The 115,343-nt window shown below is 43.4% G+C and carries 89 protein-coding genes (1 of these 89 cut by a window edge); 21 read left to right on the top strand and 68 right to left on the bottom strand.

Features of this window, described 5'->3' with window-relative positions; all coding sequences use genetic code 11:
• Window positions 1–794 precede the first annotated feature (794 nt).
• The 8 genes from DSM08_RS01000 to DSM08_RS00965 form a co-directional block, all read right to left on the bottom strand.
• Complete coding sequence (locus DSM08_RS01000) at window positions 795–1,670, bottom strand: phosphodiester glycosidase family protein (RefSeq protein WP_149524390.1); 876 nt, start codon at window positions 1,668–1,670, stop codon at window positions 795–797.
• A 15-nt stretch (window positions 1,671–1,685) separates the two neighbouring features.
• Window positions 1,686–2,825, bottom strand: a complete 1,140-nt coding sequence (locus DSM08_RS00995; protein ID WP_149524389.1) for a YdcF family protein — start codon at window positions 2,823–2,825, stop codon at window positions 1,686–1,688.
• Window position 2,826: 1 nt separating this feature from the next.
• Window positions 2,827–4,494 carry a right-handed parallel beta-helix repeat-containing protein gene (locus DSM08_RS00990; protein WP_223110847.1) on the bottom strand — a complete coding sequence of 556 codons (1,668 nt, stop codon included), beginning with the start codon at window positions 4,492–4,494 and terminating at the stop codon, window positions 2,827–2,829.
• A 31-nt stretch (window positions 4,495–4,525) separates the two neighbouring features.
• Entirely contained in the window at window positions 4,526–5,458 is a 933-nt protein-coding gene (locus DSM08_RS00985) for a sugar phosphate isomerase/epimerase family protein (protein WP_149524387.1), read from the bottom strand.
• Window position 5,459: 1 nt separating this feature from the next.
• Window positions 5,460–7,220: a RagB/SusD family nutrient uptake outer membrane protein gene (locus DSM08_RS00980; RefSeq protein WP_223110846.1), complete on the bottom strand. Its 1,761-nt coding sequence runs from the start codon at window positions 7,218–7,220 to the stop codon at window positions 5,460–5,462.
• Window positions 7,221–7,241: 21 nt separating this feature from the next.
• Window positions 7,242–10,745 (bottom strand): SusC/RagA family TonB-linked outer membrane protein, encoded by a 3,504-nt coding sequence (locus DSM08_RS00975; RefSeq protein WP_149524385.1) that lies wholly within the window; start codon window positions 10,743–10,745, stop codon window positions 7,242–7,244.
• Between the two features lie 163 nt (window positions 10,746–10,908).
• Entirely contained in the window at window positions 10,909–12,069 is a 1,161-nt protein-coding gene (locus tag DSM08_RS00970; protein WP_149524384.1) for a FecR family protein, read from the bottom strand.
• Window positions 12,070–12,116: 47 nt separating this feature from the next.
• The gene (locus DSM08_RS00965; RefSeq protein ID WP_187773931.1) at window positions 12,117–12,659 is read right to left on the bottom strand and encodes an RNA polymerase sigma-70 factor; all 543 of its coding nucleotides are present in this window, start codon (window positions 12,657–12,659) and stop codon (window positions 12,117–12,119) included.
• Between the two features lie 295 nt (window positions 12,660–12,954).
• Between DSM08_RS00965 and DSM08_RS00960 the strand changes: the two genes are divergently transcribed.
• Window positions 12,955–13,221, top strand: a complete 267-nt coding sequence (locus DSM08_RS00960) for a hypothetical protein (protein WP_149524382.1) — start codon at window positions 12,955–12,957, stop codon at window positions 13,219–13,221.
• A gap of 200 nt (window positions 13,222–13,421) precedes the next feature.
• Here the strand turns inward: DSM08_RS00960 and DSM08_RS00955 are convergent, their stop codons facing one another.
• From DSM08_RS00955 to DSM08_RS18970, 6 genes are all read right to left on the bottom strand, one after another.
• A complete protein-coding gene (locus tag DSM08_RS00955) occupies window positions 13,422–14,324 on the bottom strand; it encodes a hypothetical protein (protein WP_149524381.1) in 903 nt (300 codons plus the stop codon).
• Window positions 14,325–14,329: 5 nt separating this feature from the next.
• The gene (locus DSM08_RS00950; protein WP_149524380.1) at window positions 14,330–15,970 is read right to left on the bottom strand and encodes an ABC transporter transmembrane domain-containing protein; all 1,641 of its coding nucleotides are present in this window, start codon (window positions 15,968–15,970) and stop codon (window positions 14,330–14,332) included.
• Window positions 15,971–15,981: 11 nt separating this feature from the next.
• Complete coding sequence (locus DSM08_RS00945) at window positions 15,982–17,073, bottom strand: nucleotidyltransferase family protein (protein ID WP_149524379.1); 1,092 nt, start codon at window positions 17,071–17,073, stop codon at window positions 15,982–15,984.
• Window positions 17,074–17,080: 7 nt separating this feature from the next.
• Window positions 17,081–17,350 (bottom strand): PqqD family protein, encoded by a 270-nt coding sequence (locus tag DSM08_RS00940; protein WP_149524378.1) that lies wholly within the window; start codon window positions 17,348–17,350, stop codon window positions 17,081–17,083.
• 109 nt (window positions 17,351–17,459) lie between these two features.
• Entirely contained in the window at window positions 17,460–19,271 is a 1,812-nt protein-coding gene (locus tag DSM08_RS00935) for a hypothetical protein (RefSeq protein WP_149524377.1), read from the bottom strand.
• Between the two features lie 20 nt (window positions 19,272–19,291).
• Window positions 19,292–19,447, bottom strand: coding sequence for a hypothetical protein (locus DSM08_RS18970; protein ID WP_187773930.1), 156 nt, complete (start codon window positions 19,445–19,447; stop codon window positions 19,292–19,294).
• A 462-nt stretch (window positions 19,448–19,909) separates the two neighbouring features.
• Between DSM08_RS18970 and DSM08_RS00930 the strand changes: the two genes are divergently transcribed.
• Window positions 19,910–21,775 (top strand): acyltransferase family protein, encoded by a 1,866-nt coding sequence (locus tag DSM08_RS00930; protein WP_149524376.1) that lies wholly within the window; start codon window positions 19,910–19,912, stop codon window positions 21,773–21,775.
• Window positions 21,776–22,129: 354 nt separating this feature from the next.
• Here the strand turns inward: DSM08_RS00930 and DSM08_RS00925 are convergent, their stop codons facing one another.
• From DSM08_RS00925 to DSM08_RS00805, 25 genes are all read right to left on the bottom strand, one after another.
• Window positions 22,130–23,179, bottom strand: coding sequence for a glutaminyl-peptide cyclotransferase (locus DSM08_RS00925; RefSeq protein WP_149524375.1), 1,050 nt, complete (start codon window positions 23,177–23,179; stop codon window positions 22,130–22,132).
• 329 nt (window positions 23,180–23,508) lie between these two features.
• Complete coding sequence (dnaG, locus tag DSM08_RS00920) at window positions 23,509–25,500, bottom strand: DNA primase (protein ID WP_149524374.1); 1,992 nt, start codon at window positions 25,498–25,500, stop codon at window positions 23,509–23,511.
• 65 nt (window positions 25,501–25,565) lie between these two features.
• The gene (locus DSM08_RS00915) at window positions 25,566–27,506 is read right to left on the bottom strand and encodes a polysaccharide biosynthesis protein (protein WP_149524373.1); all 1,941 of its coding nucleotides are present in this window, start codon (window positions 27,504–27,506) and stop codon (window positions 25,566–25,568) included.
• Between the two features lie 213 nt (window positions 27,507–27,719).
• Window positions 27,720–30,113 (bottom strand): GumC family protein, encoded by a 2,394-nt coding sequence (locus DSM08_RS00910; RefSeq protein WP_149524372.1) that lies wholly within the window; start codon window positions 30,111–30,113, stop codon window positions 27,720–27,722.
• 18 nt (window positions 30,114–30,131) lie between these two features.
• Complete coding sequence (locus DSM08_RS00905) at window positions 30,132–30,890, bottom strand: polysaccharide biosynthesis/export family protein (protein WP_149524371.1); 759 nt, start codon at window positions 30,888–30,890, stop codon at window positions 30,132–30,134.
• A gap of 100 nt (window positions 30,891–30,990) precedes the next feature.
• Window positions 30,991–31,413, bottom strand: a complete 423-nt coding sequence (locus DSM08_RS00900; RefSeq protein WP_246172580.1) for a WxcM-like domain-containing protein — start codon at window positions 31,411–31,413, stop codon at window positions 30,991–30,993.
• Between the two features lie 2 nt (window positions 31,414–31,415).
• Complete coding sequence (locus DSM08_RS00895; protein WP_149524369.1) at window positions 31,416–32,381, bottom strand: MraY family glycosyltransferase; 966 nt, start codon at window positions 32,379–32,381, stop codon at window positions 31,416–31,418.
• Between the two features lie 14 nt (window positions 32,382–32,395).
• On the bottom strand, window positions 32,396–33,307 hold the full coding sequence (locus tag DSM08_RS00890) for an NAD-dependent epimerase/dehydratase family protein (RefSeq protein ID WP_149524368.1): 912 nt from the start codon (window positions 33,305–33,307) through the stop codon (window positions 32,396–32,398).
• Window positions 33,304–34,401: a glycosyltransferase family 4 protein gene (locus DSM08_RS00885; protein ID WP_149524367.1), complete on the bottom strand. Its 1,098-nt coding sequence runs from the start codon at window positions 34,399–34,401 to the stop codon at window positions 33,304–33,306. The genes DSM08_RS00890 and DSM08_RS00885 overlap by 4 nt, the downstream gene beginning before the upstream one ends.
• Window positions 34,401–35,732, bottom strand: a complete 1,332-nt coding sequence (locus DSM08_RS00880; RefSeq protein WP_149524366.1) for a polysaccharide pyruvyl transferase family protein — start codon at window positions 35,730–35,732, stop codon at window positions 34,401–34,403. The genes DSM08_RS00885 and DSM08_RS00880 overlap by 1 nt, the downstream gene beginning before the upstream one ends.
• Before the next feature lie 4 nt (window positions 35,733–35,736).
• Window positions 35,737–36,906 (bottom strand): glycosyltransferase, encoded by a 1,170-nt coding sequence (locus tag DSM08_RS00875; protein WP_149524365.1) that lies wholly within the window; start codon window positions 36,904–36,906, stop codon window positions 35,737–35,739.
• A 3-nt stretch (window positions 36,907–36,909) separates the two neighbouring features.
• Complete coding sequence (locus tag DSM08_RS00870; RefSeq protein ID WP_149524364.1) at window positions 36,910–38,043, bottom strand: right-handed parallel beta-helix repeat-containing protein; 1,134 nt, start codon at window positions 38,041–38,043, stop codon at window positions 36,910–36,912.
• The gene (locus DSM08_RS00865) at window positions 38,036–39,196 is read right to left on the bottom strand and encodes an O-antigen ligase family protein (RefSeq protein WP_149524363.1); all 1,161 of its coding nucleotides are present in this window, start codon (window positions 39,194–39,196) and stop codon (window positions 38,036–38,038) included. The genes DSM08_RS00870 and DSM08_RS00865 overlap by 8 nt, the downstream gene beginning before the upstream one ends.
• Before the next feature lie 15 nt (window positions 39,197–39,211).
• The gene (locus DSM08_RS19380; protein ID WP_149524362.1) at window positions 39,212–39,742 is read right to left on the bottom strand and encodes a serine O-acetyltransferase; all 531 of its coding nucleotides are present in this window, start codon (window positions 39,740–39,742) and stop codon (window positions 39,212–39,214) included.
• A gap of 3 nt (window positions 39,743–39,745) precedes the next feature.
• Entirely contained in the window at window positions 39,746–40,891 is a 1,146-nt protein-coding gene (locus DSM08_RS00855; RefSeq protein WP_149524361.1) for a glycosyltransferase family 4 protein, read from the bottom strand.
• Window positions 40,884–42,173 (bottom strand): oligosaccharide flippase family protein, encoded by a 1,290-nt coding sequence (locus DSM08_RS00850; protein ID WP_149524360.1) that lies wholly within the window; start codon window positions 42,171–42,173, stop codon window positions 40,884–40,886. Before DSM08_RS00850 ends, DSM08_RS00855 begins: the two co-directional genes overlap by 8 nt.
• Before the next feature lie 16 nt (window positions 42,174–42,189).
• Window positions 42,190–43,473: a nucleotide sugar dehydrogenase gene (locus DSM08_RS00845; RefSeq protein ID WP_149524359.1), complete on the bottom strand. Its 1,284-nt coding sequence runs from the start codon at window positions 43,471–43,473 to the stop codon at window positions 42,190–42,192.
• 32 nt (window positions 43,474–43,505) lie between these two features.
• Window positions 43,506–44,474 (bottom strand): SDR family oxidoreductase, encoded by a 969-nt coding sequence (locus tag DSM08_RS00840; RefSeq protein WP_149524358.1) that lies wholly within the window; start codon window positions 44,472–44,474, stop codon window positions 43,506–43,508.
• 36 nt (window positions 44,475–44,510) lie between these two features.
• A complete protein-coding gene (locus DSM08_RS00835; protein WP_149524357.1) occupies window positions 44,511–45,008 on the bottom strand; it encodes an adenylyltransferase/cytidyltransferase family protein in 498 nt (165 codons plus the stop codon).
• 29 nt (window positions 45,009–45,037) lie between these two features.
• Window positions 45,038–46,417, bottom strand: coding sequence for a nucleotide sugar dehydrogenase (locus DSM08_RS00830; protein WP_149524356.1), 1,380 nt, complete (start codon window positions 46,415–46,417; stop codon window positions 45,038–45,040).
• Window positions 46,418–46,428: 11 nt separating this feature from the next.
• The gene (locus DSM08_RS00825) at window positions 46,429–46,962 is read right to left on the bottom strand and encodes a winged helix-turn-helix domain-containing protein (protein WP_149524355.1); all 534 of its coding nucleotides are present in this window, start codon (window positions 46,960–46,962) and stop codon (window positions 46,429–46,431) included.
• A 195-nt stretch (window positions 46,963–47,157) separates the two neighbouring features.
• Window positions 47,158–47,664, bottom strand: coding sequence for a hypothetical protein (locus tag DSM08_RS00820; RefSeq protein WP_149524354.1), 507 nt, complete (start codon window positions 47,662–47,664; stop codon window positions 47,158–47,160).
• A 209-nt stretch (window positions 47,665–47,873) separates the two neighbouring features.
• Complete coding sequence (locus DSM08_RS00815) at window positions 47,874–49,595, bottom strand: hypothetical protein (RefSeq protein ID WP_149524353.1); 1,722 nt, start codon at window positions 49,593–49,595, stop codon at window positions 47,874–47,876.
• Window positions 49,596–49,864: 269 nt separating this feature from the next.
• Window positions 49,865–50,050, bottom strand: coding sequence for a hypothetical protein (locus tag DSM08_RS00810; RefSeq protein WP_149524352.1), 186 nt, complete (start codon window positions 50,048–50,050; stop codon window positions 49,865–49,867).
• 477 nt (window positions 50,051–50,527) lie between these two features.
• The gene (locus tag DSM08_RS00805) at window positions 50,528–50,995 is read right to left on the bottom strand and encodes a hypothetical protein (RefSeq protein WP_149524351.1); all 468 of its coding nucleotides are present in this window, start codon (window positions 50,993–50,995) and stop codon (window positions 50,528–50,530) included.
• Between the two features lie 281 nt (window positions 50,996–51,276).
• Between DSM08_RS00805 and DSM08_RS00800 the strand changes: the two genes are divergently transcribed.
• Window positions 51,277–51,468, top strand: coding sequence for a hypothetical protein (locus DSM08_RS00800; protein ID WP_149524350.1), 192 nt, complete (start codon window positions 51,277–51,279; stop codon window positions 51,466–51,468).
• Window positions 51,469–51,776: 308 nt separating this feature from the next.
• Window positions 51,777–52,001, top strand: coding sequence for a PLDc N-terminal domain-containing protein (locus tag DSM08_RS19400; RefSeq protein WP_149524349.1), 225 nt, complete (start codon window positions 51,777–51,779; stop codon window positions 51,999–52,001).
• Window positions 52,002–53,356: 1,355 nt separating this feature from the next.
• Here DSM08_RS19400 and rfbA read toward each other — a convergent pair.
• The 8 genes from rfbA to DSM08_RS00755 form a co-directional block, all read right to left on the bottom strand.
• On the bottom strand, window positions 53,357–54,226 hold the full coding sequence (gene rfbA / locus DSM08_RS00790) for a glucose-1-phosphate thymidylyltransferase RfbA (RefSeq protein ID WP_149524348.1): 870 nt from the start codon (window positions 54,224–54,226) through the stop codon (window positions 53,357–53,359).
• Window positions 54,227–54,239: 13 nt separating this feature from the next.
• Window positions 54,240–55,124, bottom strand: a complete 885-nt coding sequence (gene rfbD, locus DSM08_RS00785) for a dTDP-4-dehydrorhamnose reductase (protein ID WP_246172381.1) — start codon at window positions 55,122–55,124, stop codon at window positions 54,240–54,242.
• Window positions 55,121–55,666 carry a dTDP-4-dehydrorhamnose 3,5-epimerase gene (gene rfbC / locus DSM08_RS00780; protein ID WP_149524347.1) on the bottom strand — a complete coding sequence of 182 codons (546 nt, stop codon included), beginning with the start codon at window positions 55,664–55,666 and terminating at the stop codon, window positions 55,121–55,123. Before rfbC ends, rfbD begins: the two co-directional genes overlap by 4 nt.
• Window positions 55,667–55,682: 16 nt before the next feature.
• Window positions 55,683–56,732 (bottom strand): dTDP-glucose 4,6-dehydratase, encoded by a 1,050-nt coding sequence (gene rfbB, locus DSM08_RS00775; RefSeq protein ID WP_149524346.1) that lies wholly within the window; start codon window positions 56,730–56,732, stop codon window positions 55,683–55,685.
• Window positions 56,733–56,935: 203 nt separating this feature from the next.
• Window positions 56,936–57,721, bottom strand: coding sequence for a tyrosine-protein phosphatase (locus DSM08_RS00770; protein ID WP_149524345.1), 786 nt, complete (start codon window positions 57,719–57,721; stop codon window positions 56,936–56,938).
• Window positions 57,722–57,845: 124 nt separating this feature from the next.
• Window positions 57,846–58,835, bottom strand: a complete 990-nt coding sequence (locus tag DSM08_RS00765; protein ID WP_149524344.1) for a mannose-1-phosphate guanylyltransferase — start codon at window positions 58,833–58,835, stop codon at window positions 57,846–57,848.
• A gap of 2 nt (window positions 58,836–58,837) precedes the next feature.
• The gene (locus tag DSM08_RS00760; RefSeq protein ID WP_149524343.1) at window positions 58,838–59,362 is read right to left on the bottom strand and encodes an exonuclease domain-containing protein; all 525 of its coding nucleotides are present in this window, start codon (window positions 59,360–59,362) and stop codon (window positions 58,838–58,840) included.
• A gap of 25 nt (window positions 59,363–59,387) precedes the next feature.
• Complete coding sequence (locus DSM08_RS00755; protein WP_149524342.1) at window positions 59,388–60,668, bottom strand: replication-associated recombination protein A; 1,281 nt, start codon at window positions 60,666–60,668, stop codon at window positions 59,388–59,390.
• Between the two features lie 198 nt (window positions 60,669–60,866).
• Here DSM08_RS00755 and DSM08_RS00750 point away from each other — a divergent pair, with 198 nt between their 5' ends.
• Complete coding sequence (locus tag DSM08_RS00750; protein WP_149524341.1) at window positions 60,867–61,961, top strand: tetratricopeptide repeat protein; 1,095 nt, start codon at window positions 60,867–60,869, stop codon at window positions 61,959–61,961.
• Between the two features lie 219 nt (window positions 61,962–62,180).
• Window positions 62,181–64,322: a carboxy terminal-processing peptidase gene (locus tag DSM08_RS00745; protein WP_246172379.1), complete on the top strand. Its 2,142-nt coding sequence runs from the start codon at window positions 62,181–62,183 to the stop codon at window positions 64,320–64,322.
• 1,502 nt (window positions 64,323–65,824) lie between these two features.
• Here the strand turns inward: DSM08_RS00745 and DSM08_RS00740 are convergent.
• Window positions 65,825–66,796 carry a toxin-antitoxin system YwqK family antitoxin gene (locus DSM08_RS00740; protein ID WP_149524340.1) on the bottom strand — a complete coding sequence of 324 codons (972 nt, stop codon included), beginning with the start codon at window positions 66,794–66,796 and terminating at the stop codon, window positions 65,825–65,827.
• Window positions 66,797–67,172: 376 nt separating this feature from the next.
• Window positions 67,173–67,295 (bottom strand): hypothetical protein, encoded by a 123-nt coding sequence (locus DSM08_RS19340; RefSeq protein WP_262713911.1) that lies wholly within the window; start codon window positions 67,293–67,295, stop codon window positions 67,173–67,175.
• A gap of 707 nt (window positions 67,296–68,002) precedes the next feature.
• On the opposite strand from DSM08_RS19340, the gene DSM08_RS00735 reads away from it, so the two are divergent.
• A complete protein-coding gene (locus DSM08_RS00735; RefSeq protein WP_187773929.1) occupies window positions 68,003–70,027 on the top strand; it encodes a hybrid sensor histidine kinase/response regulator in 2,025 nt (674 codons plus the stop codon).
• Window positions 70,028–70,397: 370 nt separating this feature from the next.
• On the opposite strand, the gene DSM08_RS19335 is transcribed toward DSM08_RS00735, so the two are convergent.
• The 5 genes from DSM08_RS19335 to DSM08_RS00710 all read right to left on the bottom strand — a co-directional run bounded on the left by DSM08_RS19335 (window position 70,398) and on the right by DSM08_RS00710 (window position 76,469).
• On the bottom strand, window positions 70,398–70,910 hold the full coding sequence (locus DSM08_RS19335; protein WP_262713920.1) for an isoaspartyl peptidase/L-asparaginase: 513 nt from the start codon (window positions 70,908–70,910) through the stop codon (window positions 70,398–70,400).
• Between the two features lie 74 nt (window positions 70,911–70,984).
• A complete protein-coding gene (locus tag DSM08_RS19330; protein ID WP_149524337.1) occupies window positions 70,985–71,398 on the bottom strand; it encodes an isoaspartyl peptidase/L-asparaginase in 414 nt (137 codons plus the stop codon).
• A gap of 1 nt (window position 71,399) precedes the next feature.
• Window positions 71,400–72,248, bottom strand: a complete 849-nt coding sequence (locus DSM08_RS00720) for a cyanophycinase (protein ID WP_149524336.1) — start codon at window positions 72,246–72,248, stop codon at window positions 71,400–71,402.
• The gene (cphA, locus tag DSM08_RS00715; RefSeq protein WP_149524335.1) at window positions 72,238–74,868 is read right to left on the bottom strand and encodes a cyanophycin synthetase; all 2,631 of its coding nucleotides are present in this window, start codon (window positions 74,866–74,868) and stop codon (window positions 72,238–72,240) included. Before cphA ends, DSM08_RS00720 begins: the two co-directional genes overlap by 11 nt.
• Before the next feature lie 497 nt (window positions 74,869–75,365).
• Entirely contained in the window at window positions 75,366–76,469 is a 1,104-nt protein-coding gene (locus DSM08_RS00710) for a PAS domain-containing sensor histidine kinase (protein WP_149524334.1), read from the bottom strand.
• Between the two features lie 416 nt (window positions 76,470–76,885).
• Here DSM08_RS00710 and DSM08_RS00705 point away from each other — a divergent pair, with 416 nt between their 5' ends.
• The 5 genes from DSM08_RS00705 to DSM08_RS00685 all read left to right on the top strand — a co-directional run bounded on the left by DSM08_RS00705 (window position 76,886) and on the right by DSM08_RS00685 (window position 86,045).
• Window positions 76,886–77,473: an RNA polymerase sigma factor gene (locus DSM08_RS00705; protein WP_149524333.1), complete on the top strand. Its 588-nt coding sequence runs from the start codon at window positions 76,886–76,888 to the stop codon at window positions 77,471–77,473.
• A gap of 87 nt (window positions 77,474–77,560) precedes the next feature.
• Window positions 77,561–78,709, top strand: coding sequence for a FecR family protein (locus DSM08_RS00700; protein WP_149524332.1), 1,149 nt, complete (start codon window positions 77,561–77,563; stop codon window positions 78,707–78,709).
• 135 nt (window positions 78,710–78,844) lie between these two features.
• The gene (locus DSM08_RS00695; RefSeq protein ID WP_149524331.1) at window positions 78,845–82,300 is read left to right on the top strand and encodes a SusC/RagA family TonB-linked outer membrane protein; all 3,456 of its coding nucleotides are present in this window, start codon (window positions 78,845–78,847) and stop codon (window positions 82,298–82,300) included.
• Window positions 82,301–82,324: 24 nt separating this feature from the next.
• A complete protein-coding gene (locus tag DSM08_RS00690) occupies window positions 82,325–83,755 on the top strand; it encodes a RagB/SusD family nutrient uptake outer membrane protein (protein ID WP_187773928.1) in 1,431 nt (476 codons plus the stop codon).
• Window positions 83,742–86,045 (top strand): TlpA disulfide reductase family protein, encoded by a 2,304-nt coding sequence (locus tag DSM08_RS00685; protein ID WP_149524329.1) that lies wholly within the window; start codon window positions 83,742–83,744, stop codon window positions 86,043–86,045. Before DSM08_RS00690 ends, DSM08_RS00685 begins: the two co-directional genes overlap by 14 nt.
• A 941-nt stretch (window positions 86,046–86,986) precedes the next feature.
• On the opposite strand, the gene DSM08_RS00680 is transcribed toward DSM08_RS00685, so the two are convergent.
• On the bottom strand, window positions 86,987–87,325 hold the full coding sequence (locus DSM08_RS00680; protein WP_149524328.1) for a nucleotidyl transferase AbiEii/AbiGii toxin family protein: 339 nt from the start codon (window positions 87,323–87,325) through the stop codon (window positions 86,987–86,989).
• 601 nt (window positions 87,326–87,926) lie between these two features.
• Here DSM08_RS00680 and DSM08_RS00675 point away from each other — a divergent pair.
• The gene (locus DSM08_RS00675; protein ID WP_149524327.1) at window positions 87,927–88,586 is read left to right on the top strand and encodes a response regulator; all 660 of its coding nucleotides are present in this window, start codon (window positions 87,927–87,929) and stop codon (window positions 88,584–88,586) included.
• A 1,503-nt stretch (window positions 88,587–90,089) separates the two neighbouring features.
• Here the strand turns inward: DSM08_RS00675 and DSM08_RS00670 are convergent.
• The 7 genes from DSM08_RS00670 to DSM08_RS00640 form a co-directional block, all read right to left on the bottom strand.
• Window positions 90,090–91,238 (bottom strand): TlpA disulfide reductase family protein, encoded by a 1,149-nt coding sequence (locus DSM08_RS00670; protein WP_149524326.1) that lies wholly within the window; start codon window positions 91,236–91,238, stop codon window positions 90,090–90,092.
• A 48-nt stretch (window positions 91,239–91,286) separates the two neighbouring features.
• Complete coding sequence (locus DSM08_RS00665) at window positions 91,287–92,864, bottom strand: PKD-like family lipoprotein (RefSeq protein ID WP_149524325.1); 1,578 nt, start codon at window positions 92,862–92,864, stop codon at window positions 91,287–91,289.
• Window positions 92,865–92,887: 23 nt separating this feature from the next.
• Complete coding sequence (locus DSM08_RS00660) at window positions 92,888–93,733, bottom strand: DUF4843 domain-containing protein (protein WP_187773927.1); 846 nt, start codon at window positions 93,731–93,733, stop codon at window positions 92,888–92,890.
• Window positions 93,734–93,740: 7 nt separating this feature from the next.
• Window positions 93,741–95,207 carry a RagB/SusD family nutrient uptake outer membrane protein gene (locus DSM08_RS00655; RefSeq protein WP_149524323.1) on the bottom strand — a complete coding sequence of 489 codons (1,467 nt, stop codon included), beginning with the start codon at window positions 95,205–95,207 and terminating at the stop codon, window positions 93,741–93,743.
• Between the two features lie 15 nt (window positions 95,208–95,222).
• The gene (locus DSM08_RS00650) at window positions 95,223–98,552 is read right to left on the bottom strand and encodes a SusC/RagA family TonB-linked outer membrane protein (protein WP_149524322.1); all 3,330 of its coding nucleotides are present in this window, start codon (window positions 98,550–98,552) and stop codon (window positions 95,223–95,225) included.
• Between the two features lie 66 nt (window positions 98,553–98,618).
• Window positions 98,619–99,782 carry a FecR family protein gene (locus tag DSM08_RS00645; protein ID WP_149524321.1) on the bottom strand — a complete coding sequence of 388 codons (1,164 nt, stop codon included), beginning with the start codon at window positions 99,780–99,782 and terminating at the stop codon, window positions 98,619–98,621.
• Window positions 99,783–99,850: 68 nt separating this feature from the next.
• Window positions 99,851–100,441: an RNA polymerase sigma factor gene (locus DSM08_RS00640; RefSeq protein WP_149524320.1), complete on the bottom strand. Its 591-nt coding sequence runs from the start codon at window positions 100,439–100,441 to the stop codon at window positions 99,851–99,853.
• A gap of 637 nt (window positions 100,442–101,078) precedes the next feature.
• Here DSM08_RS00640 and DSM08_RS00635 point away from each other — a divergent pair.
• On the top strand, window positions 101,079–101,279 hold the full coding sequence (locus DSM08_RS00635) for a hypothetical protein (protein WP_149524319.1): 201 nt from the start codon (window positions 101,079–101,081) through the stop codon (window positions 101,277–101,279).
• A gap of 161 nt (window positions 101,280–101,440) precedes the next feature.
• Here the strand turns inward: DSM08_RS00635 and DSM08_RS00630 are convergent, their stop codons facing one another.
• The gene (locus DSM08_RS00630; protein WP_187773926.1) at window positions 101,441–101,950 is read right to left on the bottom strand and encodes a PA2169 family four-helix-bundle protein; all 510 of its coding nucleotides are present in this window, start codon (window positions 101,948–101,950) and stop codon (window positions 101,441–101,443) included.
• Window positions 101,951–102,077: 127 nt separating this feature from the next.
• Here DSM08_RS00630 and DSM08_RS00625 point away from each other — a divergent pair, with 127 nt between their 5' ends.
• Window positions 102,078–102,692 (top strand): DUF4142 domain-containing protein, encoded by a 615-nt coding sequence (locus tag DSM08_RS00625; protein WP_149524317.1) that lies wholly within the window; start codon window positions 102,078–102,080, stop codon window positions 102,690–102,692.
• A gap of 500 nt (window positions 102,693–103,192) precedes the next feature.
• On the opposite strand, the gene DSM08_RS00620 is transcribed toward DSM08_RS00625, so the two are convergent.
• Complete coding sequence (locus DSM08_RS00620) at window positions 103,193–103,447, bottom strand: hypothetical protein (protein ID WP_149524316.1); 255 nt, start codon at window positions 103,445–103,447, stop codon at window positions 103,193–103,195.
• A gap of 19 nt (window positions 103,448–103,466) precedes the next feature.
• Window positions 103,467–105,629 carry a mechanosensitive ion channel family protein gene (locus DSM08_RS00615; RefSeq protein ID WP_149524315.1) on the bottom strand — a complete coding sequence of 721 codons (2,163 nt, stop codon included), beginning with the start codon at window positions 105,627–105,629 and terminating at the stop codon, window positions 103,467–103,469.
• 401 nt (window positions 105,630–106,030) lie between these two features.
• Between DSM08_RS00615 and katG the strand changes: the two genes are divergently transcribed.
• Window positions 106,031–108,304 carry a catalase/peroxidase HPI gene (gene katG / locus DSM08_RS00610; RefSeq protein ID WP_149524314.1) on the top strand — a complete coding sequence of 758 codons (2,274 nt, stop codon included), beginning with the start codon at window positions 106,031–106,033 and terminating at the stop codon, window positions 108,302–108,304.
• A 271-nt stretch (window positions 108,305–108,575) separates the two neighbouring features.
• Here the strand turns inward: katG and DSM08_RS00605 are convergent, their stop codons facing one another.
• Window positions 108,576–109,088: a YciE/YciF ferroxidase family protein gene (locus tag DSM08_RS00605; RefSeq protein WP_149524313.1), complete on the bottom strand. Its 513-nt coding sequence runs from the start codon at window positions 109,086–109,088 to the stop codon at window positions 108,576–108,578.
• Between the two features lie 304 nt (window positions 109,089–109,392).
• Here DSM08_RS00605 and DSM08_RS00600 point away from each other — a divergent pair, with 304 nt between their 5' ends.
• Window positions 109,393–109,647 carry a hypothetical protein gene (locus DSM08_RS00600; RefSeq protein WP_149524312.1) on the top strand — a complete coding sequence of 85 codons (255 nt, stop codon included), beginning with the start codon at window positions 109,393–109,395 and terminating at the stop codon, window positions 109,645–109,647.
• A 268-nt stretch (window positions 109,648–109,915) separates the two neighbouring features.
• Here DSM08_RS00600 and DSM08_RS00595 read toward each other — a convergent pair whose 3' ends face one another.
• Window positions 109,916–110,632 carry a GntR family transcriptional regulator gene (locus DSM08_RS00595; protein ID WP_149524311.1) on the bottom strand — a complete coding sequence of 239 codons (717 nt, stop codon included), beginning with the start codon at window positions 110,630–110,632 and terminating at the stop codon, window positions 109,916–109,918.
• Window positions 110,633–111,519: 887 nt separating this feature from the next.
• Here DSM08_RS00595 and DSM08_RS00590 point away from each other — a divergent pair.
• The gene (locus DSM08_RS00590) at window positions 111,520–111,996 is read left to right on the top strand and encodes a hypothetical protein (RefSeq protein ID WP_187773925.1); all 477 of its coding nucleotides are present in this window, start codon (window positions 111,520–111,522) and stop codon (window positions 111,994–111,996) included.
• Window positions 111,997–112,170: 174 nt separating this feature from the next.
• Here DSM08_RS00590 and DSM08_RS00585 read toward each other — a convergent pair whose 3' ends face one another.
• Window positions 112,171–112,365: a hypothetical protein gene (locus DSM08_RS00585; RefSeq protein ID WP_149524309.1), complete on the bottom strand. Its 195-nt coding sequence runs from the start codon at window positions 112,363–112,365 to the stop codon at window positions 112,171–112,173.
• A gap of 122 nt (window positions 112,366–112,487) precedes the next feature.
• Here DSM08_RS00585 and DSM08_RS00580 point away from each other — a divergent pair, with 122 nt between their 5' ends.
• From DSM08_RS00580 to DSM08_RS00565, 3 genes are all read left to right on the top strand, one after another.
• Window positions 112,488–112,631, top strand: coding sequence for a hypothetical protein (locus tag DSM08_RS00580; protein WP_246172376.1), 144 nt, complete (start codon window positions 112,488–112,490; stop codon window positions 112,629–112,631).
• A gap of 832 nt (window positions 112,632–113,463) precedes the next feature.
• Window positions 113,464–113,739 carry a hypothetical protein gene (locus DSM08_RS00570; protein WP_149524307.1) on the top strand — a complete coding sequence of 92 codons (276 nt, stop codon included), beginning with the start codon at window positions 113,464–113,466 and terminating at the stop codon, window positions 113,737–113,739.
• Window positions 113,740–114,376: 637 nt separating this feature from the next.
• On the top strand, window positions 114,377–115,343 hold the beginning of the coding sequence (locus tag DSM08_RS00565) for a SusC/RagA family TonB-linked outer membrane protein (RefSeq protein ID WP_187773924.1). The gene runs 2,261 nt beyond the window's last position; only the first 967 of its 3,228 coding nucleotides appear in the window; the start codon lies at window positions 114,377–114,379; the stop codon falls past the right edge of the window.

Here is a 115,343-nt window from a genome sequence, read left to right as displayed (position 1 = left end):
ATTTTCGCGTTTCAGACAGTCCGAATTTTCGGGAGGGTTACAGTAGCAGGGTCTACGTTCATCAACTTTGCAAATTGCTTTTGAGTGAGCCCGTTTAAATATCTATAAGCTTTAATCTTTCCAGCAATATATTCCAATGGCCGGTAAATCATGGATATTTCGGATCGATTTGTGCCAGTGCATATCGCCGGAATCCCTGGGGGCATATCATCGGAATATGCAACGAAATCTACTAATACCGAATCCGATACCTCCTTTGCTTTTGAAAGTGAGATTTATTTATTTGTAAGAAATCTATTTGATATAGATGTTAACTTCCAAAAAGAAGTCAACCAATCAACATTAAGGCATAAGTTTAATGGTAGAATGAATTGAAGATTATAAATGATGAAGCATTAGCAAATATTTTCACCCTGCAGGATTTGCCATTTAAACGAGAGGACATTTCTGAAACTGAACGAAAGGAATTGGTTGACTATACCAATAAGGTACTTGTAGAATCATTCATTAAACACTATGTCGGTAGCGATTCGACCATTAAAAATCAAATAATCGAAAAGTTTCTAACCGATGAAGTATAAAAATCAATTGGTAAAGCGCTATGCTCAGCTGTCGTGAATTATATAGGCCTAACAGGCTCCTCGATATAATGCGTTGTGATTTTTCAGCGCACAAATGATTTAACACTTTAAAAATAAACTACATACATTTCAAAAAAAGGCACAAAACTGAAGTTCTGTGCCTTTGAGGGAAGCGTAATTATAAAACGCTCGTCCCATTGGACATTTAATTGCTTATTTCACGGTAAATACGGTCGCTACGGCCCGTTCGCCTTCATGATCAAACTTCCCATTATCTGAAGGGAAATTGACGACTCCATCCCCTTTTACCCATGCGGTGCTTGAACCACCGCCATCATAATTTAATGCAGAAACGCAGCCTAATGCCTTCATTAGTGAAGACAATTGTGGAATGCTCAATCCCTGCGATTGGGATGAACGTCCATCGACAACAACCACAATCATTTTCTGATCTGCTGTTATTCCCACAGCCGTCCGTGGGTGTCTAGCCGTATTGAAATCCACATTCAATTGTGACAACTCTTCGCCATTTTGAATCAATAGCGGTCCACCAGCCAGTGCAACAGGTTCTGCGACCGAGGTCCATCCCGAAGAAGGTTTTGACAAAATCTTTGGTTTTCCGGACGCGTCGATTACCATGGCTCCGTTTTCCCGATAAGGATTAAAGCCGTTCACCGTCGGATTTTGAATTACATTATCGTATTTGAAGAACACGGTTGAGCCACCAACACTGGTATTGAAATAAGAACCATTAAATGCAACCAATGCATTGGCTCTTGTGGCCGCATCGCTCGTTTTCAAGAATCCTGTTTTCACATAGGGGATTTCGATATCAAAGCCCTTGGTCAAATCTATTTCGAACATGTTGATATATTGCTTTGATTCAAAAATCTGCGAAAACTGAACGTGCTTCCAGGTTATCCCGTCCGTCACCTGCTTGATTTTCCAATCGGCTTTCTCTAAAGTCTCCTGGATACTTAAAGTTTGATCCTGGGAGTAATCGTAGGGCAATTGGGTCCCATCGTTCTTTTCACAAGAGGTGAAAAGCAAAAGGAAAACTAGGTAGTATATAAAATTAAATTTTTTCATGAATTGGTTGTTTTATTAGTAATTCACCCATTTTAAGCGTAATGGTTTAACTTGCTTTACTGTTCTTTTTTTAAGGTCAAGGGATAGTACCTCCATATTCCTGTAGAGCTGTATTTCTTTGGTCTGTTGGTCTATTGAGGCGGCATTCACATTACTTTTCCCCCATCCAAACGGCCAACTCTTAAAATATTGATCAGCGGAGCTCTCTGTTACAAAATCATAGTATTTTCCCTTCTTCTTTGCGATAAGTAATTTGGAATCTGAGAAGAGGTACAATGACCCTTCCTGTATAAATCCGGTATTCATGGAATGCTTCCATGATTCGGGTGCATTTCTCAACAGCTCATGCCAATCAAACGGAGCGCCCTTTCTGCCAGAAGACTTATCCAAAGTCTGCAACTTAGCACCATCCCAAATCACCCACTGCTTTCCGTCATCTATGAAATGTAAGTCTTTTTCAAGCTCGAGACTTTTCAGAACATCCATTTCTAAACTTAACTTCTTTACAGAATAGGATGTATTATCTGGATTGCTGACATACAGAAGCGTACCAATTAGATAATAAATAGAATCGTTTTTTGACCATACAGCGTCGGGAGTTAACCAGGTACCTTTGGCGATAAACTTCTCATTATCGATCTCCCCATTTAAAATATTGACATAGTCCAGCTTATCGGTCTCCTTAGGCTGTTGGGAACCTTCAATAAAAAATCGGGCCACCACGCCATCGTATTTTTGTAATCGTGCGGCAACCGATACAGCATGCCAATGGTTGGAAACCACAAAAACGGTATCTCCAGGCTGCATGATTCTTTCTCCTGATTCGTTCTCCAATACCCTACTGAATATATAATTCTGAACGGTGGTCTTTGCATTCTCTTCTTTATGAATTATTTCTGGGGGGATTCCGCTTGCTTTCATCTGGTCGAACATTCTACTGGCCTCACATATAGTCGAGCCATGCGCAGCACATCCTCCTGAAACAATAATGTCGTCAAAGGTTTGAATCTTATATAGACGCAAAGCGATCTGTATGCGTTCATCCAATACTTTTGGATCTGCCGATCCCAAGACCAGCATGATGGTCTTGGAATGACAGAAAACCGAAAATAGGCTGATACCACTTAGAAGTATGCTCAAAGCAATCTTTTTCATGTTATTTTATTAAAGCGCCCATGATTGTATCCATACGTTCGTTGCCATTTTTATCGGCATTGATTTGGCTTTCCAAGACCGGATTATAGGTCTGTCCCAGGGTCGTTAGGGAGCTGCCATTTAATCCATGCATTAACGCCGGGTTATTAACGCCCATCGGTACATATTGAGCGCTTAACATGGTTGCCGGGTTGAAGGAAAGGTCCGACACTACGGATCCTGCTTCCGAATAAACTTGGCCGGCAATTGCAGAGCTCTTGATAGTTGGTGCAATTCCTGCATTATCCGTATAGGCATCCACATCGGTAGAGGTCGCATCCTGTTTGTTTCCAGAGATAATGGAATTGACGATGGTCAGGTTATTCACTTTTGAACGGCGGTATACACCTGCGCCAGGCCCTGGAATCTCATTTCCTGTAATGGTAGAACTGATAATATCTATTTTACAATCATCATACAGCATCACTGCTCCACCACCGTTCTTAGAGGTACTTTTATTTCCAACCAATAAGCAGTTCACCAGAATCCCGGTAGATTTTTCTCGAAGGTATAACCCGGCACCATACGAGGTGTTGCTATTTTGGTTCACTTCAGAGTTATAGAGAATAATCTTAGCATTTGGGTAACCATGCACACCGCCCGCCGTGCCACGTGCGGTGTTCCCATTGAACTGGGAATTATAAGCCGTTAGATTGGAAGTGTGCATCCATACGCCACCACCGTTATTTCCTGTATTTGTGTTATTGTTGACTTTAGAATTCTCCATAATGACATCGGCCGAACCAAAGGCGTACATACCAGCAGCAAATCCAACAGTTCCTTTATCTGCTGTTGCTTTGTTATCGATAATTTCCACAGCTTTTAAATGTACCTGTGAACCACCGATAGCTATTCCACCACCCTGTCCACGGCTAAAATTAAGTCCATTAATGGATATATTGGTACTTCGATCGGTTGCATTACCTCCGGTAATCACCAATCCTTCGATATAAACCTGAGACTCCGCTTCTTTAGCAGCCGTTACCGTCACAGTATGGAATGCTTGTTTTCCACTAGAGAACCGTCCATCAAGAATCGTTTTGTACAGCGCTGCATTAGGTTTTGCCCCAATACTTGCATCTGATGAGAAACCACCAATCAGGCTGATATTCTTATTGATTTCAAAAGTTTTATCGGATTCCTCAGCGGAGTCTCCATTACGGATGGTTTTAAACGGTGTATATGTCCCTTCCATCAGATAGATCGTACTTCCTGTGGTGGCTTTTTCCATAGCCGCATGGAAGGTTGAAGGACTTTCCCAAGAAGATCCGTCTCCGGTCCCGTTCGGGCTGACAAAGAATACCGGCACTTTCCCTGATTCCTGACTCACCAGAACCTGCTTGGAAATCTCATCGTTGATGCGAACGGTAATAAGTCCGGACCGCTCGTCATCCTGATTGGCGTGAACTTCAAAAATAACTTTACGTTTTCCCTTTTCAAGTTCGGAGGTATCCAATACGATCCAGTCTACATCCGACTCCAGCAGCATATTTTTGTTGGAAAGGACATCAAATTGGTATTTCCCTGTTTTACTTCCAACCTCCATCAATTCTGTGCCCGCCATTAATTTCTCTTCAAATGTTTCTTTATCCTTTTTACAGGAAGAAAATCCAAAAAGAATCGTGATCATTAGCAAAAGGCTATATAAACTCTTCATTATTTCATTTTTTAATTGTTAAACTCTTTTGATAAGCATTCCAAAGATGTTGGTAGCAGTCGACAATTTCCTTTTCATCATTGTATTTGCACTCATGCATATACACCCCCTTATACTTGATCTTTTCCAATGTGGCAAAGATGCTGTTCCAGTCATTTTTCCCTCGGGTATCACAAGGTAGATAATGGTATTCGGCCGTACCGTCGCCGTTGGAAACATGCAAGGTTTTCACTCTGGATCCAAATGCCGCCAATAAATGTTGAGGTTCAGCAATATGACAAAAATCAACTGCCAAGCCAACATCTTTAGGAAAGCCCTGAAAAAGCTCTAAACACTCCTGTACGGACCGCATCAAAGGTCGTTCGCGGCCATTTACCGTTAAGGACGGACCCAACATGTTTTCCACCACCATAATCGAACCGATGGCTTTCACTTCTTTATTCAGGTACGCCACGGACTTTTGCAACTGAGCTTTTCGCTCGCTACGTTCATTAAGCCGCAGATAAAACGAAGGGTGGAACAGGATAATCTCCGCTTTCACCGGCTTTAACATCTGTAGTACATTCCATTGTGCTTCCATTACGCGCAATCTCCCTTCTTCGTCGACCCGGGAGATGTCCAGGTGTACACTAAAAGGCATGTGGATCGACCAAACTGTCACTTTGTTCCTTTTGAGGATAGCAGCAACTTCCTTGATTTTGGATGTCCATAAAGTGTCGACCTGAGTCGATTGGAGATTTTTGTCAAGCAAGGCACCAATGCCGGAGAGTTCAATATAATTGATTCCCAAACTCTTGATGTACTGCATCTTTTCGTCCGTAATTTTTTGGAAATCCAAGGCATAGCCAATCGGAAACTTTGGCGTCTTAGCGTCTGTCTGTCCAAGAAGGACAAAGAAGCCGAAGCATACAACGAATAAACAGCATATCTTTTTCATCTTATTTCCAACCTGGGTTCTGGACTAAATTTTTATTCAAGATCAAATCCTCGGAAGGCAATGGCGCAAAATAATCCCTTTGCTCATCGAAAACTCCTCCCTGCGGAAATGGATCTAGATTTCCGGAAGTCGCATTCTGTTGTCCAGTTAATGGATTTCTAAGGGTTCTTTGATTGATGTTGATAAAGGAAGTGATGGAGGCAGGTGCACCTGCTGTGCTTCCTGTATGCAAAAACACATCGGGAACGGCATCGCCAGTAAAATCATGGCTTCCTAAACCGGAGAAATATACTCCGACCATTGGCTTGGTCACTTTTTTGCCCTCTTTCCAACGCATCAGGTCATCCCAGCGCAATCCTTCATTGAACAACTCTATCCTTCTTTCTCTCCGTATTTCAAGGATCACCCCTTTATTAGCTGTATTTTCCACATTCGGATACATTTCTTCCAAATAAGGATCCGGATTGGCGTTTGCGTGTACCAAATTCAAATTAGGCATGCCCGCTCTCGCTCTCAATCTATTGATGGTATTATCCAGATCCCCTTGGGTTAATGTTCCTAGTTCTGCTTTTGCTTCCGCGTTGACCAATAATGCTTCGGCAAAACGGAAAATAACGATATCGAATACAGAAGCTCCGGTACCCCACTGGGCTCTGTTTGGCAGGGCTTTGATCAAGCGGTAACCTGTCGTTGTGATGTTCAAGGTCACTGGTTCATTCTTTGATTCACCGTTCACTCTGAAATCTGGCCCAGCTGTGGTCTGCGTCAACCGAGGGTCTCTGTTCTGCATCTCCTGGAAAAAAGAATAGGTCTGATAACCGGACTTGTCTGTAAATCGGGAGCCATCATTCATCAGGTAACTATTCACTACATCTTTCATCAGTCCATAAGACCCGGAAGTAGCAGAAGTAAAATTATAAGCCGTACTATGGACCTTTAGTCCCAATTCGTAGTCAACAGCCAATATTGTTTCTATGGCATCCTGCTTATCACGGGCAAAAAGATTTCGATAAGCGGCAGCTGCTCCTCCGTCAGTAAATAAGGTATAAGCAGATGAATTGATCAGCATCTGGGAAGCTTCAACCGCTTCATTCAGGAATTTATCAGCCCCTTCCAGCTTATGATATTTTCGGAAAGTCCCTTCGAATAATGCTACGCGTGACTTCAGCAACATGGCGGTATACTTTGTCACTAAATTCACTTGCTTCTCCGCGGGAATATGTTCGATGGCATAATCCAAGTCGGCCATAATTGAATCCATTACCAAAAACCGGGAATCTCTCGCTTTAAAAAGATCGGGATCGTTTGCCGATAAGACCTTTCCGTACCAGGGCACATCACCAAAAGTCTTCACCTTATCGTAATAAAAATACGCTCTAAAAAAACGGGCAATTCCAGCATACTTGGCTTTGGCATCTTCATCGGCTACTTTATGAAAGTTCGCTAGAAAATAATTTATTTTCCGAAGATTTCCCCAAGACCAACCGCCGCTACCGCTGGCAACCGGAACAATCCTATTTCCTTTAATCTTATCGGCAGGATTCAAGGGCATTAAATTATCCGAGTTGGCATCTTCCGAATAAACGGATGTCGTTACCAACATGGTATAAAAATCATTGGTTGCCACTTCCAGATCCTTTGCGGTATTAAAGAAATACGGCGCTTCTACCTGATCCTCTGATGGCCGCTCTAAGAAATCCTTATTACAGGAACCTAGCAAGAAAACACTTGCCACAGCGTATATATAATATTTTATCGTCATTTTTTTCATGATGTTTTCAACTTATAGGGTTAACATGACACCAAAAGAAATCGTTTTTCCCATCGGGTAGGACCGCAGGTCACCACGATCATCCGCTGTTGCCGGAGAGGAATAATCCACGGAAGAGCCCGCTTGTTCGGGGTCTATATATTTAGTCAAGCCCCCGAAGCTCCAAGTAAATAGATTCTCTCCACTAAAGAATACCCTTAGCTTGTGCACTTTTGCTCGTTGCGTCCAGGATTGCGGGAAAGTATAACCCAAACTCAGGTTTTTAACACGCAGGAAACCAACATTGGTTAAATAATAATCGTTCAATTCATATAATGATCTCCCGGATTGTAGCGATGAATACCCGCGATAGATCTGTGGATAGGTGTTCTGGGTCTTATCCGGTCTCCAAGCATTATCAACTAAATCTTTTCGGATGAACGATAAATATGGGCGTTGGTATGGTCCCCAGTAAAGATCTCCTGTAGGGTACCAATCCTGACTGGCAACCCCTGCCAAGGCTACGCCCATATCGATATTTTTCCAGCGCATGCTCAGGTTCAAACCAAATGGAAACTTAGGCATGGAATTTCCGATACGCTCTAAGTCTCCGTGATCAGCAAGTGTATTTTGGCCTTTATCAATTCTTCCATCTCCGTTGAGATCCAGATATTTGATGTCGCCAGCGCGTAGGTGATTCCATTCGCTGTTCTGCATCACGTTCAGAATATCATTGTACACTTGCGAAAGACTGTTTCCGGGATTGGTAAACGAGTTTTGGTAAGCCAATGCTTCCTCATCGGACTGGAACTGACCAGCAATTCGGTAGCCCCAGATATCGCCCAGACGCTCCCCCTCGTTGTATGAGCTCAATAAGCCATTAGGGTTATTGTATCGGGTGATGACACCTTTGAAATTGCTTACGTTGGCTGTCACATTAAACTGCAATGGACTTCCGGCAAGATCAAATTTATCCTGGTAAGTAACTGCGATCTCATAACCATCATTTCGCAGCGCTGCATAGTTCTCCTTAGGCTCATTGGCACCAAACACAGCTGGTAGAGGTTCTCCCGGAAGATACATACCTTCCACATTTTTCCTGTACCAATCCAGGTTCAACAAGAGTTTATTATCCAGAAATCCAAGGTCGGCACCTATATTCAAGCTTTTTGTGGTCTCCCAAGTCACCACATTGGGTAAAGGCCCTGGTACAGACGCAAATATCAATCGTTGACCACCATTCAACCATTCAGAAGTTCCTACGTTCATCAATTCCTTGAAAGTATTTACATCCACAGTTTGGTTCCCTAACACACCGTAGGAACTTCTGAACTTTAAAGAAGAAACATAGGGACGAGCAGCCTCCCAGAAAGATTCTCTATCCACCTGCCACCCCAGGGAAACCGACGGGAACAGTCCCCAACGACTGTCAACTGGGAAACGGGAAGAACCATCATAGCGAGCATTCACTTCTAATAGATATTTATTATCGAAATCATAGTTCAATCGTCCAAAATATCCCTGGATAGACCAGTTGGTTGCTGAGCCCGAAATACTATTCATCACCGTTGCTAATGATAGGTTAGAAAGATCTTCGATCAACAGGTTATCGGCAGTGGTGGCAACACGATCGCGGTCAAACTGCTCTTGGTTAAAACCTGCCAACAATTTCAGGTTATGTTTATTTGCGAGGGTCTTATTGTAGGTCGCAAACAGGTTTAGCGCATTATACTTATCTTTCCATCTGTATTCGGTCAATCGATTCAAACCAACCGTACGGAAATCCAATCGATTTCCTGCTAAATAGTCAAAGGGATTCAAACGAAAGCTGCGTGCCGTATTCTCAATACGATTACTATAATCGAAATTGATCTGTAGACCTTCCAATGGTTTTGCCACTACACGAAACGTATTGGTAAACTCCTCATTATTGAACAAGCGCCAGGTTTTACCAGAATGCAGACCTGCGTTACCACCTTGGCCACCAGTACCTGTTCCGATATCGGTCGGTACACCATCTACCATAATAGGGTAAAAGGCCATCAGATTATACCAGGTGGTTGTACTCCACAAGCCACCGAAACCATTGGTATAGCCACCATAATCCTTGTCCTTCTCGTTGATAAATTGGATGTTGTTCGATAATTCCAACCAGGAGTTAGGTGTGAATACCAAATTAGCCTTCAGGTTCTGGCGATCCATATTGGCATCGTCATTTATATTATTGATGCTTTCACGCTCGAAGATTCGACCAGAAAGGTAGCCCTTCAACTTTTCTGTTCCACCGGATATGGCAATATTATGAAAATTCGACGCCTGATGCTTTTTAAACATGTGATCCCACCAATTGGATTTATGGAAGAATTTATAGGATCCATCAGCTTGTAATTCGTGGAACGGTTCAATTTCTCCATTGGCCACCATCTTGATCGTTTCCCAATCCATCTCGTTGTAATTGGTATATGAAGATCCGTTGTAACCAAAGAGGGCAGCATCTACCGTTTTTCCATACACATAGGGATCGGAGATATAATCCGTCCTTGCAGTCGGAGAAGTCCAGCCAAAATTATTGGTATAAGTAACCGAGGTTGTTCCCGCCTTCCCTGTTTTGGTCGTAATTAAGATCACCCCAAAGGCTCCACGTGCGCCATAAATGGATGCTGATGATGCATCCTTAAGTACTGTTACACTTTCAATATCATTGGGATTTACTCGGGTAATATTCCCTTCAATTCCATCGATTAACACCAGCGGGTTTCCTCCGTTGATCGAATTAAACCCACGAACGTTGATATCGGGCGTGGTAGATGGGTCACCATTATTCATTTGAATGTTCAGACCGGGCATCAACCCCTGTAAGGTGGTGGCGATATTAGCTTCCGGTCGTAGGGCAATATCCTCGGCATTGATCTGCGATACCGCGCCAGTCAAATTTGCTTTCTTCTGGATACCATAACCAACTACAACGACCTCGTCTAATCCACTAACGGACTCCTTCAGCACGATATTCGTCGCTGAGGTTCCCGAAATCGCAATAGTCTGGCTGACATAACCGATCGCCGTGATCACAACAGAAGCAGATTCTGTCGGACTATTTAGCCGAAAATAACCCCTATCATCGGTTGAGGTCGCTAGGTTGCTGTTCACAAGAGAAACGGAAGCACCGGTAATCGGTTGGTTCTTTTCATCCCTAACATATCCTTCGATCACACGCTGAATCAACGCTGGATCACTGTTCAACTCGGTACGGGTTTTAATCAGAACCATGTTGTTCTCCACGAAAAACACCAATCCATTAGGTGTCAACACCTTTTTTAAAACGTCCTTTAAGTCTTTATTTTCCACAAAGACGTCCATCCTTTTCAGGCTGTTGACTTGGTTATTGCTATAAAGAAAGTCGTAATTCGTTTGATTTTGAATATCCTGTAAAATGTCCTGTAAAGTCGCTTGCTTGGCGCGGATGTTGATCTTCTGACCCATGGTCGAAGCGCTCACATGGAGCATGGTTCCAAGTAACAACAACGAAACCAGTTTCATAATTAACAAAAGTTTGTTTAGTCCTATTTTTTTCGAATAGGGATTTCTAGTAAAAAAATAATACATTTGATTAGTATTGGGTAAATAATTTACTGTTAATAAGGATTTTATCCATTCGAAACACGGGAGGGTGGCCGCCCTTCCGTATCTTTCTCTTTCACAACTACTTTCTTACGAACACCCTCCCTTCTCTAATTTCAAATTTTAGGTTCGATATCTTTTCCATGCTCTGAAGTACATCTTTTAAGCTTCGAGAGCGCTTAATAGAACCGGTAAAATGTTCATCACTATTGAATTCGTATATGACATCTTTTATATCATACCAGTTTAGGATATCATTCATAATATCTCGTACACTTGCATTCTGAAATCTAAAATAACCGTCTCGCCAGGCGAGCACCTCCCGGAAGTTGGCTTTAGCCATCTTCAGTTCATTCCCGGACTGTCCTATTGCCTGCTGACCAGGCTTAAGCATCATGTTGGACCCAGCAGAATTCACCTGTACGCTGCCTTTTAACAAACTGGTTCTTGATTCCCTGGAAGTTGGATAGCTTTTCACGTTGAATTGGGTTCCCAGCACTTTTACCTGATAATCTTTTGTTGATACCAGAAAAGGTTTCTGAGGATTGTGGGCAACCTCAAAGAATGCCTCTCCAGAGAGTTCACTTTTTCTGCTTTGATGGTTAAAATCAGCGCTGATCTTAAAGACGGAGCCGGAATTAAGGAAAACTTTGGTGCCATCGGGAAGTTGAAGATTGTATCTGGTTCCCTTTGTGGTTCTGAATTCATGAAAGGCATTCTGTGTATGTGCTAAACTCTTGCTAAAGGCCACCTTGATCATGTCATTTCCTGTTTTTGAAAGCGTAACACCGTCATGTTCCATTCCCTCTTGGGCAACATCTTCCAATGACAATTGTGTACCATCTGCTAATACGATAGCCGCAGGATCAATTGAAGGTTGTTCTTTATTTTCAAACGCAGGGATAACAGTTAGATTAATGTTTTCTAAGGATTTGTCTGGATTTCTCCAGATATAAAAGGCTATGCCCGTCACTAAAAGCAAGGTGGCCGCAATGGAAATCCAGGTATAATTTAATCCTTTGGTTTTAGGTGAACTTGTTAGGTTGATCTGATTCAACAAATCTTGAAACACCTGCTGCTGATCAAATTCTCCTTGATTCGGTAGCGGGTAAACTGTATCTAACGTATCATAGAATAATTCTTCATTCTCCTCCAATAACTGAAGGTATTCCTGAAGTTCCTCTTCTGAAATATGGTTATTTAAAAATTTTCTGTTTAATTCTTCGAAACGATTCTTATGCACAATTTAAGTATTTACTATACTAAGTACACACGAAGAAGTGGGAGGGACTATATGAAAAACAAAAATAATATAAAGTACAGATAATCTGCTTCTTTAAAGGTATGGCGTAAAGTTTTTAAGGATTGTACTATAGTATTTTTTACGGTATTTGGAGAAATCCCTAATTCATCCGCAATTTCTTTATGCGATTTGCCTTCCTCTCTGCTCATGATCCAAACCTGTTTCTGTCTCGCGGGTAATAAATTGACAGACTCCTGCAGGATATTACTGATTTCAGTAAGCTGATGAACAGAATCCTCTACCGATAGCGTCATATTCTTGATCAATTCCTGCTGAGCTAGCTGATTATACTTTAAGGATCTCAATTGATTAAAACAGATTCTTTTGGCGATCACATAAATATATGGCCATAATTCTTTGGCATCATCCAATTCCTCACGATGAAACCAGAGTTTAAAAAATGTTTCCTGGACGACTTCCTCCGCTTGTACTTTGCTTTTCAGAATTTGGAGGGATAGGTTAAAGATGTTGGCTGAATAAGCATCAAATACAACCTGAAAGGCATGAACATCGCCTTTCTTCAAATCCATATATATCTGATTTTCTATGGTCATCTTGATTGAATGCTTTTTAGTAAACACTAATTTACTTAACTAATATTAACAATATATTAAATTTGATTTTATCCGGATTATTTGGTCATGGAACCCCCATTTGTGATTCCTGGATTAAAATTAAAATTTTATCTGCATAATGAAAATTAAAAGAGAAAAGATTTTCTTTTTTAGGTCATTACTTGTTTGAAATAACTGATAATCATCGCATATTAACACAAAAGGCTCTCAATAGCCTTGTAAAAATAATCTAATCCTCTAGTTAGCTATTGTGCCCTACCCATACTATCCACCTATTCTGGACACAAGACGAAAGAATCTACGAATCATTGCATTAGACTACCTGCATGAATACCAGTCAATACTATCCATCCCGATGAAACGTAAAGCAACCGTTTCCATGAACGACCTGACCGTGGACTGGATCAAACCGTTGTCATTCAACCTGATATCCACACCGTTAGAGGTAGACGTGACCATCCGATACTTCTCGGGACTCACATTTCGGTCGATTAAGGAAAGATCGAATAGCTTATAGAAGCTTTCGTGAGGCCCCAACATCGATTCCAAGGTCATAAGGGCTACCCGACCCTCCGACAAACAGGTTCGTTAACAAGGGTTCAAAGGCAGTTTCTAGCTTCATAAACTATTTCGACAACCGAGAATTCACCTTTAAAGTGATTGAATAGAACACTGTAATCCAGCAATTTACCTAGTGGCTTTCCGTTCAGTATTGACTCACATCCTTCTTTCGAAAGCGAAGGAATGAGATAGTTCGGCCGCTTCGGCATTTGGCAGACACTTGAGGTGACCAACCTTAACGGATGCTAGAATCTCTTCTAAATTATTTAACATCTGGCCGTAGAGTTTCGAACTCCAACGAATAGCCGATCCGCTCGGCAAAAGCGCTGTGAGGGCAAACATTCCAGTCCTAAGAAAAATCTCGTTCTTGGCTGACTGCTCAAGTCGGATAATGGAAACCAATGGGAGACGAGCATTTCGATAACAATGTGTTTTCCCGCTCCATGGAGTACCATAAACCATCACCTTATTTCCTTCAAGAATCCGGATCGCCGGGTTATCATCATTCAAAAGGCGAATATTCGGGTTATGCGCCATCCAGAGCCTAGAATGGGTGCTTTTTCCCGTTCCGCTTTTACCTAGAAAGGCAACAGCTGCTTCGCCATTTTCAACGACAGAAGCGTGTATGAGTAACGTTCGATGGGCCAAACAGGCTTGTCCGAAGGCAACCATAATTAACCAGCTTAATTTTGTAGTATTGTATATTTCATTGGCAATGGGATAGATGACCGAGTGGCTAAAATCTTTTTCACTACTCATGAGCCAATCACCGCTATGCTCTTGCGCCAAAATGGATGTAAAATAACAGTTCTCACTTTCTTCAAATCGAAAACTTTCTAGCCAAATCACGGAAACGTCACTCAATGTTTCACGCGCCGGCAGGGGTTCCATATCCTGTCGTTCACGAATGTCGAACGTTAACATGGGCGCAGTGTCAGAAATCAAATCCCCAAAGGGCCGAAAGCTGGGTAAGGCTCTGTCTAAATCAAGACCGATATGATCCACGATTTTTACGACATGGTCTGCAATTGTATAGTATGTTGTCGTCGATTCTAGCATTTGTCTTATTTCTTCGTTAACAAGGCGCGCTTGGTCAGATTCAAGGTGTTCTCAAAATATCCGCTCAAACTTATATCATGGGTGACGAATATAATGATTTTATCGCGTCCCGCTTGGATTAAGTTTCGAACTAGCGCATGCGCTGTCTCTTGGTCCAGCGCAGAGGTAACCTCATCAAATACCCAGGCTCGAGCTGGCTGAAGAATAGCGCGGGCTACTGCCAATCGTTGTATCTGTCCCTCTGACAGACCGAATCCGGACTCACCGATCATCGTCTCTAACGCTAACGGCAAATCAAACACAAAATTTGCACAGGCGATTTCAAGCGCTTCATATAAGCGTTCATCGCTACACCCATCCGTGCCAAAAAGCAAGTTATTGCGGATTGTTCCGTTGAAGATCTTCTCCCCTTGCGGGACGAACGCGAAGTTGCAACGGTATGCTGGACTCATGCTCAGGAATAACGATTGATTTTTCAGGACGATTGCCCCTGCCACGGGATTAAGCAGTCCTAGGATCGCTCGCAAGATTGTCGACTTGCCGAGTCCACTGGCACCAAAAACCACGGAGGGTACACCGATTTTAAATGTAAAATCAAGATTAGTGACCAATAGGTTTCCATCCACGCGCAAGGCTAAATTGGAAAGCTTTACTTCCACCAGGTCTTTCAGAAAACAAGGCTCTACCCTTTCCTCTACCGTTTCTTTCAAGATCTCCTCTACACGGTCCACCGCACTGCTAAAGCGGATTAGAGAAGGTAAGTTTCCAATAAGTGCCGCAGCAGGAGACTGAATACGAATTACCAATTGCAAGAAAGCGCTCATGGTACCCACAGTGATCAGCCCGGCATTTAAACTCTGAATTCCCCAAACAAAGGCAACAATGTAACTTAAACTAAAAACTCCTCCCCATATTCCTTTGGAGAAAGTAGAGAAATTGATTAAACTTCGCTTTATTTGGTAGATTTCATTTTGGTCGTGTTCAACGTGCTGCCATCGTTGTTTGTCTTGATTCATCGAGCGAATCAACAAACGCAATCGCAGATTATCTTGAATGGTCTTTCCTAACTGACTTTCCGCATTTTTCAATGATTTTTGAAGGGTCCGAAGTTTCCGAAAGAAAAATTTAGAAAACAAAAGAAAGGGAGTAATAAGGAGCAGCACAGCGGCTAACCAGGGGTCCATCCAGCAAAGAAACCAAGTCGCAGCGATGATCTTAATCAAGCTAACCATACAGGCTATAATGGTCTGGGCGACTGCTGTAACGATTTCCTGGGTATCATTGAGTAAACGAACCATCAAATCCCCCGTATGTTTTTTCTGTGCCTCCCAACGAACGTCGACTTGCTTTTGAAGAATTTGCTTTTGCAAATCCACAAGCATGAGCGCTTTGTTGCGCTCGTTGAGGTAAGATGCTAGTTGTGAACATGCAAAGGAGAGCAACATGCTCAAGGCTGTAATGACTAACAATCCGCTAAGACTTTCCGTTTGGCCTCCCACAGCTGCGTCGATCGATAGCTTAGAATACCAAATAAAGGAAAAGCTAAAAATCAGGGAAAAAATTTCAAATAGGAAATAAGAGAGAAGTTTGTACTTATATTCGTTTGAGAAATTAAGGATCCAAGATAGCTGTTGACGGTTCATCATAAAGCGTGTGTTTACCGAAAAGATTTAATGTAAACTTGGTAAAAGGGAAAGCTCAACGCTTCCATCGGTGCTATACCGAGAAAACGGTAAAAATTCCGAAAGAGACGTTGGGGACGATCCACACGTCCTCCAGGCTTTTCACTATCGGGATGTTCGGGATCGAAAAATCCAAAATTTCCAGTGCGCAATATATAATTCTCCATCCACTGGACGTCTGAAAAATACTCGATCGGGTAGGGAATATTCTCTAACGGGAGATGAAACAAATCTACCAGCATTTGATGCAGGTAATGCGACCATTTTAGCATGCCCAGCTCTTGATAAATATTTTTCAATTCCTGAGGATCAATGTGTTTTCCGTAAGCATAGTATAGAAGACAAGCATCACAGAGCTGGCGTAAACCAATTCCATAGGTTATTTGGTGCTTAAGAATATGGGCGTTTACTTGGATAAGATTCAAGAATCCAGTCGGAATTTCCACAGAAACTCCATTGATAATATGCTGTGATTTTTCAGCGAGCTCACGGTTAACAAAACGCGATGCCTTACCTTGAACAAAAGGATTCCGGAGCTGGATGATTCGCCGATGATGCTCAATATAAAACCTTCCCCACTGAAATCCGCTGCTAAAGCTATCAGAGCTTTTCAGCTCCGCACCAGCCTGAACGATTAACTTTTTTGCAGCTTGATAATCATCCGTTGTGGGAAAAAACCAATCAATATCGCCCGTCTTCCTTAGGGTCGGGTCAGGATAGTAACTAGAGACACCATGCCCCTTTTGTAATATACATCGGATCCCTGCTTTTTTAAACAGCTGATACTGCTTTGCAATAGCTTGTTCCATTGCGAGATTTGCCTTTTGGATACGCGATGTTGCGACCAACCATTTCAGTCGCAGTTCCATGGGGGGCAGCAATCTCTCAGGGAGTTGCTGAACTGCAGTGGCTACCAAGCCTTCCACGGTTTGCTGAAAAGACATTAAATATATCTCCTTCCAGTCTCTAGCGGTCAAATTTTCAAAATAGCGTGTGTCGACCTCGCTCTGCCAAAGCGACGAGCGTACAGCGGCCAACAGTGCTTGCGTGGAGTTTTGCTCGATCATACAGAAGTTAGTCTGATAAAAGATGTTGCTCCTTCAATTGAACAAGAATCGCCCGGCAGTCATTTATCGCTCTCTCTGGTTCAATACCATATTCATTTTGTAAGATTGTGGAAGCCGTCTCTAAGTCAAATTCCTTTTCACCAAGTGATTCTATTAAAAAGGCTGCAGATTCATTAAAGCTGAAAACTCGACTTAAATCTACTTGACCTTGATTCGGGTCAACAATAACATAATCTTTACCTATTTTTCTCAGCACTAAATTGTCTTTTATTTTCATTATGTACACTTTTAAGATCAGACACCACTGATCTATGTTCAAAAATAAATTAAAACAGAGCAATCGTTTTAATGGATTGCTCTGTAAAAAATAGTATAAATGACTAAAATTAGTTACGTACGCAACGAACGTTTTTCAATGTAGAGGTCAATACATCGACACCAACAGCACTAACTAAGAGTTCACCAGTACGTTTAGCTCTGACAAACGGTGTTCCAAACGGAATCCCGGCAACAGCTTGTCTTTCCGTAGAAGCAATATGTCCCCAAACGCCCAGATTTACCAGTGTTAAGATGCTTGCAGGAGCATTTGATGTCCAGATATGGGATTGAGTTCCATAACTTGAACCTAATAAAGCCGCAAGTCCTGATAAATCAAGGTCTAAGAAACCGTTAGGAAGAACCCCTAGTCGAGGCAGTTGCCCGTTATAGTATAAGCGTAGGTTGTTCGAACGAGCATCAAAAGCTGTATTTGGAGGGGTCGTTACCTCAAACTGCGCATAACGTCCAGTAGCCGTGCCATCGCCAGGTTCACTATTCTCCATCTCGTCTCTAGCTCCTAACAACGATCCTACTGTTCCTAGAAGACTGCTCAGAAGGCCCTGTCCATCAGAAATACTGTACAAATCATTGTTTGTTGGTGTTCTCCAAACGCCTTGCGGATAAACCTGTGCACATGGATCTTGTCTGCTCGCTGCATTAACAAATTGACCTGGTGTCAAAGCGCCATAAGCGAAATAGCTTTTTGCGTCTGAACGTTGCGCATTTGTTGCATAGAATCGGTATGGATTATGCGTGCCAGCAGCATAGTATAGATTCGATCGCGACCATCTTACCGAGTCTCCTGTATTGGACACCCCAACAGTAGTCAATGCAGATTCCACCAGATTATACAAGATTCGGTGCGTTCTCCCGATTGCCGGAGTAACCGACACAGGGCTGAAGTTTACTGGAGTAGCTGAGAAACTTCTCACGGTCGCACCCTCACCCTCTACTAAATCTGAGGCATGTGTTAACTGAAGTGAAGCAATACTTACCGAAACGTTGTTCGCATTGGTAGAGTCCACCGTATAGGCATAAGCAACTTTACGATCGTTAAAGCCTGCTTCAACATTTTCAAAGCTAGACCAATTGATCGTTTGGGTATAATCTTCAAGATCTGAGTATTTTCCAGTAAAGATATCGATGGTTCCCGATTTCATGCTCAGACCACTCACGGCTACCGTCGCGCTGTTCATGTCACCAAACATTCCCATGGAGTTCAACTCAATAGCCAAACGAGAAGTTTTATGATTAAAGATAATACCTAATGGAAGAGCACCCGAAGCATCCGAAGGTACAGAAAGTGTTCCCGCAGCATGCAATACGTCTTTGCCGCCTGCTAAAGTAATTGCGCTACTTCCCGTTGTTACATCGGGTACATCCTCAGTGTTGTTGTAGCTTAACGCATACCATTTATAATCCTCTCCAGCTTCAATTGCTACCTTTCCCGTTGAATTCGCTGTCAACGCCGTAGAGCTTACGAAGGTCCCATCATTCTTGTATAGGAACAAGCGGTATTTCACACCTGGTCCGATGGCTTCTGCACGCGCCGCGCCGCTATTTGCCTTCGCCGCTGAACTGTGAATACGGATGGAGCTGCTCTGCTCGACATGGTTATCAACCGAAACAAGCGCATCAAATTCGTTGTAGGAACGAACCAATGGCTTAACGTTATTTCTAACGGCAGCTTTATTCTCGCCCGATTTATCCGAGTTTTCTTGAATTCCGGCGATGCTTACGCTTAACTGCAGCTTGTCGCTTGTTTCCACTTTTTCGATGTCTTGAGATTTGTTGCAACTGGCAGCGAACTGGGTCAACATGGCTAATATAAGCGCACTAGCTACTTTATTAGCAAGATTTTTCATTAATACTGATTTCATAAGTCAAAGATTGTTCCTTGTTAAAAGTCTCCATTTGAATTTCCACCAGTACCATCTGTCCAGTCACTAAGCGTTTCTGACGCATTGCCAGATGCCGCAGCAATGCCCTGCTCAAGTTCTACGATATACACCTGCATGGCAGGTGCCTCGTACACTTTTTTTACGTTGTTTTTCATTATAATACACTTTTGGTTAAAAATTTTTTATTGCCTTTTACATTGAAATTGATTTTTTTCTGAGTTGGTTAACGTAGTTAATTTCTGCCCTAACATCGTGCTCACCAGTCTTCAGATGAAAATCCGCTGATGAATACAGGCAAATTGTTAATAAGGTTCAGCTATTTTTTCGCTTTTATAACTTTAAACAACAATCTTAGGGAAAATTTTCCAAAAAGACAAGTTTTTTTTTAATTTGTAGTTGGATAACCACGTGTGTTTACCCTATACTAATTAATATTTAATCATATTAGAATAGTTTACCATGCAACCAATATTTAAACAGTCGTGAGAACCTTTTTTTGGGCGATTAATCATTTTGAGAAACAACCTTGCACATTTAAAATCTGCAAAATAACGGAAAACAATCGCACATGCATTACTTATACATTATATGATTTAATCACAGGCTAAATTGAACCTATGTTATATTCTTTTTCCCCATCAGATAAGAAACGACGTTCCGATCTTGACGGGATAAGAGCATTTGCAATCTTCATTGTGTTGGGTTATCACTTGCAGATTCCATGGTTCAATAATGGATTTATCGGAGTCGATATATTTTTTGTGCTTTCAGGTTATTTAATTACCGAACTACTTCTGCGAAACGGACTCGAGGATCGATCTGACATAATCGCATTCTACTGGCGAAGAGCACACCGGTTGCTGCCGGCCTTCCTTTTCATGCTCGGTATTGTTGCTATACTCGTATGGCTACTCGTTCCGCTCAAAATCGTCGACTTTGCAAAAAATGCTTTCTGGAGCCTTGGCTACCTCTCGAACATGTATTATTACTTCACCTCCGGATATTTCTCGACAAGTGCACAGCTGAACTTTCTATTGCACACTTGGTCACTCTCCATCGAAGTTCAATTCTACCTCCTGTATCCTTTGTTGCTATTTTTGTTAGCTAAAAAAAGTAAAAACTATCCCCGGTCTATTGTATGGAGCTTAGTCATACTGCTGTGTATTTCCATCCTATGGATGATCTTGCTTGGCCCGAAAAATGAAAAGGCGACGTTTTACCTATTTCCATCTCGCCTATGGGAATTTCTATGCGGCGCCCTCATACTCTTTATTCGCCAACCCCTGCTTCAAAAGCTGTCATCATTTCAGCGGATGTGGATAGCAATCCTGAGTTGGATTTCGCTTTTTGCCTTAGTCCTTCTGCTGGAAGCGCGGGACCTTCAAGGTTGGCCTTCCATAGCGACAATCCTTCCCTTGCTCTGTGTATCCGTTATCATCCTCATGGAATTCGATCTTCAGGTCTATCGGTTTCCGCTCATAGCTAATCTGGCAAAATACTCCTATGGTCTTTATTTATGGCATTGGCCGCTGATCGTACTCGCCACCTACTTAGGAATGGATCGGACTTGGACCACGTCTTTCATGATTATTTTTATTAGCTCGAGTGTGGCAATTTTTAGTTATCAGCTTATTGAACGTAGAACGATCACCCGCGAAAAAAAGCTGTTAATTCCTGCCATCATCATGTCCTTGGGAACGCTCACGTTCACCCATCCACGCATTCCAAATCTGATATTTAGTGAAAGCCAGTTGGATACCTATCGAACGTTACGCGATTACAAAACTCAAATAGCTCCCGTCCAATATGGCTTCTCAAAGACGCATTTACAGTACCATGAACCCTTCGAGTCGCTTGGCACAGTCTCCCAGATAAGCTTGTCGGACTCGATCTGCAACTACCTTCTGATTGGTGATTGCCACGCGGGAATGTTTTCCTACTCACTCAAGCGCGCAGCACAGCAACATGGCGTCAATCTGGTCATTATCAGCATGGACGAAACCTTTCCTGTAAAAAATGCTCCAGGAAACTATGTAGGTCCCAGAGATAAAATGCGATATCTATTCGATGAGTTTATACCCAGAAATCAGTATCAATTCGAAAAAATCATCTTGATGGCAGATTACACCAATTACACCGCACAGGAGCTGAAAACGTTTTTTAAAACGAATCATGATTATTTTAATTCCTTGAAACTTCCAGTCAGCTATCTAGGTCAGACAAAGAAATACAGTGTAGAATACCCAATAGCTTCAGCGCAAGCCGCTCGTTTGAATAGCCCATTGAAAACGTATGAGCTTTCGGGCCCACACCATGTTAACCGATTCATCAAAGACCTGAAGGTCATCGACTATATAGAAATCATAAATTTTGAATTTGCGGAAGGAGGAGATTTTATGTACGATGCAAACCATTATTCCCTTTATGGCACCGAGATGCTTTCCTCTATTTTAGCAAAAAGGCTGTTCGAAGCAGAGCCATAGAGCAAAAAAAACCCTCCTTGACCTAGCAAGAAGGGCCACTTAACCAAAAGTGTATTATTCAACTTAAAAAGTTGAACTGCAAGTATAAACAGATACTTATGATAAAAAAATAATAGAGATCACAATTGTAGCGAAAACCTGACACTATCACTGATAAAAAATGATAAAACACAAAGGATTAGCGCTTTACACTCGAAACGAGCGTAATAAAACGGTGTTAAAGTTTGTTAAAAAAATAAAGAATGTAATCTGGATTTCACCAGACGACAAATTATAAAGTAAAATGAACCGAAACTCTCGCTGTCTGATACACCCGGCCTAGACCAAATAAATATGAAAAACCTCATTCGGGCGTTAACGCTCACTTAAGCGCACCTCAAACAATTTTGTCCAGTCCTTACCGGTCACCAGGAGCGTATTCGTGTCTCGTTTATAAGCTATACCATTCATCTCATTATCAGCAGACTTTCTTACCCCATCGTATAACCCAACAAAATTGATTCTCCCTTCAACAACGCCCGTCACCGGGTCGATAATAACCACCTCATCTTTTGACTGGTCGTAAATGTTTGCATAAATCTTTCCATCAACATACTCCAGTTCATTAATGCGATCGACCGGACCGTTATCGTCGAATATTTGAAGGGACCCTGTTTCTTGTAAGCTAACCGGATCAAGGAAATAAACGTTAGCTGAACCATCCGATTTAATAAACTGTTTTCCGTCGTAAGTCAATCCCCAACCTTCTTGGCTTTTACCATACTCAAATGATTTCAACAATTTCAAACTTGCTTTGTCGTAAATAAATCCTTTTTTGTTTAACCAAGTCAAAAAGTAGATTTTATCGCCCACAACGGTCATACCTTCACCAAAGAAAGTTCCATCCCCTTCCATCTTTTGGAGAATCTTACCGGTTTTTAGCTCCACCTTACGCAGCGAAGTTCTATCCTCTTTCCCGGTAGATTCATAGAGAATCCCGTTGTCATAATACAATCCTTGGGTAAATGCCGTAGAATCATGGGGGTAGGTATTAACGACTTCAAATGCGTATGCTTTAGGGGCAGGAGGAACCACTAACAGATCACTGTAGGCGACATCCTCTTTCCCTTGCGAATAGATTTTAGCGCTTAAACGCTTATTTCCATAACCATGCTTATCTGTATCGAATGCGACGGTTGTCGTATCAGTTTTTCGATCAAAAACATCTCCGTCAACAGAATAAACGACCGAGTCTATCGCCGCATCATTGAAGTTTAGCTTGAGTTGCAATTTTTCACCCTTCAAGACCTTTGTCCCCGATATGGGATTCACAAACTCAAATTTACCTTTTTGCGTTTTACAGCTGTAAAAGAATAGAAAGGGCAGCGCAAGTACAACTCCTAAGTATTTCAGTTTTTGTTTCATATTAATAATTCCAAAATGCGTCTATAATATACGTTAATTTCTTAACAATGAAGGCAGTCAAATAAATCCATCCGAGTTCATTCTACTAGGATATTGGTTCTCGAGCTCCACCATAATGCTTCGCCTTTCGCTTAAAGATTTACGTATCCGTATATGGGTTTTTTTTCGGATATTAACTTTAACGCGTATCAAGCATGAGCATCCTGTCTATTCATGGGTACATCCAACCGCAAACTTTCGACGCAGTTCGCGAATTTCAAATCGGTCGATGTTCCAGTATGCCGCCGCACAGGTCTACACCTGTTCGCCTATCCACGTATAGCGACTGATTACTTTACGACGATATTACCAAGCAGCGATCCCAGCATCTGTTCACCCTCTTTGAGCTTTTGATATTTTGCCAAGAGAAATTGAAGGTCTGCATCATCAGTTGTCTGTTTTAGTTCTTCGCGAATCGACTGCATCTGCACCTCGATCTTATTCTTCTTGATCCGGTAAATGACTTGGACGACCAGCGTCTTCAACTGATCGAGCTCTTCGGGAACAAAAATCTTACGTTTGTCGTCGTTCCAACTAGGACTTAATTCGTATTTATTGACTACCGAATCTACCGCTAAAGTTGAAACCTCAGGGTTTTCATGAGAGAAAAAAATCTTTGCTTCAGGCACTTGAAAGTTTTCAGCTTGCTTGGCGAACTCATCTACAATCAACTTGCAGGTTTTATCCACAATTTCGATATCATCCAGACTAGCCAACAAATAAGGAGCAACCGGAACATCACCATCTCCTTCCCAATGCACGAGTTCTCTACCGTAGTTCAGTAAAATTCGAACTAACTCTTTTTCTAAACGAAGCTCTGCTGACTCTACTTGTACTGCCTCTGTTGAAGGCGACTCCGCCCCCATTGCTGCAAGCATCTCCGCCGGATACCATTCCTCGCCACCGGGCGGCATATTTATGGCCGCAGCAGCTTGATTCTGCTGTGTCTGAGCTTCTTTTTTCTCCTTGGAACGGGCCTTAGCTAATCGAATTTTATTGAGTTCGGAAAGCAGCACGCGTTCCTCGATATCTAACAACGAGCTACACTGACGGATGTAGACGGAAACTTTAATTTCATCAGGGATGAGAGCGATGCTTTCAACGACCTCACGAATAACCTCCGCACGCTTAATGGGATCCTCTTTGGCATCACGAAGAAGAATATTGGTCTTGTAGAAAACAAAGTCTTCCTGATTTTTCTCTACGTAAGAGCGGAATTCGCTAGCACCATACTTCTGAATATAGGAGTCCGGATCATTTCCATCAGGGAAAAGCAACACTTTTACATTCAAGCCTTCCTCTAGAAGCATGTCTGTTCCTCTCAATGAGGCTTTAATGCCGGCTTCATCGCCATCATAAAGGATAACGACCTGCTTTGTATAACGAGAAATCAGTTTTATCTGGCCAGTGGTCAACGAAGTTCCTGAAGATGAAACAACATGTTCGACCCCTGCCTGATGACAGGAGAGCACATCGGCGTAACCCTCTACCAAAAAACATACATCGTTTTCTAGAATTGCCTTCTTCGCTAGATGAAGGCCATAGAGGACATTGGACTTATGATAAATTTCACTTTCCGGAGAATTGACATATTTAGGAACAGTCTTATCCTTCTTTAGAGTTCTACCGCCAAATCCGATAACCCGGCCAGTAAGATTATGAATAGGAAAGATAACCCGACCCCGAAAGCGGTCATATAAAGACTTATCGTCTCGCTGAACAGCTAAGCCTAACTCTGTCAGATATTCTTTGGCAAAGCCGTCCTTTGCAGCCTCATCGACTAAAGAAGTCCATGCTTCGGGAGAATACCCAAGATCGAACTTCTTGATGATGTCCTCTCGATAGCCCCTTTCACGGAAATAGCTCAGTCCAATTGACTGACCAATCTCTGTTTCCCATAAGGAGTGCTTGAAGAATTTTGATGCCCATTGATTGATGACATAGAGACTTTCTCGTTTATCTTGCGCTGCCATTTGAGCTGGCGAGCGTTCGACCTCTTCAATAGGGATATTATACTTATTAGCAAGGTAGCGGATTGCTTCAGGATAGGCATACTTTTCATGCTCCATCACAAATTTTAACGAATCTCCACCCGCCCCACATCCGAAGCATTTATAGATCCCTTTATTTACCGATACATGGAACGATGGTGTCTTTTCATTATGAAATGGACAATTCCCAATTAAGGAAGTTCCTCTTTTCTTTAAATCGACAAAATCCCCTACTACCTCCTCAATACGAGCAGCGTCTAAAACCTTTTCTATTGTCTCTTTCTTGATCATCGTTGTTAGACAAAGATAACGCTCCTGAAGGGAAATGAAAGGTTAAAAGACGCTAATTTTTCAGTCTATTTCGCGACAATATCTTCAGCCACATTATCCAACTTGGAGAAGATGGAGTTTTTGGAAATGTATTCCGGAACAATCTCTTTAACAAGCTCGACGAGCAACATTGGGTTATGATCCCCAGCAGGTGTGACTACCTGTGTACACAAATTCTCAATCTTTTGTATTTTCGAATCGACATCATCGGTATTCACGCGTGCGATCATAATCTTATTATGGTGAGTTTTGCTGGTATTTTCATTATCTGCAAGCAATTCTTCAAAAATCTTTTCCCCAGGACGAAGACCTGTAATTTCAATATTGATGTCTTCCGGATATTTGTAGCCCTTAAGTCGAATCATGCGAATTGCCAGATCAATAATTTTTACCGGCTTGCCCATATCAAACACATAGATCTCTCCCCCCTTTCCCATTACCGCTGCCTCTTGGACGAGTTGACAAGCTTCAGGAATCGTCATAAAGTACCTTGTAATATCTTGATGGGTTACGGTCAAAGGTCCACCTTTCTTTAGCTGCTTCTCAAACAAAGGAATTACGGATCCGTTAGACCCTAGAACATTCCCAAAACGAGTAACAATATAGTTAGTGCGGCTCTTACTATTTAGTCCTGAGACGTAGATTTCAGCGATTCGCTTAGTTGCTCCCATCACATTTGTTGGGTTGACCGCTTTGTCAGTCGAAACCATCACAAATTTCTCAACGCCATATTTGTCAGCCATGTCTGCAACATTTTTCGACCCCCAAACATTCGTCAGAATTGACTCGTATGGGTTCTGCTCCATCAATGGAACATGCTTATATGCTGCAGCATGGAATACAATTTGTGGTCTGTACTGTTCAAATATAGAGTCCATAAACTGCCGATCCCTGACGTTTCCAACCATGAACAATACATTATCCTTTTGACAGCTGCTTCTTAACTCTTGTTGAATATCATAGAGCGCAGATTCCGCTTGATCCACAACGATCAGATGCTTGAAGTCTGTGAAAGCAATCTGACGTACTAATTCAGATCCGATAGACCCAGCGCCCCCCGTAACAAGAATTACCTTATCACGCATCATTTCATGAACCACAGGGTTCTCCAATTTTATCGCTTCCCTACCTAATAAGTCCTCTATTTTCAACGTCCTCAATTGTCTGGTTGCCGCTTTGCCACTCAATAGCTTTGCCGAAGTAGGCATAATCTTAAGCTTAACAGGTAAAGGCTCTATCCTGGCAGATATCTTGGATAGGCGTTCTTTATTGTTATCATCCAACGCGATAATGATACTGTCGATTTGTATTTTCTTAACAAAGACGGGAGTTAATTTCTCCATATCAATAATCTTATATCCATTGATCATCTTTCCGATTCTATTCGGATTATCATCCGCAAAAGCTACAACTTTTACTTTTCTTCTTATCTCATTTCTGAATAAGTTTAAGGTAAGTGTCCCCATGTTACCTGCGCCAAATATCATTACCCTTTCAACCACTCTTCCACTAAAGAAAAATTTCTCGTACACCGTTCTATAAAACACACGAGCGGCTACTAGACAAACAGTTATAAAAAATGCGTGCGTAAAGACGACAGCGTAAGATGGTCGAAAAAACACACTAATAGCCTGTTTGTCATCAAACCCGCTTCGTACTATGAAAGAAGTCAACATTAATATAAAGAAAGCGACTGACACTGATTTAAGGATACACCATGCATCTCTTAAACCTGTTTGTCGGACTATGCCGCGGTAGGTGCGAAAATAGAGAAACGAACAGCAGTAAACTCCCATAATAAATAAAGACTTTTTCGCCATAATTTCAACATCGAACCGACCCTTGAAACTATTTACCGTAAAGTTTGTTAAATAGTAACAAAGTAGAACGATTACCATATCGATTAATAGGATAACCCATCTTGGGCTATCCTTACGGAAGCGACGTTTAAGCGAATTAATATCCATTTTCTAGAGTTTTACGATAGTGATAGGTGAAGATTATAGCTGCTGAAGTAAAAACACCGACCGAATACAACATGATGAGGTTCGAACAAAGTTAATGCCACATTGCAATAATCAGCCTGCTCAGACTTTGAGAACGAATCGGGGAAATTCGTAGGAATCAGTAGTCTATTGATAATGAAGAGGTAGAACTTCGTCTACCTCTTCAAGTTTTCATTATTTTTTCTTACTCCCAAACAGAGAGCGAAGCTGTTTCTTCAATTTTGCCCTTAAGGATACTGAGCCAGAATCGACATAACCGTAACCATAACCATAGCCGTAACCATAGCCATAGCCGCGAGCAAAGTCCACATCATTTAATACGACTGCCATGTTCTTCAACTTGCCGTCCTCGTAAAGTTCTTTTGGAACATTTAGCAAGCGCTTATCGAGGTAATTCGCACGTGTCACATACATGGTTAAGTCAGCATTTTCAGCAATAAGCAATGTATCAGTTACTAAGCTCACTGGAGCAGTATCCACAATAACGAAATCATAGTTCGTACGTCCGAATTCAATTACCTCATTGAAGTGTCCATTCATCAAAAGTTCTGCTGGATTTGGTGCGATATATCCGGAATAGATAATATCGAAATCGTATGGGGCGGGCTTCTTAATGATAATGTTTTCAACGGGCATCTCCGGGTTGATCAGATATTGTGTAATGCCAATATTTGTATGCTGCAAATGGGAAAGGCCAAGATAATCCAAAACTTTTGGCGATCGAATATCCGCACCGATAAGTAAAACCTTTTTACCCGACATCGCCAAAATTCGAGAAAGGTTCGTTGAAACGAAAGATTTACCTTCACCAGATGTTGTTGATGTCACAAAGATCACTGCGGAATCCTTCTTAGAACCTAGCATAAATGCTATGTTCGTTCTCAAGATACGGAAGGCCTCAGCAAGAGACGACCGATCGTTGTCTTTGACAACTGGATCTTCCGAGGTAGGAATTTCACCAAGTATTGGAGCATTGAATCTTTCTTCAATATCTTTGCGAGAATGCACTTTATTATCTAGCAGGAATTTAATATAGAGTATTGCGAAAGGAACTAAAAGTCCGAATACTAACGCTCCAAGAAGATACAAGGTACGCTTTGGCGAAACTGGCTCTGAATAAGCATACGCTTCATCTACAATCTTTAAGTTAGCAGGAGTTGCCGAAGCTTTTATCTCAGTTTCTTCTCTTTTTTGTAAAAGGAATAAATAGAGTGACTCTACAATTTGTTGCTGTCTGGCAATATCCTTAAAACCTCTCTCTTGGTTAGGAAGTTGACTGAGCTTCCCTTCAAATTTCTGTTTCTGTGCGACTAAGGCGTTGACATTACCTTGCAAAACGTTCCTAAAATTATCTAGTGAAATCTTTAGGTTTTTATTAATCTCACTAATATTGTTATTTATGTTTTTGACAATAGGATTATCGGGTGTAGCAGATCGCAACAAATCTTCGCGTTCTAAAACTAAATCGTTATAACTTTTGATATTACTCTGAATCGAGGGATCATTCAGCCCTATATTTGAAGGTAGCAGCGACGAATTATCTTCTGTGACTGCAGTTCTCATCATGTCAGCTAATCTTAGTTGCGTCTGAAATTCAACAAGTTTTTGTTCGTTAGTAGTTGCACTCTGTAAATACGATTGAGCTTCCGTAGACATATCGACTATGTTATTTCGATCCTTGAAATCCGCAACTTTGGAATCTGCCGACTCTAAATCTTTAGATATCAATTCGAGTCGCGAATTTATAAATGCTGATGTGGCTCGAGTAACTAAAGCTTTATCTTCAGTCGCGTCTTTATTATATTGATCAATCAAAGAGTTCAATACTAAAACTCCCTTTTCTTTTGACGCATGTATCAACGAGAAGTTAATAAGAAAAGACTGCTTTTCCTTATTAGGCTGAACGACAATATTTCGACGAAGCGCATCAATCGACTTATCAATTGGAACGTAAGAAATTAATAAATCCCCCTCAAACGCATTATTTTTTTGAGGGATTAACATAATTTTGCCAATTGGAGAATTAATTGTCTTTCCCAATTGGTACTTTATTACTTCACCAAGATCATCCTTTATTGTAAAATCTGCTCCATTTTTACTAACAGTGATCTTATATGATAATGAATCCAATCGTGGATGACTAGGCTCTAATAAAACTAATCTAATGGGAGACCTGTTTTCGAGCAGTTCCGAAGATCTTATTTTGCCTTTGCTATAATAAGTAATTTGAAGTCTATTCGCCGTAACTACCTTACGCATGATTCTTCTTGAACGAATCACCTCCATTTGATCGTTGACGAACGCAGTTGACGAACTCCCCAAACCGCCGAGGTTGGCCAATTCAGTTAATCCCGCCATATCTCCAGAAGCTTGCTTTTCATCCTGAAGAAGAATCTTTGCATCAACTAAAAATGTTGGTTTGGCGTACCTTAGGTAGATTAACGTGAGCGCCATACAAACAAAAATTGATATAACAAACCACCTCCAATAAAAAAAATATTGTTCGATAAGCTGTTTTAAATTTGTTTCCTGATTCTCGTTAATGATATTTGTTGTTTTATCGTTCATATCAAATTGGTCAAATAATTATCGAGTTAATACCGAAATTACAGTGATAACTACACTAGCAATAGAAACAAATATCGAGGTATTTTGCGTATACTTAGATGATTGGATTCTAGCACCATTTGGTTCAACATAAATTACATCATTTTGCATTAAATAATACGCTGGAGAATTTAATGACTCCCTTCTTGTTAGATCAAGTCTATATTCCGATTTTTCTCCATCTAACTCACGTATCACCAATATATTGTTCCTAACTCCGTTGATTGTTAAATCGCCAGCGAGACCTAATGCTTCTAAAACTGTTATTCGATCATTCGTGATTTGAAATGTCCCAGGATTTCTTACCTCGCCTAAAACCGTTATCCGGAAATTTCTAATCTCGATACTTACGCCCGGATTCACTATAAACTTACTAACTTCCGTTTTAATAATATTGATTGCCTCAGCACGAGTCTTCCCTCCCAATTTCAACGGCCCAATTTTAGGAAAATCAATGTTGCCCTCTAAATCGATAACATAGGTAGGAATAAAGGGGTTTGTGTTTTGAATAGTACCATTACTATTATATGGCGAAATTTGATTAAATGGGAGTGTTGCCCTAACGTCGTCGGCTGTAACCGAAATTGCCAAAATGTCGCCCGGCTGTAGCTTTGGAGCATTAAGTTCATAAGAAGTCGTCAGAGCAGTAGAATCTGGCTGAAAATAAACCAGATCTTTCCGAGAAGCGCAAGAAGTAAATAAACTTATCGCGAGAATTAAGTAAAGATATATCCTCATTACAATTTAAATATTGGTCAACGTAATCAAAAATTGGTCCAACCTGAGTTTAGAACACTAAAATAGCAGCTAAATACTAATTAATATTTAGATCTCAGCGTTAGTTCGACTTAATAAAATAATCTAAGCTAAAAGTATAGTCATCCACAACAGCGTGTTTCAAGTGATGATCTGCAAAAACTAAAAGTTCACTTTCAGGTTCTATCACTTCTAAGGCTGTTGCGTATCCTGGTGGAACATACAACACACAATCGTCAGTTGAGGATAACAGAACCTGTTCCATCGGCAAATTCTTATTCGGACTGACCCAGTTGTCAATTTTAACCAACCATACACGAAACGCCCCCGTTACAGCGAAAAACCATCTCTGTTCGATTTTATGACCCCTCCATCCTCTAGTCATTTCTTGATCTGAATTCTTTATCAAATAGAATCTTTTTGTTTCAGACGTATCGAAATCGTTAACGAACCGAATTTGCCCCCGTTCGTCCCGAGAAGCTCCGCCTTTAATAATTTTCCACATCATTACAGTACCTTGAAAATATATTTCCTAATTATCATTCGCTTCAAAATTAAATAAACAACGCTTAATACCGACAACAAAACAACTGAAAAAACAATCTGAACACTAAAGTCGAATTGTGAAATCCAAATTACTAACAACCCAATTCCAAATTGAAGCACCGCATACAAAAAAGAAATCAATAATTTACTACAACCGACTTCATTACCTAAGTACTGGTACAAATGGGAGCGATGCGCTTCGAAGATACTTTCACCCAAGGTGAATCTTCTAATGATAGTCCAAACTGTATCGAGTCCATAAAGTGTTAAAAACAGAATATAGATATAGTCTCCCGTCTTTAATATCAATTTCGCAAAACAAAACATTAAAATGAAGGCTATTGAGACGGATCCCACGTCACCTGCAAACGTTTTGGCAATCGTTCTGAAATTGAAAATTGCAAAAACCATTACTCCGATTAATGGATAAATGATAAAATTTGATTCTATAAAATTTACTTCATAGTTGACCAACAGTAATAGCGCACCAACAGAAAGGCTATAACAGGCAGTCATACCATTTATTCCGTCCATAAAGTTATAAGCATTGATAACACCTACTACGACGACAAATCCGATAACTATATAATACCAAGGCATCGAAAAGACGTGTAATTGGACTGCTATCAATATGACTGCTGCGAAATGGACGAATATCCGAATTTTATTCGACAAACTAACAACATCGTCAACAAAAGAAATCACAGCCATGGAAGTTAATCCAATAAAAAACCATGGGAATTCGAATTCTGAAGTAATAAACTGGCTAGCCGCAGCTATATAGAATATAATACCCCCCCCCCGCAAAGTTAGATGTTCATGAGAAGATCTTAGATTCGGTTTATCGATTATGTTAAATTTTTTCGCAACTTTAAAATATAGTAATTCTATAAAAAGCAACGTTAGGAAAAGTGCTAAATATTCCATATATAATTACATTTTTAAAAACGAGATTTTTCAGTAAAATAGAATGAATCAATAGTTTTCCTCAACCCCGCCAATCCGGAGTCGGGAAGACATTCGACATTTATAGCTGACTTTATCTTCCGGTTAGAAACCAAAAGCGTATTTGTCAATTTCATTAATCGTTTGCTGTTCAAGGGAAGTCCAAATAAATCACCGCACTTAGCCAAAAACTTTACTAAACCTCTCGGAATACAAAGATTTCTCGAATTTGTCCCTGTAACATCTTGAATCATTTTGATTATCTCTTTTGTGGAAATTGCTTCATCATCGGAGATATGGTATATTCCTGATTCTAAAATCCTATAATTACTGCAAATACGTTCAATAAAAAAACAAAAATTATCAATTGATAAAAATGTCCGCTTATTATCAAAAGCCATCAACGGATATGGGATACCCCTTGAAACAAACTTAAACAAAATAGCCAAATTCCCCTTGTCTTCAGGTCCATGAATCATTGGCGGCCTTAAAATGAAGACTTTTTTATTGTCTGGTAACGTTTGCGACATCAGCCACACCTCTGCCTTATGTTTCGACATGCCATAAAAGCTTTGGGGGTTGCATTCACTTTCTTCACTCAGCATTTTGTCCGTTGAATATTCTTCGACTGCAGCAATTGAGCTAATATGAATAAAGACTTTCGCGCTAGACTTCAAAAACTCATGAAATACTCTTTTAGGAATAGTATAATTTGAATCATAATAATCTTTCTCTGAAGCAATTCCCTGATGATCATGTGCTTTTCCTATCAAGTTGATAATAATATCATAATCAGAAAACTTGGTTTTCCAATCGTCTTGTCTAATTGAAACTCCTTCAGCTCCGATCAATGACTTTGTCAATCGTCTGCCGAGAAATCCAGTACTACCTAAAATACACACTTTCATGATAACAGCTTTTCATCGATAATATTATAGATTTTTTCTTCACTAAAATTGTCTACGACGAACTTACGCCCATTGTCCCCATGTTGAATAGCGACATCTTTGTTAAGAATATAAAATTCAATGGCCCCAGCTATTGCCTCCGGATTAAGCTCTGTGAAAATACCCGTGTGATTTTCAATGATAGAATCAATACAACCTGTTTTTTTTGTTGTAACAATCGGAAGTGCAGATGCGGATGCTTCGAGGGTTACAGTAGGGAATCCTTCTCTATATGAAGGCAAAACAAAAATATCCATATCATTGTAGAGTCGAGACGTATCGTCTACAGCACCTAAATATTCAATTGACTCCAATTTATCAATTTTATCTAATGTTTCAGGCACTAATCCGTCACGATCATCTATTGGTCCTATCAAAAGCAACCTAATGTTTTTGTATTTCTTGAGAAGAAGTTCCCACGATCCAACTAGCTCTGTAATTCCTTTGTCATTACTTAACCTTCCAACAAATCCGACAACAGTTTCACTTATATAACGAACTTTTTGTCTGGGCTTAAAATTATCGATATTAATGCCGTTGCAGGTACCTCTTCCCAATATCAAATTTTTCTCTTGCCTGTTTAAAGAAAGTTTAATAGCTTCGTCCTGAACCGACTGGCTTACATTAACCACTGTATGCGCACATCGGCTTGTAAGCTTCTCAATGAAAATAAGCAATTGCCTTTTTAAACCTGAAGAGGTTTCAAAAACTAATCCATGCCGAAAAAAAACACGTTTCGGTGTTTTTGCCAAAAACGAACTAATCATCCCTACTAACCCACCTTTCGGGGAATGTGCAATAACAACATCGAAATCATTTTCTTTGATATATTTGTATAATTTGAATATTGACTTTAAATCTTGCAGCGGTGAAATAGATCTAGATATTTCAACAGGAAACACAGAAAATCCCATTTCGTCTGCATAAGAATCGAGAGAATCCGACGGTGAGCATGAAACATAAAATCTCACACCTCGATCCTTAAAGTATTTAAATTGGTTACCAATAAAATATTTCAATGAAAACGATATTGAAACAACTTGAAGAACCTTCATCAGAGAATCCTTTCTTTGATTAATTCAATTGTTTCTATTCTTTTATTTTCCAGAGTCTTCACGCGTTCCTGCAATGTTTTTATCACTAAGTCTTTATTCTGCTCGAGACGCAAAAACATTTCTAACAAGTCTTCCTTGTTCACGTCGTCGATGTGGATTACATATTCAGACAAATTAAAGTCTTGCATTATTCCTCTCCCCTTGTTTCCTCCATAAGCTATTGCGATTGATGGAACACAAGAAGTCATAGAAAAAATCACTGAATGAAATCGTGTCCCAACAAAAAAATCTAAGTTCGAATAAACCGACTTCAATTCTTCACAAGTAAAATTCTTGTCGACCCAAATAAAATCGTTCTTATCAAGCTTTTGTGTTAAATATCTAATTGCATTCCTATCATCCTCGTGAGTATTTGGCCCCATAGATTGATTGAAAAACAAAACTTGATAGTTCCTCGAAACGAGTTGTTTAACCAAGGAGAAAATGGACTGAATATACTTTTCATACAATAGATCCGAGTTACTCTTTCCTGGGAATCTCCAAGGCCGAATTGTAATTCCAACTTTCAATTTCTGATTATCTCTCTGCAAATATTCGCGAAGCACATTAGCCCCGAATTCTTTAGATTTTGGTTGCAGATAAAACCCCAAATCCGGAAGTATTTTGATAGGTTCATCTAGCAAATCACCTAATGCTTGCGCAGATATATGTTCCCTGGCCAATTTAAGCTCCATCTTCGAGAAGGCAGCTATAACTTGCTCTTTAACAAATAAGCCCTCAAACGGACCATACGAATTCGGCAAAAAAACGACTTTCTTTCCTAACGACTTGGCCAAGTTAACATAAAACAATAAATACCATATAACGTATGGTGCAGTTCTCTCACCATGGGCATGGATGAACCCTCCACCTTTTACGAAAACAGTGTGACATTTTGAGAAAATTTCGACGGTCTTAACAACATCTGCTGAATATAATCTCTTCAATAAACTGAGCTTTTTTGCATTGTTAATCAAAAACGATCGAGAAATATAATCAAGAGAAGCATTTTTTACTTGTTTAATAAAATCAAGCTTGCCCTCGTGGATAATTTTATCTTTCAGGTGTTGTCCTCTTCGAGGATGTTTAATAATGTTGGAGATCAGTTTGATCCCTTTTTCCTTCGTTTGCGAGCAAAGTTCATTTTCTTCTTCCGGTGTATCTCCATTGGATAGGACATAAATATCATCAAAAAGCTCTGTGTCTTTAACAAGTCTATAACTTTCCCAGACCAATGCTTGATCCCCCTTATTCAGATCAGTCACTCCTGGAACGATAATCGCTGTTCTCATTTAATTATATATTTTTTAAAAGTTTGTTGATGTACATATTTCGCCTTTGATCCAAAACCTCACAATCAAATTCTTTGGATTTTTCAAAGTTAATTGTAGCTTGCTCATACATTATATTAGGACTATCAACCATCCGCATTAATTGTTCACTTAAAGTATGGTAATCTCCGACATTGTGCACAAAATCTTCAGAAATTAATTCCGGTAAACCTCCGGCATTTGATGCAAGAATAGGACACCCCCTACTCATTGCCTCGATTACCGCGCGAGGGAGCCCTTCCGTTAACGAGGGATGTACATACAGATCAATCTTATCTAGAAAATGAAAGATTTGATCCCCCTTCGCAACCTTGCCAAGAAACTCGATATTATTTAAAATTTCTAATTTTTCTGCAAGTTGTTTTAAATTGTCGGGATTACCACCACCAACAATTTTGATTGTAAAATTAAATCCATTCCGTTTTAGAAGAGAAGCTGCATAGAAGAGAACATGATGTCCTTTATATTTGAGGTCAACACTCCCAATTGTACCTATAGTAATGTGCTGATGACAAGCGCGCAGTCTAGAACATCTATCAGTGAGGACTAAAGGATTGCCCGTCGACAAGCGAACATTCGACGCAGATATTGATGGTTTCTGCGTTGGATATCTTTTTTGGAGAAATCTTTCTGTTACATAGATTGCCCCTTCGGAATGCTTTACTGTCTTCCTCATTCTATAATAACTCAGCCGTCCTATGAGCTTCATAAGAGGATTGCCGTAAGTATTACTTACATCTAATATACATCCAACAACCTCTACCAAGTACTTTTTACCCAATTTTAAACAGACCTGTGCTGCAATATTACCGATTGATGAAGGAACCCTAATCACCACGAAATCAGCACTCTTAATAATTGAATAAAGCTGATTAAAGATATACTTTTCTTTAAGAAAGTAGTCTTTCCCGCCCTTTATATCAAACAACAAATGGAAATATACATCAGGCGCAGAGGATAAATTCTCATTTGAATATTGTCCATCTACCACTGTACCCCTACCTACAACAGTTAAATGGTCGAAGAAGACTGTATACCTTATCCAAAAATCTGAGTCCAAAGTTCCAGTTGTATAGACCTTAGAATCAGCGTTACTGTGAACGAACCGATGATCATTAATAAATACTGCTTTCATCCCTTATTCACCCTCAAATTTAACAAAATCTGCATACTCCTTCAACTTCATTCGTGCTTTGATTCCTTCAACTTTTTGTGTCCGATCTTTATTCAAAATATTCAAACCAGAAATTTTCACATTGGGGCCGTGTTTGAAATAATACCCTGTCTTTACAGATTCCAAATTATTTTCTAATTTAACGTTGCGAAGCTGAATATTACCCCTCAATCTATTACGATTCAAATACTGCTTTTTGAAAGACCCCAAATAGATTCCAATCTTTGAATTATAATCATGAAAATTTTCAATTGTAATATTTGTTGTTTGTATCTTCTTCCCTGGTAGCTTACTCAATCCAATTTGAATGCCACACCTCATATTATTTTCTGTTCTTGAATCCTTAACGACAATATTATTGACCATTTCATTATTATTGTTTGGTTCAATACAAATTCCGCTCATAGGTATGGTTCCGGATGTGTTTCTTGCAATTAAACCGCTAATTATCAAATTATTAACACATGTTATGGAAATACCATTACGTCTGTTATTATCTAATATGGTATTGTAAATTTCTATGTTTCGACATTCTTTGTTATTAAAACTTCCAACAATAATGCCATCACCCCAGCAAGATCCTACATTTGCATTTAAGATTTTTATATTGTGCGCATTCCTTAGTGAAATACCATTACCAAATTCACCAGACTTTCCCAAGTGAGATCGTTTATCCCCAATAATTGTTAAATCAAATAGGTAAACGTTAGAAATATTATGTAATCTAAAAATCTCGTATTTCGGTTTCGGAGACGGCTTCAAATAAATCTTAGAATTCCTTCTAAATACAATTACAGAATTGCTGGTAAGGGTCAGTCCTTTATCATTAACCAAAAGTGGAAAGTCCGGAAAAATAACCACCCTACGTTTATTCAGTACATTTTGAATATAGTCTGTGTAATCGACATCGCCCTTCCTTGAATAGTTCTTTGGAAGTGATTTCTCCAATTCGAATCCTTCGTCTAATGCCTTGCTTCTTATCTGATCGTAATTTGAGGGATATAGCCCTTTTCCGATTAATACACTACAACTACCAGATGTAACAGCTCCGATGAGAATAAAGCTTAATAATGCTATCACTTTTAGATTTCTATACATTTTTTTTATTTTGAGTTAGTGCGTAATTAATTAACATAAACTGAAGAGTTAATGCTAATCTAGAGGTATGTACTAAAAAAAACAATCCGTAAACTAGAACGCTAATGATAAAGGATTTTATGATGACGCTTGACTGATCATCCTGTATAGGAAGTGCAGAATTATTTATTTTATGAAAGGAAATAAAATAAAAACTTGCAAATAATAAAACATAAACGATACCTCCATTGAACAAAATTTCGGAGTATGTCGAATGAGTGTAAACGAAAGACGAAAAGAATCGAAAGGTATCCATCCCATAACCAAATATTGGAGAATCTAAGAATAGATCCCAAGCCATTTTGAAAAAATCTAATCTCTGATCATCCCCCTCATTCGTTCCTTCGGAGAATCGCCTAACGATGGGACTGTTCGGAAATGTATCTAATACCCAATTAAAAAGGAAGAAACCAATTATAATTGAAGAGATTAGGATAAAAATAATTCTGGGATTTATATCCTTAAATTTAAAAAAGAAAAATGCAACGAAAAACCCAATTAATGCTACAAAACTTTGGCGAGAACCTGTAATCATAAGAGAAATGCACCCAGTCATGATGACTAGAAGTAGCAAAACTCTTACGACACGCTTTTCCACAAAAAACAGGAGACTAATCGCAGAAATTATATATAGAAATGAATTATGAGCGAAGTTATTCAACGATAATTGTTCCTCTTCCATAAGAAATCGTTCCCCCGTCGTTAGGGCACTAGCGCCTCCCATAATATTGTTTAGCATGTTAAAAAATCCAGCGATAACGACTAAACTGAGCACAATAAGTAATTTCTTGCGATTATTAATGAAAACAGCGGGAGCGATCGCAGTAATTACGTTTTTTGCGTGGGAAACTAGGGCAACTTCAGCATTATTCACGTGCTGTATGAAAAACAAACCCAAAAACAGCCAAAGTACTTGTAGTAGATAAGAAAATAAAAACAAACTTTTGGCGAACGTTGGGAGCTGAAATAAAAAAGGAACTGAAACTATTAAAAACCCAACAGATAGGTAATTAATAAGAAAATATTCCGGTCTAACGATAAGAAAGGCCAGAAAAAACATGTAAATAAACGTGATAGTATCAATTACCGATATTTTACTTTCGTTGCTTAGCATAATCAATCCAAAAAGTTAGTTCAATTTCTTCCTAATCAGTATAGCCGGAATACCGCCAATTATCGAATCGCATTCAAAATCTTTTGTAACCACAGCATTCGCTCCTATCAAACAATTGTCCCCAATTTCTACCGGCCCCAGAATCTTGGCACCCGCGCCAATCAAAACATTATTGCCCAATTTTGGTTGACTCCTTCCATCCAGCGAAGTTTTCCCCATATTGCCACCCAAAGTAATTCCTTGTCGTATATCTAAGTTTTCTCCAGCGGTTACTCGACCTCCTATAACAATTGTTCCTACATGCCTTATTACGAAACCCTGTCCAATCACGGCATTCGTACTTATCCAGCAATTACACAAGTGATGCATAATTTTTTCACAAAAAATAGCCATAAGCCTCATATTCTTACGCCTTAGCCAATGTCCAATTCTGTATAAAAAAACTGCTCGATAACCAGAATGGGAGAAAGCTAAATGCAATATTCTTAAAAAAGATGGAGAAAAACCTTTCATTTTTTCAAAATCAACTGACAATTCCCGAATCATATATTATATCATTAAAGTTAAAAATTTGCTATACTGAACTTCTTCCGTATAATGTAAATCTATTAAACTTTTAGCGTTTGTTCCCATTTGCCGTCTTAATTCCGCATCATTTAATAAAGAAATGGAATCGACTATTTCGTTAATACTTTTGGGCTTAATCAATATTCCTGTTTTTCCGCTAATTATCAAATCTGACACCGCCCCAACATCTGAACCTACAACAGCTTTGGACAAATACATAGCTTCCATAATAACTCTTGGCATACCTTCTTTATAACTAGGCAACAACACGATATCGACTCCTTTCATAATTCCGACAATATCATTTCGATAGCCTAAAAACTGGACATTCTCTTTTAATGATAATTCTTCAACCAGGCGAATTAAATAATTATTAAACTCTGAATACATCGTATGCTGAATAATTGATCCTGCAACGATCAAATTAACCGCTAATCCTTTCTCCTTTAACACGGCCATCGCTTTGATCGCCTCTACGATACCTTTCTCCTTTATTACAGTGGCTGGCAACAAAATGTTTAAGCAAGAATCTTTATTGAAAAATAAATTTTTCTCTTCATTAAGATGTCTAGTATTTATAATGTTAGGAATCACACGAAGTTTGTCGCTCAAAAACCCTTTCGAGTGAGCTTTTTTCTTCATAGATTCTGATTGGGTTACAATAAATTTACAATATTTATTAATCAAAAAAATCGACAAACTTCCTTTATTTTCTATTGCTCCATCCCCTCGGATAAAGAAAACTATTTCAATTTTATAAAAGTGTTTTAAAATTATTAAAGACATAATGCCTTTTGACGAATTCGCTAAAACCAAGTCAGGTTTCGTATTCTTTAGCTCTAATCCCAGCTTTAAGATTAGTTTCAAATACACCGGCAAATAATCCAAAATCTTAAAAATTGTTTGAATTTTATTCCCTTTACCAATCCGCGAATTTAGCGACGGTTTTACAATTTTGTATTCTAACCCAGCTTCGTTAACTGCACTAGAAATGTCTTTACATTCTCCATGAGCATCGAGAAAGACTGCGCGATCTCCATTTCTAGACAAATTCAGAAGTAAATCAACGGTCGATTTTTGCGCTCCACCTAGATTGTAAAGGAAATCAAAAAAAACAACTTTACTCATTCTTCGGATTCTTTAAAAATTTAAACAAAAATTTTTGGGGTAAAAAAACCTTGCTTAGAGAAATCCCGTACTTCCTGCGTGCGAGAATCGTGGTCGACAAAGCGAGCAAAATCCCAGAAATAAGTTGAGCGTAAGCCGCTCCAAGTACGTTATATTTAGGTATAAGAACCATACTCAAAAGGAAGTTGCTCGAAGCTCCAATCGCTAAGCAAATAAGATTGTAGGTACCTTTTCCGTCCGATATAAACAACTTCAGAATTGCTTTGCTCAAAAGGTAAAAAGAAGCACCAAAAATAAGAACATCTACCAATGCTTTTGCCGGTAAAAATTCATGACCGAATAAGAAGATTATCATCCATTTAGAACATACCAGAATTAACACCGTCGCCAAAAGGGAAACGTAGATCAAAATGTTTAAAATTTTTTCTACACTTCTTTTAAGTTCATCTCCTGTTAAACCCGACCAGTGAGAATATAATATTCGTAGAAACGATATAAAGGCCGTATTTATCAGAGTCGTAAGGGTGATGGCACGGGACATGTATCCTACTGAAACAAAATCTTTCACATAATACTGTAGGACGAAAAGAGTAATCGAGCCATTAAATATTATCAAAAAATCTGAAAGGTTTATTACACTACCATACCTCAAGCTTTGAATTGCGTACTTAAAATTAAATGTTAAGCCGACTCTTGCTTGGTTAACATTTATCATATACGCGTTGACAAGCCCTATCAATGGCCAAAGAACTACTGTGATTAACAGAGCATATTTTAGATCAAGAACATCGAAACTATAACATAATCCTAGAAATAAAACAGATATAGCCATAGGCAATATCTCGACTATAGACATTTTCTTTACATTTTGGCTAGCAACGTTCAAACTCTGAATTAAAGATCTGCTATTTGAAAAGAAAATAAATGAGATAATAGCCAAATATGTCCATAACTCATAATTCCCCAAAAAGGAGGAATATCTTAAAAAAACAAAAATAACAAGAGAACTTATTATAGAAAGCAACTGGATAGTCCAAAAAGATGTGTTATAAACCATGGATTTATCCATTTTCAGCCTGTTCAAAAAATAGACTATAGCCATGGGCACTCCAAAACTCCCTATCTGAGCGCCAAATAAAGCAATTTGTCTAATCAAAGAGAGCTCTCCAACTTGCTCTGGACCAAGACCTCGGCTTAAAATCATCGTTTGAACGACGCCAAAGCCCATAGTAGCATAGCTCGAAATTGAGGTAACTACACCTTTTTTAAATAACGACGGCAAAGCAAAGGTTTTAAATTTACAAGCTAGAATCAGCTTTGATTCCCAAAACTCCTTTGACGTCGAATATTATACCTCGATCATGTTTTAGGAAATCATAGTTAATATCTAAAAACTCACTGTGGGATACACCCAAAATAACTGCTTCAAATTTAGCCGATGGTAATTCCGACACACTTTCAATCCCATACTCGTGTTTAACCTCTACAGGATTTGCCCAAGGATCAAAAGTCGTGACTTTAATCCCATAATCCTCTAAAGCTTTAATAACGTCCACGATTTTGGTATTTCTAACGTCAGGGCAATTCTCTTTAAACGTTATTCCGAGCATCAACGCCTCCGCACCATTCACATTGATACCCTTTTTTATCATTGTTTTAACCACCTGCGAGGCAACATATTCACCCATGGAATCGTTTAAACGACGTCCCGCTAAAATAATCTCAGGGTGATAACCATGTTCTTGCGCTTTTTGAGCCAAATAATAAGGATCAACTCCAATACAGTGACCACCGACCAATCCCGGTTTAAAAGGCAAAAAGTTCCATTTAGTTCCTGCCGCTTCTAATACTGCATGTGTATCGATATTCAAAATATTAAAAATCTTCGCTAGTTCATTAACAAAGGCAATATTGATATCTCGTTGAGAGTTTTCTATAACTTTCGCAGCTTCTGCGACTTTAATAGTCGGAGCCAAATGCGTTCCTGCCGTAATAACCGACTTGTATACCTCATCTACTTCTTCTCCAATTTCTGGAGTCGAACCAGATGTAACTTTTAAGATTTTCTCTACAGTGTGCTGTTTATCACCTGGATTGATCCTTTCCGGGGAATATCCTGCATAAAAATCAACGTTAAATTTCAAGCCAGAAACTCTTTCCAACACCGGGATACATTCTTCTTCCGTGACTCCCGGGTATACAGTAGATTCATATACCACGATATCCCCCTTTTTCAGTACTTTACCAACGGTTTCAGAAGCTTTATATAATGGTGTAAGATCCGGCCTGTTATTTTTATCAACAGGTGTAGGAACTGTCACTACGTAAAAATTAGCGTTTTCAATATCAGACAACTGGTTCGAACAGAATAAACCAATGGTATCTTCATCAAAAGGGTTTTGATCAACAAGAACAGCCTTCAGAACGTCGTCCTCAACTTCAAGAGTTAGATCTCTACCCGAGCGTAATTCATCGATGCGCTTTTGATTGATATCAAATCCCAATACAGGATATTTTGTTGCAAACAATCGCGCAAGCGGCAATCCTACATATCCTAAACCTATAACAGCTATCTTTTTCATTTTACGTTTGTAAATTTATTTTAAATTATTAATTACTTCAAATTATCCCAATACCACTGCGTAGCTTCTTTTAATCCATCCTTGATTACATGGGTTGGTTCGTAACCTAGAAGTTGTTTGGCTTTATCTACAGACGCTAAGGAATGGGGAATGTCGCCTTGCCTGTTCGGACCGTGAACCACTTCAACCTGAGCTATATCTGAATCGTATTCGCTCAAAAATTCTTTAAGATATCCTACTAATTCATTTAGAGTAGTCCGGTCACCAACAGCCGTATTATAAACGGTATTGACAGCATCTGGATTTTCAGTCAGCATTGCACACTCGTTCATTTGAATGACATTGTCGATATACGTGAAATCACGAGAATAATCTCCCGTGCCATTAATAACTGGGCTTTCGTGATTCATAAATTTCTTTACAAAAAGAGGAATTACTGCCGCATACGCGCCATTTGGGTCTTGACGACGTCCAAAGACATTAAAATATCTCAGGCCAATTGTCTCCATACCATAGGTTTTGGAAAAAATCTCCGCATATAGCTCATTTACATATTTTGTAATCGCATATGGAGAAAGCGGTTTCCCAATCTTATCTTCCACTTTCGGCAGACTTTCAGAATCGCCATAGGTTGATGAAGAGGCTGCATAGATAAAGCGCTTCACATTAGCGTCTCTCGCAGCAACCAACATATTTAAAAAACCAGTGACATTCACTTCATTAGACGTTTGCGGGTCCTTAATAGAACGTGGAACCGAACCCAAGGCTGCTTGATGTAGAACATAGTCAACCCCTTCTACTGCTTTCTGACAATCTTCCATCCGACGGATATCACCTTCGATCAATTTGAAATTCGGATTCTCAGCGTGCTGAGCGATGTTATGGCGATGCCCAGTAGCAAAGTTATCAAGAACGACAACTTGATGTCCTTTTCCTAAAAAATACTCCGTTAAGTTGGAACCAATGAATCCAGCTCCACCGGTTATCAATATTTTGCTCATATAAATATGTTGCTTCTTTTCTTTTAAATATGTTGATTATTTACTCCCATTCTTTGCGTTTTCCTTATCCGCCACGATCTTTCTCAATCCTGAGCTAGAAAACCGATGATCTCTACTATTGAAATAAAGCTCAATCCCTTTCTCCTCACAATACTGTCTACCTGTAAAGTCCCGATCTATATACTCATCTCCCACAATCCTTACATCCAATTTAAAAGACCTTAGGATATCCTCTAAATCCTGCTCTGTCGAATACGGAACAATTTCATCCACATAAACACATCCTCGTAGCTGAATATATCTCTCCACTACGGTTTGCGTTGGTGCATTCTTTTCTGGTCTGTCCAAAGTTGGATCCATTTGCAGACCACAAATCAAATAATCACATTGGCGTTTCGCCTCTGCGAGCATCATAATGTGTCCTGCATGTAATAAGTCGAACGTACTAAAAGTGATACCTACTCGAGGTCCAGGATTATAATCCTGACGTTTTGCAGCAAAATTCGCTTGCTCACTTTTTTCTATTTCTTTCATATAATTTATTGTTAAGAGTCAAGAATCAATTATTCTCCAATAGCATAATAGACAAAACCTAAATCTTCCAGCTTTTTTCTATCCAACAGCTTCCGTCCATCAAAAACAAAAGCAGGTTTTTTCATATTGTCCTTAATTCTCTTCCAATCGTAGTCATTAAATTCATCCCATTCAGTCAGGATTGCTATTCCGTGTGCAGCTTGGCAAGCTTTGTAAGGATCGTCCATCACTGTCAACAATTCGCTGTTTTCAGATGCTGAACGAGTGTTTAATTCCTTTAAGTCCTTATAAATCTGATGCTCCTGAACTTTTGGATCAAACACATTAATTTGCGCTCTTTCCTCTAATAGATGATCAGCGACATAAATCGCAGCTGATTCTCTTGTATCGTTTGTGTTTTTTTTAAACGCCCACCCCAGAAAAGCAATTTTCTTGCCATTTACTGTATTATACATCGATTGAATAATCTTTTCTGCAAATCTCGTTTTTTGGTGGTCATTGATTTTGATTACTTGATCCCAATAATCGGCAACTTCATTCAGGTTATAAGATCTGGCAATATATACTAAATTTAATAAATCCTTTTGAAAACACGAACCACCAAATCCGACCGATGCTTTCAAAAATTTAGAACCTATTCTAGTATCCTGACCGATCGCATTTGCTACTTCCTCCACATTCGCTCCTGTAGCCTCGCAAAGCTCCGATATGGAGTTAATCGAAGATACCCGTTGCGCTAAAAACGCATTAGCCACTAACTTCGAGAGTTCGGATGACCAAAGATTTGTCGTGATAATTCGTTCTGAAGGAACCCAGGCCTCATAGATTGATTTAAGCGCCTTTATTGCGCTTTGATCCTCTCCTCCGATCAAAATCCGGTCCGGATGATGAAGATCCTGTATTGCGGTCCCTTCGGCCAAGAACTCGGGATTCGAAAGCACTTGGAATTGCAGCCCTTTTCCTGTATGGTCTAATATACTCTTAATAGTCGCTGCCGTGCGCACGGGGATGGTCGATTTTTCCACGATAACCTTCGAGGATGTGGCCACATCTGCAATCTGTCTAGCACAAAGCTCGATAAATTTAAGATCGGCAGCCTGCCCTTTTCCTTTTCCGTATGTTTTTGTCGGCGTGTTTACCGAGATGAATATCATATCGGCATCCGAGATCGCCTGGTCTACATCGGTCGAGAAAAAAAGATTTCTACCTCGGGCCTCACCTACAACCGCATCCAGTCCTGGCTCATAGACAGGTAGTTTTTCAAGGTTCTCGTCGTTCCAAGCATTTATGCGATCCACATTCAAGTCAACTACCGTAACTTGTATATGTGGATTTTTCTGAGCAATAACGGACATGGTCGGTCCCCCGACATATCCAGCGCCAATACATGCTATTTTATTAATTCTCATTCGACGTGCTTCTAGTCTTTAAAATTACCGAAATGATCTTCCTTTTGAAAGAGGATAATCTGCTGTTGAACATTTACTGGCCTTTCAAAGTAGATTTTGATCTGTTTATCCAATAACGATTCCATTTTAGTGCCCAGTTGGGTCAGGTATGCAATATCAACATCTTTTCCCAGTACCATAACTTCAATTGTACCCGAGTCGATGCCTTTCGCATAATCGCCTAAAAGACAAACCTGATCAATATCACCCGATTTTGCTAAGACATGTTCAACCGCTTTATCGATCCCTAAATACTTTCGTACCAGATTCTGTAGCGATTCAAACAAAGGGTGCTGAACATTAGCACGGTAATAAATTCGTTGATTTTCTTGATTTCTGGTTAGGTACCCCGCATCCGTTAGCTGATTTAGTTCTTTTCTCACGGAATTTGTCGACTCGTTAAACTCCTCAGCTATTCCGCGTAAGTATCCCTTATTTGATGCGGAGACAAAAAATTTAATAAGCAATTTTAATCGAGTCTTCGACGTGATCAGCGAATCCAACATGGGTCAGTATTTGAGCAACAAAAGTACTCAACATTTTGAATAAAACAAATAGTTAGGATGGCCGTAGTGTTAAATCTTTGTTATCATAAAGCAAAATCCGACATGCAAACGATTGCTAATCCGATCGAATTTGATCGAATAGTCAACCGTTGTAACATTTACCGCTGGATGTTAATAAAAGTATAATAACCCCGACTAAATTACCAACCTTTTTTTATTAACGTTTTGGTTCACAAAGATTTCTTTGGAAAAATCTTGTAAGGTATAATATGTCGTCTTGAGATATAATATTTTTTTTCCGGCCCTATTGATCACATAACCCTTTACTACCAAACTTTCCTTTTGTTCTTTGTGATTCAACAATGCTTTGTTGCTAATAGAAAATCCTATTGACCTCATGGCGCTCTCGGTCGTTTTGCCAGGAGTCAGGAAAAAATTGAGCTTTTCGAATGCATTTACACGGATATGCTTATTGCTGCTTTGCACATCCGTGATGACAACTTCTTTCACCTGTTCCCCGTAGTTAGGAAGTTGAAAAATAATGCATCCATAATGGGAATTAAAATCCCCATTGTGCTGGTCTAATAATACACTAACGCTTAAGTCAGCATATTTATCGAAATTGCTATAGGTAAGTCTTCTATAGAGATAGAAGAATCCAACAGCTAATGGAATAATTGCGGTTAACACTAAATAATTCATTGCGCCTATATTTACTTTTCTGATTCTCTTCGTAGGAATGGTTCAAATATAGAAGCATTATCCGGTAACTGGAAGTTCCAGGGGGTGGACAAAAGGTGGACAAATAGCTACAAATCTTGTAATTCACTGAAGGCAGCGATTATTTAAAGTGTTGTGTTTAAGATTTTTAATGCAAACCACCCTTGGGATAGGGAAAATTATCACCGGCTTTATACTGCCTCCTGCTTTTTCTTGAGCCGTTGCTTGGCTTTTTTAACAGCATCTATAGAAACCCCCAGCAGATCGCTCATACTTCTGTTGCTTAGGTCTAATTTCATCAAAGCCAATAACCTTAAATCATTTTCCGATAATCTGGAATTAATCGATTTTTGTTCGACGAGAAATCCGGGATAAACGCGGTCGAACACCTGTTTAAATTTTATCCAGCGTTCATCGGTCATAATATGGTTTTCAAGCATATCTCCTATGCTTTCGTTGATCTTTTCCTGATGAGCAGGATCTAAATCATTGCTCAGCCCAATCTCCAGTCTGAGCTGCTGAATGGTCTCGTCGTTCTGCTTAATGGTATTGGTAAACTCTTCTAAGGAATCTCGAAGGACTATCAATTCGTTATCGACTTGATTTTTCTCAAATGCTAAGCGAAGCTGATCCTTTTCCAATAACGCAGATTTTATTCGTTCTTTATTTCTGGACCGATTGATCAACAACACGGCAATCACAAATATCAGAAGCAACAGCATGCCGATCAGCTGGTACTGCCGTTGGGTTTGCTCTTTCTTCATCTCTGCCGCGGCAACGGCTTGATTGTAGCGTTCAGATTCCCATTGCCAATAGATTTTTTGCATCACATCTGGATTCGATTGCTTGGTCAAGCTATCGCTCAGCGCTAAAAACTCATGCAGATGAAGAACTTCCTTCTTTTGATTTCCTTCTCCTTTGGCGATCGTCGCAAATGCTTTGGCTATATCTCGCTTATATTGTAAGAAATAGGGCTTCTCTTCGAGGTAACCTTGAGAGCGAAACAAAGCCTCTTTCGCATGTTGCCATTCCTTTTTCTCTATGTAGATATCTGCGAGCTCGATGTAAGCACGCATCGCGTCCAAAGGTTCATCAAATTTCTCGGAGTAATAAATATTCCGGAGCACCATCTCCAACGATTTGTCCAGATTTCCCCGCTTTCGCTCGATATCGGCTAGGTTACCACTGATAATCCCTACCCACACTGAATCATTGGCATTTACCGCCTCCTGCATAGCCTGTTTGAAATAGCGTTCTGATGCTTCCATTTGTTGATCGCGATTCAGATAAACGCCCACGGCATTCAACATGTCGATACGCTTTCGACTACGCTGCGGGCTGTAGGGTATCGCGGACTGGAGATACATAATCGCTTTTTTGTGATCGCCGATATAACTATAAAAATTAGCCATATAATTATAGTGTAGAGGCACTAGCGGAACTGTCGCCGAAATCACTTGATCCCGGTATTCGTTCGCCCGCAAAAAGTAGGGAAAAGCCTTGGCTATTCGACGGTATGTAAAATAGTAATATCCCCATCGGATATTGGTCAACATCGCTAACTTCTTAGCATTGGATTCTTCCGCTCGCTGTAATGCCCTTTGAAAATAAAAATTGGATCTTACATTGACCTGATCGTAGGCGACCGAAAAAGCATCGGCCATTAGTAAGTAATATGCCCATTCGAGCGACTCGCTTTCAGCCGTTCTTGCCAGATCGATAAGCGGGTCAAGCTTTTGGTGGATCAAAACGGTATCCTGGCCAAAATTAGTCGGCAGGCTTAGCGCTTCTTCCAACATCGCTTGTTCGCCCTTTATCTTTGTTAAATAAGCGTAAGGATTATCCGCCCATAGCCTCGCTATGAAAGAGAAAAAGAATAAATAAGTTAATAATAGTTTAGGTGCGGTTGACATGATACAAATCTAAGTAAAGGCCGCTTTTCTCAAAGAATGATATTTATCACATTTTTAATAAAATAAGGTGAATCATTGCGAATCCATGGCAGCACATATCTTTTTATTAACTCCCTTTTTTCAACGATTAAGTTTAGTACTTCTTTATCCAGCTCGCGAGGCCAATACCCCCTTCTGTATATGGGGCCTCCTATTTATGTTGCCGCAACCATCGTTAGGATGTCGTTTTCCCTAATAATAGAAAATTCAATTCTATAGGCTTTGGCTTTTTATTGTTTCTGTCCACCTATTGTGCGAGCGTCTTGGGCATTCCCATCTTCACAAACACTGTTGGCTATATTTCGATAGAACATAGATGCTAAGGGGCGCATCCTATAATCATCTGAAATTACCTTATAGCGAGAAGGGAAAGGCCATACTCCACTTGCTTGGTTGAGTAGAAACTGAGCCTCCATGTGTATCTACTTCGAGGACGCCTTCCTTGACCTGCCCCAAATAATCGTCGTTTAGGTTTCGAAGTTTGCAGAAAAACTCCCGCCGGGCAAAAAGTAAGATCCTTGTCGTTCTCAATTTGAAACCTTCCCAAAAGCACAACCGTCCGCACATAACCCTAGAGCATGCATTCCACCGGCCAAAATTTCCTGACGGTAGAACCCTTACCCTTTTAAAGTAGAACGATCCTGACCAGAATTATTATTGCACATATTAACGGTAAATCGGCCTGGAACCTAGGGTTGGCAGTTGCCGAACCAAAGCTGATCAGCATAGCTATTTCAGAGACGGTCAGCTGTCTGACACCGCTACGAGCGCGAGTATACGCAGTACACAGAGCACCAGAACAAACACGACCCTGGTACGAAGGAAATCCGGTGCGAAAAAAAGCCTCCGATTACGATAATAACACCCAGCCCCACTAAAAAAGGACATTTTAATCACCTATCCCCCTTATACCAAGATATTTCGCCTGTTCCAATCTTTCCAATATACTTTCTGATGTGATCTTCAGTAACCACGCCACTTTCATCTTCTAAATTGTATTCGAACCTCTTAGTGAATTTATCGTAGGATATGGTTGCGACATAAGAGAGGTTAACATAAATATGCCATAAATTCCCTTGCTTCTCGCGCACCTCAACTAATTTACGCTCGCCTTTGTAATAGAATATATCGCAGATATTTTTATCGAATCGGATAATTAACGCGTTGACAACCGCTTCTTTGAGATCTTCGTCAAGGTAACCTAAAGTGCATTTCCAATGACCATTCTCTTTAGTAAAAACATACAGCGAAACTCCATCTTTTCCGGTCAATACATAATCACGACGGCCTGATCCGCGGTCTCGCACCGTTATCGTTGCATACATTACTCTATTCCGACAATGGATCTCTAATGGTTTCATCACTGCAAGTTTACTAAAAATATTAGCAACATTTCAAATGCTGCCTGCAATCTATTTTTCTATCCATCGGTTTATTTGATATGAAAAGAGAAGAAATACAACGAATTATTGACGATGGCTATCAGATTATACGTGGCGGATCTCCTGCAGTAGCGACAGTCAATCTTTGGGAATACCTTCATTAACAGGACGAAAAAGAGGATGTATCGGTGCTGCCGAACTTGCTTATATGGAGTGATGAGGAGTTGGGGTAAAATCAGAACTAGAGACAGAGCCTAAGTATGAACAGATTTCCAGATAAAGATTTCCTACGAAGAACGCTGGGGTATGCGATAGAATTATCTAATGCAAGTCATGAAGAAAACGTAGGGGAGATATCCATTAGGTACATATTGATGGAGTGGCCTGACCTAATGGCTGAAGGATTAGATAAATTTTGGAAGCGTGATAAAGCGGCACCTGCTAAAAACTAGCACGCATCCTTATGGGATAAAATTGCAAGAATCCGTCAATGAAACGCCCAATCGAATCACGTAATATTGAATTTTCCCTTCCTTAAGGTCTAATACAAACGCAACAAAACCCTTGAAAACGGTGCTTGAGAAACTTAATGTGAGAACGAGATACGGCATCTTAAGCGCCACTGGGGTATGGTAAGGCTTGGATGTCCCCCCTTTGTTATACATTTCTTATCTGAATAACGGCATAGTTCATTTAATATTTTATAGATAATCAGTCATTTATGACTTTATTTTATTAACTTAAATCAAAACTCGTTATTATGGTACTACTTGGCATATTCTCCCAATCAATCATGCTAATTTTTGCGTTGGCTATTATGTATATAGTTGTATTTTCTATATATCACATCGTTACAAACGATAAACTAGATCCATATCAAAAAGTTGTTTGGATAATTGTGATTCTTATAGGTAACATTTTAGCGAGCATAATTTATTTAATAATTCATAATAGAGCGAAGTTTAACGCTAAATGGAAGTTTTAATGCCCGAAGATTGGCGGAGGGTGTAACATTTTTTAAATGCTTGGGACTAACTAATTAAAAATCATATCTGATATGCGACTATTCATTGGAATTTTAAGTATAGCATTAGGCCTCTCTTTGATTATCTTCAACAAGTCTAAAAAAAAACATTTTGGATGGGGAATATTGGGATTTGGTTGCTATTTTCTTTTCTCCGAAATAGGGATCAGTCCTATATAAATAAAGAATATCTCGTTTCTTAATTCCTCAAGATTCAAGAGGCGTTAAACCCAACAGCTTCTTAAAATTTGCCGAGCTTTACGCATCGATTGACAATTACTTCTCTGCGCAACGAAAACCTTTACATGCTGTGTCTTGTTTGGTCTGTGGAATAAACTGCCTAACGGACTCCTAAACATAAAAACAGGCCTCGTTGTAAAACTCGGTGACATGAATTTACTTCGAATAATCTGATAACCTGTAGCTCTCCAGGCTTTTCGCCGAAATTCAACTCAGCAAACGCAACCCCATAGCGCTGCTCAAAAGTTAACTTCCTGCTATTCGTATGAATTAATAATGCATGAGATCTAGGGCATTGCGCTTTGTTATCATTTACAAAACTGAGAGGATGGTAGGTGCCACAATCTATGCTGCAAAACTGGCTCTTAGTGGCGATGCCCATCTTTTCAATGCATCCCTGAAACGCCCATGTTCAATGTCCGTTTGCATATCAAATAGACAATAGTTGATTTTATATTCTTCGTACTAATCTTTTGCTCGTGGTGCCCTAGCTTAGCAATTGACACCTCTTTGAATGGTTCGGTAACTGATTTTTGTTTTACAGATGTTGCCTTCTGAGGAGCCGATGCTTTGTTTGTGCTGAGATCGTCATAGTTGACCATTACTTTAACCTGAGTGGGCTTGCTAACCTCAACCTGCGCTTACTCAGAATAGTGCATCGCCATTCCAAAAATTTCTCTTGCATTTTGCGACATGGCGAAGGACGGTTCTACGTCCCCCCTATAGTGTAGCGGGCACAATCTTAGCAAAGTCAAAAGGAGCTGAAAAGCAGATTGAGGGAACCGATCTCCCCATGGGCGAACTCAGGCTGACTTGATTTTGTGTCGCTTATTACAATTAGAGAGTTCAATATAAAAAAGCGAAAATTTTTGTATCATCGAGATAACGGACGCTAACGAATTTATCCGCTTTATCAAGCTAATGGTTTATGAACAAAACGGAAGGAATTAAAATAATGGGCACACTGTATGAACGATAAAGTTGCTCCGCAATATACTATAAAACCCGCCACGCATTATGGAGAGTTGATGGGTTTAGGGGTAACAAATGATGCAGACAAAAATGCGTGTGAGCCACTACTTAGCGATCCGTCTTACATAATCATAATAGGCCCCTTTTTTTTCGTTTATATCTCTCAGCACACTTTCTTTATCGACCAGACCTTTCAAAATTGCGATTTCTTCTAAACAAGCGACCTTTAAAGAGGTCCTCTTTTCGATGGTCTTAATAAACTCAGTTGCCTCAGAAAGGGACTCATGTGTACCGGTGTCGAGCCATGCAAATCCGCGCCCCAGCCGCTGCAGGTGTAATTTATTTTGTTGTAAAAAAGACTGATTGACATCTGTAATCTCCAGCTCACCCCGCGCTGATGGCTGGACTTCCTTAGCAACCTGGATGACTTTGTTCGGATAAAAATAAAGACCGACCACAGCATAATTCGATCGCGGCGTCGTCGGCTTCTCCTCAATGCTCAGCACTTGGCCATGCTGATCAACCTCCACCACACCGTAACGTTCAGGATCCTCCACGAAATAACCGAAAACCACGGCCTGCTTCTGCTGGCAAACTTTGGCCTTGGCATCAAGCAAAAGCTGCTGCAGGCCTGCTCCATAGAAGATGTTATCACCAAGGATCAAACATACATCTTCATCCCCGATAAACTCTTCACCAATGATAAAGGCTTGCGCTAATCCATCCGGGCTTGGTTGTTCCGCGTAGGAGATGGAAAGCCCCAACTGAGCACCTGCGCCAAAAAGACGTCGAAAATTCGGCAAGTCAGCTGGTGTGGAAATAATCAATATTTCGCGTATACCGGCCATCATCAAAACCGATAAGGGGTAATAGATCATCGGCTTATCGTACACAGGCAACAATTGTTTAGAAACCACCTGGGTTAAAGGATGCAAACGCGTTCCCGAGCCACCTGCTAAAATTATTCCTTTCATGTTATTGATCTATTTACCTTTTTTCATGGTTCCGCTCTGCCAGCATTTCTTTCAAGCTGGCTTCCCACTGCGGTATCTGAATCCCAAAAGTAACTTTTATTTTTGATTTATCTAAGACAGAGAACTTTGGGCGACTAGCAGCGGTTGGGTATGCGTCACTGGACACAGGCTTCAACAAACATGTGAATTCTAACTCTTTCTTGATGGCCATGGCGAATTCATACCAAGATAATTGCCCTTCATTTGCGTAGTGGTAAATTCCTGGCACCCATGTTTCACCATCGATGATGTGTTTTACGACTTCGGCAAGATCCTTGGCATAGGTAGGACTGCCTAGCTGATCGTCCACAATGGACAGCTCCTCCTTTTCCGAAAACAGTCGAAGCATTGTCTTTACAAAATTATTTCCATACCAAGAATATACCCAGGAAGTTCTTATGATAATGGCATTGGGGTTCTCCTGGAGAATAGCCATTTCTCCCAAGGCTTTCGTCTTCCCGTATACATTGATCGGACCTACAGGATCTTCTTCTCTCCATGGCCGACTGTTCTGTCCGTCGAACACATAGTCCGTAGAGATGGAAAGGAAATGGCAGCCAGCGCGCTCCGCATACATGGCTATCTCTTTCACGGCGAGATGATTGACGAGGTTAGCCGTCTGGTACTCTTCTTCTGCTTTATCCACCGCGGTATACGCAGCAGCGTTGATGATATACTGCGGCTCGTAAGCCGCTAGTCGCGACTGAATCTGATCGACCTCATCTAGAGGAAGGAGCTGTCTATCTAGGAACACGCTATGGTATCGGTTAGAATTTTCCAGTAAAACCTTCAGCTCTGAACCCAATTGCCCGCCGGAGCCAATCAACAAAACAGTTGCTCTAGGATGCTGGTCCATCATTGATTTATTGGGTTTAAGTAAGGTAATTGTTGATCTTTTTCGGAGATAATCATGTCTCTGAACGGAACCTTCCAATCGATCGCCAAGGTTGGATCATCATATTTTATTCCTATTTCTGACGCTTTATTATAATAATTATCGCATTTATAGAAAAACTCCGCAAAGTCGGAGAGCACAACAAAACCGTGCAAGAAACCACGTGGAACATAAAGCTGCCTTTTGTTTTCTGCCGAAAGCAGGACCGCAATATGTTGCCCAAACGTGGGCGAAGTATCGCGGAAATCAACCGCTACATCCAGCACTTCGCCTTGCAGAACACGTACTAGTTTTGCTTGTCCATGCTGGCCGGCTTGGGCGTGCAGCCCCCTTAAGACGCCATAGCTCGAGAACGATTGATTATCCTGCACAAAACGCACCTGCTGTCCGATAGTCTTGGAAAAGGTCAGTTCATTGAACGACTCAAAGAAATATCCTCTTTCATCACCAATGAGCTGAGGCTCGATAATATAACACCCCTGCAATGCTGTCGCTATAGCCTTCATAAATTAAATTCTTCTTTTATTTTGAATAATGTTCCACGTAATACCGCTGATATTCCCCGGATGTGACTTTCTTGAGCCATTCCGTATTGCTGAGATACCAGTCGATGGTAGCAGAAAGTCCTTCTTGGAAAGTCACCGATGGTTTCCATCCAAGTTCAGCATTAATCTTGGTAGCATCGATCGCGTAGCGTATGTCATGCCCCGGACGATCTTTAACATACGTAATTAAGCGTTCCGATGTTCCCGCTTCCCGCCCCAACTTTTCGTCCATCTGCTTACAGAGCTCTTTCACTAAGTCAATATTTGTCCACTCGTTGAACCCTCCAATATTGTAAGATGATGCATTTTGACCTCTGTGGAAGACCAAATCAATCGCTCGTGCATGATCGATAACATACAGCCAATCCCGTGTATATCGGCCATCGCCATAAATGGGCAAAGGTTTATTCTGTAAAATGTTGGAAATGCAGAGTGGTATCAACTTTTCAGGGAAATGATTCGGCCCGTAATTGTTAGAACAATTGGTAATCACTATGGGAAGTCCGTAGGTGTCATGATAGGCTCGGACGAAATGATCCGAGGATGCTTTCGACGCTGAATAAGGAGAATGAGGATCGTATTTAGTGTCCTCAGTGAATAGTCCATGCTCACCTAGCGCTCCAAATACTTCATCGGTAGAAATATGATGAAAGCGCTTCCCTTCAAAATCGTCCCAAAGGGATCGCGCTTCCTCCAATAGATTTACCGTTCCGATTACGTTCGTATTGACAAACGCTAAGGGGTCGGAAATTGATCTGTCCACATGTGACTCGGCCGCTAAATGGATAATTCCCTCAGGGCGATGTCGCTCGAACAGTTCGCGTAATCTCGGACGGTCGGTTATATCTACCTTCTCAAAAATATAGTTGGGTGCATCCTCAACGTCTATTAGATTTTCCAGATTTCCAGCATAGGTCAACGAATCCACATTAACAATTTTGTAATCAGGGTAGTTAACGACAAACTGGCGAACAACATGGGATCCGATGAATCCCGCGCCCCCCGTTATCAGAATGGTCTTATTCATGTTGACAAAATAAAGAAAATATAAGGAATTTCAGGAAAAAGTCTTTCAACAAAACCTCCATGTTCTTCCCGAGCAGAGCTGTAAGTTCTCGATTGACATTTGGATACACACGCTTACAAAAAAAGAGCCTCAAAGGGCTCTTCATTACTTCTTTTCTGTATAATCAGAGACGTCGCGTCAGCCACAAGGCTACCTAACGAGCCTTAAGCAATTTTTTTTTCCTGTACCGTTTCGAACATAGTCGCATTCTTAATAGGACAATCGCGTAGCAATTCTCGAACATCATACTTCAAAACTACCCCTTTCAGGGCTTCTAAGTGCCTGGTATGGTGCATATCAGTGCCGACAAAATCGTACATTCCCGCACGAATCAATGTTAGCGCCGCAGTTTTTACCTGCTCTCCGTAGTATTTACTGATCGATAGTAAGTTGAGTTGCAGCAGACAACCTGCATTCTTAATCTCTTGGAAGATCTTAAAGTTATTATGATAATAATTATAGCGTTCTGGGTGTGCTAATATGGGTTGGTATCCACGTTCCAGTAAATTCTTAATCGTTGCAAATAGTCCTTTAGATTCCGAGAGATAGGACATTTCGATCAACACGAACTTATTGGGCATCGAACAGAGCTGATCACCTGTCATGATCGCATCCAACTGATCATCGATCATGTATTCGGCGCTGTAGTTCAACTCGAAATCGATATCATTATCCCTCAATGCATTTTTTAAGGAGCGATGAGCCGCTTGAATAGTATCGGGGGTGTTGTTATGAACGCCGTACATGACATGTGGTGTGGAGACTGACTTATGGATACCCAAGTCTTTGAGTCCCTTGATTAATTCGATAGACTGCTCTACATCGGGACTTCCATCGTCGATACCGGGCAATAGGTGGTTATGTATATCCCAAGTAATCCAAGACAACTTATTTAGGTACGTTTTTTCGTTTTTTGTTTTTCCTCCGAATAAATTATTCCAAAATCCCATAGCGTTTTCTTATAAAATCTTTCGAGTCAACAGGCAGACGCCTCAAAGTTAACTTATTGTGAAATTAACTTTAAATCTTTAGTAAGAGAATACGATGAATGTAAAATAAACGCTACAGCAACTACTAAATTAAAGGAGAACCTTCTCTTTCTAAGGATTCATAGACCTGTTTGACATCTTGTGCACGCGCTCTGTCCAGCACCAGTACTGCATCGTCCGTGTTGATCAACATGCAGTTCGAGAGACCGACGAAAGCCGTGTACTTATCCGTCCCTACAACAATGTTGCCACGATCATCAACGGGATGCCCTTTTTCTTTAAAATAGGCGTACAACGAATCGAAGGCACCCATGTCGGACCATCGGAATTTTGCAGGGACCACCTTAATCAAGTCGCTTCGCTCCAATACCGCATAATCGATGCTCTTCGAGGGGATTTGCAAAGAGTGCTCCTGATCCAGCACGAGATTGTCGGCATATTCGAATGCGGTTTCCGCAGCCGTATATAGCTTAGGTTCGAATCGCATCAGCTCTTCCAAGAACACCCCCGCTTTGAAGCAGAAAATTCCAGAATTCCACAGGAAGGATTCCTTTTTTAGGAAATCGCGCGCCGTTTCTTCATTGGGTTTTTCCCGGAAAGACAATACGGTATTGCCCTCATGCTCAATATAGCCGTAACCCGTTTCTGGCCGTGTTGGGATAATGCCAAAGGTAGCGATATAACCTTCCTGAGCGAAAACAATCCCTTGGTTGATCGCTTGTTGATATTCCTCCTCCCCTTCGATCAGGTGGTCCGATGGCGTCACAATCAGGATATCGTCAGGTTCCGCATGGAACGCAGCAAAAGCGATTGCTGCTGCCGTATTCCGTGGGGCCGCCTCAGCGATTACATCGCTATTAAAGTTACGTAAATACGGTTCAGCAAGATCTTTATTTTGAATAGACCCTACCAGCGTTACTTTGGACACCAGCGGATGATTCCGCTCCACGGTGAGCTCGAACAGGCTCTTACCGTCAAAAATCGGCAAATACTGCTTCGGTTTCGACTTTCTGGAAAGTGGCCACAACCTTGAACCAACACCTCCAGATAATACCACATTGATAATTTTACTCATGATTAACCGATTTTTAAATTGTTTTTTACTAGATCTTTCCTCAGGTACAGCTCTGCCGTAGCTCGGGCATCGGACAATGCATCATGGTGCTGTAATGTAACGCCCATGATCTGACAACAAATACTCAGCTTAGTTCTTTCGAAACCTAAGGCACGATATATTTTACTGGTACATTCCCACATTGGTGGGAGCGCCAAGTCCTTATACGACAAGTTGTAAAACGCCATCGTCTCTTTAAGTACCGAGCGGTCCAACAATTCATCATGTGCCACCATAGCCTGTCCCTGTAGTAAACCATCGATCTGCGGAAAAAGTTCGATAAAAGTAGGTGCACTTTCGGTGTGTTTCGGCTTGATGCCGTGCACCCGGGAAGTTTGCCACATATATTTATTCTCTGGTGGTCGAACCAAGCTGTAGAATTCGTTAGCGATGATTCCATCAACGACATTCACAATCCCCACTGCGCATACGCTACTGTATTTCGCGGTTGCTAATTCAAAATCTATACTTGTAAATGTATTTGACATGCTTATTTTTTGTAATCACTTTTTGTTAATATCCATATTTTCCCTTCCAGCGTTCCCTTAGAGCCTGACGCAATTTCTCCTCTGAAGCGTTTTTCCCAGGTTCGTAGAGTGTAAGGCCACGCAGCTGATCGGGCATATATTCCTGATCGACAAAGTTTCCAGCAAAAGCGTGGGCGTACTTATAGCCTGCTCCGTAATCCAGCTCCTTCATCAATTTCGTCGGGGCATTTCGCAAATGCAGCGGAATAGAAAGATCTCCAGTCTGCTTGACGATTGCCTGCGCTTTATTGATGGCCTCATAGGCAGCATTGCTTTTGGCAGAGCTGGCCAAATAAGTTACTGTTTGCGAGAGAATAATTCGGGATTCCGGCCAGCCGATCACATTCACCGCTTGAAAACAGTTGTTTGCCAAAAGCAACGCATTCGGGTTTGCATTACCGATATCCTCGGACGCTAAGATCAATAACCGCCGGGCAATAAACTTAGGGTCTTCACCGCCCTCGATCATCCGGGCCAGCCAGTACACCGCCGCGTTCGGATCCGAACCACGGATGGATTTGATGAATGCGGAAATGATGTCATAGTGCTGTTCACCGGACTTATCGTAGCGAACGCGATTCTGTTGTACATGGCGCGCTACAAAATCGTTAGTGACAGCCTGTTTTGAATGGCTCGCCGCCTGGCTGACCAACTCTAAAATATTTAGCAGCTTTCGGGCATCGCCACCAGATAGCTGCAGCAGTGCTTCGTATTCCTGAATTTCAATATGCTCGCCACGAAGGAATTCGTCTTCCACGAGCGCTTTATCAACGATATGCACCAAATCGTCTTTTGTTAACTCCTCCAGCACATATACTTGGCATCGAGAAAGCAAGGCAGAGATGACCTCGAACGAAGGGTTTTCTGTTGTCGCGCCAATCAGCGTCACGGTTCCACGCTCCACGGCTCCCAGCAGCGAATCTTGCTGCGATTTAGAGAATCGATGGATCTCATCGATGAAAAGAATGGGCTGCTCCTGATTAAATTGTTTCAATTGTTCGGCCTTCTCAATCACTTCCCGTACCTCCTTCACACCGGACTGAATTGCGCTCAAGCTGTAGAATGGTCGATCCAAAGCTTTGGCTACCAACAAGGCTAGTGTCGTTTTGCCCACCCCTGGAGGACCCCAAAAGATCATCGACGGAATGAGCTGCTGATCGATAGCATTTCTGAGGACCGCACCCTCTCCAATTATATGCTTTTGGCCGACATAATCTTCGAGCGTTCGCGGACGCATACGTTCAGCCAAAGGAATTCTCGTTGTCATAGAAAAACAAAACTATCGATTTTTGCTGGTAACGGCAATTCCCGAAATGATCAGGCTGAGCGATGTCCCATAATGTGGCGAAAAATTGACCGTGACCACAGAATAACACATCGAGTGAAAGATTCTGACGTTTAATCGACAGTTCAAATTATGAAATCTAAATAGAATTGATAATTTTGATAAAAAGCAATTTAAAGGATGTTTAACAAAGTGCGTGTGCAATTGGTCTGCGGGCTGATAATTTCGATGAACGGGCTGAAGGCCCAAAGTGCTGCTGAGCTACTGGATCCCGCGGGCTTCGTTACAAAGTACAATACCGAGTTCAAAGGTATTGGTCCTCGGGTATATGTCCTACCTGCTCCCAGAACCAAACAGGAGGTTCTGGTAGACTCTTATAAAGAGAAAACCAACTTCTACGACTCCATTGCCCGTCAGTTAGACTACCAAAACTTAGTGGAGGAGTTTCAGCTAACTTCCAACGCTGCATTTCTAAAGCAACAGTTCCAACCCTATCCAAGCAGCCCTGAAAAGTGGACCGAACTGATTAACTCATTAAAAAAGAACAACAACACGCAGCTTGCAGTGGGTTTGACGAACCAGTATGCGCTAGAAACGATCAAGCAAAAGGACGTGAAAAAAGCGATTAGCATTTTGGGGGATGCGTTAGCCTTGGTTCAAAACACTGCATTCCGTGACGATGCTAGTGTGGTTCAATTCAATCTTTCCAATGCTCATTTGTATCAGGGAAGCTATGCGCATGCCGATGCCCTTCAAGAACAGTATCTGCAGCGAGCAGTCAACGACAAAAGTAATATTGACCAAGCGAATTCCTTGGTTCGAGTAGCGTTGATAAGAGCTTACCAAAAAGAATATCAAGCTGCCGAAAACAGTATCATTCGTCGGGCAATTCCGCTCTACAATAAAATGAAGGATGCCCAAGGCAAGACCAAAGCTTGGATCCAGTTAGCAAAGATCTACCAGATCCAAAACAAACATACCGAAGCGCAATGGTTTTTGATTCAAGCCCGAGAACTGGCTCGCTCACGTAATTTTAAAACGGACCTGCCAGAGATCGAATATATGCTGGGCTACTCCAAGTTTATACAACAGAATTATCGGATCGCAAAATCCGAATTAGAGCACGCGAAAACACTAGCGGATCAGGAAAACAACAAAGTGCTGCAGCTTGCCATTCACGATAAGCTTGGCGAGATCGACATGATAATGGGCAACTACGACGATGCTGCCGAACATTTGTCCCACTACTGGAAATTGCGCAAAGAACTATTCTAGGGAGCTTACCTCGTGCCGTTTAACCCTTTTATGCGTATCCGGGCCAACCTATTTTCTTAAAAAGTGTTAAGAATGAAAACAGTGGGACGATAATTGAGTATTGAAATGATAATTTTACGGAAGCCCTTCCATCTTTGATTCAAATTTTGACTAAATTTATCCGCTAGGATTGCTCTGAGAGCGTTCCATTAGTGAGGTGATAACGGCACTAATAAAAAAATGAACAATATTAAGAAAACCATCTATATGTTAAGAAATCTCATCTTAGGTCTTTCTCTAATCTCTATCGTCGCCTGCGGGGCTAAGCCTCGTGTAGACTTGTCGCAAGGGAGCCTACAGCTTAAACCAACTACACAGCACGGCATCATCGTCAAGGAAGTTGCCAATTTGTTGGAGAATTTCAGCTATAAACGCGTTCCGATGAACGATTCAATCTCGAACATCATCTACAATAATTTAGTAGAAGGCTTAGACCAGGGAAGGAACTACTTATTACAAACCGATATCGAAGATTTTCAGCAATTTAAGGAGAGTTTCGCACAGGACTTCAAAGCGGGCGATCTTTCGAGTGCCTTTTATATGTTCAACAAATACTCCGATCGCTATCTGCAATGCCTGAATTACGCCCTGCAGCAAGTTGACCAACAACACGATTTTACGGCGGAAGAGGAGTACAGCAGTTTCCGCGAGAAACTCCCTTGGTTGACCTCAGAGGCTGAGCTTCAGGAGCAATGGAGAAAGCGGGTAAAATATGATCTTTTGAACCTGAAACTGAGCACGGGTGATTCTGCAAAATACGATCCAGAAAAGAACAAAGAAACGCTTCGCAGCCGCTATAAGAACCTGATTTCACAAGCTTCTAAAGCGAATGCCAATGACGCTTTTCAACTGATCATGACGGCTTTTACCAGCGCGGTAGATCCGCATACCAATTACTATAACCCTTCCTTTGCACAGGCCTTCAACGAGAGCATGTCTAACACATTGGAAGGAATCGGCGCCCAACTCCAAATGGAAAATGAAATGGTGACCATTAAGATGATTATCGCTGGAGGGCCTGCCTTTAAAGACAAAACCTTACAGATTAACGACCGTATCGTCGGAGTTGCTCAAGGCGACGGGGAATTCGAGGACATCATCGGATGGCGCTTGGATGCTGCCGTGGCAAAAATCAAAGGAAAGAAAGGTACTGTTGTACGCTTAAAAATACTACCCGCGGGCGCAGCGCTCTCTGCGGCCCCTAAAATCGTAAAACTTACCCGCGAGAAAATCGTGTTGGAAGAAGAATCCGCGAAGCGCGAAATCAAAACAGTCAAGGGAGAAGATGGTAAAAATTACCGTATTGGGATCATCAACCTTCCGAAATTCTATATCGATTTTGATGCCGTGCGCCGGGGCGACCAAAATTATAAGAGTACCACACGAGACGTGCGACTGCTACTGGACAGCTTAAAACGTGATGGCGTGGATGCTGTATTGATGGACCTTCGTCATAACGGCGGAGGATCGTTACAGGAGGCAATTGAGCTTACAGGGCTATTTATCGATAAGGGGCCTGTTGTCCAGGTACGTGACACCAGAAATCGTGTCCAGATCGACAGCGACCAAGAATCAGGCGTTTCCTGGGATGGGCCGTTTGGAGTCATTATTAACCGCTTTTCGGCCTCAGCGTCCGAAATTTTCGCCGGCGCCATTCAGGATTATGGCCGCGGCATTATCTTGGGATCCACATCCTATGGTAAAGGAACCGTTCAAAATGCTGTAGACATGTCAAGGTTTATCAGCGCTACCAATAAATTGTTGATCAAAGCCTCCGGGGAAAAAGATGCAGATACTCCCAACGGCGCGCCAGAATTCGGACAGATCAATATCACGATGGGCAAATTTTACCGCGTTACAGGCAGCAGTACCCAGCATAAAGGGGTTGCGGCGGATATTACGTTCCCTACCCAATATTCGGCAGAGAAATTCGGAGAAAGCTCCGAACCATCCGCTCTTCCATGGGATCAAATAAAACCGTCGACCTTTCCAAAGATTACGGATCTTACAGCAGTCAATTCAACGCTGAACACGATCCACAAGAAAAGAATGGAGAAATCGCCAGCTTATACGTTCTTATTGGAAGATATCGAAGAATTTAACAAAGTTGACTCTATTCCTTCGGTCAGCTTGAACGAATCAAAATTGAAAGCTGAACGCGAGAAAAGCAGATTGAAAAATCGGGACCGTATCAACAAACAGTTGGCATTCCTAGGGTTGCCTCTCTGGAAAGAGGGACAGCCGCAGCCGAAATTCGATTATGATTTTGTATTGGAGGAAAGCGCGAATGTTATGACGGACTATATACGCCTAAAAAAATAAATAGAGAAATAAAGTAGACCGGCAACAGGCCAGGTCCCACAAAAGCCTATGGATCCACCAGTTCCATGGGCTTTTTTAAGTTAACAAAAGTAGTCGTCCCCGTGCTGACATCGCATACACTCACATCACTCGGCAACAAACTGGAATCCCAAAACGGGCTGCAGAGAAAAAGCGTGCATCAGCTAACACTGGAAATTATCCTGACATCGCCCGATCCGCATTAATAAAACAACGTTGAAAAAAAATAAGATTCAACACGGCGCATATTATTTTTTTCTTCAGCATTTTTATCAACAAAACGTCTCCATTCCGAACCACTATTCCATAAATCAAATTTTGTTTTATCGTTCCGCTATCAATTAACTTAATGTTCGCGTTGACAGTATCTTTAACGATTTATAGCGAATCGTTTAGGAGGATTGTTCATCATCCTTAACGTCTTCTATCCTCCTTTTCCCCTTGAAATTTAAATATTATGAAATGAATCCTCATCAAACAATCTTAGTTAACTTTCAAAAAAACTGGTGCTGTTTTTTACGTAAAGATTTCGATATTTCATCTCCATTAGAAAATAATGTCTCCATTTCATTACGTGGAATTAGATTAACAAAACTAAAATGAAGTCGATAGCGAAAGGGAACTTAAAACTTGAATAGTATGATACTACGCATTATTCCCAATAAGCATTTTAAAGAAGAGCACAAACCGTAATTTGGTATATTTTTATACAAAAAAAATAAAATTTCACTGCCGGTCTAATTAAATGCCATTATTTGGTATAAAATTATACCATTATAAAAACCGACTTTTATTATCTTACCTATAACCCAGCACTAACAAAACTTAATCAAACAGCATTATTACTGGTCGCAGGTGTAACTTTATTGCAAGTTGCTCTGACGATAATACGGTGACAACTGAGAGCACTATAATAATCAGCGAAAATCGTTAATTTGAATGCTAATTTCTAAACTTTTAAAAGTGAAGAAGCACGTACTGAATTATCTGCGGAGGCGTATAGAACCAGCTTTTTTACTGTTCTTCCTTCTAATAACGCAGCCTTTCAAACGCTGGAATCGTGAAAAAAAATCAGATATAAAAAATATTCCTGTATCGGCGAGGTCTATTGCGCCATATCCTGTGCAGGGGTCAATGTTGATTTCAACTTAATTAATGAAAGGGAAACTTTGCCTTAAAAAACCTCCACGGCAGTGACATATTCGTAAAAGAGCAATCCATGTCATTGATTAAGTGCTTATGCCAACACTGATGCATAAATGACTATTATATTGTTGAGACATAATTTTTCGTTCGACCGCAAGCCATTAGCAACTTACCAGCTCTAAGCGGGTAATTATTGTTAGTGTAGGGGAGGTTCTTACAAGCACAAAATTTGTCAACCTATGTGTTCCGTTAAAACGAAATGTTTGCAAGCGATTCATTCGTATTAATAACAAATCAGTAATAATTGACGCCTCTGGAATGGAAATGATGCCCCCTCATTACAATGAAAATGGGCTACAATCTCTACTGAGGCTTCTCATCAGTTCTTCAACCTTTTCTCTTCCACCGGGTTTCACGCTGAACCAGGGGCGTGTTGACTTCATTGCTGATGAAATATAATATTCACCATCACGCAACCTATAATAGATTACCTCGTCCGAAGAATACTCAATTTCGCCATGATCTTCCAATTTTAACGCGGCGGTTGGGAATTTAATTATATGCTCATCAGTTTCTCCAGTCATTTTGTGGAAAATTGAAATCTCACATTCAGTTACTACAATTTCTGTTATTTCATTGATATCCTTACTGGGCATCAAGTATTTCACTAATAGCTCTCGTAACTGTACGCGTCTTGTATCTGGCATCCCATTTTTGAAGTAAACCAAAGGATCACCTTCCAATTTGCTCCCCACATACTTTTCTATACTTCTCAATTCGCCGGTTTCAAAATAAAGCTTTGCCTCGCCCTCGATTAGATTATTAACATATTGCATGACCCACTCTACATTGCCATTTGGGTGATAAGTTTTCAGCTCACCGTGTTGCATATCATCTAAATAATGGGTTATCGCTTTCAATTTACCATTTTCCGTATACAGCCTTCCTTCTCCCTGCATTTTCCCGCCTCTCATATGAGTAACCGATTTCAGTTTACCATTTTCATAATTTGTTTTTACCTGCCCCTCCATTTCACCATTTTTCATATTAACGATGGACTTTAAATTTCCATTCTCGAAATAGGTATATGCTTCTCCTTCAATCTTCCCATTTACAAAGCTTCGAATGATATATGGGTTCCCATTTTCATAGTAATGAGTCCACTTCCCCGTATTTTCTCCATCTGGTGCTTTAAAGCCCGACGTTTTTATCTGACCATTGTCGTAATATTCCTCAAACTCTTTAATTTGAGCAATGGATACGAGCGTCAACAGCCACAATGACCCTAGTAGAATTGCTTTTATTTTCATAAGATGTGCTTTAACATTTATTTGCGCGACCGGCCATTTATACGGTTTGTTAACCTGTTGTAGCAAGTCTATAAAATCAAAATTAGAGCAAATATTTTTGTTCGGAAATACCTACGTTTAGGTATAAATGATGTATTGGGCGCAAATACCGCTACAGTATATTCGAAGGTGTGGGAGTCTGAAGGTGATTTAGGACAAAAAAAAACATTCCGTTTTTGTAATGGCCAGTAAACGGTGCTTTAAAAATCCATTATTAATCGGTGACTGATGTTGTTATCAAAGCACTTTTTTTGTGTCTTTTGAAGGATGTTGGTTGTAAATCGAGTAAACTTGCCTACAAAAAGCTACAAAACACGCGGCGGAAGGCCGAACTAGTTTAGAAATCCTTACCTTTTCGACCAAAGATGCGATAGTTGACCGAGTTTACGCCAGTTCCTTTCTTGCGAAGCTTCAACGATTGAGGATCCTGTGTCCAATTCTCGATCATTTGTCTGTTCATTGATACATTTAAGATTTGCAGTAACATAGGATGAACGCAACCGGGTCTTGAGGTACCATTCTCCCCATATCAATTTTAACGCTCGGGTCATATGATTTGCACATCAAGAAATACAGAAGATGATCGCCAGACTCCTTCTCAGCACCCGCCTGCGGATAACAAACATTGGATAGCAAAGAACTATATTCTCCGCTTGCTGTCCCCTATTCAATTGTCATTTTCAGGAATCTAGTCTAAGTGGAACATCGTCCCCATGAGTAGCTGCTTTTTACACGCCTCGACCAACCTCCCTTTTTTTATTTGCTACCGTTGTACTAGATCACATGGCTGGGTGTTGAAGGGTATAATAAAGATCCTCGCTAGCTGGTCGTCTATCGAGAAAAGGGCGCTCAACGTACTTCCTGCCGGCTTGCCCACGTCCATTCTGAAACGCCTGAGAAAATGTGAACCTTATCCTAACCTTCGGTTCAGCGCATAGATTTCGCATTTTTATCGTGTTTTAATTTTCAAATTGATACTTTTATAGCGAATGTCCTCCAGAACGGTCATTCGGCTGATTACTAACTAACCGAGACTTAGCTATGCCGAGCTTGTTGAATAACACCCAAAGGCCCTTTTTCTTGCGAAAGGTCCTCATTGGCGCGACACTACTGTCTTTCATCTATCTAAGTACGGTATTTATCTATCAATATCGAAAATACCGACAGGTGAAAGACCAGTTAAATGCCGCATATACCGCGGGCCAATCTAAATCATCGGCACTGTACCGGCTGTTCTCCACCTATGGCGAGGCGGATAACCTGTTCCGTCTTTACACCATTGATTTTAACGATAGTGTATACAGGGAGTATACCTCGAAGCTGGACACCATAAGCCACGACATCGATTCCCTTTTGCATCTACCAATCCCGAACGCGCCACTGAAGTCCGGACCAGCAGCTATCAAACAGAAAAATTATCTCGCAAGAGAATATGCTTCCTTGAAAAGGAACGTCAATGAGCTTATTTATTTCGCCCAGGACTCCCTACCTGTTTTGCTCACTAGGGAGGACATCGGGATGGATCCGACGGTTTCTTTGGACCCCGACACCACCCTGAGCCGAACGCTCCGTGATACCATACTCCTTAACCTTCGTGCCGACACATTAGTCCAGAAGAAAGGGAATCTGATTCAAAGAATCTTTAAAGCGAAAAACGACACCCTAATTTTCCAAAATAAATACGAACAAGTATGGAACAACCAGCTTGAGGTCATCTTTAGTAATCTGCAGAAGATCATCGTCCAAAAACATCGTGCATACGATCGCAAAATCGTGCAGCTTCAACGCGATTATTCCTCACTGCGACAGAAAGAGCGGGAGCTTATCCAAGCGAACTACACGCTTTTGAAGAATCTCAAAGAGGGCTTCGATAACATCATCGCCCTGGAGCGCAGCAACCTGCAACACGCTGAACAGCTGAATCTTGCGCTACATGAAGAAAATGCGAGAATCTTCGGGAGCCATCTTCTCACAGCGCTCATTATTATGTTTTTCATGATTATATTCATTCTCTTCTACCAACACAATGCCGGACAGTATGAACGAAAGCTAAATTTTGAAAAAGAGCATACCAGCAGGTTGGCCGAAGAGAAAACCAGCGTGCTGGCCAGTGTCAGCCATGAGGTACGCGCACCGTTGGAATCACTGATCGGCGTGGTCGATATTCTCAAAAAAGAAGGGGTAGACCAACACATTGAGCCCCAGTTTCTAGACGCCATATCGTATGAAATTACCATGATCAATAGCACGGTTACCGATATCTTGAACCTTAGCAAAATGGAAATAGGCGCACTTAGCGTGAAGTATGATTATTTCTCACCCCGCTTTCTGCTGCAGGACCTGATCCTGCTACACGCCTACCATGCAGAAAAGAAAGGCCTACGAATCCTTGAACATCTGAATGTCCCTGCAGACCTTGAAATTTATAGCAGTGCTTTTCGAATCAAGCAAATTATCTCTAATCTGTTAACCAATGCCATAAAATATACGCCGACAGGAACCGTCTCGCTCTCTTGCATCTGGGCAGAACGCAACCGACGGCAAGAGTTAATCATCAAGGTAGCGGATACGGGGGTCGGTATCGCTGCAGCACAGCAACGTGATGTATTTCGGCAGTATTATACCACCGAGGCCAAAAACAGCAAAAATGGCTTCGGACTAGGCTTGTATATCTCCAAACTTTTAACCCAGCAGCTTCAAGGTAGCCTTAGCTTAGCCAGCACACTTGGAAAGGGCTCCACGTTTACCTTGAGGGTTCCCGTTGAGAAGTCCCGGCAGTCCCTCGAAAATACAAAGAAGCGGCAGCGAAGCGACCTGCCCCAAAATATGCGCATAGTGCTAATTGAAGACAATAGGATTAACCTAATATACCTGCAACATTTCTTTAAAGATTTTCCACATGTTTATTCCTTTGAGAATGGAAAAAAAGCATTGGACTTTATAAGAACCGAAAAAATTGATTTAATCATTACGGACCTCCATATGCCAGAAACCAATGGCTGGGACATCCTTCAGTTCGTACGCACTCATCCCCATTTGTCCAATATTCCTGTACTGGCCTTCACGGCAGACGATCTTGCCATCGAACTGGCTCAACTTAGGGACCCGGGGGATCTGTTTGACGATATATTGAGCAAACCACTCGATGAACAGGAGGTCGTCTGTAAAATCTTAAAAGCCCTCGGCTCATAAGGGCCGCTATGTACTGGGGAGACTATAAGAACACGAACAACACAGAAATCTTAAGCCCTGGAATCGGGCGTTGTACGTCACGGCCACCCTTTGGAGTATGGAATATCAACTTAGTACAAGCAGCGATCAACGTTAGATGTTTGGGGAAGATTCGCTAAAGTTGATTCTCCATAGCAGGTCTAGTTATCGTGTATTTAGGTATACCAATTCTCTTTTAGAGATTTGCATTTTTTCGGTTCGTTTTCCTATATTAGTACAGTTTGCCCTCCTTCCCTATTGGGATTGTCAAGCAAAAGCCAATCAGCCCTATGGTTGGCTTTGCTATTTATCGTGCTGACTGTCCCTGGCGATGAATTCCTTTGTACAGGTTTTAAACACGGCTCCCTTGGATTAGATCGAATTGTTGGACTGCGTCCACAGCTACTTTCATATCTATGATTGAAAACAAAAGGGATTTAGACATCCAATAAATCTCTGCTATGACATTTCCAGAGGCATCGCTCCATGCTCTCATCATTCGCTCACTGTTGAACGCGATTCCCGTTTCTCCCTTTTGGTTGAGCGCAATCACACCTATATCACCGCTTTTCTCTCGCGCTCGATATACCGCGGCTTCACAATTCATTTGAAGCGAATACTGAGCATGGCAGCAAGCCTGAGAAATGCTCAATGCGGAAAACTCCCGCATCATGATCTCTCCGTCACCCGTGCAGGATACCGCGCAACTTTGATTCGCTGCATAACAACCTGCGCCAATGATACAGCTATCGCTTACTCGGCCGGGTAGTTTACCGGTAATGCCGCCGGTCGAGGTCCCTGCCGCCAAATTTCCACCGATATCCAGAGCAACAGCTCCTACCGTGCCGCGATTCCCTAGTGCTATCGGATCTAATTGATTTAAAGGTAAAGCTTCCCATTCTTTTAGCCGATGCGGAGTAAAAAAGTAGGTTTTCTCCTCTACCGAAGCTCCAGTTTCTCGGCGAGCGCGTCCGCGCTGGCTCCGGCCACTAAAAGAACATCTGTTTTCTGTCTGATAAGTTCTGCAGCTTTGATTGGATTGCGAACTAAGGATAAGCCACAGACAGCACCCGAAGTCCGTGTGCGCCCATCCATGATAGAGGCATCCATCTCTATGTCTCCTTTTGCATTTAATGCTGCTCCATGGCCTGCATTAAAAAGCGGATTATCCTCAAGCATAGCCACAACATGCTCGACTACGTAGAGTGCACTGCGCTCTTCCTCCAGGGCGCCATAGCCGCAACGAAAGATTGAACACAGCGAATCTAGGTATGCTTCCCTATGGGAGCGTATAAATTCATTGTCCGGACCGGCGCCGCCATGTATGACAAGAGAGATTTTTCTAGCTTTCATATCATTTTTTTTCGGTAATGCATTCTAAACTTCGATCATTGAGATCGATACGGCAGCCTTTGATCAATAGACTCCCTCTAAGTCCGATAGCAAAAATTGCTTCCTGGTCATCCACTTCCGTAATATTAGTGTCTGAAACCTTGGATGCATCCATTAGTACCACCATACCAGTGCCTAAACAAGTTGCTCGATAGCCTTGCTCGATCAGCAATGCAGAATCTTCGCCCAAGCCGACCCCTAAATATCGCGGGTTGAGTAGCAAGGCATGTGCTAATCTTGCGAACCGACCCCTTCGCACAAAGTGGGTGTCCACAACACAATGATCTAGCAGACCTAAACCCGGACCTAGTTTTAATTCTTGACTCAATAAACTCTCACCCGTACCGCCTCCTAAAATCATGGTAGAGGATAACACCATCGCTCCTGCGCTGGTTCCTGCAACGACAAACCCTTTCTCCTGTTTATACTTTTGCTCAATGGTATCCCAGGCTTGGCTACCGCCCAGTACGGTTGCTAATTTCGCTTGATCTCCGCCAGTCAGGAAGACGGTATCGGCCTGTTCAAGTCTTTTTGCCCATTCCTTGTGGGCGGCGCCCCGCCGGTTATCTGCGTGCAGAAATCCTACATTCGAAAATCCGATCCTATCGAATGTCCGCTGATAGGTACCTGAAATTTCGCGGGGTACCTGCGATGCGCAGGTAACCACTTCGATCCTTCCTTGGGTCTTTGAAGAGGGTAGTAAATGGCTCAACACCTCGAATTTCTTATCCGAGAGAGTCTGCTCAGCGGCCAGCTTTCCATCGCGTTCTTCCGCCCCGCCGATTAACAATAATTTTCCCTTAGGTTCCATAGTTCTTATTTAGAGTTCTCAATTCTACTTCTCTGGAAACTAGATCCAATGTCCGGCGACTGTCATCGCTGCAGACGACCAAAATCCCCCCCGAAGCCAGCGAATCCATGGCATATTTTATGGCCTCATCCTCCGCGGAAATTACAGGAACCGATGCCAGAGGTTTGACCTCTCGTATGCCCTGGAGTAGCAAGCTGGTAATCTCCTCACGGCTTCGTCCACGCGTGTCCGCATCGTGGCGGATGATCAACCGATCGAAAATACCAGCGCAGATTTTCCCCATCGCTATAATGTCCTTCTCTCTTCGGTCTCCAGCAGCGGTAATTATGGCAATCTTTTGACTGGAAACCAGCTTATTAAGATACTTTCCGAGCTCCGTGAAGCCATGTGCGTTATGGGCATAATCGACAATAATTCTTGCTGTGCCCAAAAAGAATGTATTCATTCTTCCTAAATTCATTTCCACATTGGGTAAAAAAGTCCGCAAGCCCTTGCGTATCGCTGTTGAGCTTATACCGGACGCCTTGGCCGCGATCGACGCCGCTAGGCAGTTCTGCAACATACATTCGTATTTTCCGCCCATGGTAACAGGAATGCATCCGACCTTTATTATCGATTCGATCTTTCCCTGCCAGCCCGATACGAGCCACCCATCTTTGATGTATGCGACTGCTCCCCCTGCTTGGAAGTGCTTTTGCAAAACAGGATTATCTGGTTGCAGAGCAAAGTAAGCAACCTTGCATTGGAGAGTGCCTGCCATCCCTAGAACCATTTCGTCCTCTGCATTTAACACCGCGAAGCCGGTGTTTTTTGTCGCTTCTGCCACCGTACCTTTCACGCGTGCTAGCATAGCCAGATCATCCACGCCGTCAAGGCCGAGATGATCTTCAGTAATATTGGTAATCACACTGACGTCACATCGGTCGAATCCAAGGCCTTCTCTCAGGATGCCTCCGCGAGCACATTCTAGGATGGCGAAATCTACTAAGGGGTCACTCAGAACCATTCTTGCACTTTTGGGACCACTGCAGTCTCCCGTTGCAACGCAATGACCATCGACGTATATACCCTCTGTTGTGGTACAGCCCACCTTGTTCCCTTGGAGCTGTGCGATATGGGAAATTAGCCGGACCGTTGACGTTTTACCGTTGGTTCCTGTGACAGCGACAATTGGTATCCTCGCTTTAGAAGCATCAGGAAATAGCATGTCGATGACCTGCTCGCCGACCTTGCGCGCTCGCCCACTGGAGGGGGCCGTATGCATCCGAAAGCCTGGCGCCGCATTGATTTCAAGGATTGCGGCATCTTGTTCTGCTAAGGGACGGGTAATATCAGTTGCGATCAGGTCGATCCCACAGATATCGAGCCCCAGTATCCGGGCGGCACGCTCTGCCATGAACTTGGTCTCAGGTGGAACTATATCGGTGACGTCTTCCGATGTGCCACCCGTGGAAAGGTTTGCAGAATCTTTCAGGAACAGCTTGGTTCCAAAGGGTAAGATCGTCGTCAGGGTTAGCGAGTTCTCCTCTAATATGTGCAGGGTATGTTCGTCAACCTCTATTTTTGTTAAAGTCTTTTCGTGTCCTTCCCCTCTATTGGGGTTAACATTCTCCCGGTCAATGAGTTGCTGTATCGTTGCCGCACCATCCCCCACGATATGGGCAGGGATGCGTCTAGCAGCCGCCACGAGCTTGTAATTAATCAACAACAGTCTGTAGTCTTCCCCTCTGATAAATCGCTCAACGAGCACCTCATCAGCATGTCTGCGCGCCTTTTTAAATGCGAGCTCAGCAGATTTCCTGTCGCATATATTGGTAGTGACACCCCGCCCGTGGTTACCGTCCACGGGTTTCATCACCAAAGGGTATCCGAGCTCGTTGATTGTCGCACCTAGCTGAGCGGAGTCCTCCACGACCAACCCGGGCGGAACAGGCAAACAGTGCTCCTGCAATATTTTCTTGGCCAGAAACTTATCCTGAACTACTTCTACAGCAATATTACTGGTACTATCGGCAAGTGTGGCGCGGATACGTCTCAAATGCGCCCCATATCCAAATTGAATGAACGATCCCTCATCGAGGCGCCTCCAAGGAATATCTCTGGCCTTAGCGGACTCGACTATGGCGCGCGTACTCGGACCTAAGCCCTCCAAAGCGGCAATTGCACGAAGTTCAGCGAGGCAGGTCTCTAAGTCAAAGGGGGCTGCTTTCGCTAAGCTTTCCACCAACTGGACTGCGCTCTTTGCAGCAACCAGACCTGGGCGGGGAAGCTCATAAGAAAATACCACATAATACTCACCGATCTTCCCGGTGGATCGCGTGCGTCCGAATCCGCACTCCATGCCTGCTAAACACTGTAGTTCAAGGGCAACGTGCTCGATGATGTGCCCCATCCAGGTTCCCTCAGATAACCTGCGCAGGAATCCTCCTTCGCTCCCTTCGGAGCACCTGTGCGAATAAAGGGAGGGGATGAGCGCGGTAAGACGTTCACTGAATCCGGCAATCAAATTGCTAGGAAGGCTTTCGAACTCTTCGATATCCAGCTTCATTTGGACAAGATTGGGTCTATTAACGGACCACAAATTCGGCCCACTTAGAACTTTGATTTCTATAATCTTCATAGTAGCTTTTTCTCATGAACATTTCTCAAGCAAGATTGATGATTAGCTAACTACTTAAAAAGAAAATAAAAAAACGGCTCGATGTATCCGTGTTTTGCGCTAACCCTTCACGTATTAGGTATTTTTCACTCACACTAGCCTTTCAGTAATTCATGCAAGTTTACCACGAAATCAGTAGAGTGAAACGAAAAGCCCTTGTCTTCAAAAGCAACTGGAAGCTATTAATTCATGCTTTTATTACGAGAACTTGCTAGGGTAAGGAATCTGAAGATTTCACCGGGTTAAGACAAACTAGTATCAACAATCGACACCCCATACGAAAGTTCAAAGAAAAGTTACAACTAGGTAAAAAGGGGCTGCTCGAGCATACATGCCACCGGTTGGAAATAGTGTGGCCTCGTGGGAGTAGTTAACGAGCCAACTACAACGGTTATCCCAACAAGCGCAAAGGTGCCCGATGGATATTTGGCCCGAGCTAATCCAAACGGATCAACCCGTTAGCGGGCTGCATCCTTCATCAGCCTGGGGAAATATAACCTGACGCACGCACCCTTTCCCTCTTCGCTGCTGATGGAGAGCCTACCGCCTAATGCTTTCATCAACTGGTTAGTTTGAAAGAGTCCCCGTCCGTAACGACGCGCCTCGTTGGAGAGCGTTCCTCCGGAAAACTCTTTGGAAAAAAAAGCGAGCTCTTCTCGGGAAAGTTTCCCTCGGTTGTCTTGGAAACTGTAGACCACCCATTGGCCCACCGGCTCACTAAAGATTTCGAGCTGCAAGGGTCGTATATCGGCGCAATTCTTTATCGACACGTCCATCAAAGAGTAAAATACCTGTTTAACACGCGCTCTGGGCGACCTTAGTGGTAGCAACTTACCTAAAACAAGTTCCATTTGTTCATTTGGACGTTGTCTTCGTAGTTCCTTCCACCACTCGGGAAGCTCCTGGCTGAGCGAAAATGTCTGCGTGGGGGTTTCGCACGATGTTGTCTGGCTCAGCTGATAGGTCTGATCGATAATGTTCTCCAGGCTCTTCAGGGCATCCTTGAGGATAGGAAACCATTTGGCATCCACCTGCACTTGGTCGTTCTGATTTCGCAGCATAAAGTCCACGGCCATTTTCGCAATAGCGAGCGGATTTTTGGCGTCGTGGTTCAACATATAGGCTAGCGCCTCCAGCTGCTCCTTAGCATTTGGGTCGCTGTCGCCCGGCGCCGCATTTTCTGAGGCCTCGATACGCTTGGTGACATCGACGCTCGTATGCAAAATCGCTACCGTATGGCCATTTTCCACAACTGCCTTGTACTCGAAATCGAAGAATCGAAGCTCTTTTTCGACGCTTCCGATGAGTGCCGGAACCCCGATGCCGATGTGGCTCCTACCCGAGCACCATACGCGCTCAAGAGCATCTGCAAAACCAGCCTCGGCAAAGCCGGGAAATACATCTCTGAATAAACCTCCTATAATCTTCTGATCGGATCCCCAAACCTCCAACATCGCGTCATTAGCAAAGGCTATCCTTAGCTCACTCCCCTGATAAATCGCAGTGGCGACTGGAGAATGACGTAAAAATCGGACGAGGTTGCTTTGCGAGCAGTTCTTCATAGGGACAGTGATTTTAAACAGCTAAATGTAGCTAAATTACTACATTTAACTATCAGGGAAAAGCCATATTCCTCCTATGGCGTCTCCAAACACGTAGATAACAGCTGTTTTCAAAAGACCTTTTCAGATAAAATGACAAAGGTCCCTAGCGAAGGCACAAAACATCCATTCTTGTTTTCCTATTGCTGAATCGCTCACGCATGGCCAGTATGCAATCGAAATTAGGTCGCAACGGATCCAGCAAAACTGCCGACTTGCAGGTTTTAAAATCGTTTATTGTAATCTACAGCAGGCTCCCCCGGCCCTGCTCGCACAAAGAGCGGTTCCATAGCAGGTCAAGGATCACATTATAGTTCTGAAATATCCATATTGTTTTTTAATTTTGGTCCCTAGTCTAAGCAAACCTACTGAAAAACATGACAGATCAAGAGGAAACTGCTCTTATTGCACGATTGGCGCAGGGAGATAAGTCTGCTTTCCAGGCTCTTTATGACCGGTACAAGAAAAAGCTCGCTACCAATCTCTTTCATCTGCTGAAATCATGGGACCTGGTCGAGGAGGTTCTACAAGAGCTGTTTATAAGAGTATGGGAAAACAGAAGCAAGATCGACGTAGAGCGTTCCTTTCGTTCCTACCTCTATCGAATTGCCTCCAATTTGGTATATGATTATTACCGCAGTGCGTCCCGAGATCGCGTGCTGGCCGCACGGTTCTGGGAACATATCGAATTACACCAATATCCGCAGCGCATTCAGGAGCAGATCCTGCGCGACAAAGAACTCATGCGAACCATCGATATGCTCCCGCCCCAGCGCAAATTGGTCTTCCGTCTCTGTAAATTCGAAGGCTTTTCTTATGAGGAGGTCGCAAAACGCCTCCATATTTCTAAGGCAGCCGTGAACGATCACATCAGTAAAGCGAATCGCTTTATCATCGAAAACTACAGTAAAGATTCTGTACTCTTCATTGTCCTGCTTTCCAGCGCGCTACTTAAAGGGGTCTAGTGGCCGTAGTTTTACAGGTTTTCAAACATTTTTTATTTTTTTTCAAGTCGAGCTATTGCTTTTGCAGTGGGCTACGTATTATACTATATGGAGAACATCGATTTCGAAACTCGGGCCCGATTCCTGCTGAATAAAGTAGCCAAAAACACCATCACTTTATCCGAGTATCAGGAACTATTAACGCATCTAGCGGGTCACCAGGACAAGCAGCAGCAGTGGCTGGACTTGCTGCAGGAAAGCATCGGCGCTGAACGTCCGCCAGTCGATGAACTTCAGCTAGAGCTCCATTTGCGCCGCATTGACAATAGGCTAGAACAGGATCCTCGGATGAACACGCAAAAGCATTTTCGTTTAAGCCCAGCTCTTTATAAATATGCGGCTGCTATTTTGCTCTTCATTGGGCTTTCAGCCGGTTTATTTCTGGCGTATCAACACAGGACGGCCCTGAGAACAGAACTTGCAGAAGGTTATTCTAGCAAACAACGCGCGACCATCACTCTTTCCGACGGCTCCGTCCATTATCTGGATACGCAGAGCGGCGCGCTGATTACCGACCAACGCGGAACACGTTACGCGGGCCAGGAGCGGCTACTGGCCGATGCGCAGACCCAGGACATTCTCTTAGAAATACCTCGGGGAAGCATTTACCAAGTTACCCTTCCCGATGGAACGAAAGTGTCGTTAAATGCAGATTCAAAATTACGGTATCCCGGAAGATTCCAAGGGCATCGAGTTGTCGAACTGCAGGGAGAAGCGTTTTTCGAGGTCACCCACCAGCAGGATCAACCTTTTATCGTCCACACCCAAGGGCAACAGCTGATAGTCCTGGGAACTAAATTCAATGTAAACAGCTATGCGGAAAATGCACCTAAAACTACGCTAGTTGAAGGAAAAGTAAAAGTCCTTGCCAATCAAGGGTCGAAGTCTGTCGTTCTTAAACCGGGTCAACAGGCAACCTTATCGAAGGGTGAATTTGCGGTCCAACGAGTTAACGTTAATGACATCACCGGATGGACCGAGAACATGTTCATCTTCAACAACCTATGGCTCAGCGAGATCATGGACCAGCTCGAGCGATGGTACGATATCCAAGTCGATTACCCCCCAGGGTATACCGATGAACGGTTCTACGCAGAGATTCCGCGGGATCGTCCATTGCAGGACGTCCTGAGCTACCTGCAAAAGGCCAGTCGATATCAATTTGAAATCAAAGGGAGGAGGGTGCAAGTGAAATAAAGAAACCACTGGCCAACATAAAAAAACCGAAACTGCGCTAACAGTTCCGGCAACAATAGGGTGGCTAACACACGATTATATTCAGATCAACAGCTATTAACCAACCGATACAAATGTAGTTCATATGGCCTGCAAATGCAACATCGCATTAAGCAGTGCCAAGCTTTACAGGGGTATCTCAATCCATTACATATGAAAACGCGGGATTTGTGCGAGCCAGAGCAAAAGCAGCGCACCAAACAACTAAGTCTTTTATTGACGATCATGAAATTAACATTCAGCCTTATAATACTGCTGACCATGACGGCATTCACTGTCGCATACTCACAGAAAATAACTATAAAAGCGCACGAAGAACCACTCGTGAATGTGCTAAAAGAACTGAGACGCCAGAGTGGGCTCGCCTATGTGGCAAATGCGCAGGCGATCAACAAAGCTACACCGGTGACCATAAACCTCAATTCCACATCCCTACAAGACGCACTAAAGAAGATATTCGATGGTCAACCGCTACGTTACAAGGTGCAGGATCAACTGCTTTTCATTGAAGCGCGCCCGGTAGCTGCCAGCACGCCCAGCACCGAAACAGCCACTGGTACCCAGGGAAACGTCCGGCCCGATAGAGAAGACCAACAGCCCATTACCGGACGCGTACTGGACGGCGATGGCCGAGCGCTAAGCGGTGCTACGGTCAAGTACCAAGGCGGCAAAAAAGTAGCCATCACCGATGCTCAGGGCGGGTTTGTGCTGATTGACGTACCGTTGGGAGCGGAGATCTCCGTTCATTACCTAGGCTATGATACGCAGCATCTACGCGTTTCCCAGCAGCACATCCGCGTTACCCTGACAGCGAGCTCGTCGGTGCTCGATGAAACGCAAGTAATCGCCTACGGCAAAACCTCCAAACGACTAAATACCGGCAACGTTTTTACGGTCAGCGGAGAGGAGATCAGCCGTTCCCCCGTGATGAATCCTATGGCTGCGCTGGAGGGGCGCGTTCCGGGGATGATCGTCAGCCAAAGTAGCGGCGTTCCAGGCTCTACGGTCAACTTACAGATCCGCGGACGCACGCAGGTGGACCCAGATCTAGGAGCCGGAGAATCCCCATTAATCATTATCGATGGGATTCCACTGGCCAGTGGGAACGAGGATCTGAACAATTTGCTTTCAGCTATATCGGGCACGGGCACGCATGGCCTTAGTCCCTTTGCCACCATCAACCCCGGCGATATCGAAAGTATCGATGTACTGAAAGATGCTGATGCGACGGCTATCTACGGAAGTCGTGGGGCATCGGGAGTGATTATCATTACGACCAAAAGAGGGAAAACAGACGGCCTTTCCATTCATGTAAGAGCAGTAACGGGATTCAGTAAGGCACAGAAGCCCGACTTATTGACCACGCCGGAATATTTGATGATGCGCCGCGAAGCGTTCGCCAACGACGGCATCGAAATGACCAGCAGTAACGCTTATGACCTATTGCTTTGGGACACCACGCGGGTGGGGTTAGTCGATCAGCTCATCGGCGGCAGATCGGCATACTCGAACATCGAGGGATCCATATCCGGTGGCAACGAGCTCACCAGGTTTAACCTTGGCGGATCTTATTTCAAAGAGTCCGATGTTTTTCCGAATATCACTGACCTAGCGCCCAATAAACGGACAAACGGATTTATCAACGTCTCAACCACGTCGGCCAATAAGCGTTTCATCGCAGATTTCCGCGGAAATTATTCCTTTACCCACAACCAAGCTCCGGGCGCCGATCTCTCGCAATACCTCACCTTACCGCCACATATTAAACTGTTTGAAGCAGACGGGTCGCTGGCGTGGAATGAAGGAGGGAGAAAGACCGACAATCCGCTGGCGCAATTGTTGAGGACCTATTCCGCAAAAACCACTAACCTGATCGCCAGCGCCCTTTTGGGGTACAAATTTATGGAAAACCTGGAGCTAAAGGCAAGCGTCGGCTACAATCGGATCCTAACCGATGAGCTCCGCAACACGCCTTTGACCGCGCAGAACCCCATGGACTCGCGCTCGGCCATGTCACAGTTTGGCAAGACAGAATATCACAGCCTTATATTTGAACCGCAGCTGCACTACCAAAAGTCGACCACGTTCGGGACTTTTACCGGATTGCTCGGCGGAACCTGGCAAGCGCAGCGTAGCGACAGGATGAACTTTACCATCAAGGATTACCCCAGTGACGATTTCTTAGGCACCTTAATCGGTATCCCCAGCTCAGGGTTTAGCAACCCCAGCAGCTCCGACAATGAGTACAAGTATACGGCTGCTTTTGGCCGTTTGAGTTATAACCTGCACAACAAATACTTAATAAACTTGTCTGGAAGAAGGGATGGCTCAAGCCGCTTCGGTCCGAACTTCCGATTCTCCAATTTTGGTGCGATCGGCGGCGCATGGATCTTCAGCAACGAGAACTTCTTTACCAGATTCGCGGAGCTGATGAGTTTCGGAAAACTCCGGGCAAGCTACGGGGTGACCGGAAATGATAAAATTGGAGACTACAAGTATCGCGATCTATATGGCTCGGACCCATGGGGGCCAACCTATGATCAGCAGCTGGCCCTTTCCCCCACTTCGCTCTTTAAGCCTGACCTGCATTGGGAGAGGAACAAAAAGCTCGAAGTCGCCGTAGAACTCGGATTCTTAAAAGATCGGATTATCTTTGGCGCAGCCTGGTACCGCAACAGATCAAGCGATCCTTTGGTGCAGTATGCATTGCCTTACTCCACAGGCTTTTCATCGGTCACGGCAAACCTAACAGGCGTCGTGGTACAAAACAAAGGACTGGAGCTCACCGTAAATAGCAAGAACATCGCGTCTTCAAATTTTGAATGGCGCACATCGTTTAACTTGACGCTCCCGTCCAACAAACTCATTGCATATCCAGGTCTGGAGAACAGCACCTACGCAAAAAAATATGTCATAGGCAGACCGTTAGATCTGGTCTTCGCGAGTCACTTCCTAGGCGTGGATCCCACCACAGGGCTGTACTCCGTGGAGGATCTAAATGGCAGCGGAAAGTATGAGATTGTTAACATCAATGGTGATCTGCGGTCCGGTTTCGACAGCGAACCTGCGTTTTATGGCGGATTGCAAAACGATTTCAGGTATAAAGATTTTGCGCTCAGCTTCTTCTTCAACTTCACTAAACAGTGGATGCAGAACTGGCGTTCGCTCGCAGGGACAAGCCCCGTGGGCGGCATTAGGAATATGCCCCGCTACGTGCTCAACAGGTGGCGAGAAGTGGGCGATGAGACCGATGTGCAGCGATTCACTACGATTAGTTCAGCATCCAATTCGCTGGTGGGCAACTATGCCAGTTCCTCCAGTGACGCAAAATGGGAGAACATTTTTTTCGCCCGTTTGCGCACCGTGGAATTACGCTATAGTCTCCCCGGCAAATGGATGAATAAAGTCGGGGTACGCCAGTTGAACGTCATGCTACAAGGGCAGAACCTCTTTACCTACTCCCCTTTCCGCGGTAGCGATCCACAGACCATTTACACGCAGAAGTTGGCGCCACTGCGCACCTATGTGGTGGGTCTGCAGATGAATCTATAACCCTTAACCTATTACCAAATGACTATGAGAATATTGAAAATATGTATTGCTATATCTATGCTATTCTTCGCATCAGGTTGCGAAGAAAGCCTGGAGGTGAAAATTCCGGCTGGCGTATACGACGCTGAAAAAGTGTTCCAAAGCAAAGAAAGCACCGAGGCCGCCTTGCGTGGAATTTACCAGAGTATGACCACCGGGGGCTTTTCGTTCAAAGTCAATCCGTTTTTGGCGGTCATAGGCGGCAATTTCGGCTTGGCATCGGATGAATTGATCCATGCCGGACCTTCCCAAGAACAGCAACTGTTCCTGGAGAACAATTTGAATTCCCTCAGCTCTACCGTATCGGGCATATGGTCTTCATTTTATTCCTATATCTACCAGAGTAATCGCTTCATTGAGGGAGTCAAGCGGAGCACGGCGCTCGATGAACCTACTCGCAACAACTTGCTGGGGGAAGCATATTTTATCCGCGCAATTTCGCTGTTTTACCTAACCAACATCTATGGCGACATCCCTATGCCGTTGACGGCGGATTACAACCAAAATTCCCAGCTAGCAAGTTCCGACCAACAAAGCATCTATAAGCAGGTCGTGTCTGACCTCCAGTACGCGATTTCGGCCATGACCGCATCTGCCCCGGAAGCAGGAAACCGCTACCGCGCGAGCCAGGCGGCCGCAGACGCGCTGCTTGCCCGGGTCTATCTCTATCAAAAAGATTGGTCACTGGCTGCCCAACACGCCAGTGCCGTAATCGACAATGAGGCATTTGTCCTGGAAACCCTGCGCACGGTCTTTACCGCAGCATCCAAAGAAGCGATATGGCAGCTGGCGAACCCAGGAGGAAACCTATACTCGATCGAGGCAGCCACGATGTCGGGAAACTACGCCAACTATGCTAACGGGACCTATCGGTTATCTCCATTTCTGCTCGATCAGTTCAGCGTCGATGATCAGCGTTTAGCGCTGTGGACAAAGCTTGGCACTAGCGGCTCCGGAATAGGAACGCGAGCTCCGCGTAAATTGTGGGTCACCGGCAACGCAGAACCTGGTGCCGTAAAGGAGGCTACTACACCGCTGCGTTTGGCGGAGCTATATTTAATTAGGGCCGAGGCCTACGCGCAACAAAATAAACTTCCGCAGGCGATCGGGGATATAGACGCAATTCGCGCACGTGCAGGGGCATCGGATCAGGCCGATGCCGATTTCCGGCTCCTTTCGGTCGCCCATCCGCAAGCGTCACAGGCGCAGGTGCTTGCTTACGTCCAGCAGGAAAGGCTTCGTGAACTCTTCAGCGAACAGGGGCATCGCTGGTTTGATGCCAAGCGATCGGGCGTTCCCTTGACGACATTCTTCCAAGGCCGCAAGCCGGATATAGCACAAACTGATCAATTTCTTCCTATCCCTGAAAACGATTTACAAACGAACAACAAACTTACTCAAAATGAAGGTTACTAAACTATACATAACACTTACCGGACTGATTGTGGGACTGCTGTGTGTGTCGCTTCAAGCGGCTGCACAGAAGCCCAACTTCACCTTGGTCGGGAAATTCAAAAACTGGCCCCTTTCTCGCCATGTTGTCGTGATTTATGGCGAAGGTCAACAGGCCGTCACCGATACGGTGCCAGTCAGCAAGGGAAAGTTGCTTTATAAAGCATACCTAGAGCAACCTACTGAATTTGCTATTTACTATGATAGCCCCACGAGTTCTCAAAAAAAGGATAGCCGGCGGTTTCTTGCGGCTCAAGGGAAGGTCACCTTAAAACATCCTGACTCCCTAAAAACAGCCGCGATTACGGGTCCGCTTGCTACGCTAGAATATGAGCAGTTACAAGCGCAATCAAAACCGTTTATCAATCAGATGGTTAACATCCGAATTCAAGCACAGCAGCTGCTAAACCAAAACGAAAACCAAGACTATTCCGCTTTGGAGAAAGAGTTTAAAGTGGCCCAAGAAGGTCTGCGGCAGTGCTATATCGCATTTATCAAAGAGCACCCCCGTTCGATCGTTTCTTTACAGGTTATTAAACAGCTCGATGGCGTAAATTATGCTGACGCCCAGGTGTACGCTCTCTACCAAGACTTATCCCCGCAAGTGCAAGAAAGTCCAGAAGGTAAGCGGATTCGAGGCAGGTTTGAAATCGGTATGAAAACAAGCCCGGGCGCTATTCTTGAAGACTTCACTTCGCTCGACACCGCACGCCGTCCGCTCAGTTTAGGTGAAGTGAAGGCGCAAGGGACCGTTACTCTGGTAGACTTTTGGGCGAGCTGGTGTAAGCCCTGCCGGGAAGAAAACCCGAACCTTAGAAAACTATACGAAAAATTTCATGGCAAGGGTCTGAACATCATTGCTATTTCACTCGATCGATCCGAAGAAGCCTGGAAAAATGCAATCCGTTTAGACAGTTTGCCTTGGTATCACGTTTCTAGCTTAAAGTTTTGGGATGAGCCTATCGTAAAGCAATTCGGCATCCAAAGTGTGCCGGAATCTTTTTTGCTGGATAGCGAGGGCCGCATCATCGGGCGAAGCCTACGCGGCGACCAGTTACACCAAGCCGTACAGCAAGCCCTTAGAGCCCCACTAGACTCCCTGCAGGTACGCTCCATGCTCAAGCAATTCAGGGAAACCAAGGATAAAGCGCGCAAGCTGAGCATTTACCAGCAGTTACGCGATGAACCCGTGCTGTTAAATCAGGCTTATGGCGGATTGACCGTCGCCGGCATGCAGAAAGAAATCGCACTGGATTTGGCTCGCCAAGGAAAGGTTCATGCGTTCCGCTCTTGGGCAGGCCAGATGACTGCATCGGCCATGCGAGACATCACCATCGCTGCCGGATATGACACCCTGTCCAAAAACATGAAAAGTGAAGACTTCCTTCACATAATACGCGTGCCCTTGGACTCGCTCCAAAGTGAACCCAATTGGAGCAACGAACAGATCAACCTCTATTCGAAACTGCTCGACCTTTATCTCAGAGACATTCCTCAGGAGCGTTCTAAAGACATAGTGGCCTATATGACGCCCTTGTTTCGTGCTCAAGGGAATTACTACCCTGCTGACAACATTAAAGCGAACAATGATCAGCCCGATCACTTCAAGGCTTCCCGTTCTTTCCGTTACGCCAAGGCACTGCTGCATAGTCAGCAGAAAGACCAAGCCATCATGGTTATAGCGCGGGCTGCCGAAGCTGGGATTTTCTCCCCCAAGCAATTTAAAGAAATCGAAGCAGCGCTGTCGCTCACAGGATTACAGCAGTCCGTCGAGCGCCATCTTGCGCTGGCTAAAGCGAATTACGCAACTAAAGTTAGACGACTGCTGGAAAAAAACAAAGAACCTGCCTCCGCTGCTGCGCTACGTCAGGGGAAAAAAAACTACGTATTGCTCGATTTCTGGGGAACCTGGTGTTTACCATGTCGCGCATCCCATCCTAAGCTCGTGAAGATCTACGAAGAGTTCAAAGGACAGGGCCTGGAGATCGTCAGTATCGCACATGAAAGTCCAGGTCCCATTGACGAGGTTAAGAAAAAATGGCAAAAGGGAATTGCCGACGATCAACTTACCTGGCCGCAGATCTTGAACAACGACGGTTTAGAAGGCTTTGATGCGATCAAAGAGTTCTCGATTGCCATGTTCCCGACAAAGATACTTCTTGATAAAGATTTCAATCAGATCGCAGTGTTTCAGGGCGCCGACAGCACAGACAAGTTACATCAAATGCTCGAAAAATTATTGCGCATGGATTGAAGGGTATCCTCCATGTCGCATCGGCCGGCAACATACATGATGGATCATACATTCCTGTAGTCTATTGCATTTATACTCCCAGATAATCAAGGAAGCCCACTCGGAAGAGATCATATTTTGCGATACTCACGGAGCGGGCTTTTTTCAATGGCCAAGGGGCTAAACCAAACTGGATCGTAAAGCGCCCCAGCAATCCCAAGCAAATGGATCATATTCAACAAACCACCCGCTTGGCTATCAGCTATGCTTTCCCTAGCTTCGATTACCAAAGCCCGGATGAATTCTGCTTATTTTTCCGCCAGATGCATATTTTGTCCTCATAGTCGATTAGGTTTAAGTCAACGGTCAGGTCCCCGGTTCCTAGGTTACCTCAAACGTTAAATAAGAGAGCTTCGGTATTACTTATAGAAAGTATCTATTCCCACTTCAACAAGCTACTTTACCGTATTTAATCACCTGTAAAAGTTTTCAGGTCTTTTTATTGCAACCCATTTTTCACATACTCAACCTTGAAAATGCTTCAAGTGATTTTAAAAAGTAACACTACAAGAATCTGGCTTAACCAAGTAATAATGGAAAAATAAATAGCTTTAAATGGAGCGCACTGAAAAACGACCGATTAAAACAGCATGTGGATGTGCATAAACCCTTTTCTTGTCTATTTGAAGACCGCTATTTTATGCTACTTAAATAATCGATTCTCAGCGGTTTCAACTGTGATTTCCAACATGTTTTGAACCTCTTATTTTTCAACAGAGATTTTTCGATGCCTTCTTTAAAACCCTTCCTTATAACTTCTCTCTGCCCGTATTCAATTTAAATCTTCGTCAAATTTTTTCTAGCGATGGAAAACTTAGTAGAGTGCTCTGGATTCAGAGATAAAGCTAATCTTCTGATCTTTTCAAAATCCGGGTGATATTTATCCCAGTTACTTTTTGAAATCAATTTGAATCAAGATAATACCCTCCCCAAAATTCTTGCACCTCGCTTCTTAGCATTTTGGGCTTGGCGTTTAATTTAATATCAAACGTTACCAAACCATTCTCTAAAAACCCTTCCGATAACAAATTCTTCAGCTTAGTTTCCACCACCCTTATTTCTTCTACAAAATCATACTCCATGGAAAAATCCAGATCATAAGAAGCACGTTCACTAAGTCCATACTCCATACTGATCGCATTTCCCTTTAACACCAATGAGTCCATAAAATGATCATCCCGGACAAGCGAACTGATTCTAATTGCTTTAATCTGATTAATGATTTCAAAATCTACCATCATTTATAATCGGCTCTTAATGAACGCTTGTACAATACCGAAGCGATGCATAAACCCAAAAGTATAGCAATAACCAGATAACAAATGCGAGGTCTGTAAAATTTAGATTTTCAATGACACCTATAGTCCACCTCACCTTTCTGAGCCACTCTCTTAAACGCTATATATTTCATAGCTACGATCTCTATCCTACGACACACACCCGAACTAGTTACGGATTAACAAGACTTAGAACAAGTAGCATAGACAATCGCTTTTATAGCTGTACTATCGCAAAAACCCTCGAATTAGCGCCCATTATACATCCCAGAGATCAACCTAGCAAATAATAAATTACGGGAGGATATAAATTAATTATGACCTCAAAGTAGATTTAACAGCGCTAAGCTCCTTATCCGTCCTTGTAGCGACGCCGGCATGGTTCGATCGATGATTTATTTTGCCCCTGCTTAGCAAAAGTGATGGGCGGCCCCACTTCTTCCATGAATCAGCTAAAAGCGACATGGACTGAGGGCTATCACCTCAAACTTTAGTTAGAACCGTAACTTAAATCCCCACATCCGCCCTTGCGCTAATCAGTTTTTATGTTTAAATTAGACATCTTATGGCCCTATTGAAAATCCTCCTTGCGGAAGATCACCATGTTGTTAGAAACGGAATCAAACTTGTACTTCAGAGTCAAGCGGATCTCAGCGTAGTGGGAGAATACGATAATGGACAAGCGGTGTTCGAGGCTATGGAACAGTCCATTGACGCGGACCTCTTGATCACTGACCTCGATATGCCCATCAAAGGTGGCATTTCCTTTATACGGGAATTCGCACAACATTATCCCCATCTTCCCATCTTGGTATTGACCATGTTGGATGATAGCAGGCACCTGGCCGAAGCATTCAGCGCTGGCGCTAAAGGCTATTTACTCAAGAACATCGGAGCCGAGGAACTGATCTACGCCGTTCGACGCACGTCCGCAGGCGGGCAGTACCTTTGCGAAGAACTATCCATGCGCTTTGTCGAACAAGCGATACAAGAGCAACATACAAAATCTTCTATTGCTACAGATCCGCAGTACGACCTCTCTGAGCGCGAAAGTGAGGTACTACAGCTATTGGCTGACGGCTACACCAACAAGGAGATCGCTGAACAGCTTTTTTTATCCCGCCGTACCGTAGAAGGTCATCGCGAAAACCTGATCAACAGGTTTGGGTGTCGTAACACGGCGGTCTTGATCAAGCGGGCGACAGGCTTAGGCCTTCTCAGATAAGATACTATAAGGGTGCTTCGGTTCTCCTCCCGCTGGATAGCAAGCGTTTCCGCTTGCGAGCGAACTCGTATTTCCAGCGTATAAACTGGATGTTATTCAAAATAATGCAACCATCGATGAACTATTTTCTACCTGAAGTGTCTTATAGGTACAGCTTTTTTAACATACAATTGATATCACGAAAGCATATTCCCTCGGAATATGCTTTTTTTGTACCATTCCTTCCCAGATAATTATGAAGCGTCAGATGCTACCGTAATTGGAACGTTCGCCTTTCGCAGCGTTTTTTAAAGAGCTTTTGCGCAGGTACCTTTTCTTGATTTCATCATGTAGTTTATTTCCGGGATGCCTATGATACGCCCAATCGGTGGGGTTGCACCATACTCGGGAGCCAGGGAGCCAGCACAGCGCCGTCCTGACCTCTATTTAATCCGCCCCTAATCGATCTTTCTTAAACGCTCCAAAAGAAAGAAAAAATGAACTTTGTGATCAATAGCTTGTTCAGCTAGTAAGTCAGCAGGATGTATGAAAACTACAAATAATGTTTATTTAATAGATGCAAAGCAAAAGGTCCGAAGGAAAAAGCGAGCTAAATGGTTGAAAAAACTATATAGTGCCGGACTCTCGGGTTACGCTTTGCAAAGTATAGCTCCGCTGCCGAAAAAGACTAAAAAATATCGTACACTGTAAATCATTCGATCGCTATGTTTCTTTCAATCTTATTTGGACTTCTTTTTATAGCATTGGCTATTTTCATCGTCATACGGGTACGTAATAGCCGGCGCAGAAAATCATGAAGCGCACGTTTCTACTGCAACCGAATCTTGGATTGCCCCGCCTGTACAAACGCATCGACCACGAAGCTTGGGAGTATCCTGGCGGCCCTTTCTACCTACTGGAAAGCTGTGCCGATTTTCGTTAATCGTAAAGGCAAACGGGATACGCGTTTGATTAAAATGTATCATATTTCTTTGTTTTCTTTATAAAAATCGGATATTAGCAAAACTGCCAAGACATTAGTAAATGTTCTTATGCGTGAACCAGTCTCTAACTAGAGATTGGTTCCGTTGTTTTAAAAAAAAGCCCTCGCTTATTAAAGCTTGCATATCTCTGCGGGTATTGCTAATCATTTTTGCAAGACAGCTATAGCCAAATTAACAAAAACGTTGCTTTAAATAACAACCATTGTACTGCCACCCAAGCAAAAGGGAACCTGGTGGCGATAAAAATACTGGCAGGCATGCGCTTCTTGAAGGCCGTTGAAAACAGCTATCTTTAGAAAACGTTAGCCCTTTTCATAGAAAAGGGCTAACTATTGAAATTACGAGCTTGCGTAACTATAATACGCTACGGAAATACGAACAAACAATTCGACGTTTGGTTTTCCCTGCCCTGTCCTTTCTCCATAATCCGCTGCCTATCGGGAGGAGCCCGCTGAGGTCGGTGAGCGCACACTGCGATCCCCCCAGCGGTAGTTCGCAGGCAGATTCTGCCGGCGCAATATTAATCGGCGTTCAGAAACTTACGCAAATAAATCTCTAAGTCATCCCCTCTGAGGTTTCTGGCGATAATCTTGCCATTGGGATCGATCAAAAAGTTCTTGGGAATCGAGTTCACCTTATACAGGCTGGCCGCCTGATTTTTCCAGCCTTTGAGATCCGACACGTTCGTCCAGGTCAGCTTGTCGTCCTGGATGGCCTTTATCCAGGCTGCCTTCTGCTTCTCGGCATCCAGAGAAACCCCCAACACCGTAAAATTTTGGTCGCGATACTTCTGGTAGGCCTTCACGACAACCGGGTTTTCCGCGCGACAGGGGCCGCACCATGACGCCCAAAAATCCAGCAGAACGTATTTTCCACGGAAATCCGATAGCTTGACTGGCTTTTGATCGACATCGTATTGAAGGAAATCAGGAGCCTCATTCCCCACGGCCAGAAGTTTCTGATCCGCCATATAGGAGGCAATGGGTACCGCTGATGGCCATTGCCTGACCTGAGGGCTTAGGAGTTGGAAGAGATCTACGTTCGCCGTCGCATCATAATCTTTGCTAGCCACCTCTTTAAATAGCTCTAAACTGACGTAGGAGTCCGGATGCTGCTGAATGAACGCACGTTTGATCGAATCTTGAACGGCAAAGATTTTTCTAAAGATGGCCGCGGCTCGCTTGGAAAATTCTGGGGATTCTCTTTCTTCCTGGGTACTCTTGCCGTATAAATCCGCTATAGTATGGGTGTACATTTGCGTGTGGGTGCGGGCATTGTGCTGAAATTCCTGGAAACGCTGGTTTATTGCACCGGCATTAACCGTTGCTTTTTTTAGTGAATCGGTCCCGCGGATTTCAATTTCACCCTGTTCAGCATAGAAATCGATCAGATCTGCATCTTTCATTTTTGGAAATTCCGTTCCCTGATGGCGCAGTACGGCCTGGAGCTTCATCGGTTCGTCGATTCTCCCTGTGAATCGGTATCCGCTACTGCGGAGCTCCGCGCTATCAATGATCTGCTGATTAGGCCATCCAAAATCCCTAACCAAAAACAGCATATTGCCCGGTTTGGGGTCTGCCGTGCGGATACGAACCTCGTAGGTGATTTCTTGAGCGAAGCCCGCCCAAGGGAACGCCGCAAGCAGCGCAATAAAGAATCTAAGTCTCATCTAGTTTAGTTTAAGTTTTATAATATCAAGAGAGGGGAAGCCTACCCCTTAGTAACGCTCCGCTTTCCAGTTGATGTTTTTTATTTTCAACAGGCCATCCCAGGCTGCGCTGGGAACAGCCTGAAGCGCGACGTGATTGGGGTTATTGTCCAAATTGAACCGCTTTAGGGTGCCCTGGCCGGCCTTATAGCCCGCGATGTAAAGCGAATTCTCCGCAGGGTTCTGCTGCGTATCGAACTTGATCATGGTGATGTCCTGCCCAGGCAGGGGATCAAGTGGATAGAGCCGTTCGTTTCCCGGATTATAATCGTACGCAAACAGGCGCTGATTTACGGTATAAAACACAACCGTGCGATTCGAACTGAACGCATACTGCTCGGCTTGGTGGAAATTGAAAGCTATTTCTTTAACCCCGTAACTAGCAAGCTTGACCGGATTGCTGCCGCGCGCATGGAACTTATAGATATAACGCTGCTTTGACCCTTCACCCACCACGGCAAATGTATTGCCATTCACGAAGCCTCCATCCCGGTTAAAAGTGTTCTCGGCATAGATGAGCTCCTGACCTTGGGCTCCTAAGTTCCAGGAGAAAACCTCGCCAGCGGCCTCTACGGGATAACTAGAATGATCGATGAACATAAAACCTGCCAGTGCCATAAACCGGTCCTCTTCTTGATTATACCACATCATGGAGGACATGCTTCCCAGTGGATACATCAGGAAGGGTGCCGCGGGCAAGAGCCGCTCAAAATCAGAGGCCAATCGGTTTATGGGGTTATAAAATTCACCTTGTCCCAATAAAGTCGAGGTCGTGTAGATATTTCCTGTCCGGGTGACAATCGCGCGACTGAACTCATCGCTTATCGTGCCGTCAGATTTGATGATCTGCGGAGCCATAGCTATAGGCTGCTCCTGTTGCACGTCAATGGGATCGGTTGGCATCAGGAAGCTGGAAATGGTATTGGTGCTTGCACTGCTCATGCGCTCCCGATCGAAGAAGTAGGACCCTGACTCGGTAAAGATCCACACCAGTTTATGGGAGTCCACGAATCCTCCACCATACATGATCTCTCCAGGCTTTGTCAGTGTCTGACCTAGTCCGCTATTCCTGATCAAACCATCCATCAGAATCGTATCGGCTATCATCGATAGCATCTGGGCTTCAACCTCGCCTGTCTGCGTTTCACCCAGGATAAGGATGCCACGTGTAAAGGGTGTGGAAACCGCAAGGTTCGCTCTTTTGCTGAAAACTATGCCCGTGCTACGATCCCTGACGCGAAACTCCAAGAGGTACTGTCCCTTTTCCACTCCCACAGGGAACTTCAGCTGCGCGCTGGTGCCAATGGTATCGGCTGCGCGGCTAGTCCCTTGCATGCGCAAGGTCCAACGATATTCCAGATCAGCTTCGCTGGAACTAGCCAGGTCTCCCCCTACAATAGGCGAGAGGATCAGGGTATCTACCCCCGTGAGCACCGCATATTGCTGCTCTAAGTTCGAAATAGCGAGTTCGCTGATTTCCGAGTAATTATAATTTCCCAGGTCTTTGCTACAGCTACCAAACAATCCGCTCAAGAGCGCCAGCCCGATGATGAGTAAAGTACTGCCTTTCGTATTTATAGAATTCATTGTTTTAATTGATATAAGTTCATTTATTTTTTCCAGGGTATTCCTACATAGCTTTTCCAGGGGACTTGTCCTGCATACATCAGCCTGCCATCTTCTTCGAGCACCGGATCACCGGCGTTGAACCGTTCGATGAGGATTTTGGACAGCTGCTGGCTGATGAGCCCTATACGGATCACCGACATACTGGAAGGTGATGCAAAATCCGCGTAGCTTACGCCCAATCGCTCGGTAATGAAATCCATCTTTCGCCGCGTAAATGCCCCCAAAGCATTGAACTCTTCGCCATTTTCAAGCACCGAACCCAACCACTGATTGGGCTTCACCATGATATTGTTCAGATAAATCGTATGACGCGTCGCATCGAATTTCTGCGCGGGATGATGGCCGGTAATGTCTAGGGGGGGATCCCAAGAAGAGAACGCCCCTACAAAATCTTCCGTTTCATCTAGTTGCAGCACCAGCCTTCTTTCTATCGTGTCAAGATCTGGAGCACAGAATAACCTTAAGGGCACCAGGCAGCCATTACTGTAAGCAGGCATGATATACTGTCTGTTCAGTTCCTGATAATGTACTGCTGGCACGGCAGTGGTTGAATCAGCGACAACCGATATCTTAAAAACCCGGTCGTAGCTCTTGCTCGCCCCTGTAATGAGCACGGGAATTTGGAGGTCCATCTGTTGAAGCCCCAATTTCATGAACTCAATGTGGGTGCTGGACTGGTAGGGTCCGTCTTGATCGTTGATATGACCATCATACCGAACACCGAAATAAACGCCCTCGGGCCCCGAATAATGCTGATAATCTTTCTTACAGCTCCACAGGAGCATGAAACAACAAATCCAAATAATCGCAGTTCTTTTCTTTTCCATAGGTTGATTAATTAATTCGTATCGATGTCTCAGACTCTGGCAAGGGTACCACATAATTGGGTAGCAGCATCGCCGCGGAGCCCGTCAAGCGGTCTGCGCGCGGTATAGATTCTAGCCGGTTTCGCTTATAGAAAAAGAAAAGCTGGCCCTCGGCGATCGTTTCTTTTCTAAATTCATCCACGATCGCCCTAAATAAGGCGTCCTGGCTATCGGGCTTAAGGTCGATACAGTTTCGGTTTCGCCGCACCTGATTTAAATAGGCGACCCCCTGCTCGAGCGAAGCACTGGTTTCTGCGGCCATCAACAGCATTTCGCTCATGCGGATGAGCGGAATCATATGCGCTCCGGGTGCATCGGCGATGGGTTCATACTTGGCGTTGACTAAGGCGGGCAGGTTATTATCCGTTCTGATTTGCCAGATCCTGCGTCGGTAGTCGTTCTGATCATCATATAATGCGGCGACCCTATCGAAGGAGGTGCCCGTCATATCAAAGCTAAGACGTTTCTCCCTGGCCAGGGACGAGCTGAATAGCGCGTTATAAACATCGCTCCGGCTATTGACAAATAGGGAAAAGATAACCTCCGTGGAAAACAGACGGTCAGGCAAGGTAGTATGAACAGCGGCACTGCCGGAGGTAAACGGGAAGATCGCTTGATTCGTTTGCTGGGTTTCCTTGAGGAATTCCTCGACAAGCTCGAAAGTCTTGCTTTTTTCCCCTGCCCATAGGTGGGCTCTGCATAGCAGCGCTTTTACCGCAAAGTAATTCATTCGATACTGCCGATAATAGAGAAAACTATCACCACTAGGGCTATCGGAGTGGCGTACGCCCTGGCTTCGAATGGGATCATCCGATAGCAGGGTCACGGAGGCTCCGAGGTCTTCGATGACAGCTTGCCGATAATCTTCCCCAGAAATCAGGGGCTGCACCTGGTTTCCCGACACCGAAACGTAGGGCAACGATGGGGAATCCATAGCGTCCTGCTCCCAAAGTGGACCGAAGAGCCGAAGGATATCGAAATGCAAAAATGCCCGCAAGGCAAGCGCTTCGCCCTTTACAATGGAGTAATAGGGCTCCGGTAAAACCGCCGATGGCGCCTGAGGTATGCGATCGAGCAATACATTGCAATTGGCTATCAACTCAAAATTCTTCTTCCAAATTCCTTCAAAGATTGTCCTATTCTCGGCATCGGTATACTGATAAGTACTGATGGTATGGTAATCGTGCAGGCTGCTGGAAATGTGGTAGGTTCTTGCCAAGACATCGATTGCGCCGGCGCTAAGCTCTTGTCCGTAGCTTTTCGAACTGGTCATTCCCGTATATATACCGTTGAGCGCCTTAAAAAATCCCTCTTTGCGCACAAACAAATCTTCGGCTGCAAACTGGTCATTTGGAGTCACGCTCAGCCATTTCTGGCAGCCCGATAGGGCTAGTCCTAAAAAAAGGCACAACATCGTTTTGTAGAAAATTTTCATAATTTATTTTTTATTTTAAAAGCTGAGTCCTAGATTCATCGTAACTGTTCTAGCAAAAGGATAATCGATGCCACGCTCGTTGACGATACTGGAAAGATGCATCAGGTCGTTAGAAACCATCCCGATTTGGAAGGATTTGGCTCCAATACGCTCCAGCCACCGCAGCTTTTGAGACCGGTAAGAGACAGAGACGGACTGCAGTATCAGTTCGTTGTTGTCCTGAATGAAGCGCGAGCTCATCGGCGTATAGGATAAGTCGGAAATACTTTTGAACTGGGCCAAATCACCTGGCTTTTGCCAGCGATCGGACAGGGCCCGGCGGTCTTGGTTATATCCGAGGTTGCCCTGCGAGATATTCTCGACCTTATGGTAGAGCGTCTGCATAAAAGCCTGCCCTCCAAAGCGGTAACGAAACGACATCTGAAACTGAAATCCTTTATAAAAAAGGCTGGTATTGAAATTTCCGTCGAGCGTCGCTCGGGTACTTCCCATTCTCCTCTCATGCTGGTTGTCGTACACAAAGGTCTCCTCCCCGTCCAGCTTCTCGAACATTTCCCTTCCCGTGGCTGGATCGATGCCTAATGAAGGTACTGCCCACAGGTCGTCAGGACTGCCCCCATCATAATAACGGATCATATTTTTGTTCAGGTTGTTCTTGTTAAACTCGGCAAGCTGATTCCCTATATTTTCAAAGGTTGACTTATTATTTGTCGCCGACACCCCTAGTCTCCAGAAGAAATCTGACCGCAGAATCGGTGCGATGCTCAAATCGGCCTCGATGCCCTGGGTCACCAGGGTCCCTAAGTTTTCTGAAAACTGAGAAGTCCCGTTGGAGGAAGGAAGGCTCATCCGGACCAGAAGCGGATCGGTTAACTTGGTATACTGGTTTAATGTCAAACGTATCCGATCGCGTAAGGCGACGAAGTCCAGCCCAAAATTACGATTGAACGTTTTCTGCCAAGCCAAGTTGGGATTGCCAAACTCCTGAATCAGCAGGGCCGGTCCGAAAGGATTGGAGACCTGGGTTTGATAGGCGTAAATCGCTGTGGCAATATAATCGTTAAAATTCTGATTGCCCAGATTCCCTATCGATGCCCGCAGTTTTAGCTGACCGAGCCACGATGAAGCATCCGCCATGAAGGGTTCATTGTGCAAGTTCCACGCCCCTCCAACGCTCCAGATGGTGGTGAACTTCTTGTTGACGCCATAAATGGAAGACCCATCCACGCGCAGATTCGCATCAAACAGATAGCGCAGTTTATAGCCATAGTTCGTATTTAATAAAAAGCCGACTTCACGCCTGTTGAGATCCCTATATCCGGGGCGATCCGAAGGGAGATAGGCAGCGGCGAGCGCGGGGTTAATGATTTCATCATCCGCAAAACCCTGAATCCTAAAACTCGCTGTTTTGCTGTGTCGGCTGTTTAAAATCGATCCGGCGACCAGATTAAACGTGTGGTGGTTCCGGCTCTTACCATAAGTCAGGGTGGCCATACTGTTGTAGTTCATGATTTTCTCATTTGATTCGGCATACTCCCCTTTGTTGAGCAAAGGGACCTCATTAAAACGAGAATCGTGTGGCGAGATAAACTGTTCATGTCCCGCTCGCCCTTGCAGAAGTCCAATGTTCATGCGAAAGTTCAGTCCGGCCAGTATTCGCCAATCCAGGCTAAAATTATTAATGATCTCCTGGTTTGCCGTCTTATCCAGATTGTTGTTGTTTAAATCGTAGAGGGGGTTCGCTCGGCCGGCGGTCGGTACCCCGTCAACATACTCCAAAAATTTATCCACTTCGCCCAGCGAATTATATTTTCGGTAATAGGGGTTGGTGAGCGCAAACTGACTGAAGAGCACCTGCTGGTCTGAGGCTTCGGAAAAACGTACGTTCAACTCATTGCTGAAAGAAAACCCCTTAACACGGTAGATCAGTTTTACGCTACCGTCAGTCACATCTCTTTTGGAGCCACGCATCACCCCCGGGGTAAGCGCCTTATTCAGTCCGACCGTATATTGAAAGGCTTGATCGCCCCCAAAAACATTCAGATCGTGCACCTGACCTACGGCTAGCTGCAGGGGCTCATTCAGCCAATAGCTATCTACCCCCCGTTCGACCTCGCGGAGCCTTTGAAAATACAGCGATTCCTTGCCGTAAATGTTATCGATGATATGTTCGTTCTGATCGACTTTTCCATACTCACCGGCGAGCAGTTCAAAGCGCAGCTTTTCTCTGGCGTTCATTAAGTTATAATCGGAAAGATCAGCAGCGCTGAACTGCGAACGTAGCTGATAGCTCAGTCCTAATTTCCCGGGCTTGGGCTTGACGGTTTCCACTACCACCACTCCGTTGGCACCTTTGGAGCCGTACATCGCAGTCGCGGTGGCATCTTTCAGAATCGTTATCGAGCCCACCCTGTCCATGCTAAGATCCCGTATACGGTCCATCGAGGTCTCGAATCCGTCGATGATAAATAACGGCTGATTTGGATTGGTTCCATAGGAATCATCTAAATCCGCTACGCTGGTCTTTCCGCGAATCTCGATGTTCAGGGGCTGGTTGGGATCCGAACCGAATGCATTATTCTCGACAATCCTGAATGAGGGATCGATGATATTCAAGCTCTGAAGGACATTCTGGCCGCTCACCTGCCGCAGATCATCTCCCGAATAGCTCGAAGCGGCTCCCGAAAAACTCTCTTTGCGGCGCGTGAAAATCCCGGTAACCACCACGTCCTGGATCTGTTGCTTCTTTTCTGTCAACTTCACCATAAGCGCACCCAAGTCGCTGGTATTCAAGGGTATTCTCTGCGTCTCCATGCCTAATACGGAAACTTCTGCAACCTGCCCCTGCAGCCCTGCCGGATACTGAATTTGGAATGCTCCATCAGCGTTGCTCTTGGTCTGATATGAACTGCCAAGTATCCGGATAGTTGCATCTGCAATTGGGGAACCACTATCCAGACGCGTCACACGGCCCGCTAAGGTAGCGGGAGCTGCATCGCGCGCCGTGGTAGGCCGCGCCTGAGCGCGATCAATCTTGGAAAGACCGATCATCTTATTCTCGATCGAAAATTTGAATGGTTCTGTCTTGGTTACCTCTTCCAAAAATTTTTTTAAATCCATATTCACCGCATGGATCGTGATCGGCTTGGCTCGCTGGATCTCTAGTTTGCTACCGAAAACGGTGTAATCTGTCTGCTGCCGGATAGCATCCAGTACCTTTGCAAAAGGGATGTTCTCTCCTGACAGGCTGATTTGCTGCCCTGATACAAATGGAAGGCAACAGCAGAGGAAGAAGAGAGTCAAAAGACTGTTTTTGGACATCATTGTTTCTAATTTATGTTTCATTGGTTAAATAGGTTAAACATTGGCGGAACTTGCACCATTTGGCATCAAAGGAGAAAACATCAAGGGTTACTTCTTGATAATTAGCTTCCTATTGGGTATGTCAAGCGTATAGGACACCTTCGCTACATCCAATAGTCGTAGAATGAGCTTAAAATCGTCATCGCGATAAGCATCGCCTGTCAGTTCTACTTGCGGGACGCCGTCGGGATAGACTACACTGATGCCGTACCAGAGGCTAACTTCATCAAGCACTTGGTCTAGTGCCTTGTTGTTGAAATCGAACTTCCCATGGCGCCAGGCGACATAGCTATCCGTAGCAACGGTCCTCACGCTGGCTTTTCCGTTTTGCACTGTCCACTGTTGGTCTGGTTTTAACGTGTACCTTTGTCCTGCCTGGTCTACCGCGACTTTCCCTTCTAGCAACGTCGTATGGGCATAGGATAAACCCGGGTAATCATGGATATTGAACTCGGTGCCCAAGACCTCGATATGCTGGCGTGCTGTCCTGACGCGAAAAGGAATGCGATGACCGTTCGCATCGCTTTTTTGCGCTACCTTAAAAAAGACCTCACCGACCACCTCGACTTCCCTGGCCGATTGCGCAAACCGATGTGGGTAACGCAGCACCGAATTGGCATTCAGCCAAACCTGAGTTCCATCGGACAATACGACCCGAAACTGCTTTCCGTGTGGGGTCTCCAAAGCGATCGGTTGCCTCTGAAGCTTTTCTTGAATCGACTCGCTGTCCACGAGGACTCCGCCCTGCGCATAGGTAATCTCCTCTCGGGAAATCAGACCGTTCGAGTCGGGGCGAAGCTCGATCACCGTCCCATCACCAAGCCTTAACCGTGCCTGCTCAGTAGGCAGGGTCAACGCTTGCGCATCGGCATGCATTGGGGCTTGCTGGCTACGCCGGTATTGAAAGAAGGATAATCCCGCAATGATGAACAGCAGCAGGATTGCCGCTGCGCGCCATAACCACAGGTTCTTTTTCCGCACAGTGCCAGCCAAGGCGCCTGTCATCACTTCATCCGCTTGAACTCGTTGGACTATGCTGTTAAGGATCCGGTTTTTAAGCTGCTCTTGCTCCAAGGGTTCGTCTGTTTCTATGTGGGCTTTGGTATCATCAAAAGAGGTATACCATTCCACAAGTTGCTGAAACTCCTGTTTACTGATGTTCCCCCGCTTAAAACGGTCGGCTAATTGCTCGATGTCTGGGATATTTTTCATAAAGGTTCTGTTCGATCATACCTATAGACCAAAAAAAAACCACTAGGGGTGAGTGGTATTAAAAAAAATTAACGATAGATAACCAGTGAGATCAGTACTGCCAGGGAAAACAGATCCAAATTGTCTCTTAAATCGCTGTTAGCTTTCTTTAGGTGGGACTTTACGGTGTTTGGGGAAATATGTAATTTTTCTGCGATCTCATCCACGGACAGTCCTTCGCGGCGCCGCAGGGTAAAGACCAACTTGCATTGCGGGGGGAGGTTATCGATGGCGGCGTTGAACTGCTGTTCAAGCTCTTTCAGCATCATGCTGCGTTCCGGGTTTAGCGGTTCAATGTCCTGTTGATGTCCCAGCTGCTGGTTCTTCTGCTGGGCACGGTACCTCCTGCTTAGTACCGTAAAAACCTGGTTCCTTACCGAATGCGCGAGATAATTCTGAAGGCTTTGATTCTTCAATTTAAAATCTTTCCGGACTGCCCAGAATTTGCAGAAAACATCCTGCACACATTCTTCGGACTCTTCAATATTTTGTAGCCTATTGTAAGCGACCGCAAACAGCTTGTCCCAGTAACGATTGTATAGTTCTGTAAATACATGTATTTTACCGGATTGTATCAAATCCAATAGCTGGTGGTCTGTATGGAGGCTTAGGTTATTCATTAGCTATCTAATAACTGCAAATATAGAAAAATTACATAGATTGATTTTAGGCCTCGCAAATCCGCCGGCAATTCTTCTCCTCCCAAAATTGTGGAATTCACTTTCCAGGCCGTTGACGGTATCTAAAAAGCTGCTCTTCACCTGAAGGTCCCATGATGTCTAGAAAGCGCAAATACCCGCGAGCTATGGATGGAACGCATCAACCGATCAAAGAATTAGTGACCTTCAGATCGACTTCTGATCACAGCATAACCAATGGCTCGGCGCCCCGTAAATCATCGAGCAATATGAGGTTCGCAAAGCGTTCTAGTTCTTCTCTCGGCTAGTGCAAGTATTTTTTCACCACTCCACCGTTTTCATCGAGAAATTGACCAGCGATTTGGCTTGATCCGTCTTATTATATTCTGCCCAGAAAAAAATAAAGCAACCCAATTTGCTTGGCCACCAGAAGCAACAGCGGGGATACAAGTTTTTGATGGCCTTAGGCAACAGACCTTACAGAAAAAAGCCAACCCGAGGTGAGGTTGGCCATTCAATTACAAAATTACCAGGATTTCTCCGGATCATCAAATATACCACTTCCGCACTATAAGTAGAATAACTTTGCGAAAAATTCTGTGTACTATTGCTATAGTCGATGAATTCAGCTCAGTTCTCTAAAGCTCAACAAGAGCGCACAGCAAAATCGGTGCAGCACAAGAAATGGAGCGGTAGGTTATTGCGTGCGCTAAGCAAAAAAAGGAGTTTCGGCGTTAGTTCTTTCGTTCCAGCAGCCACCATTATCAAAGAAACTAAGGTCGGTTCGGCATTTCGAATCTGTATTCATTCATCGCAATAGCGCTCGTTCCGATGCTGCTAGGTATCTCCTGAATGCCCGTGAAAAATAGCGAGTTGCTCCGTACAAGACAAATAACCCTGACTTGGGGGTCAGGGATTGAATATAGATGAAATCAACGTCGAACGATGTTGGATGGATGGGGGGAACAGGGGTAAAGAAACCTAGGACTGTTGATCGCGTAGCACCTTGATATGCTCATGGGCAGCCTGGTGCACAGACAGCTGATGGATTAACAAGGTTGCAAGGTCAGTGTAGTGCTGCACCGCAGCGAGTTCATGGATTTGTTTATAACTATTCTTGAATTCGTCTTCGCCCTTTTCACACAGCTCTAAAACGGCCTGCATGGTCGAGGTGGAGAGCGAGGTCTTTACATCCATCCATATACGAAAGATCTTTCCGCTAAACTTCGTGCCATCCACCTGCTCCCCACCTAACTGCTCTAGCAAGGAATTCAGCTGCGCGATAAATTCGGCTGATTGATCAGCATATTGTTGAAATAGATTCTGCAGCTCGCGAAGATGCTGCTCCTGGACGAGCTCAATGGCCTTCTGGTAGCCTGCTACTCGATCGTTATTAATCGTAATGGCCTGTCTTAGCAGTTCAATTTGTTGTAAATTCTTTTCCATGGGATATGCTTTTAGAATAAACACACACTCTAGGATTTCGTTCAATTTAATTTTTACTGAATTGTCGACACAACTCCGCTCAAAATAGTTTCCGATTTCTTGTAGTGTGGGGGGATGCATGTGTCCCGAATAAGCGAAAAAATTTCTCAGGGTAAACCAAATACGCGGTGAAGTGTTCAGGTTAGCAAGTAGATTTAAAATATATCCTATGAAGTATACATTCTTTTCGACACTAATAATCACCTCACTCCTATTTTTGGGGAGCTGCACCTCAGAACAGCGCTCTCAGGCATCCGAATCAGATTCAGCCTCCATGGAACTACACCAAGGTGACCAAGGCATTTCCGAGCTTCAATCCCGGGGTGATAGCACCTTTGTGATGAACATTGCACGCCTAGGCCTTGCGGAGCTCGCGGCAGCAGAACTTGCCTTGGAGCGTGTTCAAAACCCTGAGCTAACCCACTATGCAGCCGATATGATCAGTGCACAGCGGCGCGGCAACGCGGAGCTGAAAGCGCTGGCCATGGATAAGGGCATCCACTATCCGCAAGATCTAGATATCGAACATCGAAAGATTCTAGAAACGTTGAAGACCAAAACCGCCGAGGCCTTTAATATGGCCTATATCGACATTAGCCAGAATCACATGCAGCAGGCCATTGGCTACCTACAGGATGCAGCGCAAAGCTTAGAAGATAACGACCTGCGGAACTATGCCACCAAGACTCATGAAGAGTTTAAGGTGCTTTTGCAAAAGGTGAAAGATGTACGTGAGCAGCTCAACTAGCTTTACGCTCATCCCTTTTCAAGTTTAGCAGAACGCCGGCTCGCGCGATGAGGTGTGGAATAAAATTGTGGTATGGTATGGATTATCGAAGGATCACGGTTGATGACCCCCGTAACTCAATATGATTTGATTGAGCAACAGGAGGCCTATTGACGCCTTTGCCAAGCATTTTGATGATGAACGAACATCCTTTTCCATAGCAAAAAGCACCGACCTTTTTAACAAGCCGTACAAAGGATTGCAGGCTACCTTGCATCGCTGGCTGACCTTGTGGTGGCCAGCAGAGTAAGATCGTCTCCCAACCCACACTCAGCTGAAACCTGCCGCTCTTGTGATCTACATTCATTCCTAAACTCCCGCACGAAAGCCTTGCGGGTAGCAGCCCTCCAGAGCCGCCCCAAATACACGTAATCCATCAAAATCACGCTAGAGATGCGCAAAAGTTGTTGGCTGCCTGGGGGGATGAATGCAATCGGTGCGTTTCACCGTAATTTACAAACCTATCCTGAGGTGCTAAAGCGAATGTATTTACCTGTGTTTTTGTTCCGGAAAGTCAGCAACAGGGGCGTTTCGGGCGGGCTAAGATCCTCGTAATCGCTGCGCGTTGCAAAGAGCGCTCGAATTTTATCGAGCTCCAGCAGTACCTGTTCTCCATCCGGGCAGCGAAGATAGACTTCTTCGCTGTAGGCATCCGTATAACTTCCTTGTTGCTGCCGAATGATTGAAATCTCTCGGGGTCTAATTGCTTCTTCCATGCCTGTTTTTTTAGTTGTACTACGCCGTTGAGGAAATTTTCAAGTCCTTGGCGCTGGCGGACTTTTTAATCGCTTCAAGATATTTGCCGCGGAATACCTCGACCAGCTCACTAGGTAGGGCTACCTGGATAGAAAGCAGGTAACGTTGTACATCGATCTGCGTCGTGGTGATGCGCACGCGCGCCGTTGGACTCACCTCTTGTTCCGATTTGGCCAAGGCTATCAGTTCCTTTTTCCAGGACGCTAAATCCACCGGCTCCTCCACGGACAGCGACATGTTAAAATAGGTCTCGGAATTGGCCAAGGTCCAGTTAACCAGCCGTCCGGATAAAAGATCGCCATTTGGAATGATCACCCGAGCCCCGGTATCAGCCACAAGGGTACTGGATCGAATCCCGATCTCAACCACCTGACCTTTTTTATCGGCAAGCTCGACGTAATCCCCAAGCTTGAATGGCCGCTCAAAAATTAGAATAATACCCGAGACAAAGTTATTGACGACGTTTTGTAGCCCCAGCCCAATTCCAACGCTCAGGGCTCCGATGATCACGGTAAGCTTATCCAGTCCTAAACCCAGCATTCCTAAGGCCGCCAAGAATCCAATCACCACAATGACCAAACGAACTAAAGGTAGTAAGGTGACTACCGAGCCGCGTCGGGCAGAACGGCCACGGGAAAAGAAAGTTCCAAGTGAACGCTGAAGCTTATTGGCGAGCCAGAGCACCACCCCCGCAGTGATCAGATCGCCATAGCCTATACCCATCCCCGCTACGGTAAGCTGCCTTTGGAGAAACAGTCTTAAATGCCGCCAGGCCTCACTTGATAAATGAAGGTTCGACAACAGCACCACCAAAACCAGCGCGAGGCTACAAAGCACAATGAGCCGATCCAGGCTCCGTAGCGCCTTGGTCTGGTCCATGTGCGCGAAAAAGGAGTCACTACGCGGTCTATCGAACATGCTTTCCAGATCATGAAGAAGCATATCCCGGAATGTTCTTAACGAAAGTGCTTGGACCAAACCCAGCGTGGCCGTTAGGCTGGCAATGCGCGCTACATTAAGGTAGCCGAGCATATTGAGTAGCACACTGGCCGTATGGCATCCAATGAGCAGCCAGACGATCGCCATCGGCAGAAAGCCTATCGGATTATCTTTGTCAGTTTTCTTTCCAAAATTCCACAAAATAACGATCCCAACGACATTAGCCAAGATGGCAATTCCTTGGATTAGCTGACCTTCATGCAGGAATAAATTCGTCAGAATAAGCAGCAGATAATAAAAAAATAGCGCGTGGATTACGCGGCGTTTGAAGCTGGATAATTCCTTATAAAGCAGCAGATACAGGATAACAAAGATGGTGAAGAATAGAATCTCCAGCGTCCAGACGGGAATGGTCGGGTAGGATAAAGGGAAGAGGACAAGAAAAAGCAACGCCGTTTTCAGAATCGGTATATGCAGGGGCTGGCTCTTGTAAAGCGGAAGCTCATCCTTTTGCTTGGATGTTCGCGCCGCTTTGTATATCCAATAAAAATAGAGGAAACTCAGCAACAAGAGTACGAATTGTCCATGCCATGCCGACAAAGAGAGCAAGGGTGCGCTCACCCCGTCCTTGGTGAGATTCTTATCGGCAACTTTCTTGAGCCTTGGAATCCAAAGTTCCCTAGGGGCCTGCCTGGATTCACGCAAAACGATTTCTTCACGAAGTTTATCGAAAAGGTTGAGCTGATGGGTGATTTCGCTGATCAGGTAATTCGCTTCCCGCTCCATCAGCAGCAAGGAATCCTTCCGATCCGTCTGCTGCACCAAGGAATCTGCTATTTGTAGCTTCGGCCTACCCATACTGTCTTGCGATATCCCGTTGCTTCCTACCCGTGAGAGCGCCTGCTGGAAATTCCGCATGTCCGCATACAGCAATTGGAGCTGCCTTATCGCCGTGTCGACTTCAGCTTCTTGCGGCGTGGCGCGCTCCCAAGCTTGATTGCGTTTAATGCTATCCAAAATACGACCTTTCTGTGCAATAAAAGTCTTCCAGTCAGTGAAGGTATCTCCTGCCGAAAGGCTGTCTACCCTCAACGTAGAATCCTGCTGCTGTCCGCTAGCAAGCCCAAAAAGCAATAACCAAAAAATAATCCAGATCATCGGTTTAACGATGCGACCTAACAAATCCATATACGGTATCTTCATAGCTTCTAATCTTCATGCTCCCTTAACTTGCGCAGCTATCACCAGCCTGATGCCTCCACGCCGATGCAGCACGCTGTATGGATAACACCCTTTGGCGATAAATCGTTCGATGGAATTGGTTTGGTCTCGTTCTGCTTTGCTGGCAAGGGCAGGCCCCGTCGTATCGAAATAGTTTTCAATCTCTGTAAATAGCTCATAAAAGATGCTTAAATTTAAAGGAAGAGGCGTTGGGGAGTAATTTTTCACCAAATAATAGTTATTAACTATAATGGTCTCAACAAAGTATAAACCAAACTTATAATATTTGCTTATAGGCTATCAAAATTATTGATTTTCAACATGTTGTAAATCTTCCTATTTTTAACCTAATTAAAAAATGATATTAAAACAGAACAATTACTATGGAACATTCTAATGGAGACATCAGCAAGTGTCCTTTTCATAACGGCACCTTAAAGGCAACTGGCAGCGCAGGAAGAGGAACCCAGAACAAAGATTGGTGGCCCAACCAATTACCCTTGCACATCTTGAAGCAGCATTCCGAAAAGAGCAACCCGATGGGGTCCGATTTTGATTATGCAGAGGCTTTCAAAAGCTTAGATCTAGAAGCGCTTAAGCAAGATCTAAAACAACTCATGACCGACTCTCAAGATTGGTGGCCTGCAGATTTCGGACACTACGGTCCTTTGTTCATCCGCATGGCATGGCATAGCGCAGGTACCTACCGCGTGCAGGACGGTCGCGGCGGCGCAGGCGCAGGACAACAACGCTTCGCTCCGCTAAACTCATGGCCTGATAACGTATCTCTTGACAAAGCACGACGCCTTTTATGGCCAATTAAACAAAAATATGGACGTCAGATTTCCTGGGCGGATCTGATTATCTTGACGGGAAACATGGCGCTGGAATCCATGGGATTTAAAACCATCGGTTTCGCTGGCGGACGTCCGGATGTATGGGAACCGGACATGGACGTCTACTGGGGGTCTGAAAGAACTTGGTTAGGCGGCGATCTCCGTTATACACAGGGCTCGCAGGGCGTGGTGGAAGGTCGCGGCGTGGTCTCATCGGATGATAATGCCGATGGGGAAATCCATAGTCGCGACCTGGAAAATCCGCTGGCGGCCGTTCAAATGGGATTGATTTATGTGAATCCGGAGGGTCCCGACGGAAATCCAGATCCTGCCGCATCGGCTTTTGATATCCGCGATACCTTCAGCAGAATGGCGATGAACGACGAAGAAACCTTAGCACTTATCGCTGGTGGCCACACTTTCGGAAAGACGCACGGAGCGGCCTCTGCCGAGCACGTAGGGCCAGAGCCCGAGGCGGCAGACCTCGAGATGCAAGGCCTTGGCTGGAAAAATAGTTTTGGCACAGGGAATGCCGGTGACACGATCACCTCCGGGCTTGAAGTCACTTGGACGAGCAAACCTACCGAATGGTCTAACTTATTTCTTACCTATCTATATGGATTTGAGTGGGAACTGACCAAATCACCCGCGGGCGCCCATCAGTGGGTAGCGAAAGGTACTGGAAACATTATTCCCGATGCCCACGATCCATCGAAAAAACACCGTCCGACGATGCTCACATCCGATATTGCGCTGCGCGTAGACCCAATTTACGAAAAGATCGGCCGCCGCTTCTTAGACAACCCCGATGAGTTTGCGGATGCCTTTGGGAAGGCCTGGTTTAAATTGACCCACCGCGATATGGGACCGAAAGAACGCTACCTGGGTCCCGATGTTCCTCAAGAGGTATTCGTGTGGCAGGACCCCATCCCCGAGGTGACGCATGAACTGGTCACCCAGGGGGATATTGCCCAATTGAAACAGCAGATTTTAGGACTCGGTCTCAGCGTGGCAGAACTCGTCGGAACGGCATGGGCCTCAGCATCTACGTTCCGCGGCTCGGATAAACGCGGAGGGGCGAATGGTGCGCGCATTCGACTGGAACCGATGAAGAACTGGGAAGTAAACAACCCTATACAACTCGACAAGGTACTTAAGGCTTTAGAAAACCTTCAATCAGAATTCAACGCCACCGGAAAGACAATTTCCTTTGCGGATCTGATCATTCTGGCAGGAGCAGCAGGAATTGAGCAAGCAGCAAGAAACGCCGGTAAGGATCTTTCGGTTCCTTTTAACCCTGGCCGTGGAGACGCACCTCAAGAAATGACGGACGTGGCCTCATTGAAGTGGTTGGAGCCGATCGCCGACGGCTTTAGAAATTACCGCAAATTACCAAATAAGGATGTCTCCACCGAAGAGCTTCTCATTGACAAGGCGCAGCTGTTGCAGCTGACCGCTCCTGAGCTAACGGTTCTTTTGGGAGGTCTCCGCTCGATCAATATCAACTACGACAACTCCAACAATGGTATCTTGACCGACCGGCCTGGACAATTGACTAACGATTTCTTCATCAACCTGCTGGATATGGGAACCCAATGGAAAGCCATGGATGAATCCAAGGAAATCTATCTAGGCAGTGACAGAAAAACCGGTGACCCACGATGGACTGCTACCCGTGCAGACTTAGTCTTCGGATCGAACTCAGAACTTCGCGCGGTAGCAGAAGTCTATGCGTCTGCTGATGCACAAGATAAGTTTTATGAAGATTTTGTCGACGCATGGAATAAGGTCATGAATGCGGATCGCTATGATCTCAAATAATTTTCTTTTATATGCTTATCACAAACCATGGTCGGGAGAAATTCCGGCCATTGTTCATTTAATACCTACGCCAAAGCGCACCAGCCCCCCAAAAGAGCATTTAACGGCCTTTCCACCTAACCAACGCTAAACGTTGCCGTTTTTTCAGGCGAAAAAATCCAAACCTGCTAGAGGGACGCCTGATACTCGAAGAACAGGGGCAAAAAATACCTCCGATTCATGTACACATGAAGCGGAGGCTCTCAATCACATTAACTTAACTATTTACAATTTACTTTTTATTTGCGCTTGACAAAGCAATGTCGGTCAACAACGAATCGGTCTGCTTTTCCTCTTCAAGCGTCTGGAAAAGCGTCTCCTGCGCCTGTTTATGCCCCATTAATTTGGCGTACGTCACCACACATCCGTAGCTGGCGATTTCATAATGCTCAACTTTCTGGGCTGCAGCAATTAATGCCGCGTCGATCACATCTGCGTCATCTTGAAATTCTTCAATAATTTCTTCAGCTTCCGCCAGTAACCCCTCCATCGCCTTACATTTCTTGCCGCGCGCACTCATACCCAATTCTTCAAACACGGACTTCAACCGTTCAATTTGCCCTTCAGTCTGTTGATAGTGAGTTTTAAACGCATCTTTCAATTGCTCGCTCTGGGCAGCATTTTCCATTTTCTTTAACCCTTTAAGCAATTGACGCTCGGCGCCAAGTATGTCTCTCAGTTCATCAACAAATAATTCATGCAAATGTGCATTTGCTTGCTTACTGGTATCTTTCTGTTTTGCCATGCTATTTAAATTTATTGTTTATGGAAAGAACGGAGTATGGGGGGATTGGTTGGCAGCCTAGCTCATTTCAGGTATAAAATCATCTAGGAGGTATAAATAGCAAAACAAACACGTATTTACCGGGGCGCCGCTAGCTCGCCCGTTCCTTAGCCATACTGCAGAACAATAGGTTATCTTCGAAAAATACAGCCCATTTGTATCCCACCTACCCGACGTTCGATAGCTTAGTCACTTCACTAATGACAGTCTACTTACACCATCCGACAACTTCTTGGAGAGTTGTGGGTTATTATCATAAAAACATATGGCAACAATTACAAAAATAAACTCATTTTGCGAAACAATCGAAGCGGGCGTGAGGGGCGCTGAGTTCACCGGCATCTCTAAAATGGGAAGGATCATTCGTGGATCCCTACAATTTTATGACGACGGTACTAACTTTGAAATCTTGACGTCCAATTTAAATTCAAGCAAAAATAAAGAAATGATCTGGCAGTATTTGCTGGATCAGCAGGCAAAACCATCGACGGCCGAAGACACACTGCCGTCTGTTCCATAAGGCCCAGCAGAGCCAGCAACTCCAGCATAGCAGCGCATCCAAAAAGGCCTCTGGCTAGCGCGATGAACTGTGAGCTCAACGAAGGGCCGGGCAGTACAAGCCGCTGCTCAACAAGGAAAAAAGCATAAATGCGAAAACAGTATTGGGTTAGGAAGACACCCAGCAGCGTGAGTCGTTTGCGCGATCTCTACTGTAGATGAATCCCGAAAACCTTCTTACAGAAAACGCAGCAAAAGCTCAGCAGACCCTATGAACCAGTGCCACGTGCCTAAAAATAATCCTGAATAAAAAAATCCTGCGTGTTACAGTATAAGAATGAATAAATAAAGAGATTTTTTGTATTGGTCTTCAGGCGCCGCTTCATATGTAACACGGGTTTATTTGCCTCGATGTCGAACATTTTCGCCAGCTCGAGGGAAGCTTCTATCGCCCAAATTCGCTGTTCTCCCTCCTTAACTTCTACCTGGTGATAATTCTTCAAGATATCGAATAAGGAGTTCTTTGCCAGATTATGCATCGTAAAACGTGGCAAGTTCTTGTCCGAGATGTAGGTTTCTTCGAACAAGGTCGGCAGGCCATCCACATAGCGTAGCCTAGAAAGATAGACCGATCCCAGCTCCTTTTCTTCCGCACTCAGCTCAAAATCGAATTTTTCGGGCCAAGGACGCCTAACCGGTTTGGTAATCATCGAGGTTCTCAGATCATGCTTGCCCACTCCTGCGGTAGATCCTTTCAGGGAAAGGATACCCAAGCCATTTTTAGGTTCAGAGACTATACTTCCTTTACCATGTTGCCGGACGATGTAGCCAAGATTGCTCAAGTCGCCCAGCGCTTGGCGCACCGTTGGGCGGGTCGTAAAATACATCTTGCAGAGATCATTCTCTGAGGGCAACAAATCACCTATTTCATAATAACCGGAATCTATTTTACTCTTTAATTCCTCAAACACCTTTTTATAAAGTGGTGTTCCTGACGATCTTTGCATAGGCACAAAAATTTGTTAATTGTTAACAAATATAGATGAACTGGGTCGGTTTTTCAACTCTTTTCTTGTATATACAGGATACATGCTAGCTAGGCAAGCAAATTCCAAGCAATAGAGATAAGGCAAATCGATCAGCATGAGATATAGCGGAGGAAAGTCGCTTCACTGGTTTTAAAGGAGTAACAATTAAGCATCCTGTCCTGGAGGGCTTAACCGCCAGGTTCGACCCGTTCAAGAAGACTGAAAAAGCCCTATTACCGCGAGTAAACGTCAACCCTGACGGGGTAGGTCTCCATGGAAAAGGGCCTGTTGATTCCCACACCGTCAGGCCCTTTTTTGCAATAAGTCACACTGTCCTATGAAAAACAATGTAGATTGAAGGTACAGAATTTAAACGAATAAGAAGCACCCGAAGAATTGCGAAACCTAAGGCTGACGAATCAATTGCGCCGGAAGAGCACTGCGCCGTATAAATGCTCGGCAAAGCGTCAAAAAAATAGCCCAGCGTCTACTGCCGCTAGGCTGATTAATTAACATATCAATGAAATCTTATTCCAAATATACTAAAACTAGCTAAAAAAAAGCCTAGTGCGTTGCGCGGCACTAAACCGAGCCAAATAAGCCGGGCGGCGATTAAGCTCCAAACCAATTATTAATCATGCAATATAAGTAAGAATGATCAGATTGGGAATTGAAATAAACAGAAGTTAAAGGCATCGTACTGATCAAACGTATCCAGGCATTTTACTGCGGCCCATAATAAGATCCAAAAGGATGTTTCGCATTTCCTTAAGGTGTAGTCTCTCCGCTCTTCACCCAAATAAAAATAAACCGAGCACTTATCCAAAGCAGAGAATACCTATATTCGATTACCAAAACTGAAAATTATGAAAACGCTGGTTATAATTCTTATTTCCATGAGAAGCTTTACTGCGCTGGCTCAGTTTGATAACATAAACTGGGGCATGTCAATGGAGCAGGTTATTCGGCTAGATAGCCTTAAGGATCCGATTCGTACAACAAGCACATTACAGCAGAAGGAGTATCTAGGGCCGTTACTTATTGAAAAGGTTTATTCGTTCGAAAAAGATAAACTCATAGGTTTAGCCTTGCTATATAGCAAATCCGACGTCAAATTGAACACCGAACAATACGCCTTGAAAACATTCAGCGAAGAAAACAGGATATTTTCAGACAGTTTTGGTGAACCTTATCGGGTTAAACTGGATGGCCCGTACTTTCGCGTCTGGAAGACATCTGAATTTAAACTAATCATTGAAGTTACTTATGACAAGGACGTAGGCTTTGCCGTAAAAAGAGAATATCTATTACCTGATTGGGACTACGAAGGAATCGACTACTAACCAAAACGACTATCATTTTTGCTTTTCTTCGGAATTTACTGTTGAACAGCGCAGGTTGCACGATCAACAAAAGCCGTACCTGAGGGGAATGCTACTTAGCTAGATGAGCTACATTAAATCCTAAAAATAACCGAAGATTGCAACCAGGATACCAATGAGGACAGCCCGCTTACTTCACCCAACATCCATATTTACCCTTTTATGAATTAAATCGCCTTCTTCCAGCCTATCCAATGCCTTATAATTGTTACCCGGTCGCTCGCTCCCTCCCATGACCCCTGGATCTCCGGGCGCAACAAAGCCATCCCGAAAATGGTTGGACAGATTCAGATTTTCTGCTTTGGCTGCCGGATTTCTACGTTGTTTCATAATATGATTAATACAGTAGCGTTGCAAAAGTAAACATATTTCTTATTTTTGCAACAATGTTGCGTTACAGGCGTAAATGGAATTAGATGATATCCCAAATCTTTGAACAATGGAAAAACTGCATGATCAACGACTGCAAAATCAGCCTGATCAAAGGTTTTGCAGAACAGCGATTAGCAGTTTACCAGGACGCGGAAAATATTGAAACACAAAAATTTGGTTCGCTGTATGGCGAACAGCATTTAAAAAATGATGCATTGGTTTGAACTGATTAAAAATAAAAAAGCCCAATGAAATTAAATGCACAGCTCTTATCACCGATTTTGCGATTGTATACATGTACGATGAGCTGCCGTTTCGGCCGCGAGCACGAACAAACCATTGCTGATAATTCCGAAAAAGAAATAAATGCTTACACAACATTTAAACAATCGGAGGGGTAAAAAAACAAACACCGAAAAATATGAGCGATAAAATATCACGCAGAACAGTCATAAAACAAGACAGCCTTGCATTAACCGCATTGTCGTTGCCTTTTCCATTAACCTCATCTGTAAAATTCAAAGTATGACAGACAATAAAGATTTTGATGTAATCATCATAGGCGGAAGCTATGCTGGACTTTCCGCAGCAATGGCTTTGGGACGTTCCCTGCGGAATGTATAAATTATTGACAGTGGCAAGCCCTGTAACCGACAGACGCCGCATTCGCACAACTTCATCACCCAGGACGGCTGAGGATGCTATAGCCAACTGTGTCAATCCCCTTGGTTAGCGAAATAACCCTTGCACCGTCATCATACTGGTCAATTCTCATACTATTCCCCCTCTTTTCTTTATCCATATCACTCCCATGCCAATCTAAGCGATATTTAAAGTCGGTCAGACTGGATGAGTCAAGTTTGTAAGTCGTTCACCATAGGAGCATGATATCTCGCACCGAGGATTCTCGATGCCCATCTTTGAAAACCGGATTGTGCTCCCTGCGTTTAGTAGCCTGGTCCCCCACCTCCATACAAAGCAGTTTAAACTTTATCCCGATCCAATTGATGTCTCCTTTCATGTAAAACAAGTTCGAGATCAGACTATCCCCTGCTGTTGGAAGCATTAAAATTTAACTCCCATAGTTTCCTCGACCATCCGAATATTCCAATTGCGCATGCCGGTAGTCGGGAGCAGTTGCATCGCCAGCTAATCAAAGCTGCCAACACTTACAAAGGCTTATCTTTAATACTCAGTAACATATACAACGATAACCTCTCCGGAAACCTCGATAGGACTTTAGGGGTTAAGCACGGCCAGCTGCTCATTAGCAACATATGTATATCTGCCAACTATCCGAGGAACCGCACTAGCAGCCCTACACAGCCGTAGTCTTGTTACAAACAAATACTCGAGGAATCCCGAACGCCTTACTTACAAGCTGCGAAACTCAAGCGAAACCGTCAACGAGCAACTCCCTACTCTCTGAATAAAAATAGATGTGCATCGGAAAACTTACATCAGAATCCTGGATCTAACTTTTAATTCGTTGCAAAAGAAAATACTTGTATATACATATAATACAACGACAAACCGACAACAAAAAAGCACATAATAGACTGTATTAAACCGTATTAAACTCATTCTATTAAAAATAAATAATTATTTTTCTCTCAATTTCTTGTATATACAAGTATTTTATTATATTTGTTCAACTAATTATATCAACGGATAAACTGAATACCGAAAATTATGAGAAGACAATAGCAATCACTATTGCAAAACCCTTCTCTATACATGCTGAAAACATAGACGATGCATCCAAATGGTTAGCTTGAGAGATTCCTAAACCGTGCATTAGATACATTTGGATTCACTGAACGACGACTTAAAGATTTACCTAGTACCGCAGCCCTAAAACTATAGCGAATAAAGGGGCCTAGCATTCTTGTGTACAAACATTCGCTATACCCCCATGCCTGGCGATTCGGGCAAGGGAAAAGAGTCAAGTTTAATTCAAACAATGTATATGGAACAGATTAGCAGCCAAGAGCAACTATCGCGAATCCTACGAGTATTCTTTATCAGCGCAGGACTGATCATGAATACCGGGAATCTTTCGGCAACCTCCGAAAGCGAACGTGATTCTCACTCCTTGATAAAGGGTAAGATGCTCAAAAGAACAAATGTTGTGCAAAACAACAGCAATCAACAAAGAACATTATCAGGCAGAGTCCGAAATACCGACGGCGTTCCGCTGGAAGGGGTGAGTGTGAAAGTGAAAGGATTGACAGCCGCAACATCCACCAACGCAGAAGGACAATATAGCTTACAAGCGAATACCGACGCGAATACGCTCGTTTTCAGCACAGTGGGCTATATTACGCAGGAAATGGCTATCGGCGGAAATGGAGTTACGGATGTGACGCTACAATCTGATGTAACCTCTATCGGGGATGTGGTGGTGATTGGATATGGTACACAGAAAAAGGAGAATCTGACAGGTGCAGTATCTACGGTTACTTCCGAGGTACTCGAAAGCCGTCCGATTACCACGCTGGGGCAGGGATTACAGGGAACAGCCCCTAACCTAAACGTTACACAAGGGAGCGGTGCTCCTGGAAAGGGATCCACCTTTAATGTTCGTGGCAATACATCCATCAACGGAGGAGGTCCATTGATTCTTGTCAACGGCATACCGATGGATCCGAACCTCATCAGTCCTTCGGATATTGAAAGCGTGACGATATTAAAAGATGCCGCTTCAGCAGCAATTTATGGCGCCCGGGCAGCCTATGGTGTTATCCTTATCACCACTAAATCCGGAAAAAAAGATAAACCTGTAATCAGCGTTTCAACCTTATTTTCTTCCAATAGCCCAACAAGTCGAATTGATTTTATTGACACCAAAGATCGCATCGCCTACATGAACGAGGCATCTATGCGGGTCAACGGAAGAAACTATTTTGATGATCTTACAATGGAAGCAATGATGG

This window comes from Sphingobacterium hotanense (assembly GCF_008274825.1).
Classification (GTDB): domain Bacteria; phylum Bacteroidota; class Bacteroidia; order Sphingobacteriales; family Sphingobacteriaceae; genus Sphingobacterium; species Sphingobacterium hotanense.
The sequence above is the reverse complement of the archived record's forward strand: the minus strand, read 5'-3'. Positions and strand labels throughout refer to the sequence as shown.

What these genes read in the sequence shown, in the direction of transcription:
- DSM08_RS01000 (WP_149524390.1), bottom strand. Translation starts at nt 1,670, where the DNA reads ATGAAAAAATTTAATTTTATATACTACCTAGTTTTCCTTTTGCTTTTC.
- DSM08_RS00995 (WP_149524389.1), bottom strand. Translation starts at nt 2,825, where the DNA reads ATGAAAAAGATTGCTTTGAGCATACTTCTAAGTGGTATCAGCCTATTT.
- DSM08_RS00990 (WP_223110847.1), bottom strand. Translation starts at nt 4,494, where the DNA reads ATGATCACGATTCTTTTTGGATTTTCTTCCTGTAAAAAGGATAAAGAA.
- DSM08_RS00985 (WP_149524387.1), bottom strand. Translation starts at nt 5,458, where the DNA reads ATGAAAAAGATATGCTGTTTATTCGTTGTATGCTTCGGCTTCTTTGTC.
- DSM08_RS00980 (WP_223110846.1), bottom strand. Translation starts at nt 7,220, where the DNA reads ATGACGATAAAATATTATATATACGCTGTGGCAAGTGTTTTCTTGCTA.
- DSM08_RS00975 (WP_149524385.1), bottom strand. Translation starts at nt 10,745, where the DNA reads ATGAAACTGGTTTCGTTGTTGTTACTTGGAACCATGCTCCATGTGAGC.
- DSM08_RS00965 (WP_187773931.1), bottom strand. Translation starts at nt 12,659, where the DNA reads ATGGATTTGAAGAAAGGCGATGTTCATGCCTTTCAGGTTGTATTTGAT.
- DSM08_RS00955 (WP_149524381.1), bottom strand. Translation starts at nt 14,324, where the DNA reads ATGCTAGAATCGACGACAACATACTATACAATTGCAGACCATGTCGTA.
- DSM08_RS00950 (WP_149524380.1), bottom strand. Translation starts at nt 15,970, where the DNA reads ATGATGAACCGTCAACAGCTATCTTGGATCCTTAATTTCTCAAACGAA.
- DSM08_RS00945 (WP_149524379.1), bottom strand. Translation starts at nt 17,073, where the DNA reads ATGATCGAGCAAAACTCCACGCAAGCACTGTTGGCCGCTGTACGCTCG.
- DSM08_RS00940 (WP_149524378.1), bottom strand. Translation starts at nt 17,350, where the DNA reads ATGAAAATAAAAGACAATTTAGTGCTGAGAAAAATAGGTAAAGATTAT.
- DSM08_RS00935 (WP_149524377.1), bottom strand. Translation starts at nt 19,271, where the DNA reads ATGAAATCAGTATTAATGAAAAATCTTGCTAATAAAGTAGCTAGTGCG.
- DSM08_RS18970 (WP_187773930.1), bottom strand. Translation starts at nt 19,447, where the DNA reads ATGAAAAACAACGTAAAAAAAGTGTACGAGGCACCTGCCATGCAGGTG.
- DSM08_RS00930 (WP_149524376.1), top strand. Translation starts at nt 19,910, where the DNA reads ATGTTATATTCTTTTTCCCCATCAGATAAGAAACGACGTTCCGATCTT.
- DSM08_RS00925 (WP_149524375.1), bottom strand. Translation starts at nt 23,179, where the DNA reads ATGAAACAAAAACTGAAATACTTAGGAGTTGTACTTGCGCTGCCCTTT.
- dnaG (WP_149524374.1), bottom strand. Translation starts at nt 25,500, where the DNA reads ATGATCAAGAAAGAGACAATAGAAAAGGTTTTAGACGCTGCTCGTATT.
- DSM08_RS00915 (WP_149524373.1), bottom strand. Translation starts at nt 27,506, where the DNA reads ATGGATATTAATTCGCTTAAACGTCGCTTCCGTAAGGATAGCCCAAGA.
- DSM08_RS00910 (WP_149524372.1), bottom strand. Translation starts at nt 30,113, where the DNA reads ATGAACGATAAAACAACAAATATCATTAACGAGAATCAGGAAACAAAT.
- DSM08_RS00905 (WP_149524371.1), bottom strand. Translation starts at nt 30,890, where the DNA reads ATGAGGATATATCTTTACTTAATTCTCGCGATAAGTTTATTTACTTCT.
- DSM08_RS00900 (WP_246172580.1), bottom strand. Translation starts at nt 31,413, where the DNA reads ATGTGGAAAATTATTAAAGGCGGAGCTTCTCGGGACGAACGGGGGCAA.
- DSM08_RS00895 (WP_149524369.1), bottom strand. Translation starts at nt 32,381, where the DNA reads ATGGAATATTTAGCACTTTTCCTAACGTTGCTTTTTATAGAATTACTA.
- DSM08_RS00890 (WP_149524368.1), bottom strand. Translation starts at nt 33,307, where the DNA reads ATGAAAGTGTGTATTTTAGGTAGTACTGGATTTCTCGGCAGACGATTG.
- DSM08_RS00885 (WP_149524367.1), bottom strand. Translation starts at nt 34,401, where the DNA reads ATGAAGGTTCTTCAAGTTGTTTCAATATCGTTTTCATTGAAATATTTT.
- DSM08_RS00880 (WP_149524366.1), bottom strand. Translation starts at nt 35,732, where the DNA reads ATGAGAACAGCGATTATCGTTCCAGGAGTGACTGATCTGAATAAGGGG.
- DSM08_RS00875 (WP_149524365.1), bottom strand. Translation starts at nt 36,906, where the DNA reads ATGAAAGCAGTATTTATTAATGATCATCGGTTCGTTCACAGTAACGCT.
- DSM08_RS00870 (WP_149524364.1), bottom strand. Translation starts at nt 38,043, where the DNA reads ATGTATAGAAATCTAAAAGTGATAGCATTATTAAGCTTTATTCTCATC.
- DSM08_RS00865 (WP_149524363.1), bottom strand. Translation starts at nt 39,196, where the DNA reads ATGCTAAGCAACGAAAGTAAAATATCGGTAATTGATACTATCACGTTT.
- DSM08_RS19380 (WP_149524362.1), bottom strand. Translation starts at nt 39,742, where the DNA reads ATGATTCGGGAATTGTCAGTTGATTTTGAAAAAATGAAAGGTTTTTCT.
- DSM08_RS00855 (WP_149524361.1), bottom strand. Translation starts at nt 40,891, where the DNA reads ATGAGTAAAGTTGTTTTTTTTGATTTCCTTTACAATCTAGGTGGAGCG.
- DSM08_RS00845 (WP_149524359.1), bottom strand. Translation starts at nt 43,473, where the DNA reads ATGAAAAAGATAGCTGTTATAGGTTTAGGATATGTAGGATTGCCGCTT.
- DSM08_RS00840 (WP_149524358.1), bottom strand. Translation starts at nt 44,474, where the DNA reads ATGAGCAAAATATTGATAACCGGTGGAGCTGGATTCATTGGTTCCAAC.
- DSM08_RS00835 (WP_149524357.1), bottom strand. Translation starts at nt 45,008, where the DNA reads ATGAAAGAAATAGAAAAAAGTGAGCAAGCGAATTTTGCTGCAAAACGT.
- DSM08_RS00830 (WP_149524356.1), bottom strand. Translation starts at nt 46,417, where the DNA reads ATGAGAATTAATAAAATAGCATGTATTGGCGCTGGATATGTCGGGGGA.
- DSM08_RS00825 (WP_149524355.1), bottom strand. Translation starts at nt 46,962, where the DNA reads ATGTTGGATTCGCTGATCACGTCGAAGACTCGATTAAAATTGCTTATT.
- DSM08_RS00820 (WP_149524354.1), bottom strand. Translation starts at nt 47,664, where the DNA reads ATGAATTATTTAGTGTTAACCGCAATTATTCCATTAGCTGTTGGATTC.
- DSM08_RS00815 (WP_149524353.1), bottom strand. Translation starts at nt 49,595, where the DNA reads ATGTCAACCGCACCTAAACTATTATTAACTTATTTATTCTTTTTCTCT.
- DSM08_RS00810 (WP_149524352.1), bottom strand. Translation starts at nt 50,050, where the DNA reads ATGGAGGCTCAGTTTCTACTCAACCAAGCAAGTGGAGTATGGCCTTTC.
- DSM08_RS00805 (WP_149524351.1), bottom strand. Translation starts at nt 50,995, where the DNA reads ATGAAACCATTAGAGATCCATTGTCGGAATAGAGTAATGTATGCAACG.
- DSM08_RS00800 (WP_149524350.1), top strand. Translation starts at nt 51,277, where the DNA reads ATGAACAGATTTCCAGATAAAGATTTCCTACGAAGAACGCTGGGGTAT.
- DSM08_RS19400 (WP_149524349.1), top strand. Translation starts at nt 51,777, where the DNA reads ATGGTACTACTTGGCATATTCTCCCAATCAATCATGCTAATTTTTGCG.
- rfbA (WP_149524348.1), bottom strand. Translation starts at nt 54,226, where the DNA reads ATGAAAGGAATAATTTTAGCAGGTGGCTCGGGAACGCGTTTGCATCCT.
- rfbD (WP_246172381.1), bottom strand. Translation starts at nt 55,124, where the DNA reads ATGATGGACCAGCATCCTAGAGCAACTGTTTTGTTGATTGGCTCCGGC.
- rfbC (WP_149524347.1), bottom strand. Translation starts at nt 55,666, where the DNA reads ATGAAGGCTATAGCGACAGCATTGCAGGGGTGTTATATTATCGAGCCT.
- rfbB (WP_149524346.1), bottom strand. Translation starts at nt 56,732, where the DNA reads ATGAATAAGACCATTCTGATAACGGGGGGCGCGGGATTCATCGGATCC.
- DSM08_RS00770 (WP_149524345.1), bottom strand. Translation starts at nt 57,721, where the DNA reads ATGGGATTTTGGAATAATTTATTCGGAGGAAAAACAAAAAACGAAAAA.
- DSM08_RS00765 (WP_149524344.1), bottom strand. Translation starts at nt 58,835, where the DNA reads ATGAGTAAAATTATCAATGTGGTATTATCTGGAGGTGTTGGTTCAAGG.
- DSM08_RS00760 (WP_149524343.1), bottom strand. Translation starts at nt 59,362, where the DNA reads ATGTCAAATACATTTACAAGTATAGATTTTGAATTAGCAACCGCGAAA.
- DSM08_RS00755 (WP_149524342.1), bottom strand. Translation starts at nt 60,668, where the DNA reads ATGACAACGAGAATTCCTTTGGCTGAACGTATGCGTCCGCGAACGCTC.
- DSM08_RS00750 (WP_149524341.1), top strand. Translation starts at nt 60,867, where the DNA reads ATGTTTAACAAAGTGCGTGTGCAATTGGTCTGCGGGCTGATAATTTCG.
- DSM08_RS00745 (WP_246172379.1), top strand. Translation starts at nt 62,181, where the DNA reads ATGAACAATATTAAGAAAACCATCTATATGTTAAGAAATCTCATCTTA.
- DSM08_RS00740 (WP_149524340.1), bottom strand. Translation starts at nt 66,796, where the DNA reads ATGAAAATAAAAGCAATTCTACTAGGGTCATTGTGGCTGTTGACGCTC.
- DSM08_RS19340 (WP_262713911.1), bottom strand. Translation starts at nt 67,295, where the DNA reads ATGAACAGACAAATGATCGAGAATTGGACACAGGATCCTCAATCGTTG.
- DSM08_RS19330 (WP_149524337.1), bottom strand. Translation starts at nt 71,398, where the DNA reads ATGAAAGCTAGAAAAATCTCTCTTGTCATACATGGCGGCGCCGGTCCG.
- DSM08_RS00720 (WP_149524336.1), bottom strand. Translation starts at nt 72,248, where the DNA reads ATGGAACCTAAGGGAAAATTATTGTTAATCGGCGGGGCGGAAGAACGC.
- cphA (WP_149524335.1), bottom strand. Translation starts at nt 74,868, where the DNA reads ATGAAGATTATAGAAATCAAAGTTCTAAGTGGGCCGAATTTGTGGTCC.
- DSM08_RS00710 (WP_149524334.1), bottom strand. Translation starts at nt 76,469, where the DNA reads ATGAAGAACTGCTCGCAAAGCAACCTCGTCCGATTTTTACGTCATTCT.
- DSM08_RS00705 (WP_149524333.1), top strand. Translation starts at nt 76,886, where the DNA reads ATGACAGATCAAGAGGAAACTGCTCTTATTGCACGATTGGCGCAGGGA.
- DSM08_RS00700 (WP_149524332.1), top strand. Translation starts at nt 77,561, where the DNA reads ATGGAGAACATCGATTTCGAAACTCGGGCCCGATTCCTGCTGAATAAA.
- DSM08_RS00695 (WP_149524331.1), top strand. Translation starts at nt 78,845, where the DNA reads ATGCAACATCGCATTAAGCAGTGCCAAGCTTTACAGGGGTATCTCAAT.
- DSM08_RS00690 (WP_187773928.1), top strand. Translation starts at nt 82,325, where the DNA reads ATGAGAATATTGAAAATATGTATTGCTATATCTATGCTATTCTTCGCA.
- DSM08_RS00685 (WP_149524329.1), top strand. Translation starts at nt 83,742, where the DNA reads ATGAAGGTTACTAAACTATACATAACACTTACCGGACTGATTGTGGGA.
- DSM08_RS00680 (WP_149524328.1), bottom strand. Translation starts at nt 87,325, where the DNA reads ATGATGGTAGATTTTGAAATCATTAATCAGATTAAAGCAATTAGAATC.
- DSM08_RS00675 (WP_149524327.1), top strand. Translation starts at nt 87,927, where the DNA reads ATGGCCCTATTGAAAATCCTCCTTGCGGAAGATCACCATGTTGTTAGA.
- DSM08_RS00670 (WP_149524326.1), bottom strand. Translation starts at nt 91,238, where the DNA reads ATGAGACTTAGATTCTTTATTGCGCTGCTTGCGGCGTTCCCTTGGGCG.
- DSM08_RS00665 (WP_149524325.1), bottom strand. Translation starts at nt 92,864, where the DNA reads ATGAATTCTATAAATACGAAAGGCAGTACTTTACTCATCATCGGGCTG.
- DSM08_RS00660 (WP_187773927.1), bottom strand. Translation starts at nt 93,733, where the DNA reads ATGGAAAAGAAAAGAACTGCGATTATTTGGATTTGTTGTTTCATGCTC.
- DSM08_RS00655 (WP_149524323.1), bottom strand. Translation starts at nt 95,207, where the DNA reads ATGAAAATTTTCTACAAAACGATGTTGTGCCTTTTTTTAGGACTAGCC.
- DSM08_RS00650 (WP_149524322.1), bottom strand. Translation starts at nt 98,552, where the DNA reads ATGAAACATAAATTAGAAACAATGATGTCCAAAAACAGTCTTTTGACT.
- DSM08_RS00645 (WP_149524321.1), bottom strand. Translation starts at nt 99,782, where the DNA reads ATGAAAAATATCCCAGACATCGAGCAATTAGCCGACCGTTTTAAGCGG.
- DSM08_RS00640 (WP_149524320.1), bottom strand. Translation starts at nt 100,441, where the DNA reads ATGAATAACCTAAGCCTCCATACAGACCACCAGCTATTGGATTTGATA.
- DSM08_RS00635 (WP_149524319.1), top strand. Translation starts at nt 101,079, where the DNA reads ATGAATTCAGCTCAGTTCTCTAAAGCTCAACAAGAGCGCACAGCAAAA.
- DSM08_RS00620 (WP_149524316.1), bottom strand. Translation starts at nt 103,447, where the DNA reads ATGGAAGAAGCAATTAGACCCCGAGAGATTTCAATCATTCGGCAGCAA.
- DSM08_RS00615 (WP_149524315.1), bottom strand. Translation starts at nt 105,629, where the DNA reads ATGAAGATACCGTATATGGATTTGTTAGGTCGCATCGTTAAACCGATG.
- katG (WP_149524314.1), top strand. Translation starts at nt 106,031, where the DNA reads ATGGAACATTCTAATGGAGACATCAGCAAGTGTCCTTTTCATAACGGC.
- DSM08_RS00605 (WP_149524313.1), bottom strand. Translation starts at nt 109,088, where the DNA reads ATGGCAAAACAGAAAGATACCAGTAAGCAAGCAAATGCACATTTGCAT.
- DSM08_RS00600 (WP_149524312.1), top strand. Translation starts at nt 109,393, where the DNA reads ATGGCAACAATTACAAAAATAAACTCATTTTGCGAAACAATCGAAGCG.
- DSM08_RS00595 (WP_149524311.1), bottom strand. Translation starts at nt 110,632, where the DNA reads ATGCAAAGATCGTCAGGAACACCACTTTATAAAAAGGTGTTTGAGGAA.
- DSM08_RS00590 (WP_187773925.1), top strand. Translation starts at nt 111,520, where the DNA reads ATGAAAACGCTGGTTATAATTCTTATTTCCATGAGAAGCTTTACTGCG.
- DSM08_RS00585 (WP_149524309.1), bottom strand. Translation starts at nt 112,365, where the DNA reads ATGAAACAACGTAGAAATCCGGCAGCCAAAGCAGAAAATCTGAATCTG.
- DSM08_RS00580 (WP_246172376.1), top strand. Translation starts at nt 112,488, where the DNA reads ATGATCAACGACTGCAAAATCAGCCTGATCAAAGGTTTTGCAGAACAG.